The sequence below is a fragment of the Acinetobacter sp. CAU_H_S139_7 genome (genome assembly GCF_058599305.1).
Genome location: NZ_CM178651.1, coordinates 3,517,962 through 3,633,304 on the forward strand (window position 1 = coordinate 3,517,962; position 115,343 = coordinate 3,633,304).

105 protein-coding genes, 2 tRNA genes and 3 rRNA genes (1 of these 110 only partly in view) are annotated in these 115,343 nt (G+C 41.4%); 43 read left to right on the top strand and 67 right to left on the bottom strand.

Annotation, left to right across the window (positions count from 1 at the left end):
• From AC4MC0_RS16915 to AC4MC0_RS17010, 20 genes are all read right to left on the bottom strand, one after another.
• Window positions 1-870, bottom strand: partial view of a beta-ketoacyl-ACP synthase gene (locus AC4MC0_RS16915; protein WP_335997983.1) — the 5' portion only. 351 nt of this gene lie to the left of the window's left edge; only the first 870 of its 1,221 coding nucleotides appear in the window; its start codon is at window positions 868-870; its stop codon lies beyond the left edge, outside the window.
• Window positions 870-1,595: a 3-ketoacyl-ACP reductase FabG2 gene (locus AC4MC0_RS16920; RefSeq protein WP_335997985.1), complete on the bottom strand. Its 726-nt coding sequence runs from the start codon at window positions 1,593-1,595 to the stop codon at window positions 870-872. Before AC4MC0_RS16920 ends, AC4MC0_RS16915 begins: the two co-directional genes overlap by 1 nt.
• Window positions 1,592-2,029, bottom strand: a complete 438-nt coding sequence (locus AC4MC0_RS16925) for a hotdog family protein (protein WP_335997988.1) — start codon at window positions 2,027-2,029, stop codon at window positions 1,592-1,594. Before AC4MC0_RS16925 ends, AC4MC0_RS16920 begins: the two co-directional genes overlap by 4 nt.
• Entirely contained in the window at window positions 2,026-3,222 is a 1,197-nt protein-coding gene (locus AC4MC0_RS16930) for a beta-ketoacyl-[acyl-carrier-protein] synthase family protein (protein WP_335997990.1), read from the bottom strand. The genes AC4MC0_RS16925 and AC4MC0_RS16930 overlap by 4 nt, the downstream gene beginning before the upstream one ends.
• On the bottom strand, window positions 3,215-3,772 hold the full coding sequence (locus AC4MC0_RS16935) for a DUF3261 domain-containing protein (RefSeq protein ID WP_004983966.1): 558 nt from the start codon (window positions 3,770-3,772) through the stop codon (window positions 3,215-3,217). The genes AC4MC0_RS16930 and AC4MC0_RS16935 overlap by 8 nt, the downstream gene beginning before the upstream one ends.
• Window positions 3,762-5,063 (bottom strand): NAD(P)/FAD-dependent oxidoreductase, encoded by a 1,302-nt coding sequence (locus AC4MC0_RS16940; protein ID WP_335997993.1) that lies wholly within the window; start codon window positions 5,061-5,063, stop codon window positions 3,762-3,764. Before AC4MC0_RS16940 ends, AC4MC0_RS16935 begins: the two co-directional genes overlap by 11 nt.
• An 18-nt stretch (window positions 5,064-5,081) precedes the next feature.
• Window positions 5,082-7,406: an MMPL family transporter gene (locus AC4MC0_RS16945; protein WP_335997994.1), complete on the bottom strand. Its 2,325-nt coding sequence runs from the start codon at window positions 7,404-7,406 to the stop codon at window positions 5,082-5,084.
• Window positions 7,381-7,968: an outer membrane lipoprotein carrier protein LolA gene (locus AC4MC0_RS16950; protein WP_171262513.1), complete on the bottom strand. Its 588-nt coding sequence runs from the start codon at window positions 7,966-7,968 to the stop codon at window positions 7,381-7,383. The genes AC4MC0_RS16945 and AC4MC0_RS16950 overlap by 26 nt, the downstream gene beginning before the upstream one ends.
• A 61-nt stretch (window positions 7,969-8,029) precedes the next feature.
• Entirely contained in the window at window positions 8,030-8,449 is a 420-nt protein-coding gene (locus tag AC4MC0_RS16955; RefSeq protein WP_078426098.1) for an acyl-CoA thioesterase, read from the bottom strand.
• 9 nt (window positions 8,450-8,458) lie between these two features.
• Complete coding sequence (locus tag AC4MC0_RS16960) at window positions 8,459-9,991, bottom strand: HAL/PAL/TAL family ammonia-lyase (protein WP_335997997.1); 1,533 nt, start codon at window positions 9,989-9,991, stop codon at window positions 8,459-8,461.
• Between the two features lie 5 nt (window positions 9,992-9,996).
• Window positions 9,997-10,911, bottom strand: coding sequence for a lysophospholipid acyltransferase family protein (locus AC4MC0_RS16965; RefSeq protein WP_335997998.1), 915 nt, complete (start codon window positions 10,909-10,911; stop codon window positions 9,997-9,999).
• A gap of 17 nt (window positions 10,912-10,928) precedes the next feature.
• The gene (locus AC4MC0_RS16970; RefSeq protein WP_335998000.1) at window positions 10,929-11,663 is read right to left on the bottom strand and encodes a glycosyltransferase family 2 protein; all 735 of its coding nucleotides are present in this window, start codon (window positions 11,661-11,663) and stop codon (window positions 10,929-10,931) included.
• Between the two features lie 14 nt (window positions 11,664-11,677).
• Window positions 11,678-13,339: an ApeI family dehydratase gene (locus tag AC4MC0_RS16975; protein ID WP_335998002.1), complete on the bottom strand. Its 1,662-nt coding sequence runs from the start codon at window positions 13,337-13,339 to the stop codon at window positions 11,678-11,680.
• A 77-nt stretch (window positions 13,340-13,416) separates the two neighbouring features.
• Window positions 13,417-13,971: a COG4648 family protein gene (locus tag AC4MC0_RS16980; protein ID WP_195728470.1), complete on the bottom strand. Its 555-nt coding sequence runs from the start codon at window positions 13,969-13,971 to the stop codon at window positions 13,417-13,419.
• On the bottom strand, window positions 13,968-14,216 hold the full coding sequence (locus AC4MC0_RS16985) for an acyl carrier protein (protein ID WP_004684310.1): 249 nt from the start codon (window positions 14,214-14,216) through the stop codon (window positions 13,968-13,970). Before AC4MC0_RS16985 ends, AC4MC0_RS16980 begins: the two co-directional genes overlap by 4 nt.
• Window positions 14,217-14,225: 9 nt before the next feature.
• Window positions 14,226-14,486 carry a phosphopantetheine-binding protein gene (locus AC4MC0_RS16990; protein ID WP_087013745.1) on the bottom strand — a complete coding sequence of 87 codons (261 nt, stop codon included), beginning with the start codon at window positions 14,484-14,486 and terminating at the stop codon, window positions 14,226-14,228.
• Entirely contained in the window at window positions 14,470-15,282 is an 813-nt protein-coding gene (locus AC4MC0_RS16995) for a lysophospholipid acyltransferase family protein (RefSeq protein WP_335998009.1), read from the bottom strand. Before AC4MC0_RS16995 ends, AC4MC0_RS16990 begins: the two co-directional genes overlap by 17 nt.
• On the bottom strand, window positions 15,276-15,896 hold the full coding sequence (locus tag AC4MC0_RS17000) for a beta-ketoacyl synthase chain length factor (protein WP_201707180.1): 621 nt from the start codon (window positions 15,894-15,896) through the stop codon (window positions 15,276-15,278). Before AC4MC0_RS17000 ends, AC4MC0_RS16995 begins: the two co-directional genes overlap by 7 nt.
• 144 nt (window positions 15,897-16,040) lie before the next feature.
• Complete coding sequence (locus AC4MC0_RS17005) at window positions 16,041-16,958, bottom strand: LysR family transcriptional regulator (protein ID WP_004684302.1); 918 nt, start codon at window positions 16,956-16,958, stop codon at window positions 16,041-16,043.
• Window positions 16,959-17,655: 697 nt separating this feature from the next.
• Window positions 17,656-17,778, bottom strand: coding sequence for a hypothetical protein (locus AC4MC0_RS17010; RefSeq protein WP_004684300.1), 123 nt, complete (start codon window positions 17,776-17,778; stop codon window positions 17,656-17,658).
• Between the two features lie 376 nt (window positions 17,779-18,154).
• On the opposite strand from AC4MC0_RS17010, the gene AC4MC0_RS17015 reads away from it, so the two are divergent.
• Window positions 18,155-18,820, top strand: coding sequence for an epoxyqueuosine reductase QueH (locus tag AC4MC0_RS17015; protein ID WP_010325597.1), 666 nt, complete (start codon window positions 18,155-18,157; stop codon window positions 18,818-18,820).
• 2 nt (window positions 18,821-18,822) lie between these two features.
• Here the strand turns inward: AC4MC0_RS17015 and AC4MC0_RS17020 are convergent, their stop codons facing one another.
• A complete protein-coding gene (locus AC4MC0_RS17020; protein WP_335998111.1) occupies window positions 18,823-20,217 on the bottom strand; it encodes a methylenetetrahydrofolate reductase C-terminal domain-containing protein in 1,395 nt (464 codons plus the stop codon).
• Window positions 20,218-20,736: 519 nt separating this feature from the next.
• Between AC4MC0_RS17020 and ribBA the strand changes: the two genes are divergently transcribed.
• The 7 genes from ribBA to glmS are packed head-to-tail and all read left to right on the top strand — an operon-like array spanning window position 20,737 to window position 27,466.
• Window positions 20,737-21,852 carry a bifunctional 3,4-dihydroxy-2-butanone-4-phosphate synthase/GTP cyclohydrolase II gene (gene ribBA, locus AC4MC0_RS17025; RefSeq protein ID WP_004983924.1) on the top strand — a complete coding sequence of 372 codons (1,116 nt, stop codon included), beginning with the start codon at window positions 20,737-20,739 and terminating at the stop codon, window positions 21,850-21,852.
• Between the two features lie 18 nt (window positions 21,853-21,870).
• Window positions 21,871-22,341, top strand: a complete 471-nt coding sequence (gene ribH, locus AC4MC0_RS17030) for a 6,7-dimethyl-8-ribityllumazine synthase (protein ID WP_004684294.1) — start codon at window positions 21,871-21,873, stop codon at window positions 22,339-22,341.
• 4 nt (window positions 22,342-22,345) lie between these two features.
• On the top strand, window positions 22,346-22,801 hold the full coding sequence (gene nusB / locus AC4MC0_RS17035) for a transcription antitermination factor NusB (RefSeq protein ID WP_004983920.1): 456 nt from the start codon (window positions 22,346-22,348) through the stop codon (window positions 22,799-22,801).
• 12 nt (window positions 22,802-22,813) lie between these two features.
• The gene (thiL, locus tag AC4MC0_RS17040; protein WP_335998016.1) at window positions 22,814-23,731 is read left to right on the top strand and encodes a thiamine-phosphate kinase; all 918 of its coding nucleotides are present in this window, start codon (window positions 22,814-22,816) and stop codon (window positions 23,729-23,731) included.
• A complete protein-coding gene (locus AC4MC0_RS17045) occupies window positions 23,709-24,230 on the top strand; it encodes a phosphatidylglycerophosphatase A family protein (RefSeq protein ID WP_335998019.1) in 522 nt (173 codons plus the stop codon). Before thiL ends, AC4MC0_RS17045 begins: the two co-directional genes overlap by 23 nt.
• 20 nt (window positions 24,231-24,250) lie before the next feature.
• Window positions 24,251-25,615 (top strand): bifunctional UDP-N-acetylglucosamine diphosphorylase/glucosamine-1-phosphate N-acetyltransferase GlmU, encoded by a 1,365-nt coding sequence (glmU, locus tag AC4MC0_RS17050; protein ID WP_335998021.1) that lies wholly within the window; start codon window positions 24,251-24,253, stop codon window positions 25,613-25,615.
• 12 nt (window positions 25,616-25,627) lie between these two features.
• Complete coding sequence (gene glmS, locus AC4MC0_RS17055) at window positions 25,628-27,466, top strand: glutamine--fructose-6-phosphate transaminase (isomerizing) (protein WP_335998023.1); 1,839 nt, start codon at window positions 25,628-25,630, stop codon at window positions 27,464-27,466.
• Window positions 27,467-28,072: 606 nt separating this feature from the next.
• Here glmS and AC4MC0_RS17060 read toward each other — a convergent pair.
• Together AC4MC0_RS17060 and AC4MC0_RS17065 are read right to left on the bottom strand one after the other, a co-directional pair.
• Window positions 28,073-28,561 carry a GNAT family N-acetyltransferase gene (locus tag AC4MC0_RS17060; RefSeq protein ID WP_104426883.1) on the bottom strand — a complete coding sequence of 163 codons (489 nt, stop codon included), beginning with the start codon at window positions 28,559-28,561 and terminating at the stop codon, window positions 28,073-28,075.
• A complete protein-coding gene (locus tag AC4MC0_RS17065) occupies window positions 28,551-28,817 on the bottom strand; it encodes a type II toxin-antitoxin system TacA family antitoxin (protein WP_017396924.1) in 267 nt (88 codons plus the stop codon). The genes AC4MC0_RS17060 and AC4MC0_RS17065 overlap by 11 nt, the downstream gene beginning before the upstream one ends.
• A 429-nt stretch (window positions 28,818-29,246) precedes the next feature.
• Between AC4MC0_RS17065 and AC4MC0_RS17070 the strand changes: the two genes are divergently transcribed.
• From AC4MC0_RS17070 to AC4MC0_RS17095, 6 genes are all read left to right on the top strand, one after another.
• On the top strand, window positions 29,247-30,050 hold the full coding sequence (locus AC4MC0_RS17070) for a TnsA endonuclease C-terminal domain-containing protein (protein WP_125274159.1): 804 nt from the start codon (window positions 29,247-29,249) through the stop codon (window positions 30,048-30,050).
• Complete coding sequence (locus AC4MC0_RS17075) at window positions 30,037-32,157, top strand: TnsB C-terminal domain-containing protein (RefSeq protein ID WP_491887164.1); 2,121 nt, start codon at window positions 30,037-30,039, stop codon at window positions 32,155-32,157. Before AC4MC0_RS17070 ends, AC4MC0_RS17075 begins: the two co-directional genes overlap by 14 nt.
• Window positions 32,154-33,836 carry an AAA family ATPase gene (locus AC4MC0_RS17080; RefSeq protein ID WP_491887165.1) on the top strand — a complete coding sequence of 561 codons (1,683 nt, stop codon included), beginning with the start codon at window positions 32,154-32,156 and terminating at the stop codon, window positions 33,834-33,836. Before AC4MC0_RS17075 ends, AC4MC0_RS17080 begins: the two co-directional genes overlap by 4 nt.
• A 25-nt stretch (window positions 33,837-33,861) precedes the next feature.
• Window positions 33,862-35,403: a TnsD family Tn7-like transposition protein gene (locus tag AC4MC0_RS17085; RefSeq protein WP_126038883.1), complete on the top strand. Its 1,542-nt coding sequence runs from the start codon at window positions 33,862-33,864 to the stop codon at window positions 35,401-35,403.
• Window positions 35,396-36,988 (top strand): Tn7-like element transposition protein TnsE, encoded by a 1,593-nt coding sequence (locus AC4MC0_RS17090; protein WP_491887166.1) that lies wholly within the window; start codon window positions 35,396-35,398, stop codon window positions 36,986-36,988. The genes AC4MC0_RS17085 and AC4MC0_RS17090 overlap by 8 nt, the downstream gene beginning before the upstream one ends.
• A 197-nt stretch (window positions 36,989-37,185) precedes the next feature.
• On the top strand, window positions 37,186-38,556 hold the full coding sequence (locus AC4MC0_RS17095) for a phosphohexomutase domain-containing protein (RefSeq protein ID WP_491887167.1): 1,371 nt from the start codon (window positions 37,186-37,188) through the stop codon (window positions 38,554-38,556).
• A gap of 102 nt (window positions 38,557-38,658) precedes the next feature.
• Here AC4MC0_RS17095 and AC4MC0_RS17100 read toward each other — a convergent pair whose 3' ends face one another.
• From AC4MC0_RS17100 to tviB, 30 genes are all read right to left on the bottom strand, one after another.
• Window positions 38,659-40,116, bottom strand: a complete 1,458-nt coding sequence (locus AC4MC0_RS17100) for a capsule assembly Wzi family protein (RefSeq protein WP_491887168.1) — start codon at window positions 40,114-40,116, stop codon at window positions 38,659-38,661.
• Between the two features lie 176 nt (window positions 40,117-40,292).
• Complete coding sequence (gene galE / locus AC4MC0_RS17105) at window positions 40,293-41,309, bottom strand: UDP-glucose 4-epimerase GalE (RefSeq protein WP_491887169.1); 1,017 nt, start codon at window positions 41,307-41,309, stop codon at window positions 40,293-40,295.
• Complete coding sequence (pgi, locus tag AC4MC0_RS17110) at window positions 41,302-42,969, bottom strand: glucose-6-phosphate isomerase (protein WP_491887518.1); 1,668 nt, start codon at window positions 42,967-42,969, stop codon at window positions 41,302-41,304. Before pgi ends, galE begins: the two co-directional genes overlap by 8 nt.
• Before the next feature lie 5 nt (window positions 42,970-42,974).
• Complete coding sequence (locus tag AC4MC0_RS17115; protein WP_279731534.1) at window positions 42,975-44,228, bottom strand: nucleotide sugar dehydrogenase; 1,254 nt, start codon at window positions 44,226-44,228, stop codon at window positions 42,975-42,977.
• A 12-nt stretch (window positions 44,229-44,240) separates the two neighbouring features.
• Window positions 44,241-45,116, bottom strand: coding sequence for a UTP--glucose-1-phosphate uridylyltransferase GalU (gene galU, locus AC4MC0_RS17120; protein ID WP_279731533.1), 876 nt, complete (start codon window positions 45,114-45,116; stop codon window positions 44,241-44,243).
• 24 nt (window positions 45,117-45,140) lie between these two features.
• The gene (locus tag AC4MC0_RS17125) at window positions 45,141-45,761 is read right to left on the bottom strand and encodes a sugar transferase (protein WP_279731531.1); all 621 of its coding nucleotides are present in this window, start codon (window positions 45,759-45,761) and stop codon (window positions 45,141-45,143) included.
• A 101-nt stretch (window positions 45,762-45,862) separates the two neighbouring features.
• The gene (locus tag AC4MC0_RS17130; RefSeq protein ID WP_491887170.1) at window positions 45,863-46,627 is read right to left on the bottom strand and encodes a glycosyltransferase; all 765 of its coding nucleotides are present in this window, start codon (window positions 46,625-46,627) and stop codon (window positions 45,863-45,865) included.
• Between the two features lie 9 nt (window positions 46,628-46,636).
• A complete protein-coding gene (locus tag AC4MC0_RS17135; protein WP_279731528.1) occupies window positions 46,637-47,449 on the bottom strand; it encodes a glycosyltransferase in 813 nt (270 codons plus the stop codon).
• Window positions 47,449-48,354, bottom strand: coding sequence for a glycosyltransferase family 2 protein (locus tag AC4MC0_RS17140; protein ID WP_279731526.1), 906 nt, complete (start codon window positions 48,352-48,354; stop codon window positions 47,449-47,451). The genes AC4MC0_RS17135 and AC4MC0_RS17140 overlap by 1 nt, the downstream gene beginning before the upstream one ends.
• A gap of 10 nt (window positions 48,355-48,364) precedes the next feature.
• Window positions 48,365-49,426, bottom strand: a complete 1,062-nt coding sequence (locus tag AC4MC0_RS17145; RefSeq protein ID WP_279731525.1) for an EpsG family protein — start codon at window positions 49,424-49,426, stop codon at window positions 48,365-48,367.
• A gap of 110 nt (window positions 49,427-49,536) precedes the next feature.
• Complete coding sequence (locus AC4MC0_RS17150) at window positions 49,537-50,589, bottom strand: glycosyltransferase (protein WP_279731524.1); 1,053 nt, start codon at window positions 50,587-50,589, stop codon at window positions 49,537-49,539.
• A gap of 20 nt (window positions 50,590-50,609) precedes the next feature.
• Window positions 50,610-51,743 carry a non-hydrolyzing UDP-N-acetylglucosamine 2-epimerase gene (gene wecB / locus AC4MC0_RS17155; RefSeq protein WP_279731523.1) on the bottom strand — a complete coding sequence of 378 codons (1,134 nt, stop codon included), beginning with the start codon at window positions 51,741-51,743 and terminating at the stop codon, window positions 50,610-50,612.
• Window positions 51,740-52,978: a flippase gene (locus tag AC4MC0_RS17160; protein WP_491887171.1), complete on the bottom strand. Its 1,239-nt coding sequence runs from the start codon at window positions 52,976-52,978 to the stop codon at window positions 51,740-51,742. The genes wecB and AC4MC0_RS17160 overlap by 4 nt, the downstream gene beginning before the upstream one ends.
• A gap of 90 nt (window positions 52,979-53,068) precedes the next feature.
• A complete protein-coding gene (rfbC, locus tag AC4MC0_RS17165; protein WP_279731521.1) occupies window positions 53,069-53,635 on the bottom strand; it encodes a dTDP-4-dehydrorhamnose 3,5-epimerase in 567 nt (188 codons plus the stop codon).
• Between the two features lie 43 nt (window positions 53,636-53,678).
• The gene (rfbA, locus tag AC4MC0_RS17170; RefSeq protein ID WP_279731520.1) at window positions 53,679-54,569 is read right to left on the bottom strand and encodes a glucose-1-phosphate thymidylyltransferase RfbA; all 891 of its coding nucleotides are present in this window, start codon (window positions 54,567-54,569) and stop codon (window positions 53,679-53,681) included.
• Window positions 54,566-55,474: a dTDP-4-dehydrorhamnose reductase gene (gene rfbD, locus AC4MC0_RS17175; RefSeq protein ID WP_279731519.1), complete on the bottom strand. Its 909-nt coding sequence runs from the start codon at window positions 55,472-55,474 to the stop codon at window positions 54,566-54,568. The genes rfbA and rfbD overlap by 4 nt, the downstream gene beginning before the upstream one ends.
• A 13-nt stretch (window positions 55,475-55,487) precedes the next feature.
• On the bottom strand, window positions 55,488-56,570 hold the full coding sequence (gene rfbB, locus AC4MC0_RS17180; RefSeq protein ID WP_279731518.1) for a dTDP-glucose 4,6-dehydratase: 1,083 nt from the start codon (window positions 56,568-56,570) through the stop codon (window positions 55,488-55,490).
• A gap of 181 nt (window positions 56,571-56,751) precedes the next feature.
• The gene (locus AC4MC0_RS17185) at window positions 56,752-58,617 is read right to left on the bottom strand and encodes a polysaccharide biosynthesis protein (protein WP_279731517.1); all 1,866 of its coding nucleotides are present in this window, start codon (window positions 58,615-58,617) and stop codon (window positions 56,752-56,754) included.
• Between the two features lie 61 nt (window positions 58,618-58,678).
• A complete protein-coding gene (locus AC4MC0_RS17190; RefSeq protein ID WP_279731516.1) occupies window positions 58,679-59,848 on the bottom strand; it encodes a DegT/DnrJ/EryC1/StrS family aminotransferase in 1,170 nt (389 codons plus the stop codon).
• Between the two features lie 36 nt (window positions 59,849-59,884).
• Complete coding sequence (locus AC4MC0_RS17195) at window positions 59,885-60,541, bottom strand: acetyltransferase (RefSeq protein ID WP_279731515.1); 657 nt, start codon at window positions 60,539-60,541, stop codon at window positions 59,885-59,887.
• Window positions 60,534-61,142 (bottom strand): sugar transferase, encoded by a 609-nt coding sequence (locus AC4MC0_RS17200; RefSeq protein WP_094148644.1) that lies wholly within the window; start codon window positions 61,140-61,142, stop codon window positions 60,534-60,536. The genes AC4MC0_RS17195 and AC4MC0_RS17200 overlap by 8 nt, the downstream gene beginning before the upstream one ends.
• A 154-nt stretch (window positions 61,143-61,296) precedes the next feature.
• Window positions 61,297-61,836 (bottom strand): serine O-acetyltransferase, encoded by a 540-nt coding sequence (locus AC4MC0_RS17205; protein ID WP_279731514.1) that lies wholly within the window; start codon window positions 61,834-61,836, stop codon window positions 61,297-61,299.
• A gap of 32 nt (window positions 61,837-61,868) precedes the next feature.
• A complete protein-coding gene (locus AC4MC0_RS17210; RefSeq protein ID WP_279731513.1) occupies window positions 61,869-63,008 on the bottom strand; it encodes a glycosyltransferase family 4 protein in 1,140 nt (379 codons plus the stop codon).
• The gene (locus AC4MC0_RS17215; RefSeq protein WP_279731511.1) at window positions 63,005-64,099 is read right to left on the bottom strand and encodes a glycosyltransferase; all 1,095 of its coding nucleotides are present in this window, start codon (window positions 64,097-64,099) and stop codon (window positions 63,005-63,007) included. Before AC4MC0_RS17215 ends, AC4MC0_RS17210 begins: the two co-directional genes overlap by 4 nt.
• On the bottom strand, window positions 64,096-65,214 hold the full coding sequence (locus tag AC4MC0_RS17220; protein ID WP_279731510.1) for a glycosyltransferase: 1,119 nt from the start codon (window positions 65,212-65,214) through the stop codon (window positions 64,096-64,098). The genes AC4MC0_RS17215 and AC4MC0_RS17220 overlap by 4 nt, the downstream gene beginning before the upstream one ends.
• Window positions 65,215-65,247: 33 nt before the next feature.
• A complete protein-coding gene (locus AC4MC0_RS17225; RefSeq protein WP_279731509.1) occupies window positions 65,248-65,796 on the bottom strand; it encodes an acyltransferase in 549 nt (182 codons plus the stop codon).
• A gap of 94 nt (window positions 65,797-65,890) precedes the next feature.
• On the bottom strand, window positions 65,891-66,460 hold the full coding sequence (locus AC4MC0_RS17230; protein WP_227555144.1) for an acyltransferase: 570 nt from the start codon (window positions 66,458-66,460) through the stop codon (window positions 65,891-65,893).
• A 23-nt stretch (window positions 66,461-66,483) separates the two neighbouring features.
• Entirely contained in the window at window positions 66,484-67,656 is a 1,173-nt protein-coding gene (locus tag AC4MC0_RS17235) for an oligosaccharide flippase family protein (RefSeq protein WP_491887172.1), read from the bottom strand.
• Between the two features lie 10 nt (window positions 67,657-67,666).
• Window positions 67,667-68,692, bottom strand: a complete 1,026-nt coding sequence (locus AC4MC0_RS17240; RefSeq protein WP_491887173.1) for an NAD-dependent epimerase/dehydratase family protein — start codon at window positions 68,690-68,692, stop codon at window positions 67,667-67,669.
• Between the two features lie 13 nt (window positions 68,693-68,705).
• A complete protein-coding gene (tviB, locus tag AC4MC0_RS17245; RefSeq protein ID WP_279731503.1) occupies window positions 68,706-69,983 on the bottom strand; it encodes a Vi polysaccharide biosynthesis UDP-N-acetylglucosamine C-6 dehydrogenase TviB in 1,278 nt (425 codons plus the stop codon).
• A gap of 384 nt (window positions 69,984-70,367) precedes the next feature.
• Between tviB and AC4MC0_RS17250 the strand changes: the two genes are divergently transcribed.
• The 4 genes from AC4MC0_RS17250 (at window position 70,368) to bamJ (AC4MC0_RS17265) (ending at window position 75,023) form a co-directional block, all read left to right on the top strand.
• Window positions 70,368-71,438: a polysaccharide biosynthesis/export family protein gene (locus AC4MC0_RS17250; protein ID WP_045015057.1), complete on the top strand. Its 1,071-nt coding sequence runs from the start codon at window positions 70,368-70,370 to the stop codon at window positions 71,436-71,438.
• A 2-nt stretch (window positions 71,439-71,440) separates the two neighbouring features.
• Window positions 71,441-71,869, top strand: a complete 429-nt coding sequence (locus AC4MC0_RS17255) for a low molecular weight protein-tyrosine-phosphatase (RefSeq protein WP_201706990.1) — start codon at window positions 71,441-71,443, stop codon at window positions 71,867-71,869.
• A 31-nt stretch (window positions 71,870-71,900) separates the two neighbouring features.
• Window positions 71,901-74,105 (top strand): polysaccharide biosynthesis tyrosine autokinase, encoded by a 2,205-nt coding sequence (locus AC4MC0_RS17260; RefSeq protein WP_491887174.1) that lies wholly within the window; start codon window positions 71,901-71,903, stop codon window positions 74,103-74,105.
• 213 nt (window positions 74,106-74,318) lie between these two features.
• Window positions 74,319-75,023, top strand: coding sequence for a BamJ family beta-barrel-assembly machinery protein (bamJ, locus tag AC4MC0_RS17265; protein WP_004983852.1), 705 nt, complete (start codon window positions 74,319-74,321; stop codon window positions 75,021-75,023).
• Window positions 75,024-75,073: 50 nt separating this feature from the next.
• Here the strand turns inward: bamJ (AC4MC0_RS17265) and AC4MC0_RS17270 are convergent, their stop codons facing one another.
• On the bottom strand, window positions 75,074-76,225 hold the full coding sequence (locus AC4MC0_RS17270; RefSeq protein WP_151837316.1) for an IS4-like element ISAbe18 family transposase: 1,152 nt from the start codon (window positions 76,223-76,225) through the stop codon (window positions 75,074-75,076).
• A gap of 131 nt (window positions 76,226-76,356) precedes the next feature.
• Between AC4MC0_RS17270 and bamJ (AC4MC0_RS17275) the strand changes: the two genes are divergently transcribed.
• A complete protein-coding gene (bamJ, locus tag AC4MC0_RS17275) occupies window positions 76,357-77,049 on the top strand; it encodes a BamJ family beta-barrel-assembly machinery protein (protein WP_279686844.1) in 693 nt (230 codons plus the stop codon).
• A 151-nt stretch (window positions 77,050-77,200) separates the two neighbouring features.
• On the opposite strand, the gene murJ is transcribed toward bamJ (AC4MC0_RS17275), so the two are convergent.
• A complete protein-coding gene (gene murJ / locus AC4MC0_RS17280) occupies window positions 77,201-78,757 on the bottom strand; it encodes a murein biosynthesis integral membrane protein MurJ (protein WP_491887175.1) in 1,557 nt (518 codons plus the stop codon).
• A gap of 77 nt (window positions 78,758-78,834) precedes the next feature.
• Window positions 78,835-79,407, bottom strand: coding sequence for a 1,6-anhydro-N-acetylmuramyl-L-alanine amidase AmpD (gene ampD, locus AC4MC0_RS17285; RefSeq protein WP_087014896.1), 573 nt, complete (start codon window positions 79,405-79,407; stop codon window positions 78,835-78,837).
• A gap of 184 nt (window positions 79,408-79,591) precedes the next feature.
• On the opposite strand from ampD, the gene nadC reads away from it, so the two are divergent.
• Window positions 79,592-80,437, top strand: a complete 846-nt coding sequence (gene nadC / locus AC4MC0_RS17290) for a carboxylating nicotinate-nucleotide diphosphorylase (RefSeq protein WP_348937277.1) — start codon at window positions 79,592-79,594, stop codon at window positions 80,435-80,437.
• A 73-nt stretch (window positions 80,438-80,510) separates the two neighbouring features.
• Here the strand turns inward: nadC and rph are convergent, their stop codons facing one another.
• Complete coding sequence (rph, locus tag AC4MC0_RS17295) at window positions 80,511-81,227, bottom strand: ribonuclease PH (RefSeq protein ID WP_004684198.1); 717 nt, start codon at window positions 81,225-81,227, stop codon at window positions 80,511-80,513.
• A gap of 161 nt (window positions 81,228-81,388) precedes the next feature.
• On the opposite strand from rph, the gene AC4MC0_RS17300 reads away from it, so the two are divergent.
• Complete coding sequence (locus tag AC4MC0_RS17300) at window positions 81,389-82,066, top strand: TetR family transcriptional regulator (protein WP_010325553.1); 678 nt, start codon at window positions 81,389-81,391, stop codon at window positions 82,064-82,066.
• Between the two features lie 108 nt (window positions 82,067-82,174).
• Window positions 82,175-83,809: an O-antigen ligase family protein gene (locus AC4MC0_RS17305; protein ID WP_491887176.1), complete on the top strand. Its 1,635-nt coding sequence runs from the start codon at window positions 82,175-82,177 to the stop codon at window positions 83,807-83,809.
• Window positions 83,810-83,881: 72 nt separating this feature from the next.
• On the opposite strand, the gene AC4MC0_RS17310 is transcribed toward AC4MC0_RS17305, so the two are convergent.
• Window positions 83,882-84,499: a thiol:disulfide interchange protein DsbA/DsbL gene (locus AC4MC0_RS17310; protein WP_114836721.1), complete on the bottom strand. Its 618-nt coding sequence runs from the start codon at window positions 84,497-84,499 to the stop codon at window positions 83,882-83,884.
• 180 nt (window positions 84,500-84,679) lie between these two features.
• On the opposite strand from AC4MC0_RS17310, the gene ubiG reads away from it, so the two are divergent.
• The 4 genes from ubiG (at window position 84,680) to AC4MC0_RS17330 (ending at window position 87,444) form a co-directional block, all read left to right on the top strand.
• Window positions 84,680-85,396, top strand: a complete 717-nt coding sequence (gene ubiG, locus AC4MC0_RS17315) for a bifunctional 2-polyprenyl-6-hydroxyphenol methylase/3-demethylubiquinol 3-O-methyltransferase UbiG (RefSeq protein ID WP_159151682.1) — start codon at window positions 84,680-84,682, stop codon at window positions 85,394-85,396.
• Window positions 85,393-86,088 carry an HAD family hydrolase gene (locus tag AC4MC0_RS17320; protein ID WP_335998079.1) on the top strand — a complete coding sequence of 232 codons (696 nt, stop codon included), beginning with the start codon at window positions 85,393-85,395 and terminating at the stop codon, window positions 86,086-86,088. The genes ubiG and AC4MC0_RS17320 overlap by 4 nt, the downstream gene beginning before the upstream one ends.
• A 36-nt stretch (window positions 86,089-86,124) precedes the next feature.
• Entirely contained in the window at window positions 86,125-86,871 is a 747-nt protein-coding gene (locus AC4MC0_RS17325; protein WP_005401600.1) for a YciK family oxidoreductase, read from the top strand.
• A gap of 153 nt (window positions 86,872-87,024) precedes the next feature.
• A complete protein-coding gene (locus AC4MC0_RS17330) occupies window positions 87,025-87,444 on the top strand; it encodes a hypothetical protein (RefSeq protein ID WP_411935306.1) in 420 nt (139 codons plus the stop codon).
• 120 nt (window positions 87,445-87,564) lie between these two features.
• On the opposite strand, the gene AC4MC0_RS17335 is transcribed toward AC4MC0_RS17330, so the two are convergent.
• The gene (locus tag AC4MC0_RS17335; RefSeq protein WP_491887177.1) at window positions 87,565-88,782 is read right to left on the bottom strand and encodes an RNA-guided endonuclease TnpB family protein; all 1,218 of its coding nucleotides are present in this window, start codon (window positions 88,780-88,782) and stop codon (window positions 87,565-87,567) included.
• A gap of 39 nt (window positions 88,783-88,821) precedes the next feature.
• On the opposite strand from AC4MC0_RS17335, the gene tnpA reads away from it, so the two are divergent.
• From tnpA to AC4MC0_RS17390, 11 genes are all read left to right on the top strand, one after another.
• Entirely contained in the window at window positions 88,822-89,220 is a 399-nt protein-coding gene (gene tnpA, locus AC4MC0_RS17340; RefSeq protein WP_004684186.1) for an IS200/IS605 family transposase, read from the top strand.
• 220 nt (window positions 89,221-89,440) lie between these two features.
• Window positions 89,441-89,596: a hypothetical protein gene (locus AC4MC0_RS17345; RefSeq protein WP_004684184.1), complete on the top strand. Its 156-nt coding sequence runs from the start codon at window positions 89,441-89,443 to the stop codon at window positions 89,594-89,596.
• 340 nt (window positions 89,597-89,936) lie between these two features.
• Window positions 89,937-90,320, top strand: coding sequence for an RcnB family protein (locus AC4MC0_RS17350; RefSeq protein ID WP_411935298.1), 384 nt, complete (start codon window positions 89,937-89,939; stop codon window positions 90,318-90,320).
• Between the two features lie 299 nt (window positions 90,321-90,619).
• The gene (locus AC4MC0_RS17355) at window positions 90,620-90,976 is read left to right on the top strand and encodes an RcnB family protein (protein ID WP_058952456.1); all 357 of its coding nucleotides are present in this window, start codon (window positions 90,620-90,622) and stop codon (window positions 90,974-90,976) included.
• A gap of 124 nt (window positions 90,977-91,100) precedes the next feature.
• Window positions 91,101-92,453 carry an amino-acid N-acetyltransferase gene (argA, locus tag AC4MC0_RS17360; RefSeq protein ID WP_086210733.1) on the top strand — a complete coding sequence of 451 codons (1,353 nt, stop codon included), beginning with the start codon at window positions 91,101-91,103 and terminating at the stop codon, window positions 92,451-92,453.
• 331 nt (window positions 92,454-92,784) lie between these two features.
• Window positions 92,785-93,744, top strand: a complete 960-nt coding sequence (locus AC4MC0_RS17365) for a sulfonate ABC transporter substrate-binding protein (RefSeq protein ID WP_279677296.1) — start codon at window positions 92,785-92,787, stop codon at window positions 93,742-93,744.
• Between the two features lie 16 nt (window positions 93,745-93,760).
• Complete coding sequence (locus AC4MC0_RS17370; protein ID WP_491887178.1) at window positions 93,761-94,756, top strand: aliphatic sulfonate ABC transporter substrate-binding protein; 996 nt, start codon at window positions 93,761-93,763, stop codon at window positions 94,754-94,756.
• Between the two features lie 26 nt (window positions 94,757-94,782).
• Window positions 94,783-95,958 (top strand): FMNH2-dependent alkanesulfonate monooxygenase, encoded by a 1,176-nt coding sequence (gene ssuD, locus AC4MC0_RS17375; RefSeq protein WP_183176259.1) that lies wholly within the window; start codon window positions 94,783-94,785, stop codon window positions 95,956-95,958.
• A complete protein-coding gene (gene ssuC / locus AC4MC0_RS17380) occupies window positions 95,958-96,773 on the top strand; it encodes an aliphatic sulfonate ABC transporter permease SsuC (RefSeq protein WP_491887179.1) in 816 nt (271 codons plus the stop codon). The genes ssuD and ssuC overlap by 1 nt, the downstream gene beginning before the upstream one ends.
• Before the next feature lie 10 nt (window positions 96,774-96,783).
• Window positions 96,784-97,584 (top strand): ABC transporter ATP-binding protein, encoded by an 801-nt coding sequence (locus AC4MC0_RS17385; protein WP_004684173.1) that lies wholly within the window; start codon window positions 96,784-96,786, stop codon window positions 97,582-97,584.
• 359 nt (window positions 97,585-97,943) lie between these two features.
• Window positions 97,944-98,582: a TetR/AcrR family transcriptional regulator gene (locus tag AC4MC0_RS17390; RefSeq protein WP_058868590.1), complete on the top strand. Its 639-nt coding sequence runs from the start codon at window positions 97,944-97,946 to the stop codon at window positions 98,580-98,582.
• A 60-nt stretch (window positions 98,583-98,642) separates the two neighbouring features.
• On the opposite strand, the gene AC4MC0_RS17395 is transcribed toward AC4MC0_RS17390, so the two are convergent.
• Both AC4MC0_RS17395 and AC4MC0_RS17400 read right to left on the bottom strand, forming a co-directional pair.
• Window positions 98,643-99,203, bottom strand: coding sequence for a phosphorylase family protein (locus AC4MC0_RS17395; protein WP_058868589.1), 561 nt, complete (start codon window positions 99,201-99,203; stop codon window positions 98,643-98,645).
• Window positions 99,204-99,335: 132 nt separating this feature from the next.
• The gene (locus AC4MC0_RS17400; RefSeq protein WP_491887180.1) at window positions 99,336-100,472 is read right to left on the bottom strand and encodes a TDT family transporter; all 1,137 of its coding nucleotides are present in this window, start codon (window positions 100,470-100,472) and stop codon (window positions 99,336-99,338) included.
• 206 nt (window positions 100,473-100,678) lie between these two features.
• On the opposite strand from AC4MC0_RS17400, the gene ribF reads away from it, so the two are divergent.
• The 6 genes from ribF to AC4MC0_RS17430 all read left to right on the top strand — a co-directional run bounded on the left by ribF (window position 100,679) and on the right by AC4MC0_RS17430 (window position 107,960).
• Complete coding sequence (gene ribF / locus AC4MC0_RS17405) at window positions 100,679-101,680, top strand: bifunctional riboflavin kinase/FAD synthetase (RefSeq protein ID WP_159151860.1); 1,002 nt, start codon at window positions 100,679-100,681, stop codon at window positions 101,678-101,680.
• A 64-nt stretch (window positions 101,681-101,744) separates the two neighbouring features.
• Entirely contained in the window at window positions 101,745-104,588 is a 2,844-nt protein-coding gene (ileS, locus tag AC4MC0_RS17410; RefSeq protein WP_010325540.1) for an isoleucine--tRNA ligase, read from the top strand.
• Window positions 104,581-105,120, top strand: coding sequence for a signal peptidase II (gene lspA / locus AC4MC0_RS17415; protein WP_010325539.1), 540 nt, complete (start codon window positions 104,581-104,583; stop codon window positions 105,118-105,120). Before ileS ends, lspA begins: the two co-directional genes overlap by 8 nt.
• A complete protein-coding gene (locus AC4MC0_RS17420; RefSeq protein ID WP_004684162.1) occupies window positions 105,113-105,595 on the top strand; it encodes an FKBP-type peptidyl-prolyl cis-trans isomerase in 483 nt (160 codons plus the stop codon). Before lspA ends, AC4MC0_RS17420 begins: the two co-directional genes overlap by 8 nt.
• Before the next feature lie 155 nt (window positions 105,596-105,750).
• Entirely contained in the window at window positions 105,751-106,293 is a 543-nt protein-coding gene (locus tag AC4MC0_RS17425; protein ID WP_114836732.1) for an NADPH-dependent FMN reductase, read from the top strand.
• Between the two features lie 632 nt (window positions 106,294-106,925).
• Window positions 106,926-107,960 carry a TauD/TfdA family dioxygenase gene (locus AC4MC0_RS17430; RefSeq protein ID WP_491887181.1) on the top strand — a complete coding sequence of 345 codons (1,035 nt, stop codon included), beginning with the start codon at window positions 106,926-106,928 and terminating at the stop codon, window positions 107,958-107,960.
• Window positions 107,961-107,994: 34 nt separating this feature from the next.
• Here the strand turns inward: AC4MC0_RS17430 and AC4MC0_RS17435 are convergent, their stop codons facing one another.
• From AC4MC0_RS17435 to AC4MC0_RS17460, 6 genes are all read right to left on the bottom strand, one after another.
• A complete protein-coding gene (locus tag AC4MC0_RS17435) occupies window positions 107,995-109,152 on the bottom strand; it encodes a PQQ-dependent sugar dehydrogenase (RefSeq protein WP_491887182.1) in 1,158 nt (385 codons plus the stop codon).
• Window positions 109,153-109,763: 611 nt separating this feature from the next.
• Window positions 109,764-109,878: ribosomal RNA gene (rrf, locus tag AC4MC0_RS17440) — 5S ribosomal RNA — on the bottom strand.
• 210 nt (window positions 109,879-110,088) lie between these two features.
• Window positions 110,089-112,982, bottom strand: a 23S ribosomal RNA gene (locus AC4MC0_RS17445).
• Between the two features lie 395 nt (window positions 112,983-113,377).
• A tRNA-Ala gene (locus tag AC4MC0_RS17450) sits at window positions 113,378-113,453 on the bottom strand.
• Window positions 113,454-113,521: 68 nt separating this feature from the next.
• Window positions 113,522-113,598 (bottom strand) — tRNA-Ile (locus tag AC4MC0_RS17455).
• A 61-nt stretch (window positions 113,599-113,659) separates the two neighbouring features.
• Window positions 113,660-115,197: ribosomal RNA gene (locus tag AC4MC0_RS17460) — 16S ribosomal RNA — on the bottom strand.
• Together the 16S, 23S and 5S rRNA genes with 2 tRNA genes alongside form the textbook arrangement of a ribosomal RNA operon.
• Window positions 115,198-115,343 lie beyond the last annotated feature (146 nt).

A 115,343-nucleotide genomic window follows, 5' to 3' on the forward strand; every position in this document is an offset into this window, starting at 1 on the left:
AAGCTGTGCATCTTTCAATGCCAACTGCATACAACGGCCCATCATTTCAGAATCAGGTCGAGTTACATGCTGACCATCGGTATTACTGCCATAGCCAACGATCTCAGCATAAATGGTGGCCCCGCGCGCTTGAGCATGTTCATATTCTTCTAAAATCAAACAGCCTGCGCCTTCACCAACCACCAAACCATCCCGATTTGCATCAAACGGACGCGGGGTTGCCTCAGGTCGATCATTTTGCACACTGGTTGCTAACAGGACATCAAACACGGCTGAACCCGCGGCACTGAGTTCTTCTGCCCCGCCTGCAATCATCACGGTTTGTTTGCCATATTTGATCGCTTCATAAGCTTGACCAATGGCCATAGAACCTGAAGTACAAGCACTTGAGGTTGGTAGGGTTAAACCCTTTAAACCAAAATACACCGTCATATTGACCGCACTGGTATGCGACATCATACGAATGTAGGTTGTGGCATTCAGTTGGCTCATATTGTGCTCAATCAACATCGAGCCAAACTCACGTACGGCATCCACACTGCCCGCAGAGGAACCAAAGGCCACGCCTGCATCGCCACTTTTTAAGATATCCGCATGCAGTAATCCTGCATCTTCCAATGCTTTTTCAGCACATACAGCGGACATTAAAGCAACACGTCCCATACCTCGAGTAACCTTGCGGTTAAAATGCTTGGGTACGGTAAAAGACTCAACAGGCCCGGCCAATTTACTGCGTAAATCGGAATAAATCTCCCAGTCAGGCATATAGCGAATGCCGCTTTTGCCTAGTGCAAATTGCTCAAAAATTTGCTCTGCGGTTTCACCCAAAGAGGTAATCCCTGACATGCCTGTCACAACAACACGTTTCATTAGATCAAGCCTCCATTGACTGAAATTACTTGGCGGGTGATATAACTGGCATCATCACTGCATAAAAACTTCACCACTTTCGCGACTTCTTCCACCTGTCCCATGCGTTGCATCGGGATCATTTTCAAAGCATGTTCTTTAACTTCTTCCGTGACCATTTCGGTTTCAATCAAGCCCGGAGCCACACAGTTCACCGTAATTTTGCGTTTGGCCAATTCCAGTGCCAATGCTTTGGTCGCACCAATCAAGCCTGCTTTGGCAGCACTATAGTTCACCTGACCTCGGTTACCCATGATCCCAGACACTGAAGACAAGGTCACAATACGTCCGCCCTTTTTCAAGCGAATCATCGGCATCATCAGAGGTTTCAGCACATTATAAAAACCGTTCAGAGAGGTCGAGACCACATCATCCCAGTCTTCATCGGTTAGTGCGGGGAAAGCACCATCACGGGTTAGTCCTGCATTCAACACCGCACCATAAAAAGCGCCATGCTGTGCTATATCTTGCTCTAAAATAGCAGCAATCTTTTCACGCTCATTTACATCGAACATCAATACATGGCTAGCCTGCCCAAGCGCTTGAATTTCCTGAGCCACCACTTCGGCCTCAGACTGTCTTGAACGAGCATGTACCGTGACATCAAAACCTGCCTTTGCCAACTCCAAAGCAATCGCTTTACCTATTCCACGACTCGAACCCGTGACTAAAATTCTTCTGTTCACACTAATTTTCCAATGATTTCATTAATATTTTCAGGCTCAAATACGCTCAACATGGCGCTGAACCGATGTTCTTGATATTCAATTTCACAATTAAACTGCCCCAAACCTTCGTGCAGATAACTTTGTTCTACTCGAATCCGCACGGTTGTGCCCAAACTAAAATAAGCACAAGGCAACTGCATTTTACGCGTTCCCAATAAAAAGCCAATTTTCGGTGGCAAGCCCTGAGTTTGTCCTTTATAACCAGCATAAGCACTAATGGTCTGCGCCATCAACTCAATGCTACTCCATGTGGGCAAGCCTTCTGGCTCACAAAACATCAAATCTGGCGTGATGTGAAGTTCTGCAATAGCGAATTCATCATTGGCTTCAATCAAATGGCTCACGAAAACCATCGGTTTCGCATGCGGAATAAACTGTACTGCGTCCATCATGGCAAAACTGTCCCGAAAATTAAACTGATATTGCTGCCGCCAAAAGCAAAAGAATTACTCATCGCATAGCGAATGGGTGTATTCAAAAGCGGTGTAAACACATAGTTTTGCCCAGCCAAAGCATCGTCCAATTCGCCTGCATGATGCAGCGGCAACCAAGATTGATCTAATAAAACCTGCTGGCAAATAAAAGCTTCGATTGCACCCGCTGCCCCCAGACAATGCCCCGTTTTATGTTTGGTGCTGCTCAAGGCCACAGCTGCATCAGAGAAAACAGTCTGTACCGCCTTCATTTCCATCGCATCATTTTGCGGTGTGGATGTGCCATGCAAATTTAAATAATCAATATCGCTTGCTTGCAGCTGTGCAGCGTCTAAAGCTTTTTGCATCGCCTCCGCAGCCCCTTTTCCTTCTGGATGCGGTGCTGAAATATGCCATGCATCCATTGACTCGCCGCTCGACAGTAACATCACAGGGGCAGGCGCTTTAGAGAGTAAAAACAGTCCTGCGGCTTCACCAATATTAATGCCGTCACGGTTGGCACCACAGGGCTGGCAAATTCCGCTCGATAAGCTTTCTAAACTATCAAAACCATTTAAGGTCAGCTTGCATAGGGTATCGACTCCACCCACTAAGACTGCATCAGCCAAATCGGCATTCAGCAGACGTTGCCCCGCTGCAAGTGCTTTGGCTGCCGAGGAACAAGCGGTAGAAATGGTATAAGCAGGCCCTTCCCAGCCCAAATACTGTTGTAAGGCTTTCGCTAAACTGCCCATTTCTTGCTTTTGGTGCTGTACAGACTGCGGCGCTGGCTGTTGAAACTGCGCTTTTAAAGTAGGCTCATTATCCGCGATGCCTGAGGTTGACGTGCCAATAATCACAGCGAGACGTTGTTTAGGGAACTGTGCAGTATAGGCACGAATCTCGGTTTCAATGTGTGTCAAAGCCGTCAGGGTAAAGCGTAAATTCCGTGAGTCTGCACTGCTTAAGCTTGCAGGAACTGCTTGAAGCAAGGCTTGGTCAGATGCACCGACCCAGACCGTTCGCCCCGCGATCAGATCCTCTCGTTGGGATAAGGTATTTTTGGTGCTTGTTAAGGCATGTTGAAGCTCAGCGGCATTTTGTCCCAAAGCCGATAGCGCCGTACTGAACTGAATGCCAACAGCTGAAACATGCTGTAGTTTTTTAGTCATGATGGTCACCTTGATCATCTTCTAAAGTATTGCTCACCGCACTGATGACCATCTGATAAGGCACTTGCAAATTATCTAGCTCAATTGCCCCCTCATTTTGCTGAATTTTCAACACGGGCTGTTGCTGCATATAAATGGTATCGTCTTTCTGTACGACCGCATTTTGAGCGGCATGTAACGCAGCAAAATTGGGATAGGTCGCATACAGAATATCGCGCACCACATAATCAAAAGGCAATAACCTCATCGGCTCAATCCGCTGTTCAACGTCTACCTTTTGACCATCAAAACTGAGCTTGAATAACTGCTGTCCCGTAAGGCTAAGTGCCAGCATATCAAGCGACTGTCCTCGCTGTTGTTGGTACAGTAAAAAGCTGAAACTCTGGGTTTTCCACTGCACTTCAATTTGGTCTTGACGCTGGTAATTCTGCGCAGCCCACTGCGGAGTCGCGAGTCCCTGCGCTTTGGGAATCCAACTTTGACAGGCACTACAGAGCAGCGCACTGGCTAAAACCCAACTGACGGTCTTTAAACGCAGCTTAAGTTTCATCGGTCAGCGACTCTTTTTTAGGTTGTTCTTCTCGGCAATATTCGGCCAAAGTGCTCAAACGTTGCTTGGCATTGCGATGAATCGGGTTGCTCGTATCCCATGCATAACCTGCCAGTAAAGATGCAATCATACGGCGAATTTTTTCATCCTGCTGAGTCGAAAATACCACATCCTGAAACTCACCTGAATACCATGATTCGACATAGGCACGGAACACTTGAATGCCTTTACGTAGCGGCTTTTCATATTGCTCCATCCAGTCTACCGTCTGACCTTGCAACACTTGCTCGACCAATGGCACTGCTAGACTGGAAGATTTTAAGGCAATGGTTACCCCTGAAGAAAAGACAGGATCGAGGAACTCACCCGCATTGCCCAGTAGTGCATAGTTTTCAGATGCCAAGTGTTTCACATCGGCAGAGTAGCCCACCAAAGTACGTACAGGAGTATCATGTTTGGCATGACGTAACACATACGACAAGCTGGCATCATCGGCCAAAATACGCTTCTGTAAGGCTTCTAAGTCATAGTCCGCACTGCCGTCATAACCATATTTTTCAAAGAAATCTTGCTCCGCCACAATGCCAAATGAAGAGCGTCCATCAGCAAAGGGAATTAGCCAATACCACGCACGGTGGTCTTTTTCATGCACAGTAATTAAAATTTTCTCGCGGTCAAACTCAGGGTCATTCAATAGACCGTCTTCAATGTGGGTAAAGACCGCACGGCGCACGGGAAAATCCGATGGGCTTTCTAAGTCAAGAAACTTCGGCAAAATGCGGCCAAAGCCGCTGGCATCTAAGAGGAACTTGCCTTGAATTTGATAGCTGTCGCCTTGCTCACCTTTCACCGTCAAAATCGGTTGTGTAGATGCCACATCGACCGCCAAAACTTCATGACCAAAACGGATATCTGCCCCCATTTTTTCGGCTTGCTGCGCCAAAAGCTGGTCAAAGTTGGCACGTCGTACCTGCCATGTAGTGCCTGGGCCTTCACTAAACTTTTGAGTAAAGTCATAAAAACTACGCTGTGTGCCTCTTAAAAAAGCTGCGCCATTTTTAAACTGAAAGGCATATTCATCAGCATGGGTACGCACTGTCTCCAACAAACCCGCTTCTTCTAAAAACACCATACACTGTGGCAATAAAGACTCACCGATGGAAAAACGCGGAAAAAATTGCTTTTCGATGACCGTGACCTGATGGCCTTTTTGGCGCAGCAAAGCTGCGGCTGAACTACCTGATGGTCCCGCCCCAATAATTAAAACATCTGTCTGTTGCATGGTGCTCATTGCACTGTACCCTTTGACTCAGCTCTTTGGCTGATATTGTTGAACCACCACATGTTTTGCATCGGAGGATGTAAAAAGTGTGGCATAAATAAATGAAAAAATAACGCCCAGCAACACCGTTAAGCCAAAACTGTGAATGGCATAGGTATGACTAAAGGACAGCAAACCAAAACTAAAAAACGTCGACATCATGCACAGGAATAAAGCCATGCCCACCACCTGCGGGTGATCATGTCCGTGGCGGTAGAAAATCGCATAATCCACCCCAATCCCAATGATCAGGAAGGTACCCATAATGCTGAATAAATTAATCTCGACACCCAACCATGCTTGAATCGCAAACGTGGTCATTAAAGCCATGCTGACAGGCAACACCAAAGGCAGAATGGATTTTTTGCCATAAAGTACCCCTAAGCCAACAGCTAAAATCAGCAAAGCACTCAGCAATAGCCACTGTGCTTGCACACGATGCTGTTTGAATAACTCAGATAATTGATGAACGGGACGTAACAGTTGTACATCCGCATCTTCAAGCTGCTGTATGGCTTTAACATCATGCACATTTTGCAGCATTACTAAACGTTGCGTCGGACTCATCTGCAAAAAATGCAAGGGATGATCTTTAAAGACTGCTTCAGTCAGCAACGGTTGGTCTTTTAAATGCGCTTGCCAGTTTAAAACATCCGCTGCATTGAGCTGTAACGCTTGCGCATACTCCACTAAAGCCGGCTGAGGAATCGCCTGTAACATTTCAACATTCTTTTTTTGCTGCTCAAGCGATGGAATCCACTGCCCTAAAGATTGTATAGCATCTAGCTTTCCAGCCTGCTGCAAGGGCGCAAGCTCTGCCAACAGTTGCTGTTCACGTTGCTCTAACTCTGCTGGGGTTCTGCCCTGTACCACAAAATATTCACTGCTTTGCTGTTGCATAAAACGCGAACGAATATATTGATCTTCCTGCTTTAAAGTGGCATCCATACTTTGCAAATTGCGGATGTCATCATTGCTTTTCAGGAAGGCGAGGCTGCTGCCTGTCACCAGTACAATTAGTGCAATCATGCCATAACGCAGTGTATTTCGACTCTGCACATAACTGCGTGCTTTGCCAATAAAGCCCAAAGCACGTATCGCAGGTTCCGCATTCAGCGCAGGCAAACGTGGCAGCAGTAAAATACTGGTCACCCATGCGGCACTCAATCCAACCATGGAAAAGACCGCAATCTGTTTAAAACCCGGAAATGGAGTAAAGCTCAGCACCACATAGGCCAACAGCGTGGTCATTAGCCCCACAAATAGACTCGGCAATAATGGTTTTAAAACAGCAAATCCATCGAGCTGTCGATGCTGAGACTGCATGGCCATAAAATAAAATGAAAAATCGACACAGACCCCAATCAAACTGGCACCAAAGACCAGTGTCATCAGGTGAATTTCGCCGAAAACCCAATACGTCACCGCAAAGGCCACCAGACTGCCTGTGCCGACCGCAACCATTTCCGTTAGCATGGGTCTGATCGAACGGAAGCCAAACCAAACCAGCAGTAAAATTCCGATGGTCGAACCTACACCAATGGTCGAGATTTCCTCTTTTGCAGAGTTAGTGCCGAACTGTGCAAACAGCAGCGTACCTGTCCAGTGCGGTTTAACTTGCAACTGGTTGAGCTGCTGATTGATATTTTGGATAAACGCAGCGGTCTGCTCTTGGTAGGCAATATTATAAGGGCTGTTATTGAGCTGAAGCACCATCAGGCGCGAGATACCCTGCTCATCACGAATCGTAGCAAAGCCCTGCTCTAAATTGATATCAGCATTGCTTTGTAAAGCGCTTAAACCCACTGCATAACGCGGGAACAGCAGCAAGGGATCTTGCTTGAGCATTTCAGCCGTGATCGGCATGCCGGGACTCATCAGTTGCAATAAGCCCTGCTCTGTCAGTGCGGCATCATCCTGCTCCTGCAAAATCTGCTGATCGGTCTTGGATAATAACCCCGCCTTGTGTTGATACAGCGCTTGGGCAAATTGATCAGGATCAAGCTGCGGACGGACAGGTAAAAATAGCTGACTTTGGTCGGCTTGGGTTTTGAGTGCTTGCGTTGCCTGTTCTAATTGCTGATCAGTTTTGGCATCCAACACCACAAAAACTTTGTCATTTAACTGCTGACTGACGTATTGCTGTGCTTGTTCCAGATGCGCATCTTGATGTGCCTCAGGCAGCAAAGCAAAAATATTAGTCTCAATCTTAATGCCTTTATTCAGCCAAGCCACGCCCAGTGCCAAAGCAATGACACACAGCACCAACAGCCACAGGGCGCTAAATTTATTTTGCCAATTGGAAAAGCGCATTTTCCGCAGCCGTTAAAGTTTGAGGTTGAGCCGTTTGCTGGCTAAAACGAATGATGGTGCGGTTATTGGCTTGTTCCAAAATCGTGATACGGTCCACATAACGCTGGCCTTGCGCATCAACTTGGACAAAAAGCTTTTTAAATAGACTGCTTTTCGGCGTCAAGCTGACATTCCACTGCGTCGGACTGTAATTGGCAGACACCACATTAAAGTTTTTAGCGAGTGCCGCTTCATTGCCCGACATCAACTGTAAAAACATCGTTGCTACAGAGCCATAGGGAGTTTTATCGACTTCAATTTGACTGGACGTACGCTGCGTCTTTTGTACCAACTTACGCGGTGTCACCACCAAATCGGCTTTGACTGGACTTTGAATCTGCCACAGCACCCCTTGGTTTTTGCTGAACAGCACCGTGCCTTTAGACACATAAGTTTTATTCAGAGCTGCCAGTTTTTTCTGCTGCTCAAATTGGGCACGCACCACAGGCGTTGCACCGAGCTGAGCAAACACCTGCTTCAATTCAGTATTTTGTGCACTCACTGCGGGAGCAAGTAAAGTCATCACACTGGCTGCACACGCAACGACAATCGGCTTAAAAAATTTGTATCGAATCATGCTTGCATTACTCCGCTTTAAATTCAGGCCATGCATTTAAACAGTCCAGCAACACCTGTGGCGACTGGAAGCACATTTCACGTTTTTCAATGTGTACCGCCACTTGTGAGGTATAACCCTTGGTCAACTTTCTGTCCGAAACCGCATCGAAAATCAGATATTCAATTTTCAAACGGTTTTCCCATTCTTTTAAAATGGCACGCACGCGAATTTTTTGTTCAAACTCGATGCCTTGTACATAACGGACATGACTTTCAATCACAGGCCATGCGTAGCCCGAGTCGCGCATTTGATTATAGTTGTAATGAAATTGATCCAGCAGTTTGCAGCGCGCAATTTCAAAATATTTTAAATAATGCCCGTGCCACACCACATTCATGGTATCGACATCATGGAAAGGCACTTCAATCATTACATCAGCATGCATGCTCATTTCCTATGAATATTGAACAGCAATGCTGTCTAACAGTTCTAAATGCTCAAAGCGATTAACCAGCGCCTGAAGCTCATGTTGCAAAGGACGATCTTCCTCTACATAGGTGAAACTCTGAAGCACCCAGTGTTGAAATGCTGTTAAAACAGGGCTGAGTTCTGTATCTACATCTTTGAGTTTAACCGCCTGAACCGCTGCACAACTGAGTGCTGCAATCACTTGCTCGGTTAAGGTAATGATACGGCTAGCATCACGCGCGGCAATAGTGCCCATACTGACTTTGTCTTGATTATGACATTCGGTTGAGCGTGAGAAAATCGATGCAGCAAGTGTCTGTTTTAAGGCTTCTGCCGTCCACGCTGAAACCGCGATTTGCACCGCTTTAAAACCATGATTCAACGGCAAGCGCTCAGGACTAGAACCCGTTAAATTGCGTGGCAAACCATTGTTCATTTTATAGTCCACCAACTGTGCCAACTGACGATCCATCAGGTCAGCAATATTGGCAATCATAATTTTCAGGCTGTCCATGGCTTGGGCAATATGTCCACCATAGAAATGTCCACCATGCAGTACCCGCAGGTTCACCGGGTCAATCAATGGATTGTCATTGCTTGAATTTAGCTCATTTTCAATAAACTGACGCAGCCACAATTTAGAGTCTTCAAACACCCCAATCACATGCGGTGCACAGCGTAGTGAATAACGGTCTTGCAGGCGTGAACTTTGGTGTTCGGTTTGTACTTCACTATTCAACCAGTCGCGTAATTGGGCTGCAATATGTTGCTGTCCCGGATGTGGTTTTTGTGCAAACAGGACTTCATCAAAATGACTTGGATTGCCCTCTAAAGCCAAAACATTCAGTGCGGTAATTAAAGTACTGGCAAAAGAAATCTGTTCGGCTTTTTTATAATTCAGGCAGGCAATGGCTGTCATGACCGCTGTACCATTCATCAGGGCCAAACCTTCTTTAGGACGCATCACCAAAGGCTGCAAGCCTTTTTCTGCATACACTTGTGCAATCGGCACGATCTGGCCTTGATAGTACACATCGCGCTCTCCGACTAAGGCCCCAGCGATATAAGACAAAGGCGTCAAATCCCCACTGGCACCCACCGAACCCTCCGATGGAATCACCGGAATCACATCTTCATTCAACATCCAGACCAAACGCTGCAACAAGGCATGTGAAACACCCGAATAGCCACGCGCCAAAGAACATAAACGTACCACCACCACAGCTCGTGCCGTAATTAAGTCTAAGTTTTGTCCCATGCCACAACCATGAAAACGCGACAAATGTAGCGGTAGCTCATGCACTTGGTGGGCTGGAATTTCAACCAAGCACGAGTCGCCATAACCCGTGGTCACGCCATAAATGACGCCTTCGTCTTGCAACAACTGATCAAGGAAATCTGCGCCACGTTGAATCAATGCTACCCATTCAGCAGATGCAGGCAATGCCACCTGTTTTTCTTTACGCGCTACAGCTACAACATCTTCAATACTGAGCGGAATTTCCCCAACAATTAACACAAGACTTATCCTTTATTCCAAAAATTATAAAAATTAAACCATTGATAGGGCGCGCGTATGCAATGCTGTTCCAACAAGGCTACATACTGTCGTGTGGTCTGTTGCATAGCCTGTAAACGCTCTTTACGCGGCCAGTTCAACTGCTCCGCAACTTGATGAATATGCACTTCAAAATGCGTATTGACCCGATAGCAAAACACCGCCAACACTGGGGCTTTTAATAAACTGGCCAGAATCCAAGCGCCTTGCGGCCACAGCGCTTGCTCGCCTAAAAAAGCAACTGTTTGTACCCGATCCGACTGCACAGGTACGCGATCTGCTGCCACAATCACCCATTCACCCTGATCCAATTTATCCTGCAAAATTAGTGCTGTTTCTATTCCCAACTCATCCACCGAAACCAAATTAACATCGGCATGTTCATTCAGTTTTTTTAAAAATTCATTGAACTTGGTGGCATGTTTCTGATACACCAACACATTAATTTTCTGCGAATGCTCAGCTTTAATTGCACGCAGTAATTCAATATTGCCAAAGTGCGACACCACTATCACCGCACCTTTTTGATAGTGCGAGCGAAAGTGCGCATGACCCTGTAGCTTTAAGTTCTGCTCAGGAATATGTCCGAGCCAACCTTCAATTTTATCTAAAATACATTCGCCAAATTGCATTAAATGCGTATAGCTGTGCCAAAGCTGCGGCTCAGCCTGAAACGGGGACTGTACACCTGCAAAATGATGCAGTTTTTTTAAGTACAACAGTGAAGCCTGACGCGCGGTATTGGAAAAGAGCCAGTACCATAAAATCACAAAGTACAAGATGACTCGGCACAGCCAGCGCCCACCCAAACGGTAGAAACCCAGCATCAGCATCAGCGGTAACATCCCGCCGCGCTCTTTTACGGCGCTCCATTTCTGCATATGCTTCTCTGACCGCCTTAGCTTTTGACTTTCTGATAAATCAGCTTGGGGAACCGCAGCAGCATGCCACCCAATAAGCGGCTATGCGCACGCGCCATGCCCAAATTGTCCCGCCAAACATCGAAATGTGAAATGCCGCCTTCAGGGTAAATCACATGCGTAGGCAGATTGATAAACCGCACATTGTCCCATTTCAAACGTACCAAAATTTCTGAATCAAAGCCCATCCGCGGTTGAAACTTAGCTGTGTTTAGAATGTTCACCGTCTGCGCCAAAGGATAAACCCGAAAGCCACACATGCTGTCTTTAATGTCAAAAGATAGGCTGTTAATCCACACCCAAATATGTGTTGCATAACGGCCATAGAGACGTTTTTTTGGAACAGTCGCATCAAAGATCGGCTGACCAATAATCATGGCTTCGGGGTGCTGGATAGAGGTGTCTAAAAAGCGTTGCACATCCGGCCAGTCATGTTGTCCATCAGCATCCAGTTGCAAAGCATGGCTATAACCACATTCAAAGGCATGTTTAAGACCTGTGATCACTGCTTGTCCCTTACCTTGATTATGGGTATGTTCAACCAAATCGACCATTGGGTAATCCTGCGCGAGCTGATATAACACTGCTGTACAAGCGGCATCACTGCCATCGTTCACCATAATGATGGGTAACTCGAAAACGCTTAAATGTGACAGTAACGCAGCCAAATAATGCGGATGGTTATACACAGGAATCACAAAGCAGTGTTTCATTTTTCTCTCTCGGCTTAAACGTCTGAAGGGACAGCAAACAGCAAACGTCCTGATGCCAATATTTTGTCATGATTTTTCAGCTCAAAACTGACCTTATGCGCTTTACGGCTAAGCACCAGTTCCACCGTTTGATAGTGTTGAATCAGTCCTTGAAATTTTAACTGCTCAAAACCATTGCACCACAGTAAATCCGCCCAGTTTTGTTTGGCAAAATGCTGGATAAAACCAATTTGCCCTACGCCTGGATAAATCGGGAAGTTTGGGAAATGTCCTTTAAAGCACTCCAGCTCAGGAATAAATTCCAAAGCATAACTGATCTGTGCATCCTGAGATTGCTGCGTCAATACCACAGGCAAGCTCATCGGTTGAAAGAGTGATTTTAAATACTGTTGATTCAGCTTCGATTGTGCATTTTGTGGCATTTGCGTTAAGAACCGCCACTGCCGCGGAATCGCGATACTTTCCAGTTTTTGTTGCAATTGTTTTTTCAGTTGTGCGGTAAAGGCGGCTTTGCCCTTTTCAATGAGCAGTACACGAGCATCCTCAGTCAACACTGCCACCACCGCTAAAATCTGGCGCTGTTCTTTTTCATGAATTAAGACATGACATTGTTGTATTTCAGCCAACTCAGCGAGTTTTGCTTCAATCGCATCGAGACTTAAACGCTTTTCTTCGAGTTTGACAATGCGGTCCAAACGCCCCAATAACTGAAATGGACTTTTGGGATTCTGTACATCTGCAACCTGCACTTTATCCCCAGTTAAAATCCAATCTGTGCTAAAGGCATGGTTGGTTTTAACGGCTAACTCTTGTTGCTCGGCGCACTGAATTGCGACATTGGCAAAGGGGGTCCATAGCGCATCATCTGCCTGACGGTGGGCGATCCCGCCTGTTTCAGAACTGCCAAACACTTCAGTAATCGGACGGTTCAGCAAAGGACGCACGCCTGCATCCAACTTCCCGCCAGAGGAATAGACCCTATGGCAGTCTTGCAATACCACATCTGTAGTCCAGCGCTTCAACAAAGCAGGACTGGAAATCACATAATTGGGCAGCTGCACATGGGCAATTTTTTTTTGAAGATCGACCACATCTTCAGGGAAAGCCAGTTGTTTTTGGTAGAAACTGCGCCCACTGGCTAAGGGCCACAACAACTTAAACAATAAACCATAAATATGCTGATGGCTCACCGTAGCAATCGCGACCGCCTGCTCAGGCAAGTCAAAACTGGCCTCTAAACCGCAGACTTCATTGAACAACTGTTGCAAGGTGCGCGGAATCTTTTTCGGCTGCCCAGTTGAGCCCGAAGTATAAAAATACAGCTGGGCCTGATTGAAAAAGGCGGCATCAAATTGAAGCTCGAAGGTTGGCGCTACTGTCGACGGCAAACGTTTTAAAAAATAAATCTGCTGCCCAGCCAATTCTTTTTCTAAGTCGCTGACCCGATGCGGCGGCAACAGCACTTGCTTACCTGCTTGCAACGCCGCAAACAACAATACTAAAAACTCATAACTGTCTTCTTGCCAAAGCGCCCATACAGGCTGTTCCAACGGCTGAATTTGCGCAGCCTGTTCAGCCACATCCAACCAAAAAGTGTGAAAGGAAATAAAACTTGAGTCCACCTGAATACACAAGGGACGCAATGAATGGAGATGGTGTTGAAAATGACAAGACATAAAATTTGTTTTTAAAACCGTATTTCTAATCGCTATAGTTCGAGGCCACTGTTTCAGCTGCCCTGACGGAAATGCTGTTATTTCTGTGCCTGATGCAGTCGCTGCTGGCGTTTGCGCAACACAAACTCACCCAGTAACAGTCCACCCATCAAGACATAAGAGATCAAGCCGTTATACAGCACCCAAATCTTCATTGGTGCGAAAAAAACGGTGATCAGGGCAATGACCGCATTGATGCAGAAAAACCCACACCAAACTTTGGTCACTTGACGGGTCCATTCTACCCCTTCTTCGGGCAAATTAGGCTCTACCAAACGTGCAAAACGTTCAATCATCGAAGGCGGTCGAATCAAGGTGCTGGCAAATATAAACAACGCCCCGAGACTCATAAAGACAGGATAGAGTTTAAGCCATGCATGATCTTTTAAAATCAAACTCAGCCCGCCACATAAAATGGCAAAACCCGTCAATGGCCACAGCAAGGCATTGCCCTTACTCAATAGACGCAGGGTGCCCAGTGCAATCAATACCGCACTGACCCAGACATACTGTCCATGCGCCAAAGCATAAGCCACAAAAAAAGGATAGAGGATCAATCCGACCCCTACTATCCCTTTTAAGATGTTGTTCATGCAGCAGACATATTCTGAATCACGAGCACCACATCTTGTACGGTACGTACATTTTTAAAGTCTTCAGGATTAACTTGTTTACCTGTCAGCTCTTTAATTTTTACGACCAAATCAATGGCATCAATACTGTCGACATCGAGGTCTGAAGCTAGGTTTGATTCTAACTGCACATCTTCAGGCGCAATTTCAAACAGCTCTTCCATCCACTCACGTAATTTTTCTAACACGGTTTCTTGTGCAAGCATAGCAACCTCTTATGCTGTTTTCTGTGCTTCAACCAAAGCCACTAAGCTTTGAATTGATTTAAAATGTTCTTTGGTTTCTGAAGATTCTGCATTTAGATGAATGCCATAGCGCTTTTTCAATGCCAAACCCAATTCTAAAGCATCAATCGAGTCCAAACCCAGACCATCACCAAACAAAGGTGCGTCTGTATCAATGTCTTCAATACGGATGTCTTCAAGGGCGAGGACATCAATAATCATTTGCTTTAATTCATCAGCAAGATTGCTCATTTAGGGATAACTCTTGGTTAAAAAACCATTGTAATTGTTGATTTAACTGACGCACATTTTTGGGATTGACCGTTACATCATCCAATACGTCTTCCACTCGGATCGCATCCAACACTTTCACATGGATATGAAAAGGCTGTTCTGGAATGTGATACCACTTTTCATTTTTAGTCAGGGTCGATGGCGTGCAGCTAATCAGCACGGGGCGAATTGGTACACCTGCACGCAAAGCAATATTGGCCGCACCACGCTGAAAATCATTCAGTTGCTCACCTTTTGCTGTCCGCGTCCCTTCAGGAAAGATCAACAAGGACGCTGCATGATCCTGCTGTAATTTGTGTACACAGTCCTGAATAAACTGTTCAGAACCTGCATTTAAAATATAACCCGCACTTTGCACAGGGCCTTTGGTAAATGGATTCGACCACAGCGCCTGCTTGACCACGCAGTTTGCTTGTTCCATTAAACCAATTAAAACCACCACGTCAATCAGTGTCGGATGATTGGCAATCACCAACTCCTGCTGGCTGTGCTGTAGTTTGTCTAAACCTTCAACCGTATAGGTCATGATGCCCAGTTTCACCATCATTTCGGTGAAACCTTTAAAACTGTGCTTAATCACCTTTTGAGTACGCTGCTTGCGAAGCTCAAGGTCGGCTGAGCTCAGCTTAACCAGAGGTGCAATCAAACCACCAATTGCCACACCGCCCAAGCCAAAGCTGGCAAAGCTAAATCCTGTCGCCCCAACGCGCCAAACATAGTTGGCTTGTTGCTTGATCCGATTTAATTTCAGCATTTCGTCCACGCTTCTGATTCAGTTTGCTCAGGATTAGTCCAAAACGTATTAAATGCTAAAGCCTGCTGATAGGCTGGCGTTGCATCCGTATGCTTTGGCGTCAACATCAAGTTGGCAGGCGCTAATGAAATCATCGCTGCCATCGCAAAAGCAGCAAATGGCTGATGCTCGGCATAAATGTCTGGCAAGGCTTCATCATAATACACCAGCAAAACCTGACGAGCTTCTGGCCTTGTTTTTAGCCACGCATAGGCTTCAATCAGTCCATCATTCCACGAACCCGCCAAACTGGTCGCAGGTGTCGCATCCTGACATAAAATAGAATATAAACCTGAAATAGCATTATGCACCGACGTTGAAAATTGAGTCGGTGAAGGGGTTTGCTCGCTTAACACATCTGCCAAAATATTCAGGGTTTTTGCTTCATCGCCATATTGCGACACCCAAACAATATAATCGGCATGCTGGGTGGCTAAAGTCTGCATTGCGCTATTCAAAGCCAGCTTTGCCAAACGCGATAAGCGTCGGCGTTGCATCGCAGGAATGCGCTCTATAGCTGATAATTCTTGATCAACCAAGCTCATATTCAAGCGGGATACGTGGAGTTGCATCATCATGATCAGTGTTTAAAAGTTGATAAATTATCAGGCGCGCAATTATAGCACTGAGCCACATTTTTCACAAAAAATAACAAGCGCTGACGGGTTCAAAAAAGGAGGATGCAGCAACACTGATCCTCCTCCTTAAAACAAGAGCAACTAGATGTAATATTGCGTTCTTTTCTTGGCAAATTTATCCAGTTGTTTTAAAAAGCCTTCGAAATAATCCTTCTCTTTTTCCTCAGTACGATAGCCTGCATAAAGAGTACGACGCAAACCTTCAGGCGCTACGCAGTCCAAACGACGCGAAGTCACCCAACCCTTTTGTTCATATTCGTTCACCACCCAATCGGGTAATGCCCCAATACCACGCCCACTGGCCACCAGCTGAATCAACATTTGGGTGAGGTCGGTGGTGCGGATCTGCTTCGGCAGAATATTGGCTGGAATAAACAGACGCGACATAATATCTAAACGGTGCTTATCTACTGGATAGGTCACCAAGGTTTCTTCTGCAAGTTCTTGCACGGTAATGTCTTTGGCACGAACCAAAGGGTGGGTATTGGATAAAACCAAACGCGATTCATACTCAAAAATCGGGAAATACTCCACCCCTTTTAACGCAATCGGGTCGGCCGTAATCAATAAATCAAATTCACCTGTCTGCAATAACTCATGCGGATTGGCCTCAAAACCTGAAGCGAAGTCCAGATCAACATCGGGATACTGTTGGCGATATTGATTTAACAACGGCATTAACCAATCGAAACAGCTATGACACTCTGAGGAAAAAGTAATACGTCCAGTTTGACCATGCACAATACGGGTGATGTCGCTTTGTGCAATTTGTACCTGCGGCAATACTTCATCAGCCAGTTTTAATAAACGCTGTCCCACATTAGAAAAGCTAACGGGACGGCTACGACGGTTCACCACCTCCACCCCAAACCACTGGTCTAACTCACGCAACTGATGCGACAAAGCTGAAGGCGTTAAGCATAGGTCTCCTGCAGCAGCCACCAATGAGCCATGCTCTCTTAAAGCGGTTAAGGTTTTTAAATGGCGGAGTTCTAACATCTGGCGCGGCCCAATTTTTTAATCTTGATGAATACGGTATAGCTTAACCGATAAAAGCCACGTTTAATTATTTTTTCTCACCTTAATTTAAAATTAATTAGTTTGTTTCATTTTAATATCTATGGTTTGCAACGGAAATACTCGCCCCATTTACAGAGAGTGAAAAATTTAAACATTCAAATTCATAATACTCATGATCCGTGCATGAGCGCCAATGGAAGTAAGGCTTTCTTTTATAACTATGGATGACTTTTTAAGACTATCTCTTGGTTATTCCTAGGTTGAAGCGGGATTCCTTCAGTTTTTGAGAGGTACAACGACTGAATCCAGCCCACCAACTGTCCTATTTAACTCGTGGCTATGCATCGAACTCTTGTGATATCTCTACTTTGATATAGCGAAATCATTTGACAGCAAGCAGCATGCTCTTGTACCTGAGTTAAATTCAGTTCAAATATTGAGAACTGATGATTCTGATCTTCTATCCAAATTGAGCAGGCTAAAGCGCTGAAAAAGCATAACGTTCTGACGAGTAAAACTTCTCATAACCCTAGTCTTCGGGCTTTTTTATGTTCCACGTGAAGCATTTTGTAAATATCGAGCCAAAGTCACTTGTCTCTCAAACTGGTCAGAAGCCAAATAGAACATGTAAAAACAAAAAAGCTTCCGACTAGGAAGCTTTTTTTAAATCTTAGATTTAACCATCAATGGTGAGCTTTAAAATCTCAGCTTTGGTATAACCCCGTTCTTTTAAAAGATGTTGAATGGCTTTTTTCTCATCTTGATCTTCAAGAAATTTACAGCGTTGGATCAAACGCATATCGGTCTCATACTGAAAATTATGACGACACTCCAATTCCTTATTGGAAGGCGTAGTAAAAAAATGAAGCACAGCTAGATACTCTCTTTCATGCTGTTGAAGTGGCCCGCCTTCAACGAATACCTATCTAACACAACTGTTAAACACCCTTTGTGTAAATGATGACGAATCTCGCTCCATTATGCAAGTTTGGGCCTCTCAAATGTTCTCTCTCTACTCATCTACAGCACTCAAAACAGCTCTTTATCATCTACCAAAGTCGATTTTAATCATGAAAATTCATCAGCTCATCCTGAGAATTCTTCATCCAATCGCCGCTAATCCGCTCGTTAGACGTTTTAAACTGTCAGGTTTAAATAGATAAAAATCATTCAATATGTCGAAGCTCGAACGCCAGAAACTTAGCCTCCCCACAGGTCATGACAAACTGCTCTTGCATTCCTGCTGTGCACCTTGCTCAGGTGAAGTCATGGAAACCCTGATTGAATCAGGTATCGATTTTTCTATCTTTTTCTATAACCCCAACATTCACCCTGTAAAGGAATATCTGATTCGCAAAGAAGAAAATATTCGCTTTGCAGAAAAACATCACATTCCATTTATTGACTGTGATTACGACACAGACAACTGGTTTGCACGTGCTAAAGGTATGGAAAATGAGCCAGAGAAAGGGATCCGTTGCACCATGTGTTTTGATATGCGGTTTGAACGGACAGCGTTATATGCGGCAGAACATGGCTTTAGCCTGATCAGCAGCTCTCTCGGTATTTCCCGTTGGAAGAATATGCAGCAGATCAATGAGTGCGGCCACCGTTCTGCTTCACATTATGCAGGCATTCACTACTGGGACTACAACTGGCGCAAGCATGGCGGTGCGGTACGCATGCTGGACATCAGCAAACGTGAAGAGTTTTATCAACAAGAGTACTGTGGCTGCGTGTATTCACTGCGGGATAGCAACCGTTGGCGCATGAGCCAAGGCCGTGAACGGATCAAACTCGGACAAAAGTTCTATTCCAATGCCATGGATCAGGACAGCTGATTTCAGCCAGCAGCCTCCACATACCAATTTTTCCAAGAGCTGGTTCCACGCACCGCAATCGACACGGTCGGAATCAGCTTTTCTTTTAATATCTTGGTTTGTCCAACGGCTTTGGCTAAGCGTGCTTTGACTGAGTGAATGCATTCACGGTCACCAAATTCACAGCGGTCTAAGCTGGTTCCACCACAGGGCCCATTGGCCAAGCCTTTGGGGCAAGTTTCAGGGCAAATATACAAGGTCTCGCCTAAACGGCATTGACCACAACTTTCACAGCCCACCACCGCATGCTTACTCAAATGTTCTGTTTTCAGTAGTGCTTGATTGGCACGCGAGCGATCCCAAACATTAAAATTAAAAATAAACCGCCCCACGCCTTTGGCCAGTTTAGATTCAAATAAAGCATCATGCATCAAATGCAGATGTTGGTACTTGATAATCTGACTTGAGGTCGCAGGCCGTGAATAATAAGCCAGCTTCGGATGAAACTCTGTACCAGTTTGCACCTGCCAAAGCGTATTCCAAAGTCGTTCACACTCAGCAAAACTCAAGTGCCGATATTCTTCAATATAGCTTTCCAGTAAGCTTTGTTCTTCAGGCTGATGGCAAGCCGATAAATGCACCCCCGCAAAACCCAAATGTCGACACATTAGAATCTGTAATGCGCAGCGCACATAAACGCCATCACTTAAACCCTGTTCTTTTTCCTGTTGCAACACCTGCAACATATGCGGGGTGATCACTATACCAGCCACTTTATGTTTCAGCATAAACTTGGCCCGTGCCAAGGTCAGTGGCATGACGCAAGCTAAAATTTTCTGAGCATACTGATACCGCGCCAAAAATGCATGCGCATCCTGTAAAGCAGCCATGTCATAGCCCAATTGGGTAATCACATAATCCGCCCCTGCTTTCATCTTTTTATGCAGTTTCAGATATTGCGCCTCTTTTTCCGCTTCCGCATATTTAAACGGATTAAACGCGACACCAATATGAAAACTGCCTTGGCGTTTGGCTTCCATGACAGCATTCACAGACTCCAAATAACGTGTCCGCGGTTCTAGGTCGTGGCTATGGCGGTGCTGTTTTAATTTATCACCCGTTAAGAGCAACAGGTTCTTTTGACCCTGTGTTTTTGCATCTTGCAAAAACTGCTCAAAGTCTTGTATATCCCGTGCCTTCCCCGAAAAGTGAATGACTTTTTCAATCTCTTGTGGATACTGTTTGGCGACTTGCAAAGGCGCTTCATCATCATCTGCATGCACCCGATCAGCCAGAGTCATAGCAGCAGGAAAACCTGCAAATTGAGTTTTCACAGGCCACTGGGCTTGGTGCGAGCTTAAGTGTTCAACCAATACGCAAAATTGTTGCTGTGCAAAATATTGAGCAAGTAGGGACATCACAGAAGAAATAATCCAGAGGATTAAAAAAAAAGAATTATAGTACAAATCAAAAATAGATGACGAATCGTCTGATTATTCACTACGGCAGATTCAATATTTTTTGACTCATCCTCCACCCGATGAGTGAACGCAAATATCCACCCCGGTCTGATTCATTAGTTGCAGTACCCTGCTAAAACTGAACCTGATGGTCAAATTCAAAAAAGAAGGTACTCCAACGCTCAACCACACGCCGCCCACAGCACAACATTTGTCTAGCCCCCTTATTTACTACGCTGATTGATTTATTTTCGATAAGATTTTTCTTTTTTATGCTTTTCAATCGCTTAAAGACTAGGCACATTTCTGCTTTTTAAAATAAAGGCATCTTTTCAAGCTGGGACTGACTGTGTATAACAATGGTCGACTCAAGGAAATGATTCGCACATAGGCAAAAGCCTGAAAAAAGCTTAAACTATGTGCCAATGAAAACAAATGATATGTCGTCCATGGCGACAACGATGAAGGTGAAGGTTGATGCCGCTCAATACCGTTGAAGAGCTAGTTGCAGATATCCGTGCAGGTAAAATGGTCATCCTGATGGATGACGAAGATCGTGAGAATGAAGGTGATTTAGTTATCGCAGCGACCCATGTTCGCGCAGAAGACATCAACTTTATGATCACCCACGCACGTGGTTTGGTGTGTTTAACGCTCAGCCGTGATCGCTGTAAACAATTGAATCTTCCATTGATGGTCGATGCCAATGGCGCACAACATGGCACCAACTTCACGCTCTCCATTGAAGCGGCAGAAGGGATTTCTACAGGGATTTCACCTGCAGAACGTGCGCATACCATTCAAACGGCAGTAGCGGCACATGCCAAACCATCAGATATCGTTCAACCCGGACATATTTTCCCATTGATGGCGCAGCCTGGTGGTGTTCTACACCGTGCAGGTCATACCGAAGCAGGTTGTGATTTATCTCGCCTAGCAGGTCTAGAGCCGGCATCGGTCATCTGTGAAATCATCAATGAAGATGGCACGATGGCACGTCGTGCCGATCTTGAAATTTTTGCTGAAAAGCATGGTTTAAAAATTGGCACCATCGCGGATCTGATTCACTACCGTATGACCAACGAGCAAACAGTTGAACGTATTGATCAGCAAAGCATTGATACCGAATATGGGACATTTGACTTATATCGTTACCGCGAATTAGGCAATCCAGATATTCACTTGGCTTTGGTGAAAGGCGAACCAAAAGAAGGTGTAACCACCGTTCGTGTCCATGGTTTCAACCCTGTTCGCGACCTGCTCAAGCTCAACAAAAAAGACGGTGAGCCAGCATGGAATCTCGACAAGGCCCTGCAAGAAATCGCAAGCAGCGATCGTGGTGTTTTAGTCTGGATTGGTCAGCGTCATTTACAAGACTTAGGCCCAGCCTTAGACAGCCTTACAGCACCAAAACCAACCAAATCCAATGCTGCTTTATCTCAGCAGTACCAAACCATTGGGGTGGGCGCACAAATTTTACGTGATTTAGGCGTGGAAAAGATGAAGCTGTTGAGCTCACCTTTACGCTTTAATGCACTTTCTGGGTTTAATTTAGAAGTGGTGGAATATATCACCGCACATCAAACAACTTAAAAAATCATCGAGGTTGCTATGGCAATTCGCCGTATTGAAGGTATGTTACATCTCGCTAGCGAAGGCCGTTATGCGATTTTAGTGGGTCGTTTTAATAGTTTTGTTGTCGAACATCTATTAGAAGGTGCAATTGATACATTGAAACGTCATGGTGTATCAGAGGATAATATCACTGTTGTTCATGCACCAGGCGCGTGGGAACTTCCTGTCGTGGCTAAAAAATTAGTGGCGTCTGAACGCTTCGATGCCATCATTGCACTGGGTGCTGTGATTCGTGGTAGCACACCGCACTTCGACTTTGTTGCAGGTGAATGTGCCAAAGGTTTAGGCGTGGTTGGCCTAGAATCTGGTCTTCCAGTGATTAATGGTGTATTGACTACGGATAGTATTGAACAAGCGATTGAACGCTCGGGTACAAAAGCAGGTAATAAAGGCGGCGAAGCTGCTCTTACTGCAATTGAAATGGTTAACTTGTTAAAGGCTATTTAACGCTATGTCGCAAACATTGCAAGCAACTTATGCAGCAAAACGTAAAGCACGTCGCTTTGCTGTACAAGGAATTTACGAATGGCAAATGAGCCACAATCCAGTCCATGAGATTGAAGCACGTACACGTGTGGAAAATGCCATGCACAAAGTGGATCTGAGCTATTATCATGAATTGTTAACCCAAGTGGTTGCCAATCATGAAGCATTGGATGCGCTCTTAATCCCTGTGCTTGATCGCGAAGTTTCTGCGCTTGACGGCGTTGAACTTGCGACCCTCCGTTTAGGCGCATATGAACTCAAGGAACACCTTGAAATTCCATATCGCGTGGTTTTAGACGAAGCGATCGAGCTTGCTAAACATTTTGGCGGTGCAGACAGCCATAAATACATCAATGGTGTATTAGATCGTTTAGCAACAACTTTACGTGCAGCAGAAAAGCAACAAGCGAACTCACAGTAGTAGATTTGTTGTATGGCTGAGTTTTCGATCATTGATACCTATTTTAATCGTAAGAGTCCTCATTCTGTCGATTTAGGCGTCGGTGACGACTCAGCCTTGCTCACCCCACCACCACAGCAACAATTGGTCATTTGTGCCGATACCTTGGTTGCCGGACGTCACTTTCCGCTTGATACCAGTCCCCATGCGATTGGCTGGAAATCTGTCGCAGTCAATTTATCTGATATCGCCGCAATGGGCGCGAAACCTCAGAGTATTTTATTAGCCTTGAGCTTACCCCAAATTGATCATGACTGGCTCAAAGGCTTTAGTCAGGGTTTATATGATTGCTGTGATCAATTTGGCGTGAGTTTAATTGGTGGAGACACCACCCAAAGCCCACATCTCACTATTTCCGTGACTGCACTGGGCTGGGTCGATATCGGTCAAGCCGTCACTCGCTCTGCCGCTCAAGTGGGTGATTTGATTTGTGTCAGTGGTACGGTCGGTGATGCTGCTTTTGCCTTGCAACACTTAGGCCACCCTCTCCAACAACGTTTGGACTACCCCACCCCACGATGTGAACTGGGTCAGGCGCTCAAAGGCTTGGCGCACAGTATGATTGATGTGTCAGATGGCTTAGCACAAGACTTAAGTCATATTTTAAAAGCATCCCATGTGGGCGCGACCCTACAGCTTGATCAATTGCCCATCAACACCACGCTACAAGATTTAACACGAGAACAACAATGGCAATATGCTTTGGCGGGTGGCGATGACTATGAATTATGCTTTACAATAAGCCCGCAGAATTATGAAAAACTTTTGCAACAACAAAACCATAGCAGCATCTGTGTCATTGGAAAAATTGATGCCGAAAGTGGTCTGCGTTTTCAACAAAATGGCTTAGACCATTCCTTGCAATTTAATGGATATCAACACTTTGTATAAGCCCCCTATCCTCTTTCGTCAGATGTCTTGGTATGACCGTTTCATCGTATTTTGTGGTGTAGGGTTTGGCTCAGGGCTAGCACCCAAAGCACCAGGAACGTTTGGTTCTGCATTCGCACTGCTGTTCGTCCCGATTTGGCTTGCAATTGGCTTATCGAACACCATTATTGCCATCATCCTCATGTCTCTAATTGGCATTTATATCTGTGGGCATACTGCCAAAGTGATGGGCGTCCATGATGATGGGCGTATTGTATGGGATGAGTTTGCTGGCCAGTCCATCACCTTTTTGCCTGTCCTGTATTTAGGGCAAATGAATTGGCTCTGGCTGCTGCTGGGTTTTATTTTATTTCGTATTTTTGATGTGTGGAAACCGTGGCCGATTCGTGTCATTGACCAAAAAGTCGAAGGTGGCTTTGGTATTATGCTCGACGACCTGATTGCAGGACTTTGGGCTGCACTTTGTATTTGGATTTATTTTTATTTCACTGTGGCTTAGGCCATTTTTAGGATTAGAACATGTCAACGACTGTTATTATTCTTGCTGCAGGTAAAGGAACACGTATGCGTTCTTCTTTACCCAAAGTACTACAACCACTTGCAGGACGTCCTTTACTTGGTCATGTCATCGACACTGCAAAAAAATTAAATGCAGCCAATATTATTACAATTTATGGGCACGGCGGAGCACGAGTTCAAGAAACATTTACTCATGAAAAGATTGAATGGGTGGAACAAGCTGAGCAACTCGGAACAGGTCATGCAGTGCAAATGACACTCCCAGTCCTTCCACAGGAAGGCAGCTCACTGATTTTATCAGGCGATGTACCTTGCATCTCTCAAAACACGCTACAAAAATTACTCAATGCGACAGCCGAGACAGGCATTGGCTTAGTGACTTTAACTTTAGCCGATGCAACTGGTTATGGCCGTATTGTGCGTGAGAATGGTCAAATTCAAGCGATTGTTGAACATAAAGATGCGACCACAGAGCAGCATCAGATTAAAGAAATTAATACAGGCATTTACTGTGTCAGCAATGCCAAATTGCACGAATGGTTACCACGCTTAAGCAATAATAATGCGCAAGGTGAATACTACCTGACTGATATTGTAGCAATGGCCTTAGCTGATGGGATGCAAGTTGCATCGGTTGAGCCTGAACAAGCCTTCGAAGTTGAAGGAGTCAATGATCGTATTCAGCTCGCCGCATTAGAGCGTCAATTCCAAACAGATCAAGCCAAAAAGCTGATGCAGCAAGGTGTCCATCTGATTGACCCCAGTCGCTTTGACCTTCGTGGAAGTTTAACCGTTGGACAAGACGTACGCATCGACATCAATGTGATTGTTGAAGGCGAATGTGAATTCGGCGACCATGTAGAAATTGGTGCAGGTTGTATCATCAAAAACACCAAGATCGCAGCAGGCACCAAAGTTCAGCCTTATAGTATCTTTGACAGTGCTATGGTCGGTGAAGATGCGCAGATTGGTCCTTTCGCTCGTTTACGCCCAGGTGCAAAACTGGCTGCTGAAGTGCATATTGGTAACTTCGTTGAAGTCAAAAATACCAGCATTGGCCTCGGCTCAAAAGCCAATCACTTTACCTATTTAGGTGATGCTGAAATTGGTACAGGCTCGAACATTGGTGCTGGGACCATTACCTGCAATTATGATGGTGCAAATAAATTTAAAACCATCATTGGTGATGCTGCATTTATTGGCTCCAACAGCTCATTGGTTGCACCTGTCACCATTGGCAATGGCGCAACTGTCGGGGCTGGCTCAACCATCACCCGTGATGTTGCAGAGAATAGTTTAGCGGTAGAACGCTCTAAGCAAGTTGCAAAAGAAAACTATCAACGTCCACAAAAGATGAAGAAATAAGAGGATTAGACTATGTGCGGTATTGTCGGTGGCGTTGCAGAACGTAGTATTACCAATATTTTAATTGAAGGTTTAAAGCGCCTTGAATATCGCGGCTATGACTCTGCGGGTTTAGCGCTGGTCAATCAAGGCCAAGTTTTACGCGAAAGACGTGTCGGTAAAGTTTCCAATTTAGAAGAAGCCGTTAATCAATCGGGTATTCTAGGTTCTCTGGGTATTGCACATACACGTTGGGCAACCCATGGCAAACCCACTGAAGATAATGCACACCCGCACATTTCAGGCGATGTTGCTGTAGTCCATAACGGTATTATTGAAAACTATCAAGAACTCAAAGATGATCTTGAAGCTTTAGGCTATGTATTTACCTCACAGACCGATACCGAAGTGGTCGCTCACTTGGTGAAGGATGCCTTAAAGTCAACTCCAAGCTTGCTGGAAGCTGTGCAACAAGTCGTGCCTCAGCTTAAAGGGGCTTATGCACTGGGTATCGTACATACTGACCATCCAGATGAACTGATTACTGTGCGTGAAGGTTCACCTTTGGTCATTGGGGTCGGCATTGGCGAAAACTTTATCAGTTCAGATCAATTGGCTTTACTGCCGATTACCAATCGTTTTATTTACCTTGAAGAAGGTGATATTGCTCGTTTAACCCGCAATAGCATTGAAGTTTTTGTCGCTGGTCAACGGGTCGAGCGCCCAATCAAAGAATTAGATGCCGCCGTCAGTAATGCATCTAAAGGTGAATATAAGCACTACATGCTCAAAGAAATTTATGAGCAACCTGAAGCAATTCAACAAACCATTTCTCAAGCCCTAGATGGCAATGCACTGCGTGAAGATTTTCTTGCCAATGCAGTTGTTGATTTCCAAAAAATTCAGCAAATCCAAATCATTGCCTGCGGGACCAGCTACCACGCAGGCATGATTGCCAAATATTGGTTTGAGCAACTGATTGATCTACCATGCCAAGTAGAAATTGCGAGCGAATTCCGCTATCGCAGCCCTGTCATTGTCAATCACACGCTTTATGTTTGCATTTCACAGTCTGGTGAAACCGCTGACACTTTAGCCGCACTGCGTGATACCCAAAAGCGTGCTGCAGCAAAAGGTGCTGACATTACCACCATGACCATTTGTAATGTCGCAACATCGTCTATGGTACGTGAGACCAATCATAGCTTGCTTACACTGGCGGGTCCTGAAATTGGTGTTGCATCCACCAAAGCATTTACCACACAGCTTGCGGCACTCATGTTATTGGTCTTAAAAATCGGTACGATCAAAAATAGCATTTCTGTACAACATGTGGCGGAGATTACGGCTGAACTTTGGCATACACCCAAAGTGATTTTAGATACCTTACGTAATGACCCTGAAATTTTACGTTTATCTGAACTTTTCGTAGAGAAGCAGCACTGCTTATTCTTAGGTCGTGGCACGAATTTCCCGATCGCACTCGAAGGGGCATTGAAACTCAAAGAGATTTCATATATCCATGCTGAAGGCTATGCCGCAGGTGAACTTAAACATGGTCCGCTCGCTTTAGTCGACAATGACATGCCTGTGGTCATTCTCGCACCGAAAGATGACATGCTCGATAAACTCAAATCGAATATGGAAGAGGTTCAAGCCCGTGGTGGTGAACTCTTTGTCTTTGCCGATGAAAATAGCGGCATTAAAGCCAAAGATCGTCAGCATGTAGTTTATGTACCAAGCATTAGCCCAATATTGGCTCCAATTGTTTATAGCGTGCCTGTACAACTGTTGTCTTATCATGTTGCGGTTCTTCGTGGTACGGATGTCGACCAACCTCGAAACCTCGCTAAATCGGTTACTGTAGAATAATTATTTAAATAAAGGCTGGGAATCTGTGTTCGTATAATTAAGTTTGTATCAAATAATTAAGTTTAGATTTAATTATTTAAGTTTGGATATTAATGAAGTAAACGAACGAAACCCTACCCTGTAGACCCAGTGATTCTTCACCAAGTCTACAGGGTTTTTAATATAAAAAAATTCAAATTAGAATCACACCAGAAATATAAAATTATTACTAATATATTCAACAATATAGATATATAAAAATCTCACCCTAGATTCAAAAAGCATCCCTTTTTGACCTCATCTTGAAAACATTTCATTTTTATTTAAAGTATGCTTCACCTTTCTGAGCAAGAATTCGTATTTTAAAGTGGAAGAACCCGATACTTAATACAAACTTAATTTCATCTAAAATTAAGGATACCAAATTCTAATACAAACTTAATTTTAAAATTGAAAAAATAATGAATAATATATATCAACAACTTATGATCAAAAATAAAACAAACTTAATTAAATTACCATAATTAGACGCAGTATTTGGTCATAAAGCAAAATAAGGGATAAGGAACTATGTGCAAACTCTGAATAAGTCTATTAGCTATTCCTGTTACTAGCTAGCAGCCCACCTTATTTAAAATGAGGTATTTCATTCACTGGATATATTAATGTTAATGGATTGGATGTTAATGAGATAAAGCCAAACCGCTGATAAAACTCCATAGCTTTTTGGTCCTTAGCATGTATTACAACAAAATTTACACCAATAATTTGAGCAACTTTTGAAACTTGTTTAAGAGCATGTGCTAAAAGTACTTTTCCAACTCCTTGCCCCTGTGCTGCTTGATCAACGGCAAAGCGACCCACAACCACACAAGGTAAGGGATAACGAGGTAATCGTTTAGTGAGAACAGCATCAACCCCATCAAATCCTATAGAGGTACTTGATAGACAATAAAACCCCCTCACCTGTGCATCATCATCAATAGCAACATAGGTTTTACTTGTTCCTGATTTCTGATGTTGGGATGCGTATTGTTTTATGAACTTATTTAAATCATCTTGCCCACAATTAAATGATTTTTTCTGATGATGGGCTTGTAAAACCTCAATTTTCATCCAATAAACTCATTAAATTTTTCATCTCATCATTTGCAGGGCGCGGATTTTCAAGCAAATTCATTAACATATCACGATCAGCATTATTTACTTTTAACTCGTGATTAGATTTAAGTAATTCTTTTGCTCGTTCAAATGAGGATTGGATCATAAAGGAACTTACACTAAGACCCAATAAATTCGCAGCTTGCTCAATTACAATCTTTGCATCTACGGTTGAACGAACATTGATTCGTTCTGTTGCTAAGTTAGCCATATTTTCCACCAATTTGTACATCATAATGATGTACAAATTATAGCAGATTAAGGTAGTACTTTAAGATTCAAATTTACATATTTTGTTCTAAAATATTTGGAATAGAAAATAAACATTTTACTATGAACCAGAATGAATGGTCGGGTTTGAGTATGAATATGCAGTTGGTTTACATAAGAATATGCAACGATGTTTACTAAGATGTAATTTGAATACTTTTGCCTATCATTAACGTTTTTTAAACTCATTAATTGAGTACTAAAATACCAGATTAATTATTAAGTTAATGAATTAAAAGAATAATTAAATAAAAAATTATAAAATTTTGTTTGTATATAAATATATTTAAGTTTGTATGTTTTTGCCAAATACAAAATTACCCCCATTCAGATATGATTAATTATCCACCAAAATCCACAGGTCTTCTGTATGGCAAAAATTATAAAAAACTATGAAGAACTAGTAACAGAAGGGTATGGCCAGGGCCATGGACGCGATTATAAACCTTGTAAAACTGTTCAAAACTTCAGTTCAATTGGTCGCTCTCACAGAGTACAAGGCCGTGTGAGTCAACGTCTTCATCACTTATTTTCTGATCTAGAGCTATCTACCTTTTTACTGCTTGACTGGAATCAGAACGTTACAGATATTCGCGAACATTATCCTTTGGATATCTATGATCTCAACTCCATCTGTTCTCGTTTCCGAATGAAAAAAGTATCGGTTGACTATATACCTTTTACCCTATCTTCAGATTTTTTAGTTGATTTTGGTAAGTTTTCTATAGCCCTTGACACTCTTTACAGCAAGGATCTGAATAAAGCTCATGTTATTGAGTCATTAGAAATTAAACGTCGTTACTGGGAAGAAGAGCACAATACGCCGTTCAAACTGATCACTGAAAAAGACATTCCTGCTACGGTACTAGAGAACATTAAATGGCTGTATGTAGAAAAAAATGACCTTGAAATAACAAATCACATGATTGATCAAGCAGTTTATTTTATGGAAGAAATTAGCCAGTACCCTCAAAGCTCATTAATCCAATTTTGTAAGCATTCTGACCAAACTCAAAAAATGGGTATCGGAGCGACGCTCGCATTGTTTAGAAAATTATTTGCACTGCGAATACTTCAATTTAATCTAGAAATTTCGTACTTGGAGCTTAAACTCTCTGATATTCATGCAAGTAATTTGCTCCAGAATGAGAATACAGTCCATGCAACTAATTAATTCAGTTTACATCTTGAATTCAACACAATACCGAATACTCAAATTCTTACCGCAGTATACGGTATGGATTGCGATTGATAATAAAAATGCTTTTCCTGAACTCATTTTGTCTAAGGAACTTCAAACTCTCTCAGATGATCAAAGCCTGATACCAGCGCAAGATCCTTATGAATACTTAAAACGATTAAACTTGAGTGAAGATTCTATTCAACTCAAAAAAAGAGATGAAAACTTTTTAATTATTCAAGATTTAATTAATGATGAACAAGTTCTTATCAATACAAAAATCAGGACTGCAAAAATTAAAACTATACATCTAGAAAAAGAAGTATCAATTAATAAAATTCTACGACTCCTAAGACGCTACTGGCAGCGTGGTCAAACTATAAATGCTTTGGTACCGGACTATGAAAACTCAGGTGGAAAAGGTCAAAAAAGAGCTATAGGTGATAAAAAAATTGGCAGACCACGCATCTATGAATCGAATGGAGGTAAGAATGTCACTGAACAGGTTGAATTATATTTTAAGAAAGCCATCGAAGAGTATTTAGTTCCTGTCAAAAAACAATCCATTAACGAAACTTATCTTCGGTTTAAAAGTGTATTTTCTAAGCACTTTCATCAAGTGCAAACCTCAGATATTCCAACCTATGCTCAATTCTATTATTTTTATAATACGCGATATAGAAATAAGAACAATTCCAAGGAAATTCTGACGAATCAGAAAACTCTGAAAGATCACAAACCTCTAACTTCAACAGCAACCAAGCAAGCAAATGGCCCTGGCGCACGTTATGAGATAGATTCAACAATCGCTGACATCTACCTTGTATCATCACGGGATCCATCACAGATTATTGGCCGACCTACCGTATATATTGTTATCGATGTATTCAGCCGGATGATTACTGGGCTTTATGTCGGTATGGAAAACAGTTCATTTAATACAGCCATACAATGCCTCAGCGTTGCAATCCAAGATAAAGTGACATTCTGTCAGAGTTACGGCTTACAAATACAACCAGAGGACTGGCCGATTTATGGTTTACCTAGTGCCATACTTGCAGACCGTGGTGAACTCATTGGCTATCAAATTGAACTTCTTGAAAAAAACTTTTCTGTTCGTATTGAAAATGCGCCACCGTATCGAAGCGATGCCAAAGGTATTGTGGAGAGGGCTTTTGGAATCATTCAGTCACGCTTTAAATCCTACGAGAATATTGGTGTTGTTTCTGGATTCAAGGAAAAAAAGAAAGGCGGACATGATTATCGACTAGAAGCTTGTCTAACTTTGGAAGAGTTCAGAAAAATCATATTAAGCTGCGTCTTGTTACGCAATAATTTTGATATTTTGACGAAATATGATCGTAGTGCCGATATGCCGACTGACCTGCCTTCTATCCCCCTTAAGCTCTGGCAGTGGGGTCTACAGCACCGTACTGGGATGTTAAGACAAGTGGATAACAAATCACTATATGTTGGCTTGTTACCTAGGACCGACGCCTCCTTAAGTGACAAGGGACTTAAAGTCAAAGGCTTACTCTATCAATGTTTGGAAATGCATCAACAAGGCTGGTTTATTCGTAACACGACCAAATCCCGCCCGAAAAAGTTGCGGATTGGTTTTGACCCATACTCAGTAAATACCATTTATGTTTTCTTTGATGAAAATAAGTTGGAATACTGGGAAGCCCACTTAAGTGATACCTCACGTCAATATCAGCATCTGACCTGGTGGGAAGCTGAACAAATTCAAAAAGCAATCAAAACTGTTGAAAAACAGCATTCACAACTAAAGTCTGTAGCCATCAGTGAATTACAGGATTTTACTGACAAAATCATCCACACAGCACAGAGCCGGCAGGCTCAAGCAGGAGTTCACCAACTTTCTAAAGCACAACGTACTCGGGATATTCGTCAGAACAAACAAGAAGCAATTCAGGTGGAACGTGAGGAACATCTCCAAAATAGGTCCGTCAATTCTATCCGGACTATCCATCCCAACCAAGACAACCCTCCAACACCCCCATCTCACAGCAGCAATCTGGATTTGACCAGTCAACCAGACTTAATGAGACAATTATTTGAAGAGGACGATGAAGAATGAATAATAATGAAGTCGCGGTCAACACATCGATAGAAGATATCTATGGGGATAATCCTCTCATTACTCAATTACCGCCTATCCTTGATACGAAGTCGGTAATTAAACACCTACGAGGGAAACTGAAATTTCTTCCAAAACAGCGCTTTTATGCGCAACAAGAAAGAATCCATTTAATCGCTCAATTACCTCATGATTTTTTCCAGCCATTGACTAAACATTTATCCCTTGAGCAAAAAATTTCTATTATGATTCGGCAAGGTTATGTGAGTAGAAACATCACTAATGGGGATAGAAATCGACATTTACACGCTGCTTTTCAGCAACTAGAACCATCAAATGAAAGCTCTTATCGCTACGCACCTCCAGAGTCGACTGCAACTAGCATGTCAATTATAGGATGTTCGGGAAGCGGTAAAACAACGACAATGAACAAAATTTTGCGTTATTACCCGCAAGTGATTGAACATAGAGAGCTGGGATTAAAACAAATTGTTTACCTTAAAATTGATTGTCCGCATGACAGCTCTTTAAAAAACTTATGCTCAAACTTTTTTAGAGCAGTAGATTTAGCATTAGGAGATACAAACTTCGAGCATCGTTTCACCAGAAGTCGCTTAAATGTGAATGCTATGCTGCAGCAGATGAAAATTATCGCAAATAATTATTCTATTGGACTTTTAATCATTGATGAAATCCAGCATTTGAATACAAAAAAATCTGGCGGGGCTGAAATCATTCTTAATTTCTTTGTTACCCTTGTGAATGTGGCATCCATTCCAATTGTGATGATTGGGACACCCAAAGCCAATGAAATTCTGCAAGAAGATTTAAGATCAGCTAGACGCAGTGCAGGATTAGGCTCTTTAATCTGGGAACCTATGCGCAATGAAGCACCCACTCCCGATCTTAGCACCCCTGATCAAATGATCATTTCTGAATGGTATGCTTTCACCAACACGCTGTGGCAATATCAATGGGTTCAACAACCAGCTGAACTGACCGATGAATTAAGAAACACTTGGTATTATTATACGCAGGGCATTCCAGATTTAGTGGTTAAACTGTTCTGCTTGATGCAGATTCATGCCATCACCATTGGTCTGGAAAAAATTACATCTGAACTTTTTAAAAAAGTCTACGAAGAACAATTACAGCCAGTCCACGATATTTTGGATGCACTCCGCTCAGGCAACCCCACACGTATTGCACGATATTCTGACTTAACGATCCCTCAAGTTCAAATTGAGGAATATGTTGAACAACACCGTTTCAAAGCTGCATTAAAAACGGAAATACAGCGTAAAGATCTAGGACCACATTATTCCACACTGATAGGTATGCTAACGGCCTTAGGTCACCCCGCTGCTACAATAGATCTGCATGTCACTACTGCATTAAAAAAATATCCAAACGAGAACTTACAGGTACTACTCCAACATATTCTGGAAGTATTAGACGGCTCTGGAGCAAAAGATAAATTGGATAAGCCTCAGACCACAACTTCGGTAAGAAAACCAAGAATATCACGCAAAGTCATGAAAGCAGAAGAATGGAAGAGCACTGAAGCCAATGATTTACGGAATTTTTTCAGTCAAGCACAAGAACAGGAAGTAGATGTTTATGAGCTATTAAAATCATCTCACTATTTGTTTGATCCCACCTCTCCTGTGTTGCATTAAACAAAAAATAGAGAGTAAGTGCATTATGATTTCAAATTTTCCAATACCATATCCAGATGAGTTAATTTACAGTGTGATTGCACGTTATGCTATTCACAATGGAATTTTAAGTCCCAAATACCTTACTGAAGAATTATTCAATAATAGAAATTTGACGCCAACTTACGATTTACCTTCTCATCTAGACAGGTTGGCCAGTTACTTACCAGATCACTATGATGCGCTTACTTTAATCAACCAACACACCCTGTTACCAATTTACCAACCATTTCAACCTGATACAGTGATGCGTTATGCTGTACATGTATTGCAGGGTGAACAGTATCAATCATTACATACCAAGTTGGGAAAAAATGCGTCGCGAATCAAATCTGTGAATTTTTTTCGGTTCTGTCCGCATTGTTGGCAAGAACAGATGGAACAATATGGTGAAGTGTATTGGAAACGTAGCTGGCAGATTACAGGATATGAATATTGTATAAAGCATGAATCTGCCCTTTTTGTCAGCGCTGTTCCTTGCAATGGGCTAGACCGAAGATTTTATAATGCTCATTTAAATGTCCTTATTGACTCCTCACAACTTTTTATTAATTCACAAGACTTAAAGCGTCATCTAGAGTTAGCAAAAATAATCGAGGATCTACTTATTCAATCGAGCCATATTGCAGTACAAGATGTATCGATTTTATCAAATGCCTACTTCAATCTATTGAAAGACAGAGGCTTACTGTCAGGTCAAAAAAATATCAATTACGAAAAAGTCCGTCAGCTTGTTGTCGATTATTGGGGCGAAAGTTTTCTTCAATATTATCAATTAGGTGATCTGAGCTCTGAGAACTGCTGGCTCAAGAATATCTGTAGAAAACATCGTAAAGCATTTTCTTATCTTGAGCATCTCATCGTATTAAAGGCACTTGTTTCCGAACAAAGTCCTATTTATACATACCAACAGTATTTGGATCTAGCGACAGTAGGTATAGAGGAACAAGCCATTCCTGTCACTGTAAAACACAAGACTTACCAAGTCCTGTCAGATGATCAACTGAAATGGATACAATTGATTCAGGATATGTCAGTCAAACTAGCTCGTAAACATGATGGTGCACTGTACGCACGTTTATATCGCAATCATAAAGATTGGCTGTTACAAATCAATCAAACCGCTATCATGACACCACTCTCTCTACCCAAACCACGTGTCGATTGGAGTATTCGGGATCGTCAGTTTATGAAACAATTGATTAAAATACGTGATGAATTATTAGAAGACTTAGACTCCCCACAATGGACCAAAAAGTTTTTAATTAAACAACTTGGGCATGTCAGCCTAATTGAAAAAAACTGGCATTTTCTGCCGTTGACCAAAGCATTTTTGGAGCGCTACGCTGAGTCGGTGGACTGTTATCAAATACGTCGTCTGACTCGAACATATATTCGTCAACAAAGTAAGAATAAATACTATCCATCGAGTGTTTTTTTACGTAAATCAGGATTAAGTGAGCAACGATTAACGCCAGAAGCACATCGATTTTTTAATAATATTTGGGAAGAAATAAGAAATGAGTGATTGTTCAACCGACTTTTTACCAAAAGAGATGATTTACTATACTGCGACAAAAATTAGTCGACGCGGTCAAACTCGGTTTGATATTGATACTCATTTGTTTAACCCTATTATTAAACGTCCTATTCAACTTAAATTACCGATTGAGAGTGTTCTTCCATACCGCTATAGAACCCAAATTGATGCCTCTCCTACAAAATTATTCACTCACACACTTGAACATGTAAATTTCACAACATTTAGAACTATTATTTTACCGGAGGGTGAGGATCAAAAAATACATGAAGGCCGGATATGTTTTGAATTTAATTACTACTCAACAGTTTTAAAGAAAAATATAACTATTCAAATACCTAAGCTTATCTTGGCCCGCGATTTATTTTTCTCTCATCCTTATTTAATTCGGGCGGCACTTTTTGCAGAAAATTATTCAACCGATGTTTTAGTGGATAGAAATGATGAAAAGGCTATTCATATTAATATAGCAAAAAACAAAAAAATTATGAACGCAGATGTCTCTGATCCTCATTTTTTGAAGAAGCTCGCTTTAATTTTATTACAGCCTGATTTAAATAAAGCCTTCCTTAGTATTTATCAGAAAACAATTATTGATCAAAAAGGCGCTAAAAGTTTTAATTTTGACATGGAAGTGCCTGATCTTAAAAATATTGATCTAACAGTAGATGGAATTTATGATAAAGAAACAGGTATTTACAGAATTGAGCGCATTACATCTTTCAAAAATCTTGATACAGCTATCAACCGCCCTATTCAATTTCATTTCACTTCAAAAAGAATCATACAACAGGTCAAAAATGCTCAAGGGCAAGGTGGTTCAAACAAACCAAAACCAGCGAGTCAACCTAAAGAGAAATTGAATAAAAATGCTGAGGCAGATATCGATAAACTACTGGCCAAGCTAAGAAACCTACCTGGAGAAATTTATACAATTGAAGAATTAAAAATTTCTTTAGAGAAACCTCCTGCTAAAACTGTAGTACGTAAAAGACGAAAGCAAATGGATAAAGATCAAAATCAAGAAGAAGGATTTGCTGGTGGAGAAGGAGATATAGAGGGTACAGTGTCTGGATTTACAACAGAATCAGAAATTCAACTAGAACGAGTCACTTATAAAGACTTGATTAAACTATTGGAGCAAATTGAAGAAAAGGGATATAAAACCAAAGAAATCAAGAACTCACCTTTTAAAATATATAAACGTTTCAGAGGCCATAAGTTTGCAAACAATCAATTACGCTACTTTTATGTCTATAAAATTTTTAATATAGAAAATAACCATCAATTTTATTTGTGTGAAATTGATACTTCAGATGGTAAAAAAAATATCTCTACCTTATTACTCCCATATGAAAAAGAAACTCAACGATTAATTGAGATAGATTTGGAAATATTAAATAATTCAATACTGTCTCAATCACTCAGTTGGCCTAAAAAGTTTCTATCTGAAGTGAGAGGTATTACTGCAATAACTACAATTAATCATCCTTCCAAAAAGGAAGAAATAGAAGATGTAAATTATTACACTGACTGGGCGGAGCGGATCTTGGCAAAGGTAAAATCGATATAAATTTCATGAAGAGCTAATATATAAAATAGCATGCTGAAGTACCAAACTTTAAAAATTAGATGAAAGAGCACTATATACAGTTAAACATCTATTTTTAAAGAAGATATAAAAGTTAACCAGTAACTTGGCATATAGGAACTATTTTCCTTCTATAATCATACTTTCCTTACTTCGCAGGAATTATTTCGAGAATTTAAATGACACAACTTACTTGTTTTAAAGCCTATGACATCCGCGGCAAACTCGGTACAGAACTCAATGAAGAGATTGCTTATAAAATCGGTCGTGCCTATGGGCAAATTTATCAACCAAAAAAAATTGTGGTGGGCTGCGACATCCGTCTCAGCAGTGAAGATTTAAAACAAGCCACCATCAAAGGTCTGAATGATGCGGGTGTTGATGTTTTAGATTTAGGTATGACGGGGACTGAAGAAGTCTATTTCGGTGCCTTTCATCTAGATGTTCAAGGTGGGATCGAAATCACGGCAAGCCACAACCCGATGGACTATAACGGCATGAAATTGGTCCGCGAAAATGCACGTCCGATTGGAGCTGATTCAGGGCTAAAAGAAATTCGTTTATTGGCTGAATCAGGCAACTTTAATGAAGTTATCACTAAAAGCAAAACTGAAAAATACAATATTCTGCCTGAATATATTGATCATTTAATGTCGTATATTGATCCTGCAAAAATTCGCCCACTCAAATTAGTCATGAATGCGGGCAATGGCGCTGCTGGTCATGTGGTTGATGCCATTGAAGCAAAATTTAAACAGTTCAATATGCCTGTTGAATTTGTCAAAATTCACAATGATGCCGATGGTACTTTCCCTAATGGTATTCCCAACCCAATTTTAGTTGAAAACCGTGACAGTACCCGTAATGCGGTGATTGAACATCATGCAGATATGGGTATCGCTTGGGATGGTGACTTTGACCGCTGCTTCTTATTTGATGAAAAAGGCCAATTTATTGAAGGTTATTACATCGTCGGTCTATTGGCACAAGCGTTCTTACTGAAACAATCTGGTGAGAAAATTGTGCATGACCCTCGCCTGGTTTGGAATACCTTTGATGTGATTGAACAATACCAAGGTGAAGCGATTCAGTCTAAATCAGGGCATTCATACATTAAAGAAAAAATGCGTGAGCACAATGCAGTATATGGCGGTGAAATGTCAGCGCATCATTACTTCCGTGATTTTGCTTACTGTGACAGTGGTATGATTCCTTGGTTATTGGCGATTTCTGTACTCTCAGAAACCCAGCAAACATTGTCTTCACTGGTTGAAGGCATGATTGAAAAGTTCCCTTGCTCGGGTGAGATCAATTTTAAAGTTGCAGATACTCAAGCCACGATTCAAAAGATTTTTGATCACTTTGCCGATCAAAATCCTGCGATTGATGATACAGATGGTGTCAGCCTAAATTTTGGTGCATGGCGCTTCAATGTTCGAGCATCAAATACAGAGCCATTATTGCGCTTAAATATTGAGAGTCGAAAAGATCAAAATCCAAAACCAATGCAAGACTATGTGGATGAATTAACACAGCTGATTCAAGCTTAATTATTTTTTTAATATTAAAAAACCATTCAACTCATTCAATAAGTTGAATGGTTTATTTTTTTAGCTTAACTAGAAAGAAATTCTATCTAAGCTGACGACTGATTAAAATAGTGAACGATCTAATGGAATTTCGACTCCAATAGATACTCCCGCATCTTGACCATAGACATCAGAGTCACTCACCCATCCATTCAGTTTCAATGGCGCATTTGGTTTTAAATAATGTGTCCAAGTAAGATCTAAAGCTTTAATTTCATCTTTTTGCGTAAATTCATGATTAATACTTGAATTAGACTGATTGACTTTTGCTACTAACACACGCCCATTTAAGCGATTCATAACATCAAAGCGAATGTCTCCACCGAGACTTAGCATTTGACCATCCCCACCCATGGTATGCCCTAACGGGAAGCCGTGTTGGTAATAACCATCTTTATATATATGATGATCGTAAGAAATACCAAGTGCATCACCATTGGTTCGTGTATCTGCCCACTCTGCATAAATTTGATAAGGGATGCTATTCAGTTGAGAGGAATAATCAACTCCAGCTAAATACATTTTCTTAGAAGGTAGAAGTCCTGCTTCATCCTCACCCACATATTGAGCATACATACTCATGGGGATGCCTGTAAAATGATTCAGATTTAAGCGCGTATCAAAACCTGCTATTTGATTCGATGCATTGTCTTCACCAACACATACACCATCATTACATCCATTATCTTTCCCAACAAAAGCATTCCAATATGCTTTTAAGCTACCAGGTTGCCCTTGACCATCAATTTGAAAAGTTCTTGAGGCACCGAGCTCAAGATAAGGCAATGGCTGTGCAGTTAAGCGTAGGCCTAATAAATTCGTATCAGGAACGGCTTTATAATCATCTAATCGGCCAGCAAAAGCTTGATATTGCCAAGGACCAATCCATGACAGCCACTTTGTTTCAAATGCTTGTTGTTCAGCACGCTGCATGGTCAAACCATAAACTGGGCGACTTGCATCACCACGGATTAGGCTTCCTTCATGTCCTGGGCCCCAATACGTTGGGATTTGTCCTGCAATCAACCATTGATTCCACAATTTTCCTGCAATATAAGAACCTTCTAAATTGACATCATGTCCATGGTCAATGATTGGATCTTTTTCAGCATTGACCCGCAGCCTTGCATCCCACTGCGTTCCACCTGCATTCAATTCAAGCGCCGCTTGATATTGCGATTTTTGCTCATCTGCAAATTTTTGCGGGATATTTTGTGGATCTGTTTCAGCAAATAAAGCGAGCTTAATAGAGGTATTTTCTGCTTCTACATTTGCCATAACCGAATTGATAACTTTCTGCTGAGCATTATTTTCAATTTTGGCAGTAGATAATGCACGCTGAATTTCTTCACCACTCAATGGCCAAGTCGAAGTGCTAATTTGGATCACACCTTGCTGATTCAGCCAATTTAAATCTGTACGTAGATCATCATTATTCAAAATGATCCCTTGAGCGTAAACTGGCAGAGCTAGAGAAGAAAAAATCGCAAGTGATAGAACTCTAAGATTTTGATATTTCATATATTATTTCAATCAAGTTATATTTCACATATGATAACGATTTTTTCCAAACAAAAGATAAGATCTATCACTATTTTTGCACAATCAATACACGACTTGAGTTAGGTATTGAGAAGTATGGCAAATACAAAATTCGCCATACTGTCTTTAATGAATTTACACACTAAATTTTAATCTTAGTTATAACCATTTGGATTTTGCTTTTGCCAGTTCCAGCTATCCTTCAACATATCTTCTAAACCATATTGAGGCTGCCAATCTAACTCTGCGACAGCGCGGGCATTATCAGCAAATGAGGTTGCAACATCACCTTCTCGACGAGGTACGTATTCAAAAGGTATGTCAACTCCATTCACTTTTTCAAAAGTATCTCGAATCTGTTTTACTGAAATCCCATTGCCTGTACCAATATTCCAAGCGCGGCATCCTTGCGTTTTTAAACGATGATTCAATGCGCATAAATGTGCATTGGCCAAATCAACCACATGAATATAATCACGCACACCTGTACCGTCTACCGTGTCATAATCATTGCCAAAAATTGACAACTTATCACGACGGCCGACTGCCACCTGTGTGACATAAGGCATCAAATTATTGGGTATCCCCTGTGGGTCTTCACCAATTTGACCACTTTGATGTGCCCCTACTGGGTTAAAATAACGCAGCAATGCAATTGACCAGCGCTCATCTGCAGCCGATAATTTCTCTAGTAATTGCTCGACAATCAGTTTGGTATAGCCATAGTTATTACTTGGCATACCTGTAGGCATGGTTTCATTCAAGGGTGAAATATTGGCTTCATCATAGACCGTTGCCGATGAACTAAAGACCAACTTAAAGACTTGAGCACGCTCCATCGCTTTAACCAAGCTAATAGAACCCGAGATATTATTTTCAAAATATTTTAGTGGCTCTTTTTGGCTTTCACCCACAGCTTTTAAGCCTGCAAAGTGAATCACGGCATCAATAGAATGATGCTGAAAAATTTGATCTAAAATTTGCTGATCGAGGATATCACCTTCAACAAAATCTAATTTTTTAGCTGCCAACGCTTGAACACGTGCTAAAGATTCGACAGAACTGTTGGACAAATTATCCAGTACAACAACCTCATGCCCTGCGCTCAAAAGTTGAATACAAGTATGTGAACCAATATAACCAGCACCACCTGTTACTAAAATTTTAGCCATTTGTTTTTCCTAATAATATGTGTAGTAAGCCTTGCGTTGAACCATCTAAATCCGAAATATCCTTTCGATCACCACTTAATATTGGAAGTAGCTGATTGGCAATTTCCTTACCTTTTTCTACACCCCATTGATCAAACGGGTTAATGTTCCAAAGCACCGACTGTACAAAAACTTTATGTTCATACATTGTGATCAACATGCCCAAACTATATGGATTTAGCTCTTGCAATAAAATGGTTGAACTTGGTTGATTACCTTCATATTGTTTATATTCTGGCAAATCTTGTACTTCATGTTGATTTAAAGCTTGATTACCAAATGCCAGTAAGCGCGATTGAGCCAAACAATTAGATAGGGCCAAATGATGCTGTTCCACCAGCGCCTCTGCATTATCGACATAGGTAAATTGTTGGGCCTGATAGCGCTGCACTGGCGCAATGAAATCACAACTCACTGCTTGACTGCCTTGATGCAGCAATTGGTAAAAAGCATGCTGTGCATTTGGTCCCACTTCCCCCCATATAATCGGGCAAGTATCCCAGTCCACTTTTCGACCATTACGCTGAATCGACTTACCATTGGATTCCATTTCCAACTGCTGCAAATAAGAGGCGAAATATTTCAAACGGCCATCATAAGGCAGTACTGCATGAGTCTGAATATTAAGGAAATTATTATTCCACGCACCCAACAAGCCCATTAATACAGGAATATTTTGTTCGAAAGGTGCCGTCTGAAAATGCTGGTCTACCGCATATGCGCCAGCTAGTAGTTGTTTAAAGCCATCAACTCCAATTGTCAGTGCAATCGGTAAACCGATACATGACCAAAGTGAATAGCGACCGCCGACCCAATCCCAGAGCAAAAATTGGTTTTCGGCTGCAATACCCCATTCTGTCATTTTATCTGCTTTGGTGGATACGCCAATAAAATGATGCTTTAAAATTTGTGATTCTTGTCCAAGTGCTTTTTCAAGCCATAAACGAACTGTTAGCGCATTGGATAAGGTATCAATGGTCCCGAACGATTTTGAAGAAATAATAAACAGCGTGGTTTCGGGTCGAAGTTGATGCAATAAATCCGAAAGCTGACTACCATCAATGGTCGAAACAAAATGTACATTGAGTGGCTTATATGTGGATTTTTTGAAATCAGATAAGGCATGACTCACCATCAGTGGTCCTAAATCTGACCCTCCAACACCAATATTCACCACATCTTGAATGACTTCGCCAGTTGCGCCGCGGCACTGACCCGCATGAATTTTTTCTACCAAAGCATACATACGCTCAAGTTGTGTATGCACTTGTTTTGCTAATTCAGGATGAGACTGATCATCTTTGGGTAACCGTAGCGCCCAATGCATGGCTGCACGCTGTTCGGTATAGTTAATTTCTTCAGTAGAAAATAAACGCTTTATCCACGACGCTAAATCTTGTGTCTGTGCCCACTGGACTAGATTTTTGACAACGGGCTGATTGACTCTATGTTTACTAAAATCAAAAACCACTGGCTCTAAAGTCACAGAGAATTTTTCGAATCGCTGAGGGTCTTCAGCAAAGAGTTCTGTTAAATGCCTATTTTCAAATTCAGCTTTCAAACTATGAAGACTGCCTAAAACTGAATCTAAATGTTCGACCGTATAGGGTTGAGTTTTCATAGACATTAGCGCCCTACCCCCATATATGCAAAACCTTGAGACTTCACATACGCTGGATCATAAATATTGCGCCCATCCAAAATAAGTGGGTGCTGCATGGTTTTAAGCAATTCGGTATAATCAGGACTCCAATATTGTTTCCATGCAGTCAATAAACACAAAGCATGCGCATCTTGCACTGCCTCATATTGCTCTGTGCAATATATAAGATCAGGTCGCTCACCATATATTTTTTTAATTTCATCCAGGGCTTGAGGGTCGTGTAATCTAACTATTACACCTTGAGCCCATAGTGCTGCCAACATGGCATGAATAGGAGATTGTCGCGTACTGGACGTTTTTTCTTTAAACGCAGCGCCCCATATCGCAACAGTTTTCCCTTTTAAATCACCATGATAATAATTCCATAATTTACGGAATAAAACTTCTTTTTGCTGCTCATTAATTTCCCAAACTTGTGCAAGGAGTTGGCTATTTGCACCCACACCTAACACCGTATGCGTTAGGGTCTGAATATCATGTGAAAAGTTTTCTCCACCAAAGCCTGCCCCCGGATAGAGATAAGATCCTCCAATACGGTTATCTGCAGCCATCCCCTGACGAACTGATTCAATATCAATGCCTAATTTCTCAGCAACCACTGCCAAGTCATTGATATAACTAATTCGTGTCGCCAACATGCCGGAGATACTCAACTTGGTAAATTCGGCATCTACAATGGGCATAAATAAATATTGCTGCTGACGTGGAAATAAAGGACGTAAGAGTTCCTTAATTTTAATTTGAGCAGCATCTGATGCAGACCCAACAATCAGCTGTTTGGCTTGGGCAAAGCTTTGTAAAGCGTTTCCTTCCTGAATCATGTCGGGTAAGTAGACCCACTCATCTTCATGCAAAATTTTTACAAATTTTTCTGTCCCATGCAGTCCTAAAGTAGAAGCATTGATCATCAGTTTAGGGTGAATAATGGGACGAGACTTTAATTGTTTTAATATCTCAATCGCTTGAGTTTCTTCAGCTGGGTTAAAACTGAAGAAATAGGCATCTCCATCTAATGGAATATCATTAAAATCGCAGTATTTTAAAAAACTACTTTGTTGTTTGTTGAGTAGATTTTTTAAAGCTTCATCTTGGATATAGATTTGTTCGCTTTCATACGTTTTCAGTGGTTCATACCAAAAAACGTGATGACCGCATTCTGCTAGCAAAGTAGCAAATACACCTGAAAAGAGTGTTTGTCCAAATACTGCAACCTTCATATCAATCTCTTTTTATAGTTTTAGTTCTTTGATCAGTGCTTTAAATTCTTCACCTAATTTTGGATGGTCTACGCCATAATGTAAAACCGCTTTGAGATAGCCCAATTTACTGCCGCAATCAAAGGTTTGCCCTTTCATGTGATAAGCTTCCACCGTATCCGTCGCTTGCAAAGCTGCAATTGCATCAGTCAGCTGAATCTCATTACCTGCCCCTTTCGGCGTGTTCTCAAGTAATTGCATAATTTTGGCAGGTAAAATATAACGACCCACCACGGATAAATTTGATGGCGCAGTACCGACGGTAGGTTTTTCAACAATACCTTGCATTTGAATGCTGTGCCCTTCGGCAGGTGTAGAAGCAACATCGACAATACCATATTGATCTACCAAATGATCTGGTACAGCTTCCACCATAATTTGTGCTGCATTAGTTTCATCAAAACGTTGAATCATTAAACTCAAATCATTGGTTTCTGATGAATCTTTTACAAGAACATCTGGTAATAGCACGGCAAAATCATCATCACCTACTACAGATTTAGCACACAGTACAGCATGACCTAAACCAAGTGGCTGAGGTTGGCGCACACTGATTACACTCACATGGGGCGGTATAATTTCAGTGATTTCTTTGAGTAAATCAAATTTCTTTTTATTTTCTAAAGTGGTTTCCAGCTCAAAATTTCGATCAAAGTAGTTTTCAATCGATGCTTTTGAGGAATGGGTAACAAGAATAATCTGTTCAATGCCAGCAGCAATTGCTTCTTTCACCACATATTCGATGGCTGGGCGGTCTACCACTGTGACCATTTCTTTGGGAATAGATTTACTCGCAGGTAAAAAACGTGTACCTAAACCTGCGACTGGGAGAATGGCTTTTTTGATCATATGATTCATTGTGATAAAAATAAATTATTTATGGATTGATTCAGACTGAGAATTATTTTGGCTTGAAAAACGTACTGCTCCAACCTTTTGGTCAGGAGCATTAATACCTTCTTTCTTTACCATAACTTCAATCGTTTTAAACATAATTTTAAAATCAAGCCATATCGTATGCGTATCGACATACTTTACATCTAAGTCGAACTTTTCTTCCCATGTTAAATTATTTCTTCCACTCACTTGGGCAAGTCCTGTCATACCTGGTTTGACTTCATGACGACGCATTTGATGCGGGGTATAATGTTCAACAAATTCAGTTAATTGTGGACGAGGACCTACAACACTCATATCGCCTTTTAACACATTTATCAGTTGAGGCATTTCATCCAAACTGGTTGAACGTAACTTTTGCCCAAATGGTGTGATACGCTTCTCATCAGGTAAGGGAGTACCATTTTCATCAAAGGCATTTTTCATTGAACGAAATTTCATCATTTTAAAAAGCTTTCCATCTTTACCTGGACGCTCTTGATAAAAAAAGATAGGAGACCCTAAATTTTTTCTCACTTTATATGCGATCAAAAAAAAGATAGGCGACAAGAATACTAACGCTGTGATCGAAATAAAAATATCAATTATTCGTTTCATAAATTCTTTAACCTTATCTTATCTTATCTTGGTACAAAAATAAGATAAATATATAACGTCATTGGGCTAATAAAATTAAAACTTAGGGTGGTTTTCACATTTCAGTTTTCATTCTTAACTTTTCCATATTCATCAACAAATTGAGTCAAACCAGAAACTTTATATTTTTCAATATCTCTTTCCAATTGTTTAAATTGTTTAGAATAGAATGGGCCTGCAGCGTGAAAACATTTTTGGTCTTTTATGATACCTGATTTTTTTCCAATTAATCTGAATAAATTTTGTAAAGCACCATCTTCACCCAACTTCATGCTCAGAGGTAATAAGTTAAATATCCAAGAGATTTTTCTAAAATCACGCGCTCTAAAACCTGCGCACCACCCGCCTGTAGGACCTTTTTGAACTATTAAATTATCAATTGCAACTTCATTATAATAGCTTAAATCAGGTTTTGCCCCATTTGTATGTTCATTTTGTATGACATCCAGTGCCAAAAAACCAAACTTTTTAAAAGTATTAAAATACTTTATAAAGATTTCATCTATATGACTTGGATAAGCAAGTACATCATCATCAACTTCAACCACGATGTCACCCGTAGCCATTTTAAAGAGTTGCTTATAGGCTTTTAGTCTTAAATTTTCCTTTGAAATATGAAATTGGATATCAATAATATTTTTATATTTTTCAATAAATTCTAAAATTACAGACTCTGTATCATCATTTGAAGCATTATCAAAAATTATAATTTCAGAATTGCTTTTATCATGAATAGAGTTAATAAGTTCCTCTAGACAGATCTTTAGCATCTTACTTCTTTTCCAAGTTAAAATAACGAAAGAAATTTTTTTACGTATCATATCCATGCACTCAAATTAAAATTGATTTAAACATTTTTTGTTCAATGATGATCTACCCCTATCATAAACCCACCCCCACTTATTGAAATAATCAAAAGCGCTTTTTAGATGAGCTTTTAATAATGCAGGATTCTTATATGAACCTTGTTCGTGTTTATGAATAACTTTTGCAAGCGGATAATAAATTGCTCCAAATTTTTCTGCACAGCGTCTCGATATATCGATGTCTTCCATGTACATAAAAAAACGTTCATCAAAACCATCTAAAGCTAACAGTTTATCAGAATTAAATAACATGAAACATCCAGATAAATAAGGAACAAAAATATCTTTGGTAATCTCAAATCTTTTTAAAAGATAGGACTCATCTAGTTTAGCTGCTAAACGAGGAGAAAAGCGTCTAGAGAAAAGATTTAAAGGTGAAGGTAGAAGTCTTGCACCATATTGATTTTCTCCATTCTCATATACAATTTTTGGTAAAAAAAGACCTTCTTCACGAGTCAATACGAACTCAAAAAAATTATTAAATTGAGTTATGTCAAATACAATATCTGGATTACAAATAAGAAAATAATCACATTTTTTGGCATATAGTTTAATTGCCTGATTATGACCGTACCCAAAACCAAGATTTCTAGTAGATTTTATGTATTCGATTCGATCATTATGTTTAGCATAATCTATCGCCCAATCACTCGAATCGTTATCGACAAGTATTATTTTTTTTATAGCGTTGATTGCAAGCAGGCTATCTAATGTTTCCTTAAGTTCAGTATAATCATGCTTATACAGAACTAAAGAAGCTATTATCGAAATACTATTGGACATCACATGCTACCTTTACCCATCTTTTTGCTTAAAGCATCTTTAAGTGCCAACAAGAAAATTTTTAAATTATTTATTCTTGGTGAAACAAATAAAAATAGAAAGAAAAAATACATGAAAGTTTTCGGAATTTGTACAACTCTCCAATTCCACTGTAAATTTGAATAGAAAATTAGATAAAAAGCGTTTCTAATAATAAAGTATTTTCTAAAATCTGAATGTATATTGACATATTTTTTTGAAAAAGGAACTTTTATAGACTCATCACCGATAGAGTGTTTCATGATCACCTTATTTGCAACAAAGCAATGATAACCTAATTTTTTGGCTCTGAGTCCCCACTCCAAATCTACATAATCTATGAATAAGTCTTCCATCATTAAACCCACAGTTTTAAAAACATCTGTTCTGATTAGTGTGCCTGATGAAATAATATAATCAGCTATAGTAAATTGCTCATCTTCATTTGGGTAAATTCTATTAACTTTTAATCCATTAAATTGAATAATAGGGGCCTTGATATTGGTTTTTGTATCAATATATGCAGGTCCTACAGCTGCAACTTGAATATCACTTTTACGGATTTCATGGTCAGTCGCAATTAACGAGCTTACGAAGTCTTGATCAACTGTTGAGTCTTGATCAAAAATAACGAGATATTCAGAACCTAATTCTAATGCTTTAGAGATTCCAGCATTATGTGCTTTAGCAATACCTAAGTTACCATTTAGATCTACATAAATTATTTTCTTGTTGAGTTGATCTTTGTTTAAAAAATCATATTGTTGATTTTTTACAGGAGTATTATCAACTAAAATAACATTATCGACTTGATTTAATAAACTATTAATCAAGCCATTCAAATGCACTAAGTCTGGGTTAAATAAAACAATGATTGCCGAATTCATTCAAATACCTTTAAAGTAAAATTTTATTGGAACTGTAAAAAAACATAAAACTTAAAACAATAAGTAATAAAAAATACAAAGACTTCATACCTTTATCCCAAGACTTATACTCTAACGGGAAAATAAATGTTGCTAAAGAGAATAGAATAAAAACCTCGGAAAATCTCAGTCCCAATACAGCATTAAAGTTAAACATTATTTGTAAAGAACAACCAATTGCACTTAACAAAACAAAAAGTTTTTTTGATTGGTTTAATTCACGCCAAAAAACCGTATTTAAAAATATCATTAAAATTTTCATCAAAAGAAAAACTGAGAATAATGATAAATCATCAGCATTCTTATTTAAATAATCCTCAAATCTATCATTATCAGAAAACTTTAGATTAATATAATTTTGTAAATATGTTTTAAAAATAAACCCAAATATTAGACTTGAAAACAAAGTTATAATAACAAAAACACGATTTAAAATTATATTTCTCAAAAGATTAGCTACAACAAAAAATATAACTAAAACTGTAAGTGAGGCATGAATAAAACAAGATAAAAACAACAATAATATTGAAAATTTATTTCTATTTGAATCTGAAAAATAAGAAATAATAGCATACGATGCTAATGAAATCGCTAAACCCGCTCTAATCTGTGTAACTTCGTAGAGAGTGAAAGTTTGAGCAAATATTAACCAAAAGAGAATTAAGGCATTATATCTATTTAAAATTAATTCACTGAATTTGTATTTAAACGATAAAATTAAAAAGACAAAAATGAAATATATAAAAAAGATACTATTATTAAAAAATTGAATTAAATATACTATGATTTGAAATAAAGGATCTTTTTCAAACAACATCACAGAAATATGAGTATTAGATATAACCTTCATCCAATACTCATATGCAACAACATCTCTACTTAAATCATAAATATTATATGACACAAAGGAAGCTAATAAAGTAAATAGAATAATAAATATAAAGTTAACGGCTCTATTATTCAATTTAAATTCCATTTCAAGAAGATAAATTAAAATATTTAAGCTAAAAACGAAAAATGCTATATAATACACGAATTACCCTACATTTAATTTCTACTCACAAAGTAATCATCTCTCCTGATTAATTATGAGATACATTGTATTAACAATATGATAAAAATATCACATCATCTGAGTTAACATTAATTCATTCTATTTTCATTAATTTTTTGCTTTAAATTATATCTATTTGATTCAAATATATGTCTTATTACATCAATATTTTTCCTACTCTTTCCTAGATAAATACCACCATCCAATTGATTTATAAAAATATATTCATAACCATATTCTTTAAAATCTCCTATCTTCTCAGATAAAACGATTGGTATTATACCATAATTTAGATATTCAACTATTTTAGTTGGACATGCTACCTGATTAACTAAAATATCATCTCTAAGTACAAATCCATAATGACTTTTTTTGTAATATTCTTCTAATTCTTCAGGTTTAACTGACTTGATAGTGATTTGTTCTAGATTAATTTCATACTTTTGTAACATTTTTTTAAATACTTCGGGTTCACCTGTAAGAATTGTAAAATTAATTTTTTCTGACAGATTATTCTTTATTGCTTTAAGCATCAAATCAACATTCTGCCAAATTTGAGTATTACCACTATAGATAACTTCTAAAACATCATCTTTCTGGTTCATCGTATCTATAATATAAGGCTTAAGATGACTTGGTAAAATTGCATAAGTAATAAATACAGCCTTAGTTTTTGGATACTTCAACTTATAATGGTTTGACATTCTATTAGTGACAGAAATACAAACATTAACTCGCTTAAATAGAATTTTTTCTATTGTACTAAAAATTGATGCATACTTTTTTTTGCCCTGCATTTCGAGTTCTTCAGGGACAACACCATGCAAATCCAATACATAGAACTTATTTATAAAAAAGATAAATAAAATCAAATTTAGAGCATTATAAATTGATTGTATATAAACCAATGAAGCCTGTTTAAATAATTTTAAAATCGAAAAAAAATGAAAAAAAACATTACACGATATTTGAGCTCTCAAACCATCTTGTACTACTTTTTTTTTCCAATTCTTAAAAAAACTTGTAGTCAAATATACACGTACATCATCTGAATAGAATTGATCTATATTTTCAACTCTTTGAAAAAAGCCATCTCTGAATTCCGATTCAGTTTGTGGGTATTTACTTAAAAACAATATCACCAATTTACTCCATCAGAACTTTATGACTTCGAAAGAATTTCTACAATTTTTGAACAAGCAAAACCATCCCCATATGGGTTATGGGCTTTTGACATTTTGTCATACACATTTTTATCGTGTATTAACTTCTGTGCTTCTTCAAATAGTACAGTCTTATCACAACCCACTAGTTTTACTGTTCCAGCAGCCACTGCTTCAGGACGTTCAGTCGTATCGCGCATCACCAATACAGGTTTACCTAGTGATGGTGCTTCTTCTTGAATACCACCACTATCAGTAATGATAAAATATGATTGATTCATTAGATATATGAATTCTTCATACTGTAAAGGATCTATAAGATAAATGTTTGGAGTATTTGATAAGATTTTTTTTACAGGTTCCTGTACATTTGGGTTTAAATGCACTGGATAAACAATATCTATTTCAGGATTTGTTTGCGCTATCTGCTTCAACCCCTCACAAATATTAATAAACCCCTCCCCAAAATTTTCTCTACGATGCCCTGTAACCAATATAATTTTCTTATTTTCTTCAAGTTTATACTGACGATTAAGATTTTCTATAATTTTATTTTTGATTTCAGTATTACTGTCAATTCGTTTCAATACATACTTTAAAGCATCAATGACAGTATTACCTGTCACAAAAATACTATCGGTATCTTTCCCTTCTTTAAGTAAATTTTCTTGGCTAATTAATGTCGGGGCAAAATGATAACTTGCCAAAACACCTGTAAGTTGACGATTTCCTTCTTCAGGCCAAGGGGAATAAAGATCATTTGTACGTAGACCAGCTTCAATGTGGCCTACTTGTGCTTTAGCGTAAAACGCAGCCAAACTTGTTGATAGAGTTGTTGTTGTATCACCATGTACTAACACAATGTCTGGACTAAATTCTGCTAACACAGATTTCATCCCTTGCAGTACATTTGCTGTTATATCATAGAGATCCTGACCGGGTTTCATGATATTCAAATCATATTCAGGTTCAATATCAAAAATTTCGAGAACTTGATCCAACATTTGTCTATGCTGAGCTGTTACACATACTCTTGTTTCAAAATTAGTTAAGTCTTTTTTAAACTCTTTAACTAATGGAGCCATTTTAATCGCTTCTGGACGCGTACCAAAAACAATGAGTATTTTTTTCATAATTTGAACCTAAAAATGAGCCCTAACATGCACAAAGTTAAAAGTATTTCACCAAATATCATTGAAACCAATATTCCATTGATCAGGAAATGAGGAATCAAAATAAAATTCAACAGTACAGTCACTAAACCAGCAACAATAAAAGATGAAGTATAAAATTTGTCTTGTCTCATAGCAGACAAATATTGTATGCCGATAATATTGTTAATGACACCAAAAAAAAGCCAAATCATCATAATTGCAAGAATATAACTATATATTTGGAATCCTACCCCATAAACCAATGTAATAATATATTCTGATAAAAGTGCTACAACGATTCCAACTGCAAGCGCCATAGATCCAATTACTATCATAAGTTTTTTTATATAGGACTTTGCACTTTCTCTATGATTTACTTTACGACAACTTATCGGGTAAAGTGCTTGTGTAATCGGGGTAAACAACCCAACAATCGCTCTGAATAACTTTTCTACTGCGGAATAATAACCAACAATAGTGTTATTTGATACAAATGCTAAAATAATCGTTCCTGATGATATAAGTAGATTACTTAATGCAGAAGTCAAAAATAAATTCGAGCCACCTTTCAAATAACTCATAACATTTTTTATTTTTTGAAGTGTAAATTTAATTTTAAAATTCTTTCTAATCAAATATAAAGAATATATTCCTGCAAATATTCCACCTAATGATGTCAACAAAGGAACTAGCAAATAATCAGAGCTATGTTTAACCATTAAAAATATAGAAATTGTAAAAAAAACTTTAGAGACTATATTGATTATAGTGATGTATTTCATTTGCTCCACACCCTGAAAAAACCATACAGGAAATAGAACTTGACCCAACACTATACCCAAGGTTAAATAATATAACCAAGGGTCTACACTAAACTTATCGAAGAAATAAATTAAAAAGGTGAGAATAAAGAAAGAAAGTATAAAAAGTATAAACTTTATTATCATTACAGAGTTAAAAATTTCATTTAACTTCTCAGTATTGTCTCGATTTAAAGATACTTCTCTTGTGGCGGTAAAATTAAAACCATAGTCAGTAAGAACAATAAAATAACCAATAATTGCTGTTGCAAATGCTAATGCGCCAAATTTTTCAGCACCTAAAATACGAACTAGATAAGGCAACGTCAACAAAGGTAATATGTAATTGAGACCTTGCAAAGTCGCTAAAGAAAAGAAGTTCCCTAGAAATCTTCTTTTTTCTTCATCATTCACTACACTTTTGAATTTAGCTAACAACTTCGCAACTCTTCCAACACTTCATTTCAAATTGCATAAGTACAATTGGTAAATGAAGTAGATTAATCATTTAAATAATTTGGCTTCATTAAGTTGAGAGGCCACTTTATCTTTATCACTTACTAATACTTCAGCAATATCACCTATTGGCCACTCAATTGCAATATCGGCATCATCCCAAACAATGCTTCTTTCACATTCTTTAGAATAATAATTTGTCGTTTTGTATAAAAACTGCGTATTATCCTCAAGAGCCACAAAACCGTGTGCAAAACCTGCTGGAATCCAGAACTGCTTATGGTTTTCACCAGTAAGCTCTACACCAACCCATTGACCAAATGTAGGAGAACCTTGGCGAATATCGACAGCCACATCCCAAGCACGGCCTTGTACTACACGTACCAATTTGCCCTGAGCATGTGGATTCAGTTGATAATGCAACCCTCTCAGTACACCTTTTTGAGAGTACGAATGATTATCCTGAACAAAATTTGGAACCTCAAGACCGCGCTCTGTTAAAGCTTGTTCAAAGTTTTTTTGGTTAAAGCTTTCCATAAACCAACCACGATCATCACCAAACACGCGTGGTTCAAGTATGAGTAGGCCATTAATTTTTGTTTCAATAATATTCATTCGTATCACTCAGTTTTATCTAGTCTTTTTTTTCTAGCAATGCTTATGCTTGATGCTCTTTAAGCAATTTAAGCAAGTACTGACCATAGCCCGTCTTTTTAAAGAACTCACCACGCGCTTTGAGCTGATCAGCATTGATCCATCCATTGTTGAAAGAAATTTCTTCCAAACTCGCCACTTTCAAACCCTGACGGTGTTCAATCGTTTGTACAAACTGACTTGCTTCGAGCAATGAGTCATGCGTACCTGTGTCTAACCACGCAAAACCACGGCCAAGCACTTCAACATTCAACTCATTTTGCTGTAAATAAAGGTTATTTACATCCGTAATTTCCAACTCACCACGGTGCGATGGCTGAATATTTTTAGCAATTTCAACGACTTTGTTGTCATAGAAATATAAACCCGTTACCGCGTAGTTTGATTTTGGTTGTTCAGGCTTTTCTTCAATACTAAGTGCCTTTCCTTCCGCATCAAAGTCAACCACACCAAAACGTTCAGGATCATTTACATAATAACCAAAGACTGTTGCACCACTAACTTGTGACGCAGCACGTTTGAGTTGCTCACTAAAGTGTTGACCATAGAAAATGTTGTCGCCCAAAATCAGACAAACATTATCCTCACCAATAAACTCTTCCCCTAAAATAAAGGCTTGAGCAAGACCATCTGGTGATGGTTGGACTTTATAAGAAAGTTTAATTCCAAGCTCATCACCTGTACCTAAAAGTTTTTCAAAATTAGGTAAATCTTCTGGTGTCGAAATAATCAAAACTTCATTAATCCCTGCCAGCATTAGAACTGACAAAGGATAATAAATCATAGGCTTATCATAAATTGGGAGTAACTGTTTTGACGTTCCCATAGTAATTGGATACAAACGTGTACCTGACCCACCCGCAAGAATAATGCCTTTGCGTTTTATTTGACTCATGGAAGAAGTTCCTCTAATACTTGTGCTACACCTTGCTGCCAATGTGGCAGGTGTAATTTAAAATTTTGTTGTAACTTATCTGTATTTAAACGTGAATTTAAAGGGCGCTTTGCTGGTGTTGGGTAAGCTTGTGTTTCTATGGGATTCACTTGTTTTAAGATCAGTGGTTGATTATGTTCACGTGCCTGCTCAAACACAAATTGTGCATAATCATACCATGTTGTTTCACCTGTAGTCGCTAAATGGTAATGACCGTGCAGCAGTATTCTTTGATCATCGGACTGTAAAGTATAATAGCGAATAGCTTGAGCCGTGACATCTGCAATCAGTGCTGCCCCTGTAGGTACACCAACTTGATCTTGGATGATATTCAGCTCTTCTTTCATTTGCGCCAATTTGAGCATGGTCTTAATGAAATTATTTCCTCGCGCCGCATAGACCCAACAGGTACGGAAATTTAGAAATGAAACTCCGCTTTGCTCTAAAGCAAGTTCACCGTCTCGTTTAGTTTGACCATATAAATTAACTGGGGCAGTTTGGTCATCCTCTTTCCATGCCAAAACACCTGTGCCATCAAACACATAGTCTGTTGAATAATGAATCAACAATGCACTATGCTTTTGACATTCCTCAGCCAAGTGCTTAACCGCTAAAGCATTGATAAGATGTGCCTGTTCAGCATCAGATTCAGCCTTATCTACAGCGGTATAAGCGCTTGCATTCACAACAATATCTGGGCGAATTTGTTCAAAGGCTTTTGAGATTTCTGCAAAGTTTGCAACATCACCACACCAACCCTCAGGGCTTGTTTGACGATCTAAAGCAATCACCTCTCCAAGTGGTTGGAGTGCACGCTGTAATTCCCACCCCACTTGGCCATTTTTTCCTAACAACAGTATTTTCATAGTATTACGCAACTTAATTTGTTTCTTCTGCAACCTGATACTGTTGATTGATCCAATTTTGATATTCGCCACTTTGGATATGTTGAACCCACGCTTGGTTATTCAAATACCACTCAACGGTTTTTCTTAAACCCGTTTCAAAACTTTCTTCAGGCACCCAACCAAGGTCTTTTTGAATTTTGCTTGCATCAATTGCATAGCGTAAATCGTGACCAGGGCGATCTGTCACATAAGTAATCAAGTCTTCATAACAAACCACACCATTTGGTTTATTTGGTGCAAGTTCTTCTAACAATGTGCAAATGGCTTTAACAACATCAATATTCTTTTGTTCGTTATGACCACCAATATTATAAGTTTCACCAACAGCAGCCTCAGTAACCACTTTATATAAAGCACGTGCATGGTCTTCTACAAATAGCCAATCACGAATTTGATGCCCATTACCATATACAGGTAATGCTTTGCCATTGAGGGCATTCAAAATAATTAATGGAATCAGCTTTTCTGGGAAATGATAAGGGCCATAGTTGTTTGAGCAATTGGTTAAAACGACAGGTAAACCATAGGTTCGGTGCCATGCACGAACCAAATGATCTGAACTAGCCTTACTTGCTGAATATGGTGAACTTGGAGCATACGGTGTTGTCTCAAGGAACAAGTCATCTGTACCTTCTAAGTCACCATAAACCTCATCCGTTGAAATGTGGTGGAAACGAAATGCTTGCTTTTTATCTTCGCTTAAACCGTTCCAATAATGACGAGCAGCCTCCAACAACTGGTATGTTCCAATAATATTGGTTTCAACAAATGCAGCAGGGCCTGTAATTGAGCGGTCAACATGCGATTCAGCAGCCAAATGCATCACAGCATCTGGTTGAAAAATTTCAAATAATTGATCTAATGCAATGCGATCACAAATATCAGTTTGGGAAAATTGATAACGCTCATTATTTTCAACCAATGCCAACGATTCTAAATTACCTGCATAGGTGAGTTTATCGACATTGAGTACCTGATGGGGTGTATTTTGAATAATATGGCGAACGACTGCTGAACCAATAAAACCAGCACCGCCTGTTACCAATAATTTCATATTTTCCTGCTCTTAATTTAAATTGATTGATAGCAAAATAATTTTAGGTTATCTATAGATAAATAAGATGTTTCTTTATTCTAAAACTATTTCAGTATTTTATTCAAAATATGTGAATGAATTGTATAAATAGTTTAATTGAACACGTTAGGCTTTATCAAATGAACATCAATAAAATATATCAATTCTTGTGCAAATCTTTGGTTTTGTAACCCTCTACATAGGTTTGTAAGATATTTTTAATTTTTGCCTGATTATCTCCTTGTTCAGATAAATCAGATAACTGCATAAATACGCTGTTAATTTGATCAAAAAAATAAAAATGCTCATACGATTTTAAAATTCGTTCATGGTCAGTTTTGCTAACATTTTCAGATTCGATGAGTAGCTCTTCATATAGTTTTTCACCTGGACGCAATCCTGTAAACTGAAGTGCAATATCCCCTAAGCCTTTTTCATCTATAGGTTTAAACCCACTTAGACGAATCATCTGTTTAGCCAAATCAACAATTTTAACGGGTTCACCCATATCCAGTAGAAAAACATCTCCGCCTGTTCCCATTGCCCCCGCCTGAATCACCAACTGCGCAGCCTCAGGAATGGTCATAAAATAACGAGTCACCTCAGAATGCGTTACTGTAACAGGTCCACCTTTTTCAATCTGTTTTTTAAACAAAGGAACGACAGAACCTGATGAACCTAATACATTACCAAAACGAACTATACTGATTTGTGTTTGCGGTTTTGTGGCAGCTAAACCTTGACAATACAATTCGGCCATCCGTTTCGATGCACCCATGACATTGGTTGGACGTACAGCTTTGTCCGTAGAAATCAAGACAAAGGTTTCTACCCCTTGAGCCACAGCGGCATCAACACTACGGGCCGTACCAATTGAAGTATTATAGATCCCTTCAAACGGGTTGGCCTCAACCAAGGGCACATGCTTATAAGCTGCTGCATGGTAAACCGTTTGCACTTTGTACTCTTGAATAATACGTTCTAATTTTTGCTGATTGGTGACAGAACCTAGCACTGGAATAATTTGTATATCAGAAGCCTGCAATTCACGGTCGATTGAATACAAAGCAAATTCAGACATTTCAAACAGCACCAGCATTTTCGGCTGATGCTTCACGATCTGACGGCATAACTCAGAACCAATCGAACCGCCCGCCCCTGTCACCATGACCACTTTATTTTTAATATTTTTTTCTAACAGTTCAGGTTTCGGCGGTACAGGATCACGCCCCAATAGGTCGATAATATCCACTTCACGGATATCTGAAACTTTAACCTTACCATCGACCAGTTGGGTTACCCCTGGCAGTTCCATAATTTTGACATCTGCCGTATCAAAAGACTCAATAATCTCTTTTTTCCGTGCACGACCAACGGAAGGCATGGCAAGTAATACTTCTTCAATGCCAAATTTTCCAAGTTTTGCTTGCGCTTTTTTGGGTGAATAAATTTTTAAACCACTCAGTGACTGACCTTGTAAGGAGCGCTTATCGTCAATAAAACATACGGGCAAATAATCATCTGAGCGGTTTAAAGCTGCTGCAATTTGTTGTCCTGCCAGCCCTGCGCCATAAATTGCCACACGTTTACGGCTTTGCTTTTTGGCAAAAGTTTTAAGAGTAGCGTAGCGAATGACGGCACGGCTCCACCACATGTATGAAAACAGCATAAAGCCATACATGAGCGGAATACTCATGGGAATAAAAGCGACATTCAGTTTTTTAATCGTGTATAAGGCCACGATTTGGATAAATGTTCCGATTAAAATCCGCAGTAAATAGTCTTCATTAAATGAACGCACAATTGCACGATAAATACCGAGCAAGGCAAAAATCAGAATGCCTACCACACCGACATACATGTACCAAGCATCTAAACCTTGCATGACCTGTACATTGAGACGTGCCAAACGTATGGCATAAGCCAGCCACATCATTAACGGTAAAACACAGATATCCATCAGCACCAAAACGATTTGTTTTTGGCGACGCGGTAATGATGCTATAGAACGGATAATGTCTTTCACAAGATGCTCAAATGGGGTCAATAAAGCGGATGAGAGCGAATATTATATGCTCTTTTCAGGTTTAGATTTTTGCGATCACTGCTTGGATCGCATCCACGGTTTTTTGCAGGCTGTGCTCAGACAATGTTGGATGTACAAGGAACATTAAGCTTGTTGCACCGAGCTGTTTAGCGTACGGTAAAGACTGCGCAGGACGCCAAGGTGTACCATCAAATGCTTTTTCTAAATACACTTCTGAACACGAGCCGCTAAAACAAGGCACATTCAATGCATTGATTTCTGCCATGATTCGATCACGCGACCAGCCGTTGGGTAATGCATCGACATTGACTTGAACATAGCATTTATAGGCTGCATGCACATATTCAACAGATGGTTTTGCTACAGTAAAATACGGACTATTTTCAAACACCGCTTGGATACGCGCCATATTGGCATTACGTTTTGCAGTCCATTCTGGCATTTTTTTGAGCTGTAAACGGCCAATCACCGCCTGCATTTCCATCATTCGCCAGTTGGTGCCAAATGAGTCATGCAGCCAGCGGAATCCCGGCGGATGCTGAGTGTTGTAAACGCTGTCATAATTTTTGCCGTGATCTTTATACGACCACATTTTTTTCCACAGACTTTCGTCATTGGTAGTGACGATACCGCCTTCACCGCCCGTGGTCATGATTTTGTCTTGGCAGAAAGACCATGCGCCTATATGACCGATGGAACCAGCTGATTTTCCTTTGTACATTGCACCATGCGCTTGGGCACAATCCTCAATCACAAAAATGCCTTTTTCCTCAGCCAACTGCATGATCGGATCCATATCACACATCCAGCCTGCCAAATGCACACAGATAATCGCTTTGGTATTCGGTGTTATCACTGCTTCAATGGTACGGCGAGAAATATTCTGTGAATCCAGCTCTACATCGGCAAAAATAGGATTGGCACCTGCAGTCACAATCGAGCTTGCCGAAGCTAAAAACGTACGTGAGGTAACAATCACATCATCGCCTGCGCCAATACCTAAGGCTTTGAGTGCTACATCCAGCGCAACTGTACCATTGGCCACGGCAACTGCATGCTTGGTTCCTGCAAACTGTGCAAATTCCTTTTCAAATTCACGGCATTCTTGACCAGTCCAATAATTCACTTTATTGGATAAAAGGACTTTTGATACCGCATCGGCTTCTGCTTGAGTGAAGCTCGGCCAAGGCTCAAATGCACTGTTTAACATGGAGTTTTTCCTAGTCTCAAAATCGAGTTTAAACATCTATTTTTTCGTCACAATACGGGCAGGATTTCCCACAACTGTTGCGCCTGCAGGCACACTTTTAGTGACAACAGCGCCCATACCCACAACCGCACCTGCGCCAATGATGAGTGGCTGATCGGGTGTACCCTGCTTAATCATCGCACCCGCGCCAATATAGGCATGCGCGTGTATATGAATATTGCCGTTGCATTTTACGCCTGGCGCGAAAGTAACGAAATCCCCAATCACACAATCATGTTCAACATAACTGTATAAATTGGCTTGAAAACACTTACCGATTCTGACATTTGAGCCAATGGTGACAAATGGACTTAAAGCAGAGCCTTCATCGAGCTCAAGCTGATCCATTAGAACTACATTGTCCGCGATGATCGACCAAAGCTGAATGCCATCCATCTCTAAACGCTGAGCGATCTTTTCTCGTACATGACTATTGGCAATGGCAATTTGTACGTATTTTTCTGAAGCCGTTTCATTTAAAAATGCGAGGTAATTCATGGCACGATGAGCGTTTACTTCTGCAACCGATTCCAAGGCATCATCAATAAATACGATTTCTGAAGCATCGCTTTCACGTGCTAATTGCTGACGTGCAACAGGCATTAAACTGCGCCCGCAGCCTGAAGCGCCATAAATTGCATAGAGCTTAGTCATCTTTAGGCTCCGAAGTACCCGTAAATTTACTTATGGTCGCTTCACCTTCGGCACTAATATCATCTTTAGACAATACTTTTTGTACCGTTTTCAGCATGATTTTAAAATCGAGCCATAATGAACGGTTTTCGACATACCATGTGTCTAGCTCAAATTTCTTTTCCCATGAAATGGCATTGCGGCCATTCACTTGAGCATACCCTGTGATGCCCGGACGCACGTTATGACGTTTGGCTTGTTGCTCATTATAGAGGGGTAAATATTCCATCAGCAGTGGTCGTGGTCCGACAATACTCATCTCGCCTTTAAGCACATTCCACAGTTCAGGCATTTCATCCAAACTGCTGGAACGCAGCATTTGACCAAAGGGTGTTAAACGCTCACTGTCAGGCAAGGAATGACCTTGTGCATCAACCGCATCTTTCATACTGCGGAATTTGATCATTTCAAAAGGTTTGCCATTGAGCCCCGGACGCACCTGACGGAACAACACGGGTGAACCCAAATTTTTTCGCACCTTATATGCCACAAAAGCATATACAGGAGACAGCAGCACCAGCGCAGATGATGCAATCACAATATCCAATAAGCGCTTTAACATGGTTCACTCTTGAGGTTAGATAAAATGGCGGAGTCAATATTCATTTCTAGCAATGATTATACCCTGTCCAAAGCCATCAGATTTGTAAAATATTTCAACGGTCAAAGGGACTCAAGTATTCCCCATTCTAAAAGCTGTCACACCATATATCCGTTTAGAAATCTGTCCAACGACGATTGACTGCCTGACCCGGATTATTCATGCTGATCACCTTCGCATAGTTTCCCACCGCAGTTGCATTTTCAGGAATATCTTTGGTCACAACGCTTCCTGCACCTATAGTGGCATTATTGCCAATTTTGACATGCTCAATGATGCAGACATTGGGCCCAATATAAACATTATCGCCAATTTCTGCGGCTTGACGGCCGCCATTTGCACCAATGGTGGTAAATTGCGATAAATTCACATTATTGCCAATCACAGTTGTCGGATTAACGACCAACGGCCCGCCATGCCCAATAAACAAGCCGTAGCCAATTTGAGTCGTGGTATGAATATCAATGCCGTACTGCTTTTTTTTATAATAATAAATAGGATAAGCCAACTTTGCCCATACAGTTTTTGAACTGGCTAAACGCAGCCAAAATGAAAAATTAAAACCGCGATTGAAAAAATAAGTTTTCAAAAAAGTTTTAAAACTGACATGACCGGTATAACGGTATAAATCACTTTTTATATATTTTAAGATCATCTGGATCGCCTCTTAAATTGGGTAAATCGCCTTTAATGAATATCCATTTCAGCCATCATGTGCTTATTCACTTGATGCACATCATATTTATTCAGCGCAATTTCCCGCGAACGCTGTCCCATATACTCAATCAGTTTTGGATCTTCAATAAAATACTGCATGCTTTGCACCAGCTCATCGACTGATTTCACAGCAACCAAATAACCATTCACACCGTGCAATACCGTTTCACGACAACCTGGTGCATCGGTGGTAATAATCGCCCGTCCCATAGCCATCGCCTCTAATACCGTACGTGGCGTGCCTTCACGATAGGATGGCAGCACATAAACCGAACTGGCAGCAATTGCTGGACGCACATCACTCAGTTTACCCCAATATTTTAGGCGACCATCTGCAATCCAAGTATCGAGTTCGGCTTGCGAAATCGCAGATGGATTATCATCAATCCAACCGACCAAATGAAACTCAGCTTCAGGATATTGTGCTTTGATGATACGTGCCGATTCAGCATATTCACGCACACCTTTATCCCCCAAAAGCCGTGCAATGAGCAAGAATGAGGCTTTGACCACGCCTGCATCATCTTTCGGTAAAGGCATGACATCAAAGTCTTGTACATTTACCCCTGAACCATTCACTACTACAGTGGGTTTATTGGCATCAAGCAAATGCATGTCCTGGAAAAGCTTTAAATCATCAGGGTTTTGGAAAAAGACTTTGTCGCTACGTTTGAGCGCTTGCGCATATAAGCCATGCACCAGCTTTTGAAACAGACTACGCTTGCCAGATTCCACATTTTGAAAGGCATAGCCCAAACCTGTAATTAAGGCAAAACGATGCGGTACTTTCGCAAGCCAAGCCGCCAAGGTACCGTAAATGACCGGTTTAATGGTATAGGACAGCACATACTCAGGCTGAATTTGACGAATTTGCTGATACAGGTTTTTAAGTAATTTTAAGTCGGCAACCGGATTTGTGCCGGTGCGTTGCATTGGAATTTCATGCAGATGATAGCCAAGGGCTTGCAGTTTTTGTTGTTCTTCGGGGAATGATGCAAATTCAGGCGCCATGATATGAATTTCATAGCCTTGCGCAGAAATCGCTTCTAATAACTTGCCACGAAAATTGAGTACAGATGGCAAAAAACTGCTGATCATTAAAAACTTCATGCCTGTTGGCTCCACACCTGCATATATTGATGGCCGACAGTTTCAATACTGAAATTCTGCTCTACCCGTTCACGCGTCGCCTGTTTTAAGCTTTGTTTTTCTGCTTCTGATTTTTGTGTATAGGCTAAAATGGCATCCGCCAAAGCTTGCGCATTACGTGCTGGAACGATACTTCCTAAATCCTGCACAATATATTTGGCATCGCCAACATCGGTGCTGATACATGGCAAACCTGATGCCATTGCTTCGACCAATACATTCGGAAAACCTTCGGTAATCGAAGTCATGAGGAATGCATCAATGGATTGATAAAAGGCAGGCATGTCCGAGATTTGGTCTATTAAATGGACTTTTTCAGCATCTAGTTGATACTGATGAAATAAGGCTTTGACCTCAGGATTGTCTATACTCGCGCCGCTGCCAGCAATTTTAAAGATGATGTTTTTATCTTTCAGTAAGCCCATCGTTTCAAACAAATAGGGATAGCCTTTGGCTATGTGGTAGCGCCCTGCAAAACCAATCACGGTTGGTTCATGCAATTGAGGATTGGGCTGAAATTTATCTAAAAACACGCCATTGGCAATCACTTGACTATTGCCATTTTTAAAGCCAAAGGCCTGATGCTGCTGCATAGACGAATGCGCACAATAAATAATGGCACTGGCTTGCTGTGACAATATTTTGCTTATGCCCAAGGCAATCTTGGTGCTGATGGATTCATCTTTAGGAGAAGCAAGAGAATGATGAATGCCCCACACCACATTCGGTTTTTGGGCTAAACCGATGATACTCAAACTGGTCAACGCATTGGCATGGTACATCCAACATTGCACGATTTTAGGTTGTATTTGTTTGAGTAGTCCACGTAGTTTTTTGATGGTTCCGAGTGTATTTATGCCATTCCAACCGAGCGCATAATACGACTGACAACGCTCTAAAGTACTTTGATAAACCTCAGAGGTTTTCATCAATGCAATGATCACATGTTCATACTGCTGCTCTGTACATTGAATCAGGCGTGCCAACATCATCTCAGCACCGCCCACGCCTGCAAAGTTGGTAATCACATGTACCATTAACGGTTTATTCATGATGCAGACTCCATAATTCGCAAATACTGCTTAAGTACAGTTTGCTTATGAAACTGTTGAATATGCAGTTCAAAATCAGCATCTTGATATTGCACATAATCTGCAAATATCGCTTGCTGCATCGCTTGGGTTAAACCTGCCTGATCATTGCATTCGACTAATAAACCAAACTTGGTATGGTCTAAAATTTCACGTGGACCACTTGGGCAATCAGTACTGACCACTTTGACTTTGGATGCCAATGCCTGAATCAGCACGCCTGGTAAACCTTCCCAATTTGAGCTTAAAACAAATAGCGATGCATATTTAAAATAAGCATAGGGATTGGTATCAAAACCGGGTAAATCTACCACGTCGGTTAAATTCAACTGAGCAATTAAGGCTTCTAACTCACTACGTAACTCGCCCTCACCTAAAATAATCAGCCGTGTATCTGCATGCTGATCATGTAAGGCTTTAAAGGAGTGAATCATAAAACCAAAATTCTTAGCTTCAGTGAGACGGCCCACTGCCAAAATCACTTTATGATCATCGTTCAAAAATTCGTGTAAGACTGGCACTTTGAGTTTTTCAAAATAGGCATCGTCCAATACAGGGTTATAAATCGTGCTCAAATTATTATTTTTATAGCCATAATATTCACGAAAATCGGCTTCACCCCCTTTAGAGACACAGACCACTTGCTGTGCCATAGGATAAGTCCAATTCACCAAAGTTTTCAGCACAAATTTAGCAATGCCTTGCAACTTCATATTTTTTGACGGTGTCGATACTTCACGGAAGATCAAACGTGTTGCAACACCTGCAAGCTTTTTCGCAATGCCTGCCACAATATTGGTGTGGGTTTGCGTTGCGACCAAGCAATCGTATTGTTCAGCTTTTATTTTTATTTTTAAAGGCGTGATGCTATTCATCACACGACCGCAATTAAAATTGACCAATTCAATTTTAGAACTGACTTCGGGTAACAGCTTGGCTTTATCACCATTCAGGTCACACACACCCAAATGAATTTTGAGTCCTTGCTCAGCAAAGCTGTTCGCCAGTTGAATGACCGTACGTTCTGCACCGCCACCGCCCAAGCTTGGCAAAAAGAACATGACTTTATTCAACATATGCAGACCTAAATTTTATAAAATGGGAGAATATTAATGCGAGCTTTTTGAGGCTTGAATCGAAATGGCACGTTCCACACGGGCACGGTAATCGGTAATGCCAACCAAGTCGCTATCACTGGCACAGATGCTTTGAATTTTGGCTTGATAATCAGCAAAGCTCGACACCACTTTGGCAGGTACACCAATCGCCACGCTATGGTCAGGAATATCTTTGGTCACCACCGAACCTGCACCAATCACGACATTTGAGCCAATGCTCACGCCCGGCATAATAATGCTATTCACACCTATAAAGACATGCGAACCAACTTGAATCGGAGCAAAACGTTGATAGCGTTTGCCTTTATCATCTTTGACTAAGCAGGTACTGCCATCATGGGTAATAAATTTCACGCCTGAAGTCACCGTGACATGATCTCCAATTGAGACTAAAAACGGTTCTGAGCCCCAATTTTTAATATAAATTCGGCAGTTTTCACCAATTTTCACCCCCTTTTTACGTGCATATGCCACACTGCCCTTTGCCATAAAATAAGCAAGATCAAACAGCTGTCGAAAAGCAGAAACCATAAATGCCATACGCATGACCTATGTCAGGATCAGAAAATCAAAAGGGAGAAAATTAAGCTGAATATTTTACGCTGAAAATATGTTTTACGATATGCATAGCACTTTATACGGATTTGATTTTTTTGGCTGGAATACCGACATACACCCCTGATTCAGGTAAAGGTTTAGACACCAAACTACAAGCACCAATCACGCTATCATCGGCAATAGTTACACCATCAAGTACCGTAACTCGTGCACCAAGCCAAATATTTTTCCCTAAACTCACGCCCTGCTTGGTAATAGCATCTTTCACCAACAGATCAGGCTCACCAAATTTATGATTACTAGCAATCAAAATACTTTGCGTACCAATACGGGTATTGTCACCAATGCTTACACCACCACAACCATTAATAAAAGACTTAGAATTAATGCTGACATCTTGACCAATCGACACTTTTCCGCCAAAGCATTTGATATAACAGCTTTCACCAATAAAACTGTTATCTGCAATTTCTAAAATCGCACCTTGCTCGACAATTAAACTGACATGATCACCAATATAGACATTCTTACCGATCTTGACTTGACCATTAATCTCTAGGGTACACGCTTTGCCGAAGTAACGAAATTGTGTGCCAAATGCCATGTTGTACATCACTTTACGGCACTGTGAAGCAAACCAATTCATGTATTTTAAGATTTTAAAAAACATCAGTTTTTGTTTCTCCACACCACATATAAAATGGCAAAGTTATAGAAAATTAATGCCACAGGCACCGCAAGTAACATATACACTTTATCAACAAAGACAGCATAGAAGCCTGCAAATAAAGCGAACTTAATGATGAGTTCTACGATTTGCAACTTAAACAACACTTGGCTGTTGCGCTGAGCAATCAGAAAAGCCGAGCTTGGTGGATTACAGAAAATCGCCCAATAGCCCAAAGCTAAAATTTGGAAATAGCTCGAAATACCCACCCATTCACTGCCAAAAACCCATAAATATAAAGATTCAGGCAGAATGAAGAAAATGGCAAATAACGGTAGTGAAACCAGACTAAGCAGCACACTCGCCTTTAAGGCATTTTGATTGGATTCGGTGTTTTTAAATTTGCGAATAAAAAACTGACGCAAGGTTTGCGAAATCAGATTGATCGGTACACGAAGGGTACGCTCGACAATGGCATAGAAACCCATCGCCTGCACACCGACAAAATGCGACACAACATAGTAGGGCAAGTTATGCGAAAAACTATTCAGTAAGGCATGGGGCGTATTGGCATAAATAAAATCTTTATAATTTCTGAATGCCTGCCAACTGACTTGATATAGCTGATGCTTTATTAAATAAATCAACGCTGCCACAATCATGATGATCGAGCTCAGGTTATAACTATTTACTAGACTAATTTGCATGACAAATGGTAATAACAGTTGAACTGCCACAACAATGACACTACGGAAAATATTTAAGCCTGCGCAGAAATATTCTTGATGTGCTGAAAACTGATAATTATACAGACTTTGAATCAGGGTATTGGCAAGCACACCTGTCGCAACAGCCACTGCCATTTCAACATTTAAAATTGCACTGATGAGGATGCCACTAATGACAGCAATCGCAGTTGAGAATACAGCCCCTTCAAAAATCAGACTCTTTTTATCTTGCTCGTCCGCGACTAACAATGCTTGATCAAGACGTAAATTGGCAACCGTGGATAAAATACTGACAATCGCCAATGCAATCCCGTAAGCACCAAAGTCAGCAACAGAATATAGGCGTGTTAAAACAGGAAGTGCGATAAATGTAATTATCGCACCGACCAGTAAACTTAATGTAATCAGTCCAATGGACTGATATTTTGCGAAAAATTTCGCAATCATCTGTTCAATATCATTTTAAGTTGTTTACGTACCAACGCATAGCCAACTGAATACCTTCGGCAATTTTAAACTGCGGTGCATAACCCAAATGCTGCTCAATTTTGGCAATGCTGGCTTGTGAATGACGTACATCACCCGCACGGAATTCACGATACACAGGATCACGCTCAAAGTTCACATCATTTGTCGCAAGCGCTGCCTGAATCGCACGATACAACTCATTCAAAGTTGTGCGGTCACCTAGTGCCACATTATAGACCTGATTTTTTGCTTCATCGCTTTGCGTTGTCGCAGCTAAAATATTCGCTTGCACCACATTTTGAATAAAACAGAAATCTCGACTGGTTTCACCATCACCGTTAATAAACACATCTTCACCAGCAATCATTGATGATGTCCATTTCGGGATCACTGCTGCGTAAGCGCCTTTCGGATCTTGGCGTTGACCAAACACGTTAAAGTAACGTAAGCCAATTGTTTTAAACCCATAAGTTTTCGCAAATACGTCTGCGTATAACTCATTGACGTACTTCGTCACTGCGTAGGGTGAAAGTGGTTTACCAATATTTTCTTCTACTTTTGGCAATGCCGGATGGTCACCATAGGTCGAACTGCTGGCTGCATAAGTAAAGCTTGCAACACCTGTATCACGTGCTGCAGTGAGCATATTTAAGAAACCACTGATATTGGTTTCATTGGTCGTGATCGGATCGGCAATTGAACGTGGTACTGAGCCTAAAGCGGCTTCATGCAAGACATAATCCACACCTGCACATGCTTTTTGGCAATCTGAAAACTGACGGATATCACCTTCAATAAAGCTGAATTTTGCCCATTGCTCCGCAGTCACTAAGCTTTGTACTTCGTCCAAATTATGCTGATGCCCTGTGGCGAAGTTATCTAAACCCACCACAGTTTGATTGAGCTTGAGTAAAGTTTCTAAAAGATTCGAGCCAATAAAGCCTGCTACACCTGTCACCAACCAAGTTTTAGGTGCAGTTTTGAGCTTGTCACATACCTGTTGATATTGATTCATAATGGTATGCTCCTTACAAACGTAGATCAGATTCGGCTTGAGATAAGACGTATTTCAAGTCATATAACACATGATCAGCTTTACCCAAAGCACGAATTGCATCAGCGCCCATCACCTTAAATTGCTGATGGGCAACCGCAAGAATCACAGCATCATATTTGCCATTTTCTAAGTTTGAAATTGGGCTAATACCATATTCATGCTCAGCCTCAGCAGCATCTACCCAAGGGTCATAGACATCAATCTGAGTGTGATATTCCTTGAGTTCATTGACGATATCAATGATGCGTGTATTACGAATATCTGGGCAGTTTTCTTTAAAGCTTAAGCCTAAAATCAGTACCTTGGCATCTTCAACTTGAATACGTTTTTTCAACATGGCTTTAACTAGTTGAGTCACCACATAAGCACCCATACCATCATTTAAACGGCGACCCGCTAAAATAATTTCAGGATGATAACCCATCGACTGTGCTTTATGAGTTAAGTAATACGGGTCAACCCCGATACAGTGCCCACCGACTAAACCCGGACGGAATGGAAGGAAATTCCATTTAGTACCAGCCGCTTGTAATACCGCTTCAGTATCAATGCCCATTTTATTGAAAATCAACGCCAATTCATTAATTAAAGCTATATTCACATCGCGCTGAGTGTTTTCAATCACCTTCGCCGCTTCTGCAACCTTAATGCTGGCTGCTTTGTGCGTGCCCGCTTCAATAATCAAGTTATAGACTTGATCGACATAATCAGCGACTTCAGGTGTTGAACCCGACGTGATTTTTAAAATATTGGTAACGCGGTGCAGTTTATCACCTGGATTAATCCGTTCGGGGCTATAGCCCGCAAAAAAATCTTGATTGAATGTTAAACCTGATACTTTTTCTAAGACCGGAATACAGACTTCTTCTGTTGCACCGGGGTAAACGGTCGATTCATAGACAACGATATCACCCGCAGATAATACCTGACCAATACTTTGTGATGCTTTGATTAATGGAGTGAGATCGGGTTGTTTAAATTCATCAATCGGTGTTGGAACGGTCACAATATAAAAGTTACAACTTTTTAGATCTTCTAAATCTGCGCTATAACTCAACTGAGTTGCTTGCATCAACTCATCTGGAGACACTTCCAAGGTATGGTCTTGACTAGACTTTAACTCATCAATTCGCTTTTGATGAATATCGAAACCCAGCACAGAAACTTTTTTACCAAACTCTACAGCTAGAGGTAAACCAACATAACCTAATCCGATGATGGCAATTTTTAATTCGGAGAGTTGTAACATACTGAAGCCTATGTCATCGATGAATTATCAATCATCGTTATGTTGTAAATAGCGTTAAATTATATCAGAAAATCAAATTTCGATTGTGTAATGATGTTCTAAACATACATAAAAAGCCATACTTCCCGACTCACACAGATCATATCTATGGTCTTTTTTTCTATATGCTATTTTGTTAGGATCAAAGTCTCAGGTACATTTTTTATATTTTATAAAAAACCTAATGGAATTACGTTTTAAAACATCAATAACTATATTAAATAGCACGAATAGTATAGAATTTTGCAGTCTGAAACGTACAATTAGGGTTCATTGGCCCGTTCAAAAACATTCAAATTTATAAATAGGATTTATATTCGAGTGAATTACTATCGTTATAGCGTTATGCTGGTTTTGAGTTTAGGAATTACAGGATGCGCAATGACCCCTGGACTTCAGACATATGATTTACCACAACAAGGTTCCTATAAAACAGATCAAGGTGCTGAATTAAATGTTGTACCTTTGACACAAAATAATATTCCTGCTATTTCTCAAGCGAATTCGCAAAATTTAGCTCAAATTCAAACGTTATTTCAGCATCAGCAATCCATATATAAATTAAGTGCAGGTGATGTTCTATCGATCCAACTTTGGGCTTATCCTGAAATTACACCACCAATTCAAGATGCAACTAATGTAAAAGCTGTTGGTTATCCCATTGACCCTAACGGTAATGTACAGCTTCCTTTAGTCGGGTCAGTTAAAATTGCTGGGAAAACGCTTGCTCAAGCGAATACATATTTGCGTAGTCAATTTAGTAAATATTTAAAACACCCTGATGTTGTCGTCAGAGTGTTATCTTACGAAGGCAAAAGATACTTCGTAAATGGTCAAGTACTTAAAAGTGGCCAATACACTTTAAATGATCAACCAATCAGCCTCTATACCGCACTAGGTCAAGCCGGTGGTATTGATACCAAAACTGGCGACACCACTAATATTCAACTTATTCGAAATGGTGCTACGTATAATTTAAATACCATTCAACTCGAAAAAAATGGTTTATCACTACATAATTTATTAATTCGCCCGAATGACACAATTTTTGTAAATACAAAACAAGATCAAAAACTTTATGTCATGGGTGAATCAAGTAAAAGCCAAGCGATTAACTTACGTGATCAAGGCATGTCTTTAAGTGATGTATTGGGTGAAAGTGAAGGGATCAACCCTTACTCAGCTAGTGCAGCTAGAATTTATGTCATGCGTACAGATTTAGATCAGAAGCAGTCAACTATCTATCACTTAAATTTGAGTAGTATTGGTAATCTAGCATTAGCCAATCAATTTTCCATGAAAAAGAATGACATTGTATACATTGATGCAACTGGTTTGACTCGTTGGCAGCGTGTAGTCAATCAGATCATTCCATTCTCGAGCGCACTTTATAGTTTTGATCAGCTTGGGAAATAATTATGGCATTTAAAAATATACTCGTTGTCTGTGTCGGAAATATTTGCCGTAGCCCGATGGCAGAATATTTCCTAAAGACGAATTGCCCAAACCAACACATTGAATCTGCAGGATTGTCTGCAATGGTAGGACATCATGCAGATGAAAAAGCAATTCATTGTATGGACCAATTTAATATTGATATGCGTTCACATATTGCAAAACAGATCAATGCATCTTTAATTAAGCAAGCAGATTTAATTCTAGTAATGAGTACGAATCAGGCTCAGCATATAGAAAAACAATGGCCGTTTGCAAAAGGTAAGGTCTTTAGATTAGGCCACTGGCAAGGAAAAAATGTCCCTGACCCTTATCAACACGATCAAGACTTTTTTAATGAGTCCTGTAAAAACATAAGCAATTATGTTCAGGATTGGATGCCACATTTTTAATATAAATTATTGAATAATCAGTTGTTAAACTATGACTCAAACCTCAAAAACTGAAGATGATACTATTGATTTAAAAGAGCTCTTTTTTTCTCTGATTGCTCAATGGAAAATTATCGCTCTTTGCATCATATTAAGTTTAATCTGTGCCTTACTCTATATTCGCACCACACCTTCCATATATTCTACGGATGCTTTAGTTCAAGTCGAAGATGGCAAAAGTGCTGCGTCTGCTGCATTACTAGGCGAACTCAAAGAAGTCTCTGGTGGTCTTGGTCAAAAATCGCCTGCCGATGCAGAGATTGAGATCTTAAATTCTCGAATGGTGTTAGGCAAAGTGATTGACGACCTCAATCTGAACATCAGTATTCAAGATCAAAATAATAGCTTCTTTAAAAAACTTCTCTCTTCAGAAAAAGGCCAATTGAAATTTGATGGCCAAGGCGTTAGTTATAGCACCAAGCAAAATAATTTTTTAGTTAAAGAGTTCGATGTCCCAAATTATTATTTAGACAAACAACTGACTTTAGATTTCAAAGCAGACTCTAAATTTACCCTAAGTCATAAAGATCAAGTGATCTTTGAAGGTCGTTTAAATCAACTCAATCAATTTGTTGACGGCTATGGAGCTTGGAAAATTAATATTTCAAGTACACAGCCATTTGAACACGCTTTTATATTATCTAAACTCTCATTGCCTTCAGCTGTCAAAAATTTAAAATTAAATTATGGCGTAGCAGAAAAAGGGAAAATGACAGGTGTCATTGGTTTAAATTATGCTGGAGAAGATAAACAACATATTACCAATGTGCTGAATCATATTTTAGAAATTTATCACCAACAAAATATTGAGCGTAAATCGTTAGAATCAAAACAAACCCTCAATTTCTTAGATCAACAATTACCTGAATTAAAGCAACAACTTGAACAATCTGAAATTAAATTTAATGAGTTTCGTGAAAAATACAATACGGTAGATGTCACTCAAGAAGCTGAACTCATGCTCAAGCAAAATATTGAACTTGAGAAAATGCGTATTGAGTTAAAACAGAAACAAGCCGAATTGTCTGCTAAATATACACTTGATCATCCGTTGATGGCTGAAATTAATGCACAGGTAAATTCTTTAAATCAAAAGACTCAAGAATTAAACAAGTCTATTAAACAACTTCCAGAAACACAGCGCCTGTACTTACAACTTTATCGTGATGTCAAAGTAAATACTGAGCTTTATACATCACTTCTTAACAACTACCAACAGCTCAAAATTGCAAATGCTGGGGAAATTGGTAATGTCCGTATCATCGATACAGCTGTTGAACCTGAACGACCAATCAAACCTAAAAAATTAATCATTTTGATTTTATCATTATTTGTAGGTGGTTTTATTGGTGTATTAATTGCACTTGTTCGCAACATGATGCGTTCAGGGATCAAAGACTCCACTCAAATCGAAAATGAGTTGGATCTGCCCGTGTATGCAACGGTTCCTCGTTCACCTGTACAAGAAAGCCGTATTAATATTTTAAAGAAGAAAAAGAATATTCCTATTCTGGCTGTTAAAAATAGTGATGATATCGCTATTGAGAGCTTAAGAAGTATGCGTACAGCCATTCATTTCGCGCTAAGCTCTGCCCGAAATAATCTAATCACAATTTCAGGCCCTGCGCCAGAAGTTGGTAAATCCTTTATCTCAACCAACTTAGCCACAATTTTGGCGCAAAGCGATAAACGTGTATTAATCATAGACGCAGACTTACGTCGGGGTTATTTACACAAGTATTTTAATCTCGACACACAACCTGGCTTAACAGAGTTACTCAATGGTCAACAAAGTTTAGACACGGTTATTCGTCCTACAGAAGTGCCAGGTTTAAGTGTGATTTCTCGCGGGAAAAGTCCAGCCAATCCTTCTGAACTACTAAGCTCTAACCAGTTCAAAAATCTATTAGAGCAAATGTCTGAGAAATTTGATCATGTGATTATTGATACCCCACCTGTCTTAGCCGTGACGGATGGCATCATTATTTCTCAATACACAGGCGTTAACTTAGTGATTGCCCGTTATGCGAAAACACAGATGAAGGAGCTTGAATTGACCCTGAATCGCTTCGAACAAGCCGGTGTGAAAGTCAACGGATTCATTCTAAACGATATTCAGCGTTCAAGTGCAGGCTATGGCTATGGCTATGGCTATAACTATGCTTATGCCTATAAAGCCAATAAAGAATCAGACTAAATACATTCTCTAACCGATAAAAAGCCAGAACTTGATTTCTGGCTTTTTATTTCGTATGACAAACGTTTATATATTCAAATCCTTATAGTTTTTTTAAGGACTTCGGCATATATTAATTTGAAAATGTACTGGTGGTACAAAACACGTCATTCATGAAGTCTGCTAAGATGCTAAAAAACTTTTTGAATCTAATAGAATTAGGAAAAATTTCACATGAGTAAAGCCTTACCCATTGCTGTAGCTGTTATTCTAGGCGGTGCTGCACTTGTTCCCGTTTATTATGCATCTCAACACCCAGCTTCAGCCGAAGCCCAAGTTTCAAAAAATGCATCTGCCGTAGAAAAAATTAGCTATGCACTGGGTTATGAGGTTGCTCATCAAACTCCACCAGAACTCGATATTAACAGTTTTGTAACGGGTGTCCGTGCCGGTCATGCTCGTAGCCAACCTGCCTATAGCGAAGAAGAATTAAAACAAGCCTATGAGCAGTTCCAACAAGAAATGCAGCAAAAACAGGCCAATGATGCGAAGCAAGCACAGACAACCAGTGACAGCTTCTTAACTGAAAATGAGAAAAAACCTGGGGTGAAAACCACAGCGTCAGGCTTACAGTACAAAATCACGCAAGAAGGCACAGGCAAGCAACCCTCTGCTAGCTCTGTCGTGACCGTGCATTACAAAGGCCAACTGGTCGACGGTAAAGTCTTCGATAGTTCGCTTGAGCGTGGCGAACCGATTGAGTTCCCTTTAAATCAAGTGATTCCAGGTTGGACTGAAGGCCTACAACTCATGAAAGAAGGTGGGAAAGCGACACTTTACATCCCTTCTAACTTAGGCTACGGACCACAAGGTGTACCCGGCATGATCCCAGCCAACAGCACGCTTATTTTTGATGTTGAACTGATCAAAGTAAAATAAGACAATTCAATCAAAGGAGAGCTTTTGCTCCATTGCTGTCCCACAATTTTTCACAAGAGGAAGCTCATTTGAGCTTCCTCTTGTTTTATGGGTATTTTATCGGGTGAAAATAAAGCTTTTAAAGTTCTTCTTTCAAACAAATTCACTTGAATTATTCTGAGTAAACGTTGAACTGTCCAACCTGTTTTTCCTAAATGTTGAGCGAAACTCAGCAATAAATAGGCGATCATCGCAATCCAGATTTGTGTCTGAATTGCGTTCCTGCTGCGACCTAGAAACGCTTTTAATTTGAGATTCTGCTTAATCGCCTTAAAGAACAGCTCAACTTTCCAACGATCTTTATAAATCGCCGCAATGGTGGAGGCGGCTAAATGAAAGTTATTGCTGAGAAAGCTAAAGTGCTTGCCACTTTGCTGATCTCTATATTCAATTCTTCTTAACACTGGGGCTTTTCTTTTTAGGGCATGTGCGCTATTCAGCTGAATGGTTTCATCTTTTAGAATACCTTTGGATTCAAGCACTGGATGTTGCTGGATCACCTGATACACAGATTTAGGCCTAAAACGTGTAACAAATCCAATGTTTTGAGCAGTCAGATTTGCATACCATTGGTAATCGACATAGCCTTTATCAAAAACTACAATGCTGCCAGCAGGAAACTGGAATTTGCGGCCTTGTACCATGTCATTTTCTTTGCCATTTTCAACTGCAACAAACTCAGGAATATCATTGCTGTGATTCAATCCTATGCTGAGTTTCATGCTGGCTTTTGAGTCGTGAACTTTGGCCCATTCACATAAGGAAAGCGACAGGTCAATATGACTGGCATCCAAGGAATACAAGGGATTCTTAAAGCGAAATTTATGAGCTACTTTTGAGTGTTCATAGTATTTAAGCAACTTGTAAAATAGCTGTTGATACAAGGCAGCAGGCTGCTGCTCATTGATTCGTGCCAGCGTGCTTCGGGGAATAGACTTTGCTCCGAGATGACTTAGCTTTTCCTGTTGGCACTCCAAATTGGATTGAATATCTCTCAGACTTTGCCTACAAGAGAATTGAGACATCAATATGGCAATAAACTGATCCCACCGGGAAGCCGCTCTAAATTTCTGTCCAACATGGTGTACTTTAGCAAGTTGTTCAAAATCCTGTCGCACAACAGGTTTAATTAGCTCATGAAATACGGTATTCTGATGTGACAAAACCTGAATCCTGGTCGTTAAAGTGTTTGTTTGCACTCATATTTTAACTGTTAGGACTCAGGTTTTTTTATTTAAAGCAAACTATGGGACAGCAGTGGCTTTTGCTCTCCTCTTTTTATTGAGAATACAATATGAAAATTCAAACAACATTACTCTGTGGCTTGTTACTTTCTACACCTATTTTTGCAGCACCGATTAATAATAAAAGCAGCATCAACCAACAAGTCGGTTATAGCTTTGGCTATCTCATGGGTCGTAGCAATGCCGAATCAATTCAAGATTTAGATCTCGATGCTTTTGTGCAAGGGTTACGTGAAGCCTCTAAAGGCCAAGCTGCGTCATTAAGTGATGAAGACATGGCGCGAGTACTCACCCAATATAAACGCCAAGCCGAGGCAAAACAGTTATTAGAAGTTAAGCAACTGGCTGATAAAAATGCCAAAATTGGTGCAGCCTTTTTAGCTGAAAATGCGAAAAAACCCGAGGTGAAAACCACGGCTTCAGGTCTGCAATATATGGTTTTGCAACAAGGCCAAGGCAAGTCACCTAAGGCCAACAGCAAAGTCAAAGTTCACTATGAAGGGCGTCTGATTGATCAAACTGTTTTTGACAGCTCGATTGCACGTCAGCAGCCTGCGGAGTTTCAAGTCAGCCAAGTGATTCAAGGTTGGACTGAAGGCTTACAGCTAATGAAAGAAGGCGCAAAATATCGTTTCTTTATTCCCGCTAAACTGGGCTATGGCCAAATTGGTTCAGGCGATGTAATTGAACCGAATAGCACCTTGATTTTTGATGTGGAACTGATTGAAGTGTTGCCAAAATAAGGTAGCAATGCAAAGGCAATGCTATATACAAAATAAAAAGCCTGATCTTCGTGATCAGGCTTTTTATTAATTTCAATCTATTCTTAAATCAAGCCATACTTTTTTAAGCTACGCGCTTCGCTTGCAGTAAAAAATAAAGTACTGCTTTGTTTTAGACTTCATGTTTGAGGTGACGTGGTCTAAAGCCTGTTAGGAGCAAACCAACCGCATAAGCCACAACGCCGACCACGCACAGCCCCATCACTTCGGCAACGCGAATCCACTGTGACACGTCACCATTATACCAAGTCAATGCATACCACAAAACCACAATCATCACGGCGTTAGAAATACCAAACTGGATAAACAGTTTTTTCCAGTGTGCGCCAAAACGGAAAATATCGCGCTTGTGTAGATAGAAATACAACATCCCCGCATTCACCAGAGCAGAACCTGAAGACGCTAAAGCCAGCGCCATATGCTCTGCCTGCGATTCAATCAGTTTAAAGAAGCCAATAAATACCACGTTTAAAATCGCATTTGCGGCAACGGCAATTAAACCGACACGGACTGGCGTTTTGGTGTCTTGCTGCGCATAAAACCCAGGTGCAAAGACTTTAATCAACATAAATGAAATCACCCCAGCACTCATACATTGCAGTGCTAAAGCCGTCATTTGTGTATCTTCAAGGGTAAATTGTCCGCGTTGGAATAGGGCCTGAATAATGGGGGTCGATAACATAAACAGCGCAATACTCGCAGGCACCCCCACCAGAACAATCACCTTTGCAGCCCAATCCATCATGCCGCGGAACTTCGACATATCTTGCTCTGCATGACGGGTCGACAATGCGGGTAAAATCACCGTACCAATCGCCACCCCAATTAACCCCAAAGGCAACTCGGTCATGCGTTCTGCACTATATAACCATGACACTGAACCATCTTGCATAAACGAAGCCCAAATGGTGTTCAGGAGTAAATTGATTTGCGTGACAGAAACACCAAATAGCGCAGGCAGCATCAATTTCATGATGCGATCTACACCCTCATGTTTAAAATCAACTTTGGGCGGAATCAGTAATTTTTTATGCCAAAGTTCAGGAATTTGGATCGCCAGTTGCAATACACCCGCAGCAATCACTGCCCAACCGAGTGCCATAATCGGCTCCGCCATATACGGCGTCAACCACCATGCTCCTGCAATCATCGCAACATTCAGCAATACTGGTGAAAATGCGGGTGAAGCAAAGGAACCATAACTATTTAGAATACTGCTGGCAAAGGCTGTCAGCGACATAAACAATAAATAAGGAATGGTGAGGCGGAACATTGAAACCGCGAGGTCGAACTTCTCTGGATCGGCATGGAAACCCGGTGCATAGATGTATAGCACTGCTGGAGCTGCGACCATAGCAATGAAGGTTAAAGCCGTCATAACGGTCATTAAACAACCAAAGACACGGCTAATCAGAATCTGAACTTCCGCATGGGTACGCCCAGTTTTATATTCGGTCAGGACTGGAATAAAAGCCTGTGAGAATGCTCCCTCAGCAAATAGCCGACGGAAGAAGTTCGGGATACGAAAGGCCACCACAAAGGTATCGAAATCTTTCCCCGCACCAAAGACATTTAGTAAGACAATGTCTCGTACCAAACCCAAGACCCGAGAAAGCATGGTCATTGCACTTACAATTACGGTTGACCGCCACAGCGCCATCGTATCCACCTAGTTTTTCATTTGCCGCTATTGTAATGAAACTTCAGCGAATATTTGATTGTTTAATGTTGTTGTCGACTCTCAATTCATTGACTTTTTAACTGCTGCAAACGATTTCGATAGTCTAACCAATCAAAAAATGGGCCTGGATCGGTCTTACGTCCTGGCGCAATATCGGAATGTCCCGCTAAATGCTGTTGAATTTGAGGATAGGCCTGTTGTAAACAGGCCGTCACGTGTACCAATGTTTCATATTGGGCATCTTCAAAAGGCAAGTCATCACTGCCCTCAAGCTCAATGCCAATCGAATAATCATTGCACTCTTTCTTGGCCAGATAGCTTGAGCGTCCTGCATGCCATGCACGGTCATTAAAATTGACAAATTGTAAGACTTCGCCACTTCTTAAAATCAGTAAATGCGCTGAGACTTGCATACCTTGAATAGTTTGAAAATATGGATGTACTGACCAATCCAATTGATTTTGAAAAAATTGTTCAATATAGCCGCCACCAAATTGTGAGGGAGGCAAACTGATATTATGGATGACAATCAGTTGAATCTCAGTATCAGCAGGACGTGCGTTAAAATTAGGCGATGGAATTTGTCTCGCTCCCAGCAGTTGCCCTGCTTGCACTTGAAACGACGGAATGACCTGCATATTTTTATTCCTCAAACCCATTGCGCCCTTTGGGCAATCTTTTTTAATGTCTCTCATGCTAAATCTTTCCCCGTCATTTCTCAAATTGGTCAGCGTTTGATTTTGAAATTTTCACGCCTTTTTCAGGAAAAATGCTAATATATTGCACAATTTTCATGGCTTCTATAAAGATACGGACAATCGGATGAGCATATCGCAGCAACTGCTTGAACAATCTATTCAACTGAATATTCAACAGGCATTACAAGAAGATATCGGTGATGGTGACATTACGGCACTTTTGACACCTGAAGATGAACAAGCGACTGCGACCATTATTAGCCGTGAAGACATGATTCTTGCAGGTCAACCTTGGGTCAATGCATTAATTGCAGCTTTTGATCCAAGTGTACAAATCACCTGGCTAAAAAACGATGGCGATCTGGTTCGTGCCAATGAAACCATTTTTAAACTTTCGGGTTCAGCACGCAGCTTACTTACGGTTGAACGCCCTGCACTCAACTTTGTACAAACACTATCTGCTGTAGCAACCAAAACGGCGGAATATGTCAAACAACTGGATGGCTTAAACACCAAGTTGCTGGATACCCGTAAAACCCTGCCGGGTCTACGTATTGCCCAAAAATATGCTGTCGCGGTCGGCGGCGGTCAAAACCATCGTTTAGGTTTATTCGATGCTTTTTTAATTAAAGAAAATCACATCATGGCAGCAGGCGGCATCGCACAAGCCATTACCAAAGCGCATCAAATTGCCCCGAGCAAACCTGTTGAAGTCGAAGTCGAAACCTGGGCGGAATTAGACCAAGCATTGGAAGCAAAAGCTGATATCGTGATGTTAGACAACTTTAGCCAGCAACAAATGGTTGATGCGGTCAAGCATGTTGCAGGACGGTGTAAATTGGAAGCGTCAGGGAATATCACCATTGCCAATTTACGTGAAGTCGCAAGCACAGGCGTGGATTATATTTCGATGGGTGTGTTGACCAAAGATGTCAAAGCAGTCGACCTTTCTATGCGTTTTAATGCTTAATTCCAATAGTTTGCATTCAAACGACACCCAATAAAAAACGCACTCTCAAGTGCGTTTTTTATTGGGTTAAAACTTACCAGCCCAGTGCTTGCTGTTGTTTTTTCACCAATTCTTGAATGCCCTTTTCTGCCATTTCTAACATGGCATTGCACTGTACACGGGTAAATGGTTTATCTTCTGCCGTGCCTTGAATTTCAATAAACTCGCCGGCTTGGGTCATGACCACGTTTAAATCCGTTTGGCAGTTTGAGTCTTCTTCATAACACAAGTCTAAAAGTACTTCGTCTTGGAAAATTCCGACTGAAATTGCAGCCACTAAGCCTTTTAATGGATCTTGCTTAATTTTCTTTTTCTCAAGCAACGTATTCATCGCATCAATGAGAGCCACGGCAGCACCAGTGATCGCAGCAGTACGTGTACCGCCATCTGCCTGAATCACATCACAGTCGATGGTAATGGTGTTTTCACCTAATTTTTTTAAATCCACCATAGCGCGTAGACTACGGCCAATCAAACGTTGAATTTCTTGAGTACGACCACTTTGCTTACCACGCGCAGCCTCACGGTCACTGCGGGTATGCGTCGAACGTGGCAACATGCCATATTCAGCGGTTACCCAGCCCTGACCCTTGCCTTTTAAAAAGCGTGGTACGGAGTTATCAATACTTGCCGTACAAAGAACTTTGGTATGACCAAACTCAACCAATACCGAACCTTCCGCATAACGTGTGTAGTTACGAGTAATGGTGACATCACGTAATTGATCTAATGTTCGTTGGTCGATACGCATAATACGCCCTTCATCTGACTAAATAGGTTGGCGCATAGTATAGCAGAAGCAGACCCAAAGCATTTGTCTGACTGCATTGCATTTGTAATTGATCGCCTGTTTCCCTACCCATCCATATTCTTTGTTAAACTGAAGCTTAAAAGAGGCTGAAGCAATCATCTATGTCGATTCGGGAAGAACGTAAACAACAAAGCCGCCAAGCTTTGCTGAATGCTGCATTACAACTCAGCACCTCGGGGCGCTCCTTTGCTCGCATTAGTCTCCGTGAAGTCACTCGCCAAGTGGGTTTAGTACCGACCGCTTTTTATCGCCACTTTAATGATTTGGATGAGCTGGGACTTGAACTGGTCGACCAAGCGGCGCTCCACATCAAAAGTATGTTAACGCAATTGGGACAAAGCTATGTTTATGGTCCACATGCCACGATTGAGCACAGTCTAGACTTATTTTTTCATGCTGTAGAGCAACATCCTGAACAGTGGATTTTCTTGATTGGAGAACGCTGGGGTGGGTCAGCCTTGATCCGTGCAGCCGTTGAGCGAGAAATTGCCTTTTTAATCGATGACTTCGCCCATGAATTAACCCGTATTGAAAGCATGCAACATATTCATGACAGCGAAGACCTCAAAGTATTGGCCAATATTCTAATGGATGCCTCCTTTAACTGGGCCATGCGCTGGATTGGTTTGAGTCGAGATGTGGCTCCCGAGAAACTTCAACAGCAGCAGGCTGCATTTAAACTGCAAACCATCGTGCAGATTCAACTCATGTTCCGTGGAATCTCCAATTGGCAACGACCATCTGCTCAAACCAAACACGCCAATCCGACTTTGCATTAAGCCGTTCGCAGACGCAATTTTGGTGTATTACAAAATTTTTAATGCGCTTTACTCAAACTTGGATGCTTTTTCACTATCATAGAGCCAGTTTTTTCATCTGTAGCTCCTATGCGTTTTTTTCTTTTTTTAGCGGCGAGTGTCTGTATTGCCTTGGCATGGCTATTGCCCATTCATTATCGACCTTGGGTCACCTATACAGGTGAATTATTTGCATTTTTATCTTTATTTGCACTCTCTGCCTTATTTTTAAAAGAAAAACTCTTGCTCCCGAAAGTGAGTCTGCCACTATTGCTATTGAGTCTGGTGCCCTTCATTCAGTACGGTTTTGGCGAGCTGTTCTTTTTCAGCAAAGCGCTGATGTGTGGCTTATATATCTTTGCATTTTGGCTGAGTATGGTTTTAGGTTTTAACCTGAGCCAAAAACCCTTGGAACGTGAGCAATTATTTAGTGGTCTGTGTAGTGTATTTTGGTCGGTCGGTCTGGTAACAGCGCTCATCGCCACTTGCCAATGGCTCAATATTGAACAGTACATTCCCGGTATGACCACTTTAAAAGGCGATCGTCCTTATGCCAACTTTGCTCAACCGAACAATATGGCGAGCTTTCTGATTCTGTCCTTACTTGGCACACTGTACCTATTTGAAAAGAAAAAACTCAACTCGATTCTGCTGTGCGCAAGTGCTGCATTGATGTTATTTGCGGTAGCCCTGAGTCAGTCACGCACTTCATGGGTCGCAAGCATTTGTGTACTGCTGTATTTGCTCTATCAACAGTACAAAGGTGTGGTTCAACTGAAGTGGTATAGTGCCCTCGCATGGTTTGCGTTGTTCATTGCATTTACTGCGGTTATTCCACAGCTTAATCATCTATTGGCTCAGCTGTCTAATGTCGAAGTGACCCAAACCCGTGATGCAGTTGCGCGAGCAACGGGCGATATGTCGCGTCTTGCCATTTGGCAACAGATGCTCCATGCGATTGCTGAGCGACCTTGGTTTGGCTATGGTTGGCATCAAACCAGTGTGGCTTACACCCTAATCAGTGATCAGTTCCAAGGCCCCGTTTGGGTGAAAAGTGCGCACAACTTCATTCTCGACTTTATTGTGTGGAATGGATTAGTGATTGCGATTCCATTTTTTGCCTATCTCAGCTATTGGGGCTATCAACTTCAAAAGCATGCAACATCACTCGAATCTGTGATTGGCCTTCTGATGGTCGGCGCTTTACTGATTCACGGTATGCTCGAATTTCCGTTGTTCTACGCTTATTTCTTGCTGCCACTCGGATTGATTCTAGGCATTATTCAATCTCAGCAAAAAGTGAAAACTTGGACTTTACCGAGCTTTGCCATGCCGGTCACATTTACTGTCTGTGTGGTCTTGATCGCACTGATTATTCGTGACTATGAGTTGATGGTACCAAAGCTGAATGAGGCTTCTCGTTATGAACACACCCCTGAAAAGTTCACCAATCAAGATCACATTTTACTGCTGTCGGAGTTTAACCGCCGCATTGAATGGATTCAGTTAAATCCATACAGCAAAGTCAGCCCTGAGCAAATTCGTGACTATGAGGAAATGGTGCTGAACTACCCAATTCCCTATGATTTGACCAAATTTGCCAAACTCTTGGCCTTTAATGGCTATGAAGCCGAAGCTCGTCACCAACTTTGGCGCTTAAAAACCTTAAGAAAAATTGAACTGCGTTATGAGGATTTATTGCAACCAGCATCGAGTGTGCAATAAACATTGTTAATCCATAAAAAAGCCTGCTGATGCAGGCTTTTTAACTGAATAAGGACTTAAAACAGATTCAGCTTATTTTGCAGCACGTTCTTTTTCAATCAAATAGTCCACGACTTGAGTCACTTTAGCATCTTCACCTTGCACAATATATTTACCATTCACCGTCACCGCAGGAACACCACTGAGTTGATAACGCTTAGCTAAGTCTTGTGCTTGTGCAATTTTTGAAGTAATCGCAAATGATTTATAAGTGCTGTTAAATTTCGCTTCTGGAATACCAAACTGGGTATAGAACTTGGCTAAAGCAGGTTGCTCTAGAATCGGTTGATTTTGATCATGAATGGCATGAAATAACGTCAGGTGGGTCTTTTTACGTACACCTAAAGCCTCAGACACATAATAAGCTCGCGCCGCTTGTTCCCACACTGGATTCATGGCTGCTGGCGTACGCACGAAACGCACATCTTTCGGTAGTTTTTTCAACCAAGTCTGCATATGCGGTTCAAGTTTAAAACAGTGACCACAGCCATACCAAAAGAATTCGCGGACTTCAATTTTTCCTGGCACTTCCACCTGTACAGGTGTTGGTACAACGATATAATCCTGACCTGCCACAAAATTTGCAGCCATTGCACTGCCCGAAATTGCGAAAACAGCGGTTGCTAAGCCACTCAAAAGGAGTTTTTTCATTGAACTTATTGTCCTCAAAATCATTATGATAAGTTTATGCAAATACTATAAATCAAATATGCCAAATTCGTTTTCATTCTGTGAACTTTTTTCAGGCTTTTATCGCTTTTTCTAGAATAAACGCTACACTAAGCCCTATTGAACGTTTTAAATATCATGACTTAAATTGAGGTGCCGACGATGTCGCAACTGAATGTTGATCCACAAGAAATTGCCAAATTTGAAGCATTTGCTGCCATATGGTGGGATCAGCACTCGGAGTTCCGCCCTTTACATATGATCAACCCACTACGCTTAAACTGGATTGATGAACATGCAGGTGGACTCAGTGGAAAAAAAGTCCTTGATGTCGGCTGTGGTGGCGGAATTTTAGCTGAAAGTATGGCACGTCGTGGAGCAAATGTGCTCGGCATTGATATGGGCGAAGCCCCCCTGAATGTGGCACGTTTACATGCAGAACAAGAAGGTGTTGAGCATATCGAATATCGCCAAATTCCAGTGGAGCAGCTCGCAGAAGAACAAGCAGGACAATACGATATTGTGACCTGCATGGAAATGTTGGAACACGTGCCCAATCCAGCCTCAATCATTGAAGCCTGCCATAAACTGGTGAAACCAGGTGGTCATGTATTCTTCTCCACCATTAACCGTAATCCCAAAGCCTACCTGTTTGCCATTATTGGCGCTGAATATGTCCTGCGCATGTTAGCCAAAGGCACCCACGATTATCAAAAATTCATTAAGCCCTCAGAACTGGCACATGATATTCGCGGCGCAGGGCTCAAACTGAAAGACATGACGGGTTTACATTACAATCCCTTGACCAAACGCTATTGGTTAGCGCCAAATGTCGATGTCAATTACATGGTTTATACCGTCAAAGAAGGTGCTGCATGAAAGCCGTCTTATTCGACCTTGACGGCACACTGATCGACACTGCCGCCGACTTTATTCGCATTATTCAAGACATGTGCCGTGAAAAAGGCGTCGCTGTGGTCGATGCAGACATGATCCGTAGCCAAGTCTCTGAAGGTGCACGGGCGATGGTGAAATTGGTTTATCCAGAACTGGAAGTCGAAGACCCGGTTTTTCTGGCACATCGTCAGCGTTTTTTAGATATCTACGGTGCCGATATCGCAGTAGATACTGACCTGTTTTCGGGCATGTATCCGCTACTTGAAAAACTTGAAAACCAAGAGATTCCTTGGGGTATCGTCACCAATAAACCGCGCTGGCTCAGTGAAGCATTATTAGATGCACTGAATTTGACAGAGCGCTGTGCGGTTTTAGTCTGCCCAGAGGATGTCTCACAGACCAAGCCTGATCCTGAGCCGATGTATTTGGCTGCCAAGCACATCGCGATTGCACCTCAAGACTGTATCTATGTCGGCGATCATCCACGTGACATCGATGCGGGTCGTAACGCGCAGATGTATACCATTTTGGCGGCTTATGGTTATTTACCATTCGCGCACAAAGATGACTTAACAGCGTGGCAAGCAGATTGTATAGTGAAGACTGTGGCTGAATTGGACGATGTTATTCAGTCTCTTGTGAGTCAAACTACACCGTCCAACTCACTGACTTGATCACAATTAAAAAATCAAAATAACGAGGAGGTAATGATGAAATATTCAGAATATCAACCTCGCCCCGATCTGCTCAAAGATCGCATCATCTTAATTACAGGTGCGGGCGATGGTATTGGTCGTGCTGCTGCATTAAGTTATGCCCTACACGGCGCAACTGTGGTGCTGCATGGACGTACCTTAAATAAGCTCGAAGTCATTTATGATGAAATTGAAGGCTTAGGTGCGCCGCAACCTGCAATTTTACCCTTGCAGCTGTCGAGCGCCTCTCCTCGTGATTATGAATTACTGGTCGACACCTTAGAGCGTCAGTTTGGGCGCCTAGATGGTATTTTGCATAATGCGGGTATTTTAGGTGAACGCACAGAACTGGAAAATTATCCTGTCGATGTCTGGGATGATGTCATGGCCGTCAACTTGCGTGCGCCATTCGTTATGACTCAAGAGTTAATGCCACTCCTGAAAAAATCTGAGCATGCCTCCGTAGTTTTTGCCAGCTCAGGTGTCGGACGTGAAACGCGTGAACGTTGGGGCGCATATTCGGTGTCTAAGATCGCGATTGAAGCGGTCAGCCAACTGTTTGCCAAAGAAAATACCTCACCGAATATCCGCTTTAACTGTATCAATCCAGGGGCGACCCGCACTGCAATGCGTGCAAAAGCCTATCCCGATGAAGATCCAAAAACATTGCCAACGCCTGAAAATATCATGCCTGCCTATCTGTACTTGATGGGCGATGACAGTTTGCATATGAATGGTCAAAGTATTGATGCACAAGACTAAAATGTGTCACTTAAGAGGAAGCTTCGGCTTCCTTTTTTTATGCGTCAAACTGAAGCTTAGTCATCTGCAACATGATTTCAAGGTTCAGAAAAGGTTGTCTTTTTTCAATTTTTGCGGATACTGATGTCCAACTCCATTTTTGAAGTATATACCATGACGGACTTGAGCAACATCACTCTACAACCCACTGAAGATGGTATGGTTAGCCTGTTGATTGACCAACAGCCGATTTCAGAAAAATATGGAATGAAGTTTGAAGCCAGTATTGTGGAGGAACTTCAAGCCCTGGAAAATGGCGCCACACTGAAACTTTTCGACCAGTTTGTTTTTGCCCATACCGACTTGAACTTTGAACATAGCTATCACTACGTCACGGTCATTGCTAAGAATGATGAACAATATAAAGCAAAGAAAAGCTTTGTTTATCGCATCAAAATTGACGGTCAGCCCGACATTGAGCATGCCATCAGCAAAAATGGTGAACCGATGACTGCAGCCGATGTACGTGAATTTATCCAAGCGCATGTACAGAAATCATTGACTGATTATACCGACCTCAACTACGCCTATTGACATACTCCCACCACCAAACTAAGAGTTATGGTGGGGGAATCTTTGCGACCTATGCAATCAAATTGATTACACCTTTCGATGCCACACTTGCGCTGACAAGTATTGTGGCATAGGAACTCTTTACACAGCACGAAGCCCTAGTGCATCAGCTAAAGCGAAATTACGGATATTTATACTCGCATTCACATCACGATCTTCAACCAAATTGCAATTTGGACATTCAAACAATCTGACACTTAGCGGTAACTTTTCCATCTTATAGCCACAGCAAGAACAAGTTTTTGAACTGGGAACAAATCTTCCAATTTGTAGAATATTCTTGCCAAACCATTTTGCCTTGTATTGCAATATCGTAAGAAATTGACCCCAAGCTACATCTGAAATAGACTTCGCTAATTTTCGATTCCTTACCATGTTTTTAATTCCTAAATCTTCTACTGCATACGTGGTCGCTTGGTTTTCACAGATCAAGTGATGCGTTAGTTTATGATGTAGGTCTAAGCGTTGCAAACGCACTTTTTCATGGATGAATGCAACACTTAACTTTTGACGCTGATAATTCTTAGATTCTTTCTGTTTTCGGGCAAATATCTTTTGCTGTATAGCTAAGCGGTTTTGAGCCTGCCGTAAGTGTCTTGGATTTTCAACTTTATCACCATTAGATTGAATGAGCATGTGTTTCAAACCCATATCAATTCCAATAGTTTGATCGGGTTGAACTGTTGTTGGTGCAACAAGCTCTAACTCAGACTCAACTAAGATAGAAGCATAATACTTACCTGTTGCTGTTTTGCTAATGGTGACAGTTTTAATTTTCCCATCAAATGTCCTACTAAATACAGTTTTTATCCCTTTAATTTTAGGTAGATGTAGTAAACCATGCTCAAAGCTCACCGTTGCGTGCTGAGGGCATTGATAAGACCGTTGAGGTACTTTCTTGGATTTGAACCGTGGATAGCCAACAATATGACTCAATGGGCGTTTTTCATCAAGTTTTGGCTTGTAGCCTTTAATTTTCCTGAATTCAATCTTGCCTTTCTTCAATCGCTGAAAAAAATTGTTATAAGCAGTATGCAGGTGAAGTAATCCACTAAGAAGTGATTGACTGTTTACTTCATTCAACCATTCAAATTCAGGTTGCTTCTTCATTGCAACCAATTGGTCTTGAATATCCTTTTTTGATAATAATTTTTGAGTTTCTGAATGGACTTTGGTTTGAAGAGCTAAAGCCCAATTGAAAATAAAGCGAGTGCATCCGAAGTGCTTTTCAAACTGCACTTTCTGTTGAGAATTTGGATAGATGCGATATTTATACGCTTTCAAAAAAGGTTGTTTCATGGTTATAATTTAACAAATTAATTACTTAGTGTAAATATAATGAAATCACATTATCACTGTGTTTATAAGCTCACATATCATTTAGTGTTAGTAACAAAATATCGCAAGAAATGCCTTTCAAATGAAATGCTCAATCGGCTTGAAGAAATCGTAAAAAAGAACTGTGCCGATTGGGAAATTGACTTGCTTGAGTTTAATGGTGAAGCTGACCACATTCATTTATTACTAGAAATGCACCCGAATATCATGCCAAGCAAATTCATTAACAATCTAAAAACAGTGTCAAGCCGACTGATACGCAAAGAATTTGAGGAAGAACTAAAACCGTATTATTGGAAGCCTGTACTTTGGACGAGAGCATACTGTCTACTTACAACAGGTGGGGCTACAATTGATGTAATTCGGGAATATATAAAAAATCAAGAAAGACCTGAATAACGAAAAGTCGTGCTATCCATCTCCATCTAAATCACAGATTATAGATGGAGAATTTCGCATAGTTAGTTAAGCCGAATCAGCCAAGTTGAAAACTCAGCTTGGCTAGTTGGATATTTTAAATCGTATTTTTAAATTATTTTAATAAAAATATTCGGTTTTTAAGATCAATATTTCCTATTTATCATTCTGATTGATCAAGAATTGAAAATAAGGATGCAGCATGGCTGATTTGCAACGTAAACATGACACCATTCGTCATATCCATAATTTACAACTACCCGAAAGCCTGATTTGTGCTTTGGAGGATGCCAAACAAGCTGAAGCAGTGGTTCATTCAATCCGTTCATTACAACATCTAACGCAGCAGTGGAATTAAATAATGCACTATAGTTAAATCACTATAAAACTAATACAAATAGGCCTATGAATTATTTATAGTTTTTTTATAATATTGTATGGACAATAAAGTAGTTTGACTATATGCGTTCTTTGACAAAGGGAGATCTGAGCCCTCAAAATGAGTCAAAAATCAGAAGATACCGACTGTTTGCTTTGGCCTTTGGCGCAATTGATGATTTAATTCAGACTTAGAATTGGGCATAATCTTCTTAATATCTCTGCATTTGTTAATAAATACCCAATTCATCTTCACAGTTTCTCTGCATTTTTTTCGTACATTATAGGAAAGAATGAAATTACCTTAATGAGGATTCAACATGAAAAAGATTTTGACAGTATTGGCAATCTCTTTCAGTGCTTTGATGGCAAGCAGTCTCAGTACTGCTGCCCCTCAGTTTGACCACGATCATCCACGCTATGGCAATGAGCCACGCGGACGTGACTTTCGCGATTCAGGTAATGACGATCAGCAAGATCGTCGACGTATGCGCGAAGAGCGCGGTGTCAAACGTTTACAACAGCATAAATGGCAACAAGGTTATGTCATGCCACAGCATTACCGTGGTAACGGCTATAAAGTCGAATATAAAGACCATAATCTTCCAAAGCCACACCGAAACCAGCAGTGGTACAAAATCAACAATGACTACATTTTAGTCGAAGCAGACAGCAACAGTATTCTGCGCATTATGGGGCTTTAATCTGCGCTTCATTTTGTACAACTCAGCAACATTATTATTGAGACCTGAATCAACACCCTTTCATCCGCTTGAGCACGACTGCATACTCCTCTTAAGAGACCACAGTCAGGCACAGCATGGAAGGCGTTGTTTCAGGTTTTTTATGTGCCAAAGCTTTTGTTTGCAAGCATTGCAGAAAAACAACAATCTCCTCAGTCTCTTCATACATTTCACAATTCACCTAAATAGCCCTCACGCTTTCTCTAGAGTTATTCGCTAATTTTGAATGATCGAAACAAGACTAATACTGGACGAAAGCAATGAAAAAAATTCTGACTGCAATCACACTCTCTTTAGGCGCGCTCATGGCCACATCTGCAATGGCAGCACCACAGTACTATGACCGCTCGCATGATCATGACTCGCGTTGGGATCATCGCGATGACCGTCGTTGGGACAATGACAACCGCTACCAAAACAAACGTGTTAACCCAAGCCGTGACTGGCGCTCAGGTCAAACTTTGCCACGCGGCTATGACTCATCGCGTTATCATGTCAGTGACCGCGAAGCACGTCGTCTACCCAACACTGGACGCTACCAACAATGGTATAAGGTCAATGGTGACTATGTTTTAGTCAATGAACGTAATAACCGTATCCTGCGTATTATCGGTTAATTCTGGCTGGTGTCGCAAAACTGATAAAACACCTGAACGTTGCTTCAGGTGTTTTTCTATTTAAGACTTCCTCTTCTGCATTTTTTGATTAAAATCATGCTAAGCAGTTCATTTTGAGACAGGCATGCACGCAAATTCCATCGAAACACATCACAGTACAACTTTGCAGTATGTGCATTGGTTTCGACATTCTGCGCCTTATATCAATGCTCACCGTAATAAAACCTTTGTGATTATGTTCGATGGTGAAGCCGTTCAGCATGATAACTTTCAACATATTATTCACGATATTGCCTTACTGCATTCACTCGGTATTCGTCTGATCTTGGTGCATGGGGCACGTCCGCAAATTAACCACAACTTAAAACAAAGCCAACTACAAACGCCGTTTCATCAGTATCGTCGCGTCACCACCCGAGAATCTCTGGGCTGTGTAATGAATGCGGTGGGCTCGATTCGTTTGCAAATTGAAGCCTTACTGTCGATGGGACTGGCCAACTCACCGATGTACGGTGCACGCATTGATGTAGTTTCAGGGAATTTTGTTACAGCCAAGCCCTATGGCATTCGCGATGGGGTCGATTTTCAGTTAACCGGCGAAGTCCGCACGGTCGATACCGACGCCATTCAACGCCATTTGGATAATCACAATATTGTGCTGCTCGGACCAACTGGCTATTCCACCACAGGCGAAGTGTTCAACCTACTGGCAGAAGAAGTAGCGACCCGCACGGCGATTCATCTTAAAGCGGACAAATTGATTTTCTTGGGCAAACAACATGGTCTGCTCAATGAACATGGTCAGTTGCAACGCGAAATTTCGCCCCACAAGCTCGATGCACAAATTGAAAAATATCAAGATTCGAATCCAGACATTGCGGTACATTTACGCGGTGCCAAAAAGGCCTCGACGCATGGCGTCCATCGCGTCCATCTGATTTCCTATGCTTATGATGGTGCCTTGGTTGAGGAGCTCTTCACGCGTGATGGTTCGGGCACCATGATTACCGATGCCCATTATGAAGAAGTCCGTATGGCCAACATTCAAGATGTCGGCGGACTGATTAACCTATTACGCCCACTTGAAGAAGAAGGCATTTTGGTTTATCGCTCACGTGAACGTCTCGAAAACGAAATTGGCCAATTTGCAGTGATTGAACGTGATGGCATGATCTTGGCCTGCGCCGCACTCTACCCACTGCCAGCAGCAGAGGGTGAAATCCGCAGCGCTGAAATTGCCTGTGTCGCAGTCGATCCTAGCTATCGCAAATCTAATCGCGGCAGCCAAATTTTGCATTATCTCGAAGGTAAAGCCCGCAGTATGGGCATTCAACAGTTGTTTGTACTGACCACACGTACTGCACATTGGTTCTTAGAACATGGCTTTGAAACGGCCAATGTCGATGAACTCCCCAATGCACGCCAAGCCTTATACAACTATCAGCGTAACTCGCTTGTCTTTAAAAAGCCACTTTAAGTGGCTTTTGCAGGATTATGGATATCTTTATTTCTCATATCTTTATCTAGAAAACACCGCAAAAATCGCTCAAAGCTATATTGCGTGAAACACTAAGCTTATTCCAAAAACAAAAATACCTTTTAAATAATAAATATCAATAAGTTAATCTCAATAAATTTTATATTTTATGTTTTTTATATTGCTGTTTTTTGCATAAGTTTTGCACTTTTGTTTTTATCTTTTTTTCTCATGTCTAAAGCCCGATTTCTTATTTTTTCTGAAAAGAAATGCCCATTAGCGTATGTGTTCACCAACTCACTCACCTTATTTATTTGGAGTTATGAAACACATGAGCACTTCTCGAGCACAGTTCTGGATCAAAACAAGCGTTCTTTCTGCAGCAGTCGTGGGTGCCATGATGTTATCTGGATGTGGGAAAAAAGAAGCTGAAACCGTCACACTCAATATTGGCTTTCAAAAATATGGCATTTTGCCCATCGTCAAAGAGCGTGGCACTTTAGAAACGGTGCTTAAAGCACAAAATGTCCAAGTCAAATGGGTCGAGTTTCCTGCAGGACCACAACTCCTCGAAGGTTTAAATGTCGGAAGTGTGGTCTTTGGTGAAGCAGGTGAAGCGCCTCCAATTTTCGCACAAGCTGCAAATTCGAACTTGGTTTACATTGCCAACCAACCTGCTGCACCTAAAGCAGAAGCACTGATCGTACAAAAAGACTCAAAGATTCAGAGCATTCAAGATTTAAAAGGCAAGCGGATCGCACTCAACAAAGGTTCAAATGTGCATTACCTGCTACTTAAAGTATTAGAAGCGAATAACCTCAAACTTTCTGATATTGAAGCAGTCTATCTACCCCCATCAGATGCACGTGCCGCATTTGAACGTGGTGCAGTCGATGCATGGGTCATTTGGGATCCCTTCTTTGCGGCCGCTGAACACCAAATCTCAGCACGTGTGATTGCTACGGGAGAAAACTTAGTCAGTAATCATCAGTTCTATTTGGCCGATCGTAAATTTGCCGAAACCCATCCAGAAGTTTTAAAAACGGTCGTCAATGAACTCAACACCACCACACAGTGGGTCAAACAGAATCAACAACAAGCAGCCCAGTTGTTAGAAAAACCGACAGGCTTGTCTTTAGACATTTTACAAACCTCGATTGGTCGTATGGGCTTTGGCGTTCAACCCATTTCAGCCGAAGTCGCAAAAAAACAGCAGTACGTTGCCGATGCTTTCTATCAACAAAAACTCATTCCAAACAAGCTGAATATTGACGCGGCCATTATTAAATAAAAATATAGAGATCATCATGAAAACACTGAAAACAGTTTCCAGTATTGGCATCGTTAGCTTGAGTCTTGGACTCGGGGCATGCCAAAAGCAAGACACAGCAGCACCGAACACGCCACAAAAACAGGCAACAGCTCCAGTTAAAACACTGTCAATTGGCTACCAAAAGTCGTCTTTGAACCTATTGGTCGCGCGTGAGCAAAAATTATTTGAGCAACAATTTCCTAAAGCCAAAATTGAATGGAAAGAGTTCCCCGCTGGCCCACAAATGTTAGAAGCATTATCCGTTGGTGCTGTCGATTTTGGTGCAGTGGGCAATACCCCACCGATCTTTGCTCAAGCTGCTGACAAAGAGCTGAGTTATGTCGGCTATGAACAAGTTCCAGCCAATGCTCAAGCGCTGTTGATTGCTAAAAATAGTTCCATTGATTCAATACAGGCCTTAAAAGGCAAACGGATTGCGGTTCAACGCGGTTCAAGCGCACATGAGTTACTGGCGAAAGTCTTACAAAAAGCAGGACTCAGTTGGCAGGACATTCAACCGATTTGGCTGCCCCCTGCGGATGCGCGTGCCGCGTTTGATAAACAATCCATCGATGCATGGGCCATTTGGGAACCCTACCTCAGTGCTGCAGAGCAAGATGCACAGGCCAAAGTCTTGATTGATGGCACAGCTTTTCCACAAACCTATTCTTTTTATATTGGTAACCCCAAGTTCATTCAGACCTATCCTGAGGCCACCGCTCAGTTCATTCACGGGCTAAATTTGGCCGATCAATGGGTGCTAAAAAACCAAACGCAGGCACTTTCGGTCTATACCCAAAGTACGGGTTTACAGCCCTCTATTGCCCAACGCGTCATCGACAAACGTCTGAAGCCTTCACCAATTCAAACCCTGACGCCTGAAGTGGTGCAAGCACAACAACAAATTGCGGATTTGTTCCAACAAGTCCAGCTCATTCCGAAACACATTCAAGTTCAAAGTACCGTTTGGGTTGCACCGAGCAAACCTTAAACGACTCTATCTAAGGATTTTTTAAAATGAAAATTTTCTGGTTTATCCCAACTCACGGTGACAGTCGCTACTTAGGTACCAGCAAAGGTGCTCGTCAAGTGGACCATGCTTATATGAAGCAAATTGCAGTTGCCGTAGATAATTTGGGTTATGAAGGTGTGCTGATTCCAACGGGGCGTTCATGTGAAGACCCCTGGTTGACCGCAGCCAGCCTGATTGATGCCACGAAAAAATTAAAATTCCTAGTTGCACTGCGTCCAGGCGTGACCACTCCGGCACTGGCTGCACGGATGGCAGCCACCTTTGACCGTCTCTCCAATGGTCGGGTTTTATTGAACTTGGTGACAGGTGGCGATGAAAAAGAACTGCAAGGCGATGGTGTTTATGAAGACCATTCGACTCGCTATAAAACTGCCAATGAATACGTCAAAATTTGGCGTGAGATTTTAACCCGCTCCCATACAGGTGAAAGCTTTACCTTTCACGGCGAACGTCTAAAGGTAGATGATGCCAAACTTCTATATCCACCGGTGCAACAACCCTACCCTCCACTTTGGTTTGGCGGCTCATCGGATGATGCCATCGAGTTAGCAACTGATCAGGTCGATACTTATCTCACATGGGGTGAACCCCCTGTTGCAGTTAAAGACAAAATTGACACTGTCCGTGCCAAAGCTGAAGCCAAAGGTCGTACGCTCAACTATGGTATTCGTCTGCATGTGATTGTGCGTGAAACCAATGAACAAGCATGGCAAGCGGCGGAAGAGCTCATCCAGTATGTCGATGATGCCACCATTGCTGCGGCACAGGCCAAATTTAAGAGCATGGACTCGGTCGGTCAACGTCGCATGGCTGAACTACACAATGGTGACCGCAGCAAACTTGAAGTGTCCCCAAACCTTTGGGCAGGCGTAGGTCTGGTTCGTGGGGGTGCAGGTACGGCATTGGTCGGTGACCCTGAAACGGTTGCAGCCCGTATTCAAGAATATGCCGACTTGGGCATAAGCACCTTTATTTTTTCAGGCTATCCACATCTTGAAGAGTCGATTCGTTTTGCCGAGTTGGTGTTCCCACTCCTGCCGCTTGAAACTCAAACAAAGTTGGCACAACCAAATTTAACAGGCCCCTTTGGTGAGATTGTGGCAAACAACTACACACCTGATGAAAACAAAAAAGCAAAAGTGATTCAGGAGCCTGCCTAATGTCCAAAATCGTTTCAGTGCAAACCCTCCAGCAGGAAAAGGTTTCACGTGGAACTCAGTTGGGGCAGCTATTGCTGCCTTGGCTCTTTCCTATCGGCTTGATTGTGCTTTGGCAAATGGCCTCCAGCACGGGACTTTTAGAAAGTCGGATTTTACCTGCACCAACGGCGGTGATTACTGCCTTCTGGAACTTGCTGCTGAGTGGAGAACTTTGGAAGCATGTGCAAGTCAGTGCAGGCCGTGCCTTACTCGGCCTATTGGTGGGTGGGGGTTTAGGGCTCTTTCTGGGTTTGTTAAATGGTTCATCGAAAATGGCGTCAACTCTGCTCGACACCACTCTACAGATGATCCGAAATATTCCTGCACTGGCACTTATTCCGTTAGTGATCTTATGGTTCGGGATTGATGAAACCGCCAAGCTGTTTTTGGTTGCGGTCGGGGTCTTTTTTCCCATTTACATCAACACCTATCACGGCATACGTTCGGTAGATCCACAACTGATTGAAATGGGGAGAAGCTATGGTTTGACCCGTTGGCAACTGTATAAAGAAATTATTTTACCGGGTGCGATGCCCTCTATTTTAGTCGGACTACGCTTTTCACTGGGTTTGGTATGGGTCCTGCTGATCGTTGCCGAAACCATTTCAGCCCAAGCTGGCATCGGTTATATGACCATGAATGCACGTGAATTTTTACAGACTGACATCGTTTTGGTGGGGATTTTACTGTATGCCCTATTTGGAAAATTGGCTGATGTACTGGCCGTCACATTAGAAAAATACCTGCTGCGCTGGCATGCAGGATACCAAAAATAAGGAGTCTGAGATGACTGATTTAAGCCTTGGTCGCCATGCCAATATTCCGTCGCCGCCAAATCACAATCAAGACATTAACCCTCAAGCGGTGCTTGGGGCCGAAATTATTATCGAACAACTGCATAAGTTTTATGGTTCAGTTAAAGTCCTTGAAGACTTAGATCTGCATATTCAGCCGGGTGAGTTTTTAGCCATTGTCGGACGCAGTGGTTGTGGTAAAAGTACCCTGCTGCGCCTGATTGCCAACTTAGAACAACAAAGCTACGGCGAAATTAAGTTTAAGTCCGCACGACACCTCCGCGAAGGGATTACCGCAGACGATATACGGGTCATGTTCCAAGATCCACGACTGCTGCCATGGCGCTCCATTGAACAAAACGTACAACTGGGGTTGCCGAAACAACAACATGCCACTGCCTCGGGTCTGCTTGAAAAAGTCGGACTCAAAGAAAAAGCGGGACTTTGGCCTTCACAGCTCTCTGGGGGACAGCGTCAACGGACCGCTTTGGCACGGGCTTTATCGCATAAGCCACGGATTTTATTGCTCGATGAACCTTTGGGAGCACTCGATGCCTTAACCCGCTTAGACATGCAGAATTTGATTGAAAAATTATGGACGGAACAGGGCTTTACCGCCATTTTAGTCACCCATGATGTTAGTGAGGCTGTTCAACTGGCCGATCGGATTATTTTGCTAGACCGTGGCCATATTGCCAAAGAGTTTCAAGTCGACCTGCCCCGCCCTCGTGTCAAAGATATGCAGTTCAATACCCTTGAACAGCAGGTGTTAAATGCGGTTTTAGCCACATAAGTAGACTAAAAAATCCTTAGCTTGGGGGGCTAAGGATTTTTTATGCTGAATTTCAGTCAAAAAAGCAGAAGACTGTCATATGACTTAAGCATACTTTAGTTTAAATAATGTAATAAATTTCACGTTATTTTTATCAAAACATGCCACTTCACATTGAATCATTTCATATAGTTTAGACAAAATAGTTTTTATATAATTATATTTTATTGGACAACTTTTAGAATTTATCGCAATTTAAGAGCCAATCTACAGAATAAATGATCATTATTCAAAAAATTAAATTTCCACTTTGTGCACAAATCTGATGATTTGCCGTACAATTTGTCCTTCCCCCTTTTTATTGTTTTTTAAATTAGAGAATGGAACAGAAAAAGAGTACTCAAAAACGCCACCAGCTGCTGAATGCTGCACTAGACGTCTTCTCACTCTATGGATTTAATGGAGCAAGCTTAGATGAAATCGCACAGATTGCTGAAATGCACAAATCGAATATTTTCTATTACTATGAAAATAAAGAAGCTTTGTACGTTGAAGTTTTAACGACGGTTTTACAAAAATGGTTAGCCCCACTACAGATGTTAGAAGCTGACTTAGAGCCGGAAGAAGCGATCACCAACTACTTATTGCAAAAAATTGAGGTTTCTCGGACTCAACCGAAAGCGTCTCGCTTGTTTGCTTTAGAAGTGATCCAAGGAGCGCCGCATATTTTGGAAATCCTCAAAGGGCCTTTAAAGAAGTTGGTCAAACGTAAAGCCAAAGTCATTAGCAATTGGCAAGAGCAAGGTAAAATTTCAACTGAAATAGACCCTGAGCTGTTAATCCTCAACATTTGGGCATTAACACAAAACTATGCTGATTTTGCCACGCAAATGGAAATGGTAACAGGTAAAACCCTACGTAACCGCAGTATGCAACAACGAGTCATTCAACATACCGTGCATATGATGCTGTATGGCGTGATCCCGCGAACACCGTCTGCATTATTCAAAGCTGAGTAATTTTGGCATACGACCATAGCACTCTATGGTCGCCGAATTGAAAAAGACAGAATCAAAGCCTCAGATACTTTCAAATAATGCTAATAATTTCTGAGCTCCCAATAACAAATTGTCTTCCCAGTCCAAATGCGCGGTGTCGTTGGCACCATCTGAAATATATTTGACCGAAATCAGGCGGACACCCTGTTTTTTACAGACCTTTGCCAGCGCATATCCTTCCATATCAACCAAATGACACGGTACTTTGGGCTTACCTGTTTCAAAGCTATCCCCTGTTCCACAAATGCCGGTACGGAGCTGCTGGAAAAACGGTTCTAAGTGAATTTCCGCAGGATGCATGGTGTCAAATGGGGTAAAACCGACAGCGAAACCCAGTGGAGACACATCCATGTCGCGTTGTACAAATTGAGAGACTTCGACCAATTCGTGCTTATCAAAAAACGTACTACCTGCTGTACCTAAATTAATCAGAGTTTTACAGCCTGTTTTTTGAATCACTTCAAATGCTTTATAGGCCGCGTTGACTTTACCAATACCGCTGTAGTGAACTTCAATCCCTGCCTGCTCAAACAATCCTTTAGACTCATTCGGCAAAGCCATGATCAATGCAACATCTGACATAAAATACTCAATTAACAGACTTCATGCGTGCCATTAGAAAACAAATCGATCCGAAAGAAAAGCGCCTCTGGTCTCTGCTCAAACAACCGACATAAGATCAGATGGCGCTTTAAACTGAAAGGATTGTAGACCTCATTTATACTGCTGTTCTAAATAGGTTTTTAAGCAAGGCGAAAAGAACAAATCCCCTTGATAAAAACCGTGTGCCGTCTTGGTTGCAACCAAACTCCATAACAACATCAGTATGGCTGCAAAAGCATAGCCAACGGCATACAGGAAGGCCAAATTGAGTTGCTGGGCTAAGGTTAAGATTGCCAGTGTATATACGCCCAATGGGAAAGTCAGTCCCCACCAGCCCAAATTAAACGGCAAATCCTGTTTGGCATGGTGCAAAGTCGTCAGTACCGCAATCCCCAACCACCACAGCCCAAAACCCAGCAGAATTAAACTGGCCAAAATTCCCGCCTGCTGAAATAACTGACCCAGTTGTGCTAAGCCCAAACTCGCCATCAGCATCGGTGCCTGATGCCCCAGAACCAATAACGCCAAAGCAGCAGTGCCTATCGGTCCCAAAGCCAACCAACTGCTGACCGCCAACTCTTTTTCAGGCAATTTATGTAAGACCAAACGCAACATTAAAATCGTTAAAATTGCAAAGGCAGGTAATACTGAAACACCCCACAACACATAACTACCCAATAAAATCGCAACAGCATGAGTATCAGCTGCCAAATGCCCCAGCAATAAACCACCACTGCTGGCTGCAACTTCACAGGCCACGATCGGCAATAACCACACCGCGGTCATCTGCTGTAAAGCATGCTCCTGATGTCGATACATGGCAAAAGGAACTGCCCACGCCACCAAGAGCGCCAAGACCACATCGGCATACCAGAGCGTTTGCGCAATCTGTACAGCTGTATCGCCATAAATAGGCTGACCATACTTTAAAAAGCCATTGAGGATGGTAGCCAGCGCCATCGGGATCGTCCCTAAGAATAGGCTCATGCTTGGATGTTGAAAAATCTGTTTGGCTTCGTGCGAATAAAATGCCCAACGTAAGCCATATAGCACACTAAAAAGTACGAACAATAAAATATTGAAATACCACAGCCCTGTGCCGAGTTGCCATGTGAGTGCCTTTAACATCGGAAACTCTGATACAATTAACGCCACAACACCTGTTCCCATACTGACAGTGAACCAGTTGGGGGTGAACTGACGAATGATATTGTGGCGCTGTCCAAGTTGTGTAAATGGTTTTTGCATGAGTTCGGCCTCATTTAAAATCTACATTTATACTAATCAAATTTATAAATAAGAAAAATTGATTAATTTATATTAAATAAATCAATAAAATTAATATAAATATACTTTGCACTAAATTTTGCGTTGTCAAAAAACAACCACAAGACGAATGCCCAAGAATATGGCAATATATAAGCCGTTCTTAATTCCAAGCACTTGATTTGCCCATGAAGCTGCTCCGTCTAAATGCTTTGCCTTCACATACCCAATTAGAAAAAACCGCTGTCACCATCGGTAATTTTGACGGGGTGCATTTGGGTCATCAAGCCATGATTCATCAGCTCAAAGCCGTTGCAAAACTACAAAATCTAAAAACAGTGGTGATGATTTTTGAGCCTCAACCACTTGAATTCTTTAAAGGTTATGATGCTCCACCGCGTATTTCATCATTACGTGAAAAAGTCGAATATTTAACTGAGCTGGGTGTGGACTATATTGCGGTCGCGAAATTTGACAACAGCTTCCGCAGTTTAAGTGCAGAACAATTTGCCGATATTTTAAAAGAAAAACTCAATGCCCAAAGTTTGGTTTTAGGCGATGACTTTCACTTTGGTAAAAACCGCCAAGGCAACAGTGAATTTCTCGAAAAGTATGGTTTTCAAGTCCACAATCTAGAAACCATCCTCTCAGAAGGTGAACGCGTCAGTTCAACTCGGATTCGCCAAACACTGGCCGCAGGGGACTTGGCGCTGGCTGCTCAGTTATTAGGGCGCCCTTATAGCATTACGGGTCGCGTACAATATGGCGACCAAATTGGCCGAACCCTTGATTTTCCAACCATTAACGTACGTTTAAACCGACATAAACCCTGTTTAAACGGCATTTATGGTGTAGATGTGATATGTGAAACCACGTCTTTACGCGATAAAGTGAAAGCAGACCATCCTGATCGATTAGGGGTTGCAGGATATGACCATTCAGCGCTTTTTGGTGCGGGTCATGTCGGAACACGTCCAGCCATTCAACAAGCACAGCCAGAATGGCGATTAGAAGTACATTTCCCTGATGTTTCTGCTAATCTGTATGGCTTGTTAATGCGGGTCACTTTCTTGAACTACTTACATGGTGAAAAGAACTACCCTTCGCTGGAAGCACTAAAAGCGGGAATTGATGATGATGTGGTGAAACTGCTTGAGTTCCGCCAAAACACCCCCACATTTCCCTTTTAAATACCAATCAATTTTATGTAAAACGCGTCAGCCGAGCCGCTGATTAAATTGGAAGACATCTTGCATGAGCGATAAGCAAACTACTGAAAATGCAGTGGATTATAAAGCCACACTCAACCTCCCAGGTACCGAATTTGCCATGAAAGCAAACCTTGCGGTGCGTGAAGCAAAATGGTTAGAAGAGTGGTATGCCGACAACATTTATCAGCAGATTCGTGCGTCGCGTATTGGCAAGAAAAAATATGTTCTGCATGATGGCCCTCCTTATGCAAATGGCCAAATTCACTTGGGTCATGCGGTTAATAAAGTTTTAAAAGATATCATTATTAAAAGTCGTATTCTTGACGGCTTCGATGCCCCTTATGTACCAGGTTGGGACTGTCACGGCCTTCCGATTGAACTGAAAGTAGAAGAGAAAGTCGGTAAAGTGGGCGTGAAGGTGGATGCTTCTACTTTCCGTAAAGCCTGCCGTGAATATGCTTACACCCAAGTTGAACTGCAAAAGAAAGACTTTGTGCGTATGGGCGTGTTTGGTGACTGGGACAATCCTTACCTGACCATGAACTTTAAGCAGGAAGCAGACATTGTGCGCTCTGTTGGCGCAATTGCGAAAGCAGGCCATATCGAACCAGGTCTTAAACCTGTGAACTGGTGTTTAGACTGTGGTTCAGCTTTGGCTGAAGCTGAAGTGGAATATGAAGATAAAAAATCTGACGCGATTGACGTTGGCTTTACGGTTGTCGACTTAAAAGACTTAAGCGCACGTTTAAATATCAACGTAGAAGCCGCAACAGATATCGTAATTTGGACCACCACACCTTGGACTTTGCCTGCAAACCAAGCAGTTGCCGTCCATGCTGAAATTGACTATCAACTAGTTCAAGTTAGCACCGACCGTGGCGTGCAAAACTTTATTTTAGCTAAAGACTTAGTTGAGTCGGCAGTTGAGCGTTATAAGCTTGAAAACCCTGTGGTTCTCGCTGATTTTAACGGCTCAGCAATCGAAAACCTATTATTACAACACCCGTTACTGACCGATCGTCAAGTGCCTGTGATTTTGGGTGAACATGTCATTGCAACCAGCGGTACAGGGGCGGTACATACTGCACCTGGCCATGGTGTAGACGACTATAAAGTTGGCTTACAGTACAACTTAAAAGTTGAAAACCCAGTGGGTGGTAATGGTGTGTATTTACCAACTTCACCGATTTTTGCAGGCGAGCACATCTACAAAGCCAATCCAAAAATCATTGAAGCATTGGATGCAGTTGGTCGCTTATGGGCACATCAACCGATCAAACATAGCTACCCACACTGCTGGCGCCATAAAACACCGATTATCTTCCGTGCGACCCCACAGTGGTTTATCAGCATGGATGCACAAGGTCTGCGTCAAAACGCTTTAAATGCGATCGAAAACGAGATCAGCTTTGTGCCTGATTGGGGTAAAAATCGTATTCAAGCCATGATCGAAGGTCGTCCAGACTGGTGTATCTCACGTCAACGTACGTGGGGTGTGCCAATCCCATTCTTCGTGCATAAAGACACCAACGAGCTCCATCCGCGCACAGCCGAGTTGATCGAAGAAGTCGCGAAATTGATCGAACAAGAAGGGATTGACGCTTGGTATAACCGTGAAGCGAAAGACTTTATCGGGGATGAAGCGGAACAGTACAACTGTGTGCGTGACACTTTAGACGTGTGGTTCGACTCAGGCACAACGCACTATGCCGTGTTGCGTGAACGCGAAGAACTCACCGATCCAGCCGATTTATACCTTGAAGGTTCAGACCAACACCGTGGTTGGTTCCAGTCTTCATTGCTCACCTCGATTGCGATCAATGAACGTGCGCCGTACAAAGGTTTACTGACCCATGGCTTCGTGGTGGATGAAAAAGGCCGTAAGATGTCAAAATCTTTGGGCAACATCATCACCCCACAAGACATCATTAAAGATATGGGTGCAGACGGCTTACGTTTCTGGATTGCATCGGCCGATTACCGTTATGAAATGACTGCAGGTAAAGAAATCTTTAACCGTGCATCAGATGGCTACCGCCGTATTCGTAATACTTTGCGTTTCTTATTGGCAAACTTGAATGGGTTCACACCATCGACGGATGCACTGCCTGTGGATCAATTGATCGCACTTGATCAATACATCTTGCAACGTGCAGCGGACGTACAGAAAACTATTCAGCAAGCCTACGAAGATATGAACTTCCATATCGTGGCAAATGCGCTGACCAACTTCTGTATCAATGACTTGGGTGGTTTCTACCTCGACATCATCAAAGACCGTCAGTACACCACCAAAGCCGATTCACAAGCGCGCCATTCAGCTCAAACTGCGCTGTATCATTTGGTGCAAGCCTTTGTACGTTGGATGTCACCAATCTTAAGCTTTACCGCTCAAGAAGCATGGCCACTGATTCCAGAACAAACTGAGAAATATGTGTTCACTGCGGAATGGTATGACATTCCTGTGGCTTCAAAAGCAAACTTGTTGTCTGAAGCCGATTGGCAAACGCTGATTGCAGTGAAGTCTGCGGTGAACAAGTTCATCGAAACTGCGCGTACCGCGAAAATCGTAGGTTCAAATCTCTCTGCCAAAGTTGAACTGTGGGCAGATGCAGAACTCAAAGACGTACTGGATCGTCTAGATGATGAACTTCGCTTTGTTATGATCACTTCACAAGTCTTGGTTAATGCATTCGATGCAACTCAAGGTGAAGCCTCTGATCTGGCAGGTCTGAATGTTCAAGTCTCAGCTGCTGATGGTGAAAAATGTGTACGCTGCTGGCATGTTCTGCCAGATGTGAATACACATGTTACACATCCAGGTCTATGTGGTCGTTGTATTATCAACCTTCCTACAGGCCAAGGCGAAGAGAGAAAGTATGCCTAACCCACAACATAAAAAGGGCTTATTCCAATTCTATCCGCACAATTTGGTGTGGGTAGGTTTGGCGATTCTAGCGATTGTCTTAGATCAATGGACCAAATGGATTGCCAGTACTCATCTGAATTATGCAGATCCAGTACCAGTCCTGCCCTTTTTGAATTGGACTTTATTGCATAACTATGGCGCAGCCTTTAGTTTCTTGTCCGATGCGGGCGGCTGGCAACGTTATTTCTTTACCTCTCTTGCAGGTATTGTGTCTGTCATTTTTCTGTTTTGGCTGATGCGTATGCCCAAAACCGTAAAAGTGCTGCCCATCGCGATTGCTCTTATTTTAGGTGGTGCTATAGGGAATTTAATTGACCGTGTAACCTTAGGCTACGTGGTTGATTTTATTCATGTGTACTATCAAAACAGCCACTTCCCTGCGTTTAATATTGCGGATAGTGCGATTACACTAGGAACGATCCTTTTGTTGATCGATACCTTTTTTCTCGAAAAAAACCGTATCCAACGTGCCGAAGTAAACCATGACTGATTTTATTAATCCCAATGAAGAAACTCGCGTAAGCGAAGGTTCAAAAGTAGAGTTACATTTTTCTGTGTGCATTGAAAATGGCGTAGAAATTGATAACACACGTAGCCGTGAAGAGCCTGTGAGCCTGGTGATGGGTGATGGCAGCTTACTTCCTGGTTTTGAAAAAGCCCTGTTCGGTTTACGTGCTGGCGACCGTCGTACGGTGAGCCTACCACCAGAAGATGCTTTTGGCCCGTGGAATCCTGAAAACGTACAACAGTTTGATACGGTCAAATTTGAACAGCGTCCTATTGAAGGGCACATGATCGAGTTTGAAGACAAAGCCAAACAAAGCCTGTATGGCGTAGTGAAAACTGTAGGTGATGACATCACCGAAGTCGACTTTAACCATCCATTGGCAGGTAAAGATATTACCTTTGAAGTTGAAATCTTCAAAGTAACGCCTGCTGGCCAACAAGGCATCAAAATTATGTAAAGCCACAGATCGATTGTCTGTGTGTCATTTAAAGCTCCTTCGGGGGCTTTTTTAATGCCTCAAACATTTGTCGATCAGATACATATTCAATCTATGCAAAGCCTAATTTTCATACTACCGTAGCGTAATCACATTTATTTTCCCAAGGATTTTTCATGAAAATTCAGGTCATTATAGGCAGTGTGCGCGAAGGTCGGACAGCCATTAAAGTTGCGCGATGGGTGCAAAAAGGCTTTGAACAACTAGAACTCAATACAGTCCAACTCGAGTTGGTCGACTTAAAAGAGTGGGATTTGCCAATTTTTTCAGGTGCCAATCCTCCTATGACGGGCATTTATGATCAACCCAAACAACAAGCATGGGCCGACCACATTGCCCAAGGTGATGCCTTTATTTTCATTAGCCCCGAATACAATCATGGTTATAGCCCTGCACTTAAAAATGCCTTGGATTATTTAGGCAAAGAATGGCAAGGCAAACCTGCGGCCTATATCAGTTATGGTGGTACCAATGGCTCACGCTCCATCGACCAAATTCGCCAAGTCGGTACTCAGCTCGGTCTGGTCGATACCAATGCGGTGATTGAAATTCGAGATATTTTTTCACGCAATAAAACCGAAGATTTTGAACCAAATCCTTTTGATGAGAAAAATTTAAAAGCAGCAATTGATAAACTCATTAAATATGTAAGCGCATAAGCATGAGATTCTTCTGTACGCTATTGCTTACAGTAACTTGAGTATTTGTCGGCTTTTCAATAAACAGCATCGACGCTATAGTTAAATCATACAGAGACAGGATGTCTCAGATGAAAAACAAAAATAACAACATACACAGCAGGATGCTGATCGGTAGGACAGGAGTTATACCGCTTGAAAGAATTTAAAAAGCCCTCGACAGGATGTCGGGGGCTTTTTAATTGTATTGATTTTTAGCTCAATATTTCTCTAAAAGTCCAAATCACGATCAGATATTAACGAACCTCTTATAAGCTTCAATACTTTAGAAGAAACTCATGAATACAAATCAAATTGGTCTGTCAGGATGACTATCCCAACTTAAATTTTCTAAAAATAATGATATAAAACAAATACATAAAAACATAGGAAATTTAAAAAACATCACTTCCATCCATCGTACATATTTAAGCGCTAATCCATAAAATATTAAGACTGTCACCGTTTGTCAGTATGTTCTTCTGCACAACGAAATATTACATCTGCTGGTCGAACTACACTTTATACTCTCGCCCACTGAACATTTGCCGCTTTAGCCAAAATGCTTCAGTCCAATACAATAAATTAAAAAAACAAAAATAGAGACCATTCACATGCAACTAAACACCACACTTTTAAATGATTATTGCAAAATTTATGTCGCTGACCCCGAATATACAGATGTAGATGCTCTAGCCGCCTATGTTAGAGTCCATCGCACAGAACTTATGCAAGAGTTGCATCAGTACGGCATCTTATTATTTCGTGGCTTTAAATTACAACGTCACTATGAATTTCATGAGCTCATCGAATATCATTTTCAGCTTGAACCTTGGCATACATTTACGCCTAAAAAATCAGGTTGGTTCGCCTCTTTCATTTGTAAATATAGCGAAAATCATGCAGGTCATGATAGACCTTATCTCAACCACAATACGGTGCAATTAGGCTCTGTTGAAAACTCAATTCAAGGTCCACATGTCGAAGGTGGCCTACACTCGACTCGCTCGCGTTATATTGCCTTGTTTTGCCAAGAACCCGCGGACCACTTACTCGAAACCGGGTTTAATAACCTCGAAAAAATTTGGGCCCATTTTCCAGTCAGCTCACAACAAAAATACTTAGGCGCATGGAACCATTTTTCTTATATTTCAACACGTAAGCTTAATCTATTTGATCGCTTGACCTTCAATAAAAACTCATTTGGTTTCCAGAAAAAATCAAATAAAGAAAGCAAACTTACCTTAAAACGCTCACCTTTCGTTGTCATACACCCGAACACGCAAAAGTTGATGATCCAGCCGTGGGCTTTTGCAAACAATACCAATTCTTTTGCCCATCAAGCTGCACAAAAAAGATTTAAGCAGCGAGGAAAGCTTCAACCAGACCCTACGGCTCATTGCATGCAACTGTCATGGGAACTTTTCACCCATGAAGGTGAAAAAATTGAATGGACCGATCAGGAAAAACAGCACTTCTTTGAAGCCTTATATCACGATGCACTCTTGCTCAAATGGCAAAAAGGGGATGTCGCCTTGATCGATAATATTAAAATTGTCCATTGGCGGATGAATGGCAAACAAGGACAACGAAAACTGATGCAGATCCAAGCCAATGTCTTCAATGCCGATCAACATGCTGCGCTTTAAAACCGACTTTCCTAGCAACACTCTGTTCGGGTGATTAATGTGAAAGCAGCTGAATTAAATCTGCATGTTTCCCATCCTCAATCACCCAAATACTGCCATCTTTCGCTTGTTGTAGACCACGGATACGTTCTTTCATATCTATCCGTTGGATTTCTTTTACTGGCTGTGCTGTGGTGTCTACAATAATTAATGCTTCAGATGAAAGCCCACCAATGATGGCTTTATCCCACCACTTTGGAAACATCTGTCCCGTATAAAAAATCAAACTCGATGGAGAGATTACGGGTGTCCAGTCTAATTTTGGCGCTTCAAACTCAGGCCGCGTGGCGTGGTCAGGGATATTCAAACCACTATAATGATCACCATTCGAAACGATTGGATAACCATAGTTTTTAGCCTTTTGAATTAAATTAAGCTCATCCCCACCTTTGGGGCCCATTTCAACCACCCAAAGTTGTTTTTTTGCATCCAAAGCCATTCCTAAAGGATTACGATGCCCCAAACTCCATATTTGTTTTGCGATATCCCCCTGCGTCTGAAATGGATTATCTAAGGCAACCGAACCATCATCATTCAAACGAATCATTTTCCCAAGGTTCGATGTCAAATCTTGTGCAGGATCAAACTTTTGCCGTTCTCCTGAACTAATCCATAATTTTCCTGCACCATCAAATAACATCCGATGTGCATAATGCCCCTGCCCACGCACCTTCGGTGCTTGTTTCCATATCATTTTAAGGTTGTCTAATTGTGGCTGCGCCTGATCTAAATTCAAATCAGCACGAATCACAACCGCACCATAACCACCTTGCCCTGCTTCTGCATAGCTAAGATAAATTTGATGGTTTTGTGCAAACTCAGGATGTAAAACAATATCACCTAATCCGCCTTGGCCACCATAAGCCACTTTAGGTATATTCCTAATGAGAGTCTTTGTCTGATCTATAGGATTAAATAAAATCAACTGTCCTGATCTTTCAGTAATTAATAATCGCCCATCAGGCAATACCGCTAATGCCCATGGCTCATTAAATTCAGCAATATGCTTTAACTGCATAGATTTGCCTAAAGAAGCAGAACTGTCCTGTTGTTCATGTGCTGCTGACTCCGCTGGTCTTTGTGCATGACATGCCATTAATCCAAAAAATGCACTCACTGCCATCAACAAACAAAAAGCTTTTTTTCTCAGCATTGCCTTCCCCATTAAATGCACGATCACCATTCATTGTAGAGAAATCATAAGTACAAGGTTATCCGCTTTGGTAACAAGATGAATCTGTGTAAGCCAAAGCTTACAAAAACTGAGGAAAGTGACCACTAGCCTTAAAACAGCTTACAGCATATATTAAATACATCAGGAGACAGGAAGTTTCCCAAACTTAAAACAATAATAATCAGTTTGAGCATCAGGATGTGAGATATGACAGGAGTTGTATCTAAGCACTGAAATACAAAGAAACCTCGACAGGATGTCGGGGTTTCTTTTTTATTGAGCACATTAAAATCTAAATCAAAACCTGTTTTGGCATATTTTGCATGATCACGAGTTAACTATAGCCATTCTTTTCCAACGGATATAGATGAAATAGCTGTTTAAATGCTCAAAATATACACAAATACTTAGTTAAAATTTCTTTTAGTGAAGAAGAAACCATCAAATTCAAGTGATAAAAACTAAACCTATTAAATATTAACGGCTATTTTTAGCTAATATTTTTCTTGTCTCTCATTTAAATTATTGAATATATGTTGCATAAAAAAATCCCCCTATCTCATTTGAGTTAGGGGGATTTAGAATTAATGAGCTGGCGATGACTTACTCTCACATGGATAACTCCACACTACCATCAGCGCTAAGAGGTTTCACTTCTGAGTTCGGGAAGGGATCAGGTGGTTCACTCTTGCTATTGTCGCCAGCACAACTGTTTATGACTATTCGTTGGGTCTTATTTACACATTGTGTATGCCTAACTTTCATCAAATGAGTTATTAACAGACATATTTGAGTTTCTTGCGACAATCTAAAGCAGTGCTTTATCTTATCTCATTGAACATTGTACTTAGCTTTATAACTAAATCAAGTTGTTTGCAGTGATTTGAACCACAACACCAACTGTTTGGGTGTTGTATAGTCAAGCCTCACGAGCAATTAGTATTGGTCAGCTTCACATATCACTATGCTTCCACATCCAACCTATCAACGTCGTAGTCTTCAACGGCTCTTTAGAGGACATAAAGTCCTAGGGAAATCTTATCTTGAGGTAGGCTTCCCGCTTAGATGCTTTCAGCGGTTATCCCTTCCGAACATAGCTACCCGGCGATGCGACTGGCGTCACAACCGGTACACCAGAGGTTCGTCCACTCTGGTCCTCTCGTACTAGGAGCAGATCCTCTCAAATTTCCAACGCCCACGGTAGATAGGGACCGAACTGTCTCACGACGTTCTAAACCCAGCTCGCGTACCTCTTTAAATGGCGAACAGCCATACCCTTGGGACCTGCTTCAGCCCCAGGATGAGATGAGCCGACATCGAGGTGCCAAACACCGCCGTCGATATGAACTCTTGGGCGGTATCAGCCTGTTATCCCCAGAGTACCTTTTATCCGTTGAGCGATGGCCCTTCCATACAGAACCACCGGATCACTAAGACCTACTTTCGTACCTGCTCGACTTGTGGGTCTCGCAGTTAAGCGCGCTTTTGCCTTTATACTCTACGCGTGATTTCCGACCACGCTGAGCGCACCTTCGTACTCCTCCGTTACTCTTTAGGAGGAGACCGCCCCAGTCAAACTACCCACCAGACATGGTCCTCGTCCCGGATAACGGGACAGAGTTAGAACCTCAATATTACCAGGGTGGTATTTCAAGATTGGCTCCACCGAAACTAGCGTCTCGGTTTCAAAGCCTCCCACCTATCCTACACAAGTAAGATCAAAGTTCAATGTCAAGCTGCAGTAAAGGTTCACGGGGTCTTTCCGTCTAGCCGCGGGTACACCGCATCTTCACGGCGAATTCGATTTCACTGAGTCTCTGCTGGAGACAGCGCCCCCATCATTATGCCATTCGTGCAGGTCGGAACTTACCCGACAAGGAATTTCGCTACCTTAGGACCGTTATAGTTACGGCCGCCGTTTACTGGGGCTTCGATCAAGAGCTTCGCTTACGCTAACCCCATCAATTAACCTTCCAGCACCGGGCAGGCATCACACCCTATACGTCCACTTTCGTGTTTGCAGAGTGCTATGTTTTTAATAAACAGTTGCAGGGGCCTGGTTTCTGTGGCTGCCAATAGCTCAAGGAGTAAATCCTATCACCGTCGGCAGCGTACCTTCTCCCGAAGTTACGGTACCATTTTGCCTAGTTCCTTCAGCAGAGTTCTCTCAAGCGCTTTGGTCTACTCGACCTGACCACCTGTGTCGGTTTCGGGTACGATTCCTATGTAACTGAAGCTTAGAGACTTTTCCTGGAAGCATGGTATCAGCCACTTCACTGTACAAGTACAGCTTGCTATCAGTTCTCAGCATAGAGTACCCCGGATTTGCCTAAGATACATGCCTACAACCTTCCACCTGGACAACCAACGCCAGGCTGACTTAACCTTCTCCGTCCTCTCATCGCATTACATAGAAGTATTGGAATATTAACCAATTTCCCATCGACTACGCCTCTCGGCCTCGCCTTAGGGGTCGACTCACCCAGCCCCGATTAACGTTGGACTGGAACCCTTGGTCTTTCAGCGTGCGAGTTTTTCACTCGCATTGTCGTTACTCACGTCAGCATTCGCACTTCTGATACCTCCAGCATACTTCTCAATACACCTTCATCGGCTTACAGAACGCTCCCCTACCACTTGCAATAAATTGCAAATCCGCAGCTTCGGCATATAGTTTTAGCCCCGTTACATCTTCCGCGCAGGCCGACTCGACTAGTGAGCTATTACGCTTTCTTTAAAGGGTGGCTGCTTCTAAGCCAACCTCCTAGCTGTCTATGCCTTCCCACATCGTTTCCCACTTAACTATAATTTTGGGGCCTTAGCTGGCGGTCTGGATTGTTTTCCTCTTGACTACGGACGTTAGCACCCGCAGTCTGTCTCCCGGATAGTACTCATTGGTATTCGGAGTTTGCATCGGTTTGGTAAGTCGGGATGACCCCCTAGCCGAAACAGTGCTCTACCCCCAATGGTATTCGTCCGAGGCGCTACCTAAATAGCTTTCGGGGAGAACCAGCTATCACCGAGTTTGATTAGCCTTTCACCCCTATCCACAAGTCATCCCCTGGCTTTTCAACGACAGTGGGTTCGGTCCTCCAGTTAGTGTTACCCAACCTTCAACCTGCTCATGGATAGATCACCCGGTTTCGGGTCTACACCCAGCAACTAAACGCCCTATTAAGACTCGATTTCTCTACGGCTCCCCTATGCGGTTAACCTTGCTACTGAATGTAAGTCGCTGACCCATTATACAAAAGGTACGCAGTCACCGAACAAGTCGGCTCCCACTGCTTGTATGCATGCGGTTTCAGGATCTATTTCACTCCCCTCACAGGGGTTCTTTTCGCCTTTCCCTCACGGTACTGGTTCACTATCGGTCAGTCAGGAGTATTTAGCCTTGGAGGATGGTCCCCCCATATTCAGACAAGGTTTCACGTGCCCCGCCCTACTCGACATCATCATATCAGCCCTTTCGTGTACAGGACTATCACCCACTATGGTTGCACTTCCCAGAGCATTCCACTAAAACTGATATGACTTAATGGGCTTTTCCCCGTTCGCTCGCCGCTACTGAGGGAATCTCAATTGATTTCTTTTCCTAAGGGTACTGAGATGTTTCACTTCCCCTCGTTCGCCTCGTATGACTATGTATTCATCATACGATACCTGCCTTATGACAGGTGGGTTTCCCCATTCAGAAATCTCCGGATCACAGGATATTTGCCGCCTCCCCGGAGCTTATCGCAGGCTATTACGTCTTTCATCGCCTCTGACTGCCAAGGCATCCACCACATGCACTTAATTACTTGACTATACAACCCCAAACAGTCGTTAATCCCTACAAGTAGGATTAAGACAGTCTATGATGATTTCTCATCACTTCCTTACAGTTTGTTGTTCTGTGTACTTAAACACTGTACAGCTTCAATTCAATTCACATACCAAAACGCTTGATTCAGTTAATTTCGCTAGTAACTCATTTCTTCAATCTTCATCAATCAGTAATAAATCACTGTTAATGTCAATCTTAAAAACGAGTATGAACAAATTATTTCAACTCAAATATATTCTGTTAATGATTTTTCCAGCCTTCGTCAGGTCAGGAAACTGTGATAAATCACAGAAGTTAATAAAATGCAAACTAATGTCTACTTCTTACTAATTTCTATAATCTAACTACTTAGCTTATATATTGATGAACAATATATGGTGGAGACTAGGAGAGTCGAACTCCTGACCTCCTGCGTGCAAAGCAGGCGCTCTACCAACTAAGCTAAGTCCCCAGCTTATCAATAAGTCAATGTCTCTGTTTTTCTGTATTCAGCATTTAATAATGCTTGTTAGTCAGATTTGGTGGGTCTGACAAGACTTGAACTTGTGACCCCACGCTTATCAAGCGTGTGCTCTAACCAACTGAGCTACAGACCCTCAGATACATCGTCATGAAGAACAACTTGTTGTGGATTCTTACCAATCGTCAATCTTTCGTTAAGGAGGTGATCCAGCCGCAGGTTCCCCTACGGCTACCTTGTTACGACTTCACCCCAGTCATCGGCCACACCGTGGTAAGCGTCCTCCTTGCGGTTAGACTACCTACTTCTGGTGCAACAAATTCCCATGGTGTGACGGGCGGTGTGTACAAGGCCCGGGAACGTATTCACCGCGGCATTCTGATCCGCGATTACTAGCGATTCCGACTTCATGGAGTCGAGTTGCAGACTCCAATCCGGACTACGATCGGCTTTTTGAGATTAGCATCCTATCGCTAGGTAGCAACCCTTTGTACCGACCATTGTAGCACGTGTGTAGCCCTGGTCGTAAGGGCCATGATGACTTGACGTCGTCCCCGCCTTCCTCCAGTTTGTCACTGGCAGTATCCTTAAAGTTCCCGGCTTAACCCGCTGGCAAATAAGGAAAAGGGTTGCGCTCGTTGCGGGACTTAACCCAACATCTCACGACACGAGCTGACGACAGCCATGCAGCACCTGTATGTAAGTTCCCGAAGGCACCAATCCATCTCTGGAAAGTTCTTACTATGTCAAGACCAGGTAAGGTTCTTCGCGTTGCATCGAATTAAACCACATGCTCCACCGCTTGTGCGGGCCCCCGTCAATTCATTTGAGTTTTAGTCTTGCGACCGTACTCCCCAGGCGGTCTACTTATCGCGTTAGCTGCGCCACTAAAGCCTCAAAGGCCCCAACGGCTAGTAGACATCGTTTACGGCATGGACTACCAGGGTATCTAATCCTGTTTGCTCCCCATGCTTTCGTACCTCAGCGTCAGTATTAGGCCAGATGGCTGCCTTCGCCATCGGTATTCCTCCAGATCTCTACGCATTTCACCGCTACACCTGGAATTCTACCATCCTCTCCCATACTCTAGCTTCCCAGTATCGAATGCAATTCCTAAGTTAAGCTCAGGGATTTCACATCCGACTTAAGAAGCCGCCTACGCACGCTTTACGCCCAGTAAATCCGATTAACGCTCGCACCCTCTGTATTACCGCGGCTGCTGGCACAGAGTTAGCCGGTGCTTATTCTGCGAGTAACGTCCACTATCCTAGAGTATTAATCTAAGTAGCCTCCTCCTCGCTTAAAGTGCTTTACAACCAAAAGGCCTTCTTCACACACGCGGCATGGCTGGATCAGGCTTTCGCCCATTGTCCAATATTCCCCACTGCTGCCTCCCGTAGGAGTCTGGGCCGTGTCTCAGTCCCAGTGTGGCGGATCATCCTCTCAGACCCGCTACAGATCGTCGCCTTGGTAGGCCTTTACCCCACCAACTAGCTAATCTGACTTAGGCTCATCTATTAGCGCAAGGTCCGAAGATCCCCTGCTTTCCCCCGTAGGGCGTATGCGGTATTAGCATTCCTTTCGGAATGTTGTCCCCCACTAATAGGCAGATTCCTAAGCATTACTCACCCGTCCGCCGCTAGGTCAGGTAGCAAGCTACCCTTCCCCGCTCGACTTGCATGTGTTAAGCCTGCCGCCAGCGTTCAATCTGAGCCATGATCAAACTCTTCAGTTAAAAATCATTAGTAGCTTATGGCTACAAATCTTGGCTCATCAATTTTCTGACAAATATTTCTCAAATAAACTTCGAGTAATTTTTACCATTCAATCAATGAAATATTTTCGATCGATCAATCAGTAAAAATCCACACAAGTTGTTCT

Bases quoted from the DNA above. Each gene is read 5' to 3' on its own strand.
- AC4MC0_RS17080 (WP_491887165.1), top strand. From the start codon at position 32,154: ATGAATAATAATGAAGTCGCGGTCAACACATCGATAGAAGATATCTAT.
- rfbD (WP_279731519.1), bottom strand. From the start codon at position 55,474: ATGAAAATACTGTTGTTAGGAAAAAATGGCCAAGTGGGGTGGGAATTA.
- AC4MC0_RS17210 (WP_279731513.1), bottom strand. From the start codon at position 63,008: ATGAAGTTTTTAATGATCAGCAGTTTTTTGCCATCTGTACTCAATTTT.
- AC4MC0_RS17385 (WP_004684173.1), top strand. From the start codon at position 96,784: ATGACTGATTTAAGCCTTGGTCGCCATGCCAATATTCCGTCGCCGCCA.
- AC4MC0_RS16985 (WP_004684310.1), bottom strand. From the start codon at position 14,216: ATGCTTGCACAAGAAACCGTGTTAGAAAAATTACGTGAGTGGATGGAA.
- nadC (WP_348937277.1), top strand. From the start codon at position 79,592: ATGAGCATATCGCAGCAACTGCTTGAACAATCTATTCAACTGAATATT.
- AC4MC0_RS17225 (WP_279731509.1), bottom strand. From the start codon at position 65,796: ATGGCATTTATGGTTTCTGCTTTTCGACAGCTGTTTGATCTTGCTTAT.
- AC4MC0_RS17250 (WP_045015057.1), top strand. From the start codon at position 70,368: ATGCTGGTTTTGAGTTTAGGAATTACAGGATGCGCAATGACCCCTGGA.
- ribF (WP_159151860.1), top strand. From the start codon at position 100,679: ATGAAGCTGCTCCGTCTAAATGCTTTGCCTTCACATACCCAATTAGAA.
- AC4MC0_RS17130 (WP_491887170.1), bottom strand. From the start codon at position 46,627: ATGGATATGATACGTAAAAAAATTTCTTTCGTTATTTTAACTTGGAAA.
- AC4MC0_RS17015 (WP_010325597.1), top strand. From the start codon at position 18,155: ATGTCGAAGCTCGAACGCCAGAAACTTAGCCTCCCCACAGGTCATGAC.
- AC4MC0_RS17370 (WP_491887178.1), top strand. From the start codon at position 93,761: ATGAAAACACTGAAAACAGTTTCCAGTATTGGCATCGTTAGCTTGAGT.
- AC4MC0_RS16925 (WP_335997988.1), bottom strand. From the start codon at position 2,029: ATGATGGACGCAGTACAGTTTATTCCGCATGCGAAACCGATGGTTTTC.
- AC4MC0_RS17365 (WP_279677296.1), top strand. From the start codon at position 92,785: ATGAGCACTTCTCGAGCACAGTTCTGGATCAAAACAAGCGTTCTTTCT.
- rfbC (WP_279731521.1), bottom strand. From the start codon at position 53,635: ATGAATATTATTGAAACAAAAATTAATGGCCTACTCATACTTGAACCA.
- tviB (WP_279731503.1), bottom strand. From the start codon at position 69,983: ATGTTACAACTCTCCGAATTAAAAATTGCCATCATCGGATTAGGTTAT.
- AC4MC0_RS17300 (WP_010325553.1), top strand. From the start codon at position 81,389: ATGTCGATTCGGGAAGAACGTAAACAACAAAGCCGCCAAGCTTTGCTG.
- AC4MC0_RS17430 (WP_491887181.1), top strand. From the start codon at position 106,926: ATGCAACTAAACACCACACTTTTAAATGATTATTGCAAAATTTATGTC.
- AC4MC0_RS17045 (WP_335998019.1), top strand. From the start codon at position 23,709: ATGGATATCAACACTTTGTATAAGCCCCCTATCCTCTTTCGTCAGATG.
- AC4MC0_RS16970 (WP_335998000.1), bottom strand. From the start codon at position 11,663: ATGAAACACTGCTTTGTGATTCCTGTGTATAACCATCCGCATTATTTG.
- pgi (WP_491887518.1), bottom strand. From the start codon at position 42,969: ATGAAAACTCAACCCTATACGGTCGAACATTTAGATTCAGTTTTAGGC.
- ribH (WP_004684294.1), top strand. From the start codon at position 21,871: ATGGCAATTCGCCGTATTGAAGGTATGTTACATCTCGCTAGCGAAGGC.
- tnpA (WP_004684186.1), top strand. From the start codon at position 88,822: ATGAAATCACATTATCACTGTGTTTATAAGCTCACATATCATTTAGTG.
- AC4MC0_RS17115 (WP_279731534.1), bottom strand. From the start codon at position 44,228: ATGAAGGTTGCAGTATTTGGACAAACACTCTTTTCAGGTGTATTTGCT.
- thiL (WP_335998016.1), top strand. From the start codon at position 22,814: ATGGCTGAGTTTTCGATCATTGATACCTATTTTAATCGTAAGAGTCCT.
- AC4MC0_RS17335 (WP_491887177.1), bottom strand. From the start codon at position 88,782: ATGAAACAACCTTTTTTGAAAGCGTATAAATATCGCATCTATCCAAAT.
- AC4MC0_RS17190 (WP_279731516.1), bottom strand. From the start codon at position 59,848: ATGTTAAACAGTGCATTTGAGCCTTGGCCGAGCTTCACTCAAGCAGAA.
- AC4MC0_RS17395 (WP_058868589.1), bottom strand. From the start codon at position 99,203: ATGTCAGATGTTGCATTGATCATGGCTTTGCCGAATGAGTCTAAAGGA.
- AC4MC0_RS17355 (WP_058952456.1), top strand. From the start codon at position 90,620: ATGAAAAAAATTCTGACTGCAATCACACTCTCTTTAGGCGCGCTCATG.
- AC4MC0_RS17000 (WP_201707180.1), bottom strand. From the start codon at position 15,896: ATGATGCAACTCCACGTATCCCGCTTGAATATGAGCTTGGTTGATCAA.
- AC4MC0_RS17075 (WP_491887164.1), top strand. From the start codon at position 30,037: ATGCAACTAATTAATTCAGTTTACATCTTGAATTCAACACAATACCGA.
- AC4MC0_RS17235 (WP_491887172.1), bottom strand. From the start codon at position 67,656: ATGATTGCGAAATTTTTCGCAAAATATCAGTCCATTGGACTGATTACA.
- ampD (WP_087014896.1), bottom strand. From the start codon at position 79,407: ATGCAGGTCATTCCGTCGTTTCAAGTGCAAGCAGGGCAACTGCTGGGA.
- AC4MC0_RS16945 (WP_335997994.1), bottom strand. From the start codon at position 7,406: ATGCGCTTTTCCAATTGGCAAAATAAATTTAGCGCCCTGTGGCTGTTG.
- ssuC (WP_491887179.1), top strand. From the start codon at position 95,958: ATGTCCAAAATCGTTTCAGTGCAAACCCTCCAGCAGGAAAAGGTTTCA.
- AC4MC0_RS17010 (WP_004684300.1), bottom strand. From the start codon at position 17,778: ATGCGTTTGATCCAACGCTGTAAATTTCTTGAAGATCAAGATGAGAAA.
- AC4MC0_RS17085 (WP_126038883.1), top strand. From the start codon at position 33,862: ATGATTTCAAATTTTCCAATACCATATCCAGATGAGTTAATTTACAGT.
- bamJ (WP_004983852.1), top strand. From the start codon at position 74,319: ATGAGTAAAGCCTTACCCATTGCTGTAGCTGTTATTCTAGGCGGTGCT.
- AC4MC0_RS16950 (WP_171262513.1), bottom strand. From the start codon at position 7,968: ATGACTTTACTTGCTCCCGCAGTGAGTGCACAAAATACTGAATTGAAG.
- AC4MC0_RS17345 (WP_004684184.1), top strand. From the start codon at position 89,441: ATGGCTGATTTGCAACGTAAACATGACACCATTCGTCATATCCATAAT.
- argA (WP_086210733.1), top strand. From the start codon at position 91,101: ATGCACGCAAATTCCATCGAAACACATCACAGTACAACTTTGCAGTAT.
- AC4MC0_RS17020 (WP_335998111.1), bottom strand. From the start codon at position 20,217: ATGTCCCTACTTGCTCAATATTTTGCACAGCAACAATTTTGCGTATTG.
- ribBA (WP_004983924.1), top strand. From the start codon at position 20,737: ATGCCGCTCAATACCGTTGAAGAGCTAGTTGCAGATATCCGTGCAGGT.
- AC4MC0_RS16990 (WP_087013745.1), bottom strand. From the start codon at position 14,486: ATGAGCAATCTTGCTGATGAATTAAAGCAAATGATTATTGATGTCCTC.
- AC4MC0_RS16930 (WP_335997990.1), bottom strand. From the start codon at position 3,222: ATGACTAAAAAACTACAGCATGTTTCAGCTGTTGGCATTCAGTTCAGT.
- rph (WP_004684198.1), bottom strand. From the start codon at position 81,227: ATGCGTATCGACCAACGAACATTAGATCAATTACGTGATGTCACCATT.
- ssuD (WP_183176259.1), top strand. From the start codon at position 94,783: ATGAAAATTTTCTGGTTTATCCCAACTCACGGTGACAGTCGCTACTTA.
- AC4MC0_RS17070 (WP_125274159.1), top strand. From the start codon at position 29,247: ATGGCAAAAATTATAAAAAACTATGAAGAACTAGTAACAGAAGGGTAT.
- AC4MC0_RS16955 (WP_078426098.1), bottom strand. From the start codon at position 8,449: ATGCATGCTGATGTAATGATTGAAGTGCCTTTCCATGATGTCGATACC.
- AC4MC0_RS17195 (WP_279731515.1), bottom strand. From the start codon at position 60,541: ATGACTAAGCTCTATGCAATTTATGGCGCTTCAGGCTGCGGGCGCAGT.
- AC4MC0_RS17390 (WP_058868590.1), top strand. From the start codon at position 97,944: ATGGAACAGAAAAAGAGTACTCAAAAACGCCACCAGCTGCTGAATGCT.
- AC4MC0_RS16975 (WP_335998002.1), bottom strand. From the start codon at position 13,339: ATGTCTTGTCATTTTCAACACCATCTCCATTCATTGCGTCCCTTGTGT.
- AC4MC0_RS16940 (WP_335997993.1), bottom strand. From the start codon at position 5,063: ATGAGCACCATGCAACAGACAGATGTTTTAATTATTGGGGCGGGACCA.
- AC4MC0_RS17220 (WP_279731510.1), bottom strand. From the start codon at position 65,214: ATGTTGAATAAAGTCATGTTCTTTTTGCCAAGCTTGGGCGGTGGCGGT.
- AC4MC0_RS17240 (WP_491887173.1), bottom strand. From the start codon at position 68,692: ATGAATCAATATCAACAGGTATGTGACAAGCTCAAAACTGCACCTAAA.
- glmS (WP_335998023.1), top strand. From the start codon at position 25,628: ATGTGCGGTATTGTCGGTGGCGTTGCAGAACGTAGTATTACCAATATT.
- galE (WP_491887169.1), bottom strand. From the start codon at position 41,309: ATGGCTAAAATTTTAGTAACAGGTGGTGCTGGTTATATTGGTTCACAT.
- AC4MC0_RS17255 (WP_201706990.1), top strand. From the start codon at position 71,441: ATGGCATTTAAAAATATACTCGTTGTCTGTGTCGGAAATATTTGCCGT.
- nusB (WP_004983920.1), top strand. From the start codon at position 22,346: ATGTCGCAAACATTGCAAGCAACTTATGCAGCAAAACGTAAAGCACGT.
- AC4MC0_RS17310 (WP_114836721.1), bottom strand. From the start codon at position 84,499: ATGAAAAAACTCCTTTTGAGTGGCTTAGCAACCGCTGTTTTCGCAATT.
- lspA (WP_010325539.1), top strand. From the start codon at position 104,581: ATGCCTAACCCACAACATAAAAAGGGCTTATTCCAATTCTATCCGCAC.
- AC4MC0_RS16980 (WP_195728470.1), bottom strand. From the start codon at position 13,971: ATGAACAACATCTTAAAAGGGATAGTAGGGGTCGGATTGATCCTCTAT.
- AC4MC0_RS17230 (WP_227555144.1), bottom strand. From the start codon at position 66,460: ATGAATTGGTTTGCTTCACAGTGCCGTAAAGTGATGTACAACATGGCA.
- AC4MC0_RS17090 (WP_491887166.1), top strand. From the start codon at position 35,396: ATGAGTGATTGTTCAACCGACTTTTTACCAAAAGAGATGATTTACTAT.
- AC4MC0_RS17065 (WP_017396924.1), bottom strand. From the start codon at position 28,817: ATGGCTAACTTAGCAACAGAACGAATCAATGTTCGTTCAACCGTAGAT.
- AC4MC0_RS17125 (WP_279731531.1), bottom strand. From the start codon at position 45,761: ATGAAACGAATAATTGATATTTTTATTTCGATCACAGCGTTAGTATTC.
- AC4MC0_RS17435 (WP_491887182.1), bottom strand. From the start codon at position 109,152: ATGCTGAGAAAAAAAGCTTTTTGTTTGTTGATGGCAGTGAGTGCATTT.
- rfbB (WP_279731518.1), bottom strand. From the start codon at position 56,570: ATGAAATTATTGGTAACAGGCGGTGCTGGTTTTATTGGTTCAGCAGTC.
- AC4MC0_RS17135 (WP_279731528.1), bottom strand. From the start codon at position 47,449: ATGTCCAATAGTATTTCGATAATAGCTTCTTTAGTTCTGTATAAGCAT.
- AC4MC0_RS17400 (WP_491887180.1), bottom strand. From the start codon at position 100,472: ATGCAAAAACCATTTACACAACTTGGACAGCGCCACAATATCATTCGT.
- AC4MC0_RS16965 (WP_335997998.1), bottom strand. From the start codon at position 10,911: ATGCAGAAATGGAGCGCCGTAAAAGAGCGCGGCGGGATGTTACCGCTG.
- AC4MC0_RS17205 (WP_279731514.1), bottom strand. From the start codon at position 61,836: ATGATCTTAAAATATATAAAAAGTGATTTATACCGTTATACCGGTCAT.
- AC4MC0_RS17350 (WP_411935298.1), top strand. From the start codon at position 89,937: ATGAAAAAGATTTTGACAGTATTGGCAATCTCTTTCAGTGCTTTGATG.
- rfbA (WP_279731520.1), bottom strand. From the start codon at position 54,569: ATGAGTCAAATAAAACGCAAAGGCATTATTCTTGCGGGTGGGTCAGGT.
- glmU (WP_335998021.1), top strand. From the start codon at position 24,251: ATGTCAACGACTGTTATTATTCTTGCTGCAGGTAAAGGAACACGTATG.
- wecB (WP_279731523.1), bottom strand. From the start codon at position 51,743: ATGAAAAAAATACTCATTGTTTTTGGTACGCGTCCAGAAGCGATTAAA.
- AC4MC0_RS17200 (WP_094148644.1), bottom strand. From the start codon at position 61,142: ATGTTAAAGCGCTTATTGGATATTGTGATTGCATCATCTGCGCTGGTG.
- ubiG (WP_159151682.1), top strand. From the start codon at position 84,680: ATGTCGCAACTGAATGTTGATCCACAAGAAATTGCCAAATTTGAAGCA.
- AC4MC0_RS17215 (WP_279731511.1), bottom strand. From the start codon at position 64,099: ATGAATAAACCGTTAATGGTACATGTGATTACCAACTTTGCAGGCGTG.
- AC4MC0_RS17060 (WP_104426883.1), bottom strand. From the start codon at position 28,561: ATGAAAATTGAGGTTTTACAAGCCCATCATCAGAAAAAATCATTTAAT.
- AC4MC0_RS17425 (WP_114836732.1), top strand. From the start codon at position 105,751: ATGAAAATTCAGGTCATTATAGGCAGTGTGCGCGAAGGTCGGACAGCC.
- AC4MC0_RS17260 (WP_491887174.1), top strand. From the start codon at position 71,901: ATGACTCAAACCTCAAAAACTGAAGATGATACTATTGATTTAAAAGAG.
- galU (WP_279731533.1), bottom strand. From the start codon at position 45,116: ATGATCAAAAAAGCCATTCTCCCAGTCGCAGGTTTAGGTACACGTTTT.
- AC4MC0_RS16935 (WP_004983966.1), bottom strand. From the start codon at position 3,772: ATGAAACTTAAGCTGCGTTTAAAGACCGTCAGTTGGGTTTTAGCCAGT.
- AC4MC0_RS17140 (WP_279731526.1), bottom strand. From the start codon at position 48,354: ATGAATTCGGCAATCATTGTTTTATTTAACCCAGACTTAGTGCATTTG.
- AC4MC0_RS17305 (WP_491887176.1), top strand. From the start codon at position 82,175: ATGCGTTTTTTTCTTTTTTTAGCGGCGAGTGTCTGTATTGCCTTGGCA.
- AC4MC0_RS17420 (WP_004684162.1), top strand. From the start codon at position 105,113: ATGACTGATTTTATTAATCCCAATGAAGAAACTCGCGTAAGCGAAGGT.
- AC4MC0_RS17100 (WP_491887168.1), bottom strand. From the start codon at position 40,116: ATGAAATATCAAAATCTTAGAGTTCTATCACTTGCGATTTTTTCTTCT.
- AC4MC0_RS17330 (WP_411935306.1), top strand. From the start codon at position 87,025: ATGACGGACTTGAGCAACATCACTCTACAACCCACTGAAGATGGTATG.
- AC4MC0_RS17005 (WP_004684302.1), bottom strand. From the start codon at position 16,958: ATGTTAGAACTCCGCCATTTAAAAACCTTAACCGCTTTAAGAGAGCAT.
- AC4MC0_RS17325 (WP_005401600.1), top strand. From the start codon at position 86,125: ATGAAATATTCAGAATATCAACCTCGCCCCGATCTGCTCAAAGATCGC.
- AC4MC0_RS17320 (WP_335998079.1), top strand. From the start codon at position 85,393: ATGAAAGCCGTCTTATTCGACCTTGACGGCACACTGATCGACACTGCC.
- bamJ (WP_279686844.1), top strand. From the start codon at position 76,357: ATGAAAATTCAAACAACATTACTCTGTGGCTTGTTACTTTCTACACCT.
- AC4MC0_RS16995 (WP_335998009.1), bottom strand. From the start codon at position 15,282: ATGCTGAAATTAAATCGGATCAAGCAACAAGCCAACTATGTTTGGCGC.
- AC4MC0_RS17095 (WP_491887167.1), top strand. From the start codon at position 37,186: ATGACACAACTTACTTGTTTTAAAGCCTATGACATCCGCGGCAAACTC.
- ileS (WP_010325540.1), top strand. From the start codon at position 101,745: ATGAGCGATAAGCAAACTACTGAAAATGCAGTGGATTATAAAGCCACA.